A 115343-nucleotide genomic window follows, 5' to 3' on the forward strand; every position below is an offset into this window, starting at 1 on the left:
GTCTGGTCAAGATACATGGTTAACAGGTGTTAACAGACATGGTTAACACTTCTGTATGCCGTGGATGGAGACCGATAAGATAACCCAAAGAAGAGATTTCGTCTTCCTGGCATCGAAGCCTGGAGCGAACAAACGCGAGCTGATCCGCCGTTTCGGCATAAGCCCGCCGACTGCCTACAAGTGGCTGGAGCGCTACCGCAAGGAAGGCTTGCCTGGTCTGGAGGACCGCTCGCGTCGGCCGGCGGGGCAGCCCAACAAGAGCTGCCCCGAGGTGGAGAGGAAGGTCTTGGAGCTTCGCCGCAAGCACGACTGCTGGGGAGCGCGCAAGCTGCGCCGCCTGCTGCAAAACGCCGGGGAAAAGGAGCTTCCCTCGGCGACCACCGTGCACAACATCATCCGCCGCGCCGGCTTGCTCGGCCAAGGCTCTCGCCCGTGCGTGGCGCCCAGGAGCTTCGAGCGTTCGCAGCCCAACGAGCTTTGGCAGATGGACTTCAAGGGGCACTTCGAGATGGCCGGGTCGAAGCGCTGCCACCCGCTCACCGCCTGCGACGACCACTCCCGCTTCAACCTCATCCTCAAGGCCTGCGAGGACGAGAGGACCTCCACGGTGCAGGAATGCCTGCTGTCATGCTTCGGCAAGTACGGGCTGCCTTGGGCCATCCTCTGCGACAACGGTTCGCCCTGGGGGCGGGGGTTCGGGGCGGCCAGCGAGCTGGAGGCCTGGCTGCTGCGCCTGGGGGTGGAGACGATCCACGGCCGCCCCCTGCACCCCCAGACGCAAGGCAAGGAGGAACGCTTCCACCAGACCCTCAAGCACGAGCTGCTGGGCAGGACCACGCTGTGGCGCGACCTCGAGCATTGCGACCGGGAGTTCGCCCGGTTTCGCGAGACCTACAACCACGTCCGCCCGCACCGCTCGCTCGATCTCGACTGCCCCGCCGACCGCTACCGCGCCTCGGAGCGAGCCTTGCCCGCGACCATACCCCACTGCCTGAGCTTCTACGGCGAGGCCGAGCAGGTGCGCAAGGTGAAGAGCAAAGGCGACCTGATGTTCAAGGGACGCAGCTTCTTCATCGGAAGGGCCTTCATCGGGGAAAGCGTGGCGATAAACCAGTTCGACGATCTTCGCTGGGAAGTTTTCTACTGCTGGAAAAGCTTGGGGATGATCGACCTGAGCCGCGCGACCAAGCCTAGAAACAACTACAACGCGCTTCTTGCTCCCCCTGGACGCCTAGGCGTCCAGGGGGAGCAAGAAGCCCACCTGAAAAGCGTTAACCATGTACCTTAACATGTGTTAACTATGTCCTTGCGCTAAACACTCGCGCCACGATGCAGGATACGCGATTGGGGGTCTGCGGCACGTCGCCTTTTGGCTTCGCTCAAGATCTATGACAAGCAACGGCCCCGCAGGTAGACAGCAATTCCGCTGCTTTTGGTGATTAACCTTTTTTTTGGGGGGAGGTTTTTCTTCGCCTTAAGCGTTTCGCATCAGCAGCGAGCTCGTATCCGTTTAGCGGAACATGAGGATCGGCACGTGGCAGTCGCGAGCGAGAGTCGCGGTGGTGCTGCCGATGAGCATGCGTTTGGCGCGGGAGTGGCCATAGGCTCCCATCGCGAGAAGGTCGAAGCCGACATTCTCGACTTCATCCGTGATGACCTTGGCGGGCTCGCCTTCTCGAATACGGGCTTTGGCGGTGAAGCCAGCTTTATTGAGCGCTTCAGCGGCGTCTTGAACCTCGTTGCGGTTTCGATCGTCATCGCGGCCTACCCGTAGGACGTCGATTTCTACGTTGGCGCAAAGCGGATGTTCCTTCAGGAAGGCGAGAGCCTTTTGCGAACTGGGGCCTCCGTCATAGGCGAGGAGGCAACGTTTGATCGGCTTGAAGGCGCGGGAGGAAACGAGCACGGGGCACTTGGCGACGCGGAGGGTACGCTCGATGTTGGTGCCGAGGTGTTTCATGGCGATGGCGTGGTTCACGCCGCGCTTCCCGATGATGATGAGGTCGACGTTGTTTTGAATGTCCTCCAAGACGTCAACGAAGAGACCGTGTCGCAATTCGGTATCCACGTTTTGGATTCCTGCTGCTTGGATGTGACGCAGGGCCTCGGAGAGGATTGCCTCGCCCTTCACCTGCGCCAAACGGGCTCGTTCGCGGTCAAAGTTGACCAAGTCGTTCATCAGGCTGTCGTAAGCTTCCGGGCCGATGTTGCCGGAGAAATCCGCGAGGGCTGCCTTTTCTCGGTGAGGGTTCAGAGTGTGGACGACGCGTAGCGAGGTGTTGAGTTGCTTGCTTGCCCAGACGGCATGGTCGTAGACGCTCGCCGCGTAGGAGGATCCGTCAGTGAAGCTGAGAACTGTGTTCATGATGGGGAAATTGGCTGTGGGTTGGCTTAGTGTCCGCCGAGGTCTTGAGAGGCGCCGGGCTTGTCGTGTACGGCGAGCTTGCCTACGATAGTAGCGCTCGCTTCGTTGAGGCCAAGGATTTCTACCTCAGTTCCTTCGCGGCGGAACTTGAGGACCACCTTGTCGAGGGCTGTGACGGCGGAAAGGTCCCAGAAGTGAGCTTTCGAGACGTCGATGGTGACCTTTCTCAGTACTTCGGAAAAGTCGAAGGAGCGGGAAAAGTCAGAGGCGGAGACGAAGAAGAGCTGGCCGCTGATGCGGTAGACGCGTTCCTGGGTATTCGGCTCGCGGGTACTTGATACATCTAGGAGTTGAGCGACCTTGTGGGCAAAGGAGAGGGCGCTCAGCAACACTCCCACCATAACGCCGTAGGCCAGGTTATGGGTATAGACGACGACGCCCACAGTCGAAAGCATTACGAAGGAGGTGAACTTCGGATGGGTTTTCAGGTTTTTTATCGAGCTCCAGCTGAAGGTTCCGATCGATACCATGATCATGACTGCTACGAGGGCGGCCATCGGAATGCGGCTGACCCAGTCGTCCAGCAACAGGATGAGGATGAGCAGAAAGATGCCTGCCCAGAGAGTGGAAAGACGACCGCGGCCGCCGGACTTTACGTTGATCACGGATTGGCCGATCATGGCGCAGCCGGCCATGCCACCGAAGAATCCGGTGATAAAGTTGGCGATTCCCTGGCCGCGACACTCGCGGTTCTTGTCGCTTTCGGAGTCCGTAAGTTCGTCGACAATGGTCGAGGTCATAAGGGATTCCAACAGGCCTACGATCGCGAGCGGGAAGGAGTAGGGCAGGATGATCCACAGGGTGTCTAGGTTGAGAGGGACTTGTGGAATGAAGAAGGGAGGGAATTCGGAAGGAAGTTGTCCCTTGTCGCCCACTGTTGGAAGAAAATCCATGCCGAATCCCAGCGAGATTCCCGTGATGACGATGATGCAAACCAAGGGAGAGGGGACGCTCTTGGTCAGCAGCGGGAGCAGGTAGATGATAGCCAAGCCGCCAGCGACCATAGCGTACATGCGCCAGTCTTGACCGACGAATTCGGGAAGCTGGGCCATGAAGATCAGGATCGCCAAGGCATTTACGAAGCCGGTGGTGACCGACTTGGAGACGAATTTTAGGGAGTCACCCAGCTTCAATGCGCCCGCGAGGAACTGCAGGACGCCTGTCAGAATAGTGGCCGCGAACAGGTACTGCAGGCCGTGGTCTTTCACTAGATCGACCATGAGCAGCGCCATCGCTCCAGTAGCCGCCGAGATCATGCCGGGCCGTCCCCCAGCGAAAGCGGTGATGAGGGCGATGCTGAAAGAGGCGTAGAGGCCGACCTTTGGGTCCACCCCTGCGATGATCGAGAAGGCGATGGCTTCGGGGATGAGCGCCAAGGCCACGACCGTGCCGGCGAGGAAGTCTCGCGGCGCGTTTGATATCCAGTTCTCTCTAAAGGTGTTTTTCATGGTGTGAGCGTCTAAAAGGGAACGAGGTCTCGCGTTTTCGAGAAAGCGGCGTTTCGCCCCGGCAAGCGGAAAAGCTGGGAAGGGAACCCCATACCTAGCTCGGGTCAATCGATAATGCGGGCCTTATACTGATTCCCTATTGTTTGCGTTTCCGCCTGCTTGGTGTTGCTTGCTTGCCTTGTGTTTGGGAATCTGAGCGGGCAAGGAGTTTATTTTACAAATAACAACTAATTAACAAACATGTTTTAAAATTCCGTTGTCTTGAACTAGGGCAGGCTTCACAAAGCTCATAATTGCCACAGAACTAAAGAGGTAAGCGTAAGGTATTACCTCTAACAGCGCCCGTAACTCCCCCATGAACAAATTGTATATCGTCGATGGTCAGAAGACCGTCTGCCAGATGCTCGCCGAAAGCTTAACGTCCCGTAACTACGAAGTCGTAGGAACGTCCGACAAGATCTCGGGAGTTGTCGACGATGCGGTGGAGCTGGGGCCTGAAATGATCATCCTGGAGATGAACTTGCCGGATGGTCGCGGAGCGGACCTGATTTCCAAGGTTCGCGCTCGTTTGCCGGACGCTCGCTTTCTTGTCTTTTCGGATGTCAAGTTGAGCGAGAGCATCAAGGCTTGCTTGCAGGCTGGCGCTCATGGCTTCGTCGAAAAGTCGGTGGACTTCGACATGTTTTTAAACGCCGTCAAGATCGTGAGCGAAGGGGGCTGCTTCTTTGGGTTCAACATTACGGAGGTGTTGCGCACGGTTGTGAGCGACAACAAGAAGAAGAGCCAGTACAACGATAACCTGACCCAACGCGAACGCGAAGTCTTGCAGCTGATCGCCCAGGGGAACAGCAACAAGGATATTGCGGCAAAGCTCGAGCTCAGCGTCAAGACGGTCGACAACCATCGCTGCAGCATGATGCGCAAGCTCGACGTGCACAACGTGGCAGCCATTACTCGTTACGCGATCGAGCACCGCCTCATCTCCGTCAATTTCGTCGATTAGCGGCCTCGACCGTGTTGAGCGGGAGCCTAGTCGTTCTGCTGGGCTTGAACTGCTGTCAGGGCGATGGTGTAGATGATGTCGTCCACCAGGGCGCCGCGCGACAAGTCGTTCACCGGCTTCTTGAGGCCCTGCAGCATGGGACCGATTGATATCACGTTCGCTGAACGCTGTACTGCCTTATAGGTGGTGTTACCGGTATTGAGGTCAGGGAAAATGAATACGTTGGCCTTGCCGGCGACCGGGCTGTCGGGAGCTTTGGTGCGCGCGACATCGGCGATTGCGGCAGCGTCGTACTGAAGCGGACCATCGATGATAATGTCGGGACGGGCTTCTTTTACCAGGCGAGTCGCTTCAACCACCTTGTCGACGTCGGCGCCCGAGCCGGAGCCGAGGGTGCTGTAGCTGATCATCGCCACGAGTGGATCGATGCCGAAGGCCTTGGCCGAGTCGGCGCTCTGGATGGCGATGTCTGCGAGTTCCTCTGCGTTGGGATCTGGGTTGATGGCGCAGTCGCCATAGACCAGCACTTGGTCGGGCAAGCACATGAAGAATACGGAGGAAGCGATCTTTGCTCCCGGCCGGGTCTTGATTAGCTGCATGGCAGGGCGAACGGTGTTGGCCGAAGAGTGTACGGCTCCCGAAACCAGTCCGTCCACTTCGTCGTGCTTGAGCATCATGGTGCCGAGCACCACGTTGTCGCTCAAGTGGTCGCGAGCGATTTTCTCGGTCATGTTTTTGTGTCGCCTCATTTCGACCAATGAGGGCACGTAGCGTTCTCTAATCACGTCCGGATTTACGATCTCCAGTCCGGTGGGCAAGCTGAGCCCCATAGCGTCCGCCTTGAGTTGGATGGAGTAGGGGTTGCCGAGCAATACGCACTTGGCGATGCCGCGTTCCGTGCAGGCCACAGCGGCTTGCATCGTGCGGGGTTCGTCGCCTTCCGGCAGGATGATGCGCTTGGGCTTTTGGCGAGCGTTGCGGGTAAGCATGTGGCGAAACGCAGGTGGGGAAAGCTGGCGTTTCATCTGGGATGCGAGCGTATTGCGAATCCAACTACTGCTGATGCTGATAGCAACGGTTTCCATTGCTTGGTTGATGCGGTCGTTGTCGTCCGGCGCGATCTCGAGGTTCATGTCGTAGAGCGCCCGTGCCGTTTCGAAGGAAGTCTTGCTCACTCGCATGACCGGCAAGCCGCTTTTCCATGCGATTTGGCAGAGTTTGACGATACGTTCGTCTGGCCGCTGGTCGCTTGTCAGGACGAGGCCGGCAAGGCGAGTGCCGTTGAGGGACGCCATGCTGGCGGCGAGGATGATGTCGCTGCGGTCGGAAGGCGTCACCAGAAGGGTTCCGGTCTTGAGCGTGTGCAGCAAGTTCGTGACGTTGCGAGCAAGCAGCTCGATCTTGAAGACGCGACGGCTAGTCATGTCGCCTTCGTTGAGGACCTCGGCATTGACGAGTTTCGCGACGTCTGAAACGCGTGGGGCAAGCAATTTTTCGTCGCGCGGTATCATGCCGATCATCTCCAAGTCGTCGTTCCTGAAGACGGGGCAGTTGTTTTTGATGAACTGCTTGAGCGGTTCTACCCCGATGCCGTCAAAGTCGATGTTGTCACGGGCCGCGTCGATGTCTGCCTTGTTGATGACGACGCCGGCCACGCGTCCCTTGAAGTCGTGAACGGCCAGCTCCAGTTCTTTGTTCAGGTGGTCTAGGCTGCGGTTGCCGAGGCTGGTGACGAGGATTTGCTTAGAGGAGAGGGTTTGGGCGAGTTTGGAGTTGAGGCGGGCTCCCATGGGGAAGCGTTCGGTTTGGATCAGGCCTTCAACGATGAGCACGTCAGCGTTTTTGGACGCTTCCTCGAAACGCTGGATGATGTTTTCTAGGAGGAGCTCGAGATGCTCTTCGCTCACTAGCTTCTTGGCTTCCTCCATGGAAATGGGTTCCGGAGGTGTGAGGGTGGTAACGGCCCTGATGAAGCTGGTGGAGCGGTCGCCGGGTTCGTCTGGAGTTACCGGTTGGGCGATGGGCTTGAAGAAGCCGACCCTTACCCCTTGTCGTTCGAGGGCCCGTACAAGCCCTATGGATACGGTCGAGAGGCCGACTTTGGCTCCCGTGGGTACTGTTAGGAATACATGCTTCATCTTATTTGCTTCCGACGAGTTGTTCGGTTTCGCGGGCGATCATGAGTTCTTCGTTGGTGGGGATCACGATTACCTTAACCGGTGAGTTCGCTTGTGAAATGATTCCATCCTGGTCGACCCCAGCGGTGGCGTTCGCCTGCTCGTCTACCAGCATCCCGAGGTGCTGGAGCCTAACGAGCGTTTCGGTACGGGTCTGGACGTCGTTTTCTCCGATGCCTCCGGTGAAGACGAGGGCGTCGCACTTGTCCAATGCAGCTCTCAGGGAGGCGATGCTTTTGGCGAGGCGGCGGGTGAAGATTGAGACGGCTCGCTTCGCGGCTTCGTTTCCGTTGGCGGATGCCTGCCGCAGCGAGCGCATGTCGTTGGAAAATTCAGAGAGTCCGAGCAGACCGCTTTTTTTGTTTAGAATCGTATCGATTTCTTCGATACTAAGCCCGAGGGCTCGGTGCAGGTGGAAAACGATTCCGGGGTCAAGGTCTCCGCTTCGCGTGCCCATGACCAGACCTTCGAGTGGGGTCAGTCCCATGGTAGTATCCACGCAAGCGCCGTTTTCGATGGCGGCGGCGCTGCAGCCGTTGCCGAGGTGGGCGGTGATGATGCTCGTTTGGTCTAAGGGCTTGCCGAGGATGCGGGCTGCCTCCGAGGTGACGTACTTGTGGCTGGAGCCATGAAACCCGTAGCGCCTGATGCCGTGCTCGCGGTAAAGTTCGTAGGGAATGGCGTAGAGGTAAGCCTCGGGTTCTATGGTTTGGTGGAACGCGGTGTCGAAAACGCCGACTTGCGGGAGTTCTGGAAAGTGCTGTCTCGAAGACTCGATGCCCAAAAGGTTTGCTGGATTGTGCAAGGGAGCGAGCGAGGAGCAGGATTTAACTGCGTCCAGAGCCTCCTGGTCCATAAGGCAAGCCGAGGTGAACCGCTCTCCGCCATGCACCACGCGATGTCCGACTGCCTCGATTTCGAGGTGCATCTCGTCGGAGGCCAAAAAGTTGGCGAGCGTATCCAAGGATGCTTCGTGTTCGGAACCGCCCGGCAGGTTTCCCTTCTTGGGAGCGGAGAGAAGAGGGCTCTCAAGCTTGAAGCTAGGGGCTTGGGAACCGAGTTTGTCGAACAGGCCACGGGCGAGGTCTTTGCCCGTTTGGGTGTCGATGACAGAAAATTTCAGGGAGGAGCTCCCGCAGTTTATGACCAGTATGTTCATTAGCTGACTGCATTTTGCGAATCAGGCTGATGATATCAACTAATCACGACGGCCTTACAAACCCAAATTAAAGAAAGTTTAGTAATTAATTATGAAATACGGGCCAGGAAGGGGGCAGATTGTTGGGCTTACTTACGTAACTTGATTATTCCGACAGAGTTCAGCATGCGAATGATCGGGTAGGTCAGGTCCAGCTCGAACCAGCGCTGAGCGAAGTTTGCCCTTCTCGGATAGCGATGGTGGTTGTTTTGGAAGCACTCGCCCACGAAGAAGAGGTCCCAAACGAAGGTGTTGCGTGAGTGGTCGCCGTTATCGTAGTTCGCGTAGCCGTATTTGTGTCCGCACCAGTTCACGAAGGCGCCGTGAACGGGCCCCATCAAGTAATGCACGGGGAGCAAGGCATACCAGAGTGGGTGAGGAGCGAAGGTGACATAGAAAGCGGTGTAGGCGACGCAGAAGGCGATACGGGTGATCCAGCTGTCGCCGATGCGGTCGACAATGGGCCAGGAGGGGTAGTCCTTCAAGGCAACGTCCGGGCGGTCGTCGTAGTTGCCCGCCAGGATGCCTTGGTAGACATTCTTGGTGTTGACCATCATGGAGATGACGTCCTCGAAAAAATGCGGCGAGTGGGGGTCCTCCTCGGTATCGCTGTGCTTATGGTGCTCCATGTGCAGGATGGCGTAGGCCCGCGGGTTCAAGTAGCTCGCGCCCTGGGTGATCCAGGTGAACAGGTAGAAGAAGCGGTACCAGAAGGGACGCAGGTGGAACATGCCATGCGCGGCGTAGCGATGGAGGAAGAAGCTCTGCGCGAAGACCGAGAGGTACCAGTGGAGCAGAAAAAACGCGATTATGGGCCACATGTTTTGAAAGACGATTGGGATTCCTTGCGGATTGGGCTAATCCGCAGAGAAAAGGTAATGGGAAACACCCCATTCATTCCCGTTTTTGTAGCCGAACAGTTCGGCGCAGGACAACATGAATATTCGCCAGCGGTTCTCCCAGACGACTGCGCTTTCCTGGCCATAGATCTTCTCCATCGCGGCGCGGGTGCGGGGCTTGTTTCTCTCAAGGTTTTGGAACCACGCTTCGGCTGTCTTTTGGTAGTGGACGCCGTTCAGTTGCCATTGCTCCTCTAGCTTGAAAGGAGAGCAGACGCGCGGAAGCAAGTCGTGGGATGGCATGATGCCGCCGGTGAAAAAGTGGCGCGCCATCCAGTCGTCGGCCTCCTTGTCCTCGAAGAGGTAGGCGATCTCCTTGTGGGAGAAAACGTGGATGAACATCTTGGCCCCGGGGTTGAGCCAGGAGTGAATGCGGGCGAAGAGCTGCTGGTAGTTTCTCATGTGCTCGAACATCTCGACGGAAACGACGCGGTCGAAGCTCTCTTCCGTCTCGAAGGTGTTCATGTCGGCTGTGATCACTTTTAGGTTGCTCAGTCCAAGCCTTTGGGCTTCCCCTGTGATGTAGGTCCGCTGTCCCGATGAATTGGATACGGAAACGATTTGTGAGTTGGGGAAATTCTCGGCAGCCCAGAGAGAGAAGGATCCCCAACCGCAGCCGAGTTCCAGAATGCGATGCCCGTCCTCGATCTTGGCGCGCTCGGCTACTTGCTTCAAGGAGGCGATCTCCGCTTCGTCGAGTGTGTCGACGCCATCGGGCCAGTAGCAGCAGCTGTATTTCAAGCGGGCGCCCAGGGCGATCTTGTAAAAGTCGGATGGGACTTCGTAGTGCTGTTCGTTCGCCGCGTCCGTGTCGACCGCTAGGGGGCTGGACTGAAGTTGAGAGATGAGCTGCTCCTTCTTGACGCGAGCGTTTACTTTTTCGCTCTTCAAGCGCTTCTTTACTAGGGTGCGGATCCCGAAGCGAACGAGCCAGGTTGGCAGGTAGCCGTTTTCGGCGAGGGAAATTGTATTCATCGATTGGATAATGTTGAAGTTAGTTTGCTACGCTTTCGAGAAATTGCACGGGGCGGAGGGTGTTGTTCGCTGAATCCCTGTCGAACGCAGCCTCCTCGAAGCGGTAGGACTCGCAGTTCATGCGTCCGAAGACGACCTGAGCGAGGTTGATGTGCCGCTCCTTGAATCCCGCGATGCAGTAATCGAAGTACAGCCTCCATTTCCTGTGGAACGTTTCGGGGAACCCTAGCTCCTTGATCCGCCCCCAATTCGCCTCGAAGCGATCTCTCCAAAGCTCGAGGGTCCGGGCGTAGTGAAGTCCGAAGGTTTCGAGGTGGTAGGTATTGAGGTTAGCCTTGTCCTTGGCTTGGAAAAGGGAGGAAATGGAGGGGAGGTGCGATCCGGGGAAAATGTGCTTGCGGATGTAGTCCGAGGTTTTGCAGTAGGTCTCGTATCGATGGTCGGATGACATGATAATCTGGATACAGGAGAGCCCGTCTGGCTTCAGGAGGCGATCGATCGCAGAAAAGTAGCTCGGCAAATGTTCATGCCCGACGGCTTCGATCATTTCTATGGAGACGATCTTGTCGAACTGTCCTATCATGTCGCGGTAGTCGATTTGCACGATTTCCACTTTGCCGGATAGTCCAGCGCGCTTGACTCGCTCCACAGCGTAGTCGTACTGGCTTGGCGAGAGGGTGATGCCAGTGACGGAACAGCCATAGTTCTCGGCCGCGTAGACGGCAAAGCCTCCCCATCCGCAGCCTATTTCCAAAACGTTGTCGCTTGGCCCGAGGTCGAGCTTGCGGCAGATGCGGTCGTACTTTTCATGCTGCGCTTCCAGGAGGGTGTCGTCGGGTTTCCGGAAGTAGGCGGAAGAGTAGGTCATGGAGGAGTCGAGAAACTGCTCATAGAAGTCGTTGCCCAAGTCGTAGTGGGCTTCGATGTTTCTCTTGCTTCCCGATTTCGTATTGGAGTTCCTGCGGTGGAGAATCCGTTCCTGCAAGGAAGCGAGTCGCGATATGAGCGGCATCGCCCACTCGAAACGATCGCTCATCAGCACGTCCTTGTTCTTGATGAACCAAGCGAGCAGGGCGGCAGGATCGGGCGAATCCCATTCGCCGTCGATGTAGCTCTCTCCGAGCCCGATGTCTCCCTTCAGCGCGACGCGCTTGAAAAAGTTGCTGTCGTTCACGACGAGTTCGACGGGTTCTTGGTCCTCCGCGCAGCCGTACACGTGGGTGTGTCCGTCAGGGAGTCGCAGCCGCAGGCAGCCACGATTGGCTTTCTCGAAGAAGCTTAGTATTAGGTCTTGGATTTTCATATGCGGTGGCGGTTAGGCGGAGTTCTTGGATTTCGGTTTTATGTAAGTTCGTGTTTCTGTCTGTCGCTCGGGGTGCTGGGCTTTCTTGAAGTGCGGGACCTTTTTGAGAGCGAGCCGAAGGGCTTGCCAGTGGATCGCTGCGATCACCTGTAGGGTGATGAAGGGAAACCTCAGCGTGTAGCGAAGCAGGTTTGTATTTGTGAGAGGAATACGTTTTCCGGATAGGGAACTGTAGAAATAGGTTCCTTCTGCGTCACTTTCGGTGATGGCGAGGCGGAGGTGCTCGTCGGGGCGATGTAAGTCGAAATGCAGCTGTGTATCGAGGTCTGAAAAGGGAGAAATGTAGAAAAGCTTTCTGTGGGACTGTCTGAGTCGGTTCCCCGAAGGCTCGAACCGGTCGACGAGGTAGAGCTTTTGCTCGTTGAATGTATTGGCGACCTCAGCGAGGCAGCAGAGCAAGGAGCCGTCGTCTGCGTAGACGTAATAGAATGAAACTGGGTTAAAGACGTAGCCCCAGGTTCTTAGGTTGGTTACCAGTTCGATGCGCCCCACTTTCTGTTGCATGCCCTTGTTGCGCAGGAAAGACAACACGTTGGCCTTTATGCCTTTTTCGCCTTGGTCGAGATGGTCCCGATCGTTCAGGGCGTACAGGTTTCTGGAATTGAGGCTGAAGAGCGTGAGGCGTTTTCGAAGGGTGTCTAGCTCGTCAAGGTCGAGGCAAAACATAAAGGTCGCGTACGCGAAGCGGTGACGCTTCGGACGCTTGCGTTTATGGGCCACGCGACATCTGTAGAGGCAGGATTTCATGAGAGCGGGTCGCGGCCGTCGTTGAGTTGCTTGCAGAGGTTAAGGGCGGAGGTGAAGGCGTCTTCGTGAAAGCCGTAGCGAAAGTAGCTGCCACAGTAATAGATCGGACCGTTTTCGTTGAGTTGGGGTAGCGAGGGCTGAGCCTTGATCGCCGCCGCATCGAAGCGTGGATGTTCGTAGGTGAAGCTCCAATGGGTCTGTTGCGGGTCGATTTCGCCGGGGTAGTCGACGCTGACGAAGTAGTTTTTTCGGTCAGAGACGTTTTGAAGCTTGTTCATCCAGTAGTGGGTGGAGCCCACTTGCTTGGAGTCGATGGATTCGTATCGATAATTCCATGACGCCCATGCTCTTTTGCGTCGCGGCATGACCTTGGGGTCGGAATGCAACACGACTGGATTTACGTTGTACTGGAAACGCGACAAGAGATTCTGCTCGGGTTCGTTCGGCTGTTCTAGCAGGGCGAGGGCTTGGTCTGCATGGGTGGCAATAATCACGTCGTCGAAATCGTTATACTCGCCCAGCTTGTTAATGACCCGTACCTTGCCCGCTTGGCGGCGAAGCTGTGTTACGCCAGCGTTGGTTCTGGTCTTTGAGGATATCTCTTTCAGAATCTTTTCCTTATACTGTTGGCTGCCGCCTTGCAGCGTTTTCCACTGGAACTGGTCGCCGAAGCCGAGCATGCCGTGGTTTACGAGGAAACGCAGCAAGGTGATTGCGGGGTAGTCCTTCATTTTGTCGGTAGGCGTAGACCAGATCGCTGCGGTCATGGGGAGCAGGAACTTCTCGGTGGCGAGGGGATCGATGTGGTTTCGCGCGATGAATTCCGTCAGCGGGAGTTCTGTGTCCTTTTCGTTGGCCAAGAACTCGCGACCCGCCTCGAAGAGTCGTTTCATCGCCAGGAGGAGCCGATAGCGCTGAGGGCTGAAGGCGCTGGCCAGGTCGGGGAAAAAGCTTGAAAGGCTCGTGTAGCTCGTCTCGAAGCCGGACGCGGCGTCGTTCACGCTGAACGACATGGATGTATTGACAGATTTGATACCGAGGTGATCGAAGAAGCGGATGAGGTTGGGATAGGTGTGGTCGTTGTAGACCATGAATCCAGTGTCCACCGGGACCTTGCGACTTCCCTCGTCGAGGTAAACCGTGTTGGTATGTCCACCCACGTAGCCGTTTTTCTCGAAGACGGTGATGTCGTAGCGGTTTCGCAGAAAGTAGGCACAGGCCATGCCTGCGATACCTGTACCTATGATGGCCAAGGATCTCATTTGAGTGGTTTGACTTTGATTTTTGGCAGCCCGGAGTGAGGGTTGCGGGTCAGGGCGCTAAGGTTGCGGTATCTCGATGCCGTCTTCCTTGCAGAGCCTGATGAGAGCGAGCTCCATAATGCGACGCGCCTTCGCCGTTTCGTTGTACAGGTACTCGTGGATCTCCTTGTCCTTTTCGGACGCGTTCAGGCACTGCTCGCTGTAGTCCTCGAAGGCTCCGAGGCTGGTGATGATAGAACTAACGTGGCGAGGGCATTCGCATTCTAGTTCTGGCAAGGAGTTGGCGATCTCGGAGAGTTGTCGCTCGTTGAAGAGACGCGGGGGCGGTTCGTTGATGACGGAGGAGCGGGATCGCGGATGTGAGATGCTCGGCATGAGGCTATAGAGATAGCGTTCGAGCATGATGCTGTTGATGGGCCACCGCAGAAGGTGCACTTGCGCCTTGGCAAGGTCCTTGAGCAGGCCGCGCGGCATAAAGTCGAAAATAAGGACGACTGTAATTTCTGGGAAGCGTTTCGCGAACTCGATGATGGCAGCTTTTTCCGCTGGGTTTGGACCTTGGCTGTCGATGAGGGCGATGCTGAGATTGTGCTCGTTCTCCACGTAGGACGTTAGGGTCTCGACGGAGTCGAAGCTCTTGGAGTTCCAGAAGAGCGGAGTAGCGGCTGACAGGCGAACGCTGTTGGCGGGAGTGACGAAGCCAGCTTCCAAGTCGGTAAGCGACGGGATCTCGTTGGCGTACGAGCTCTCGCTGGTTGACTTCAGTTCGGCGAGCCGCTTCTGCAAGGTTTCGTTGTCCAAACGGGCGATCTGGCCGATAGAGTCGCCCAAGTCGATCAGCGATTTCAAGTTGATGAGCCGCTTCAAGTCGTCGCTGCTCAAGATTCGTTCGCCCGAGTCGGTTTCGATCGATGTGGTGAAGTAGTCCCTCCGCATCCAGGTGCGGATGGTGTTGGGTGAGATTCCTGCCATTTTAGCGGCAGTTCCTATTTTGTAGCCTGAGCTCGCGTCACTTTCTTGGATCATGAATGAGTGTTTTAGGATGGTTCATAAATGTTTCAATCATAAAATGAATCGAGTTTGAACAATCTTTGGGCGATTCAAGCGATCTAAGGTTCGTTTGCTGTGGTCCTAGGGTTACGCGCGAGCGCTCCCAGCGGATCCTTTCAAACGTCTCGAGGGAGCGGCAAAGGCAAAGCCGGCTCCCGAGGGATGGCCGGCTTTGCGGAGAAATTTGCTGCGTTCCTACCCTGGTCAGGAGGCCATGACGGTGCGGGAAGCGGTTTCCGCTTTCAGCGGACATTCCGCGGGAATCGGTATCATCTTCGCGGCTACGAGGGTGGTGCAGGGGTTGTTCTCGCGACCGCGTCGGAAGGTCTTGATCTGCCCGACGGCCATGTCCACGGCGCGTCGGCCGTTTTCGTGATGGTCCTGGTTTATGCCTCCGTGGCGGGCGGTATGCTCGTCGGCGTCCAAGGAGACGAAGCGGCACTCTTGGCCTTCCTGATGAAGCCTGCGTGCTACCTCCTCCAGGTTGTTCCAGTTGCTGATGATGGCCTCCAGCTTGTTTTCGCGGGCCCACTCCAAGGTGGAAGGGATGACGTCCTCTTTGTAGTCGGCCCCATGCTGGAAGTAGAAGGGAGGCACCCAATTTTCCGGGGCAACCTCCCGTCGGTGTGTGTGGAAGCCGGCGGCGAAAGTGAATCGCTTATGGATTTCTTCAAACTCCGAGACCGCGAGTCCGAATCGCTTGATGCCGACGCGGTGCAAGTCGGCGATGACTTGTCCCACGGCGTCGATTTGGTCGCAGAGCACGGTGTCGAACGAGAGGTCTTCCGGCAGGGGGTTGACCTTGATGCAGGAGAAGAGGTCCCAGTCTAGCTCGAAAGGTTCCTCGTGATAGTCGAAGGCTCCGAAGATCACGCCTTGGATGCCTCGAGCTTTGAGGACTCGATTGAGGGACTTGCTGTCTTTGTATTCCTTGCCGAGCCAAAAGATGTCCAGCTTGTAGCCGAGCTCCTGGGCCCGCTCTTTGGCCCCTGCCAGCAGCAAGCGGTGAACATGGTGTTGGTTGATGCGGTCGTCCTTAACGTTGATGATCCATGCGATAACCTGCTCGCTGGGCTGATTTTTGGTGGCTTGCCGGTAGGCTACGAGAGCCGAGAGGGCGGGGTCGGGGCGATAGCCCATTTCGTTGGCGAGCTTCTGGATGCGATCGCGGGTGGCTTGAGGCAGGCTGGGGTGGTTCCTCAAGGCGAGGGAAACGGTGGTCTGGTGGACGCCGGCGACTTTCGCGACGTCTTTCATCAATACACGTGGCTTGTCCATGGTAGTGAGTTTTGGGGGTAGGGGGTTGTCTTTTGTTCAGCTCGACCTCTCTCCGAGCAGTTACGCTTTAGAGAGAGTAACAGGTCGACGTTGCGAGCAAGCTCAAGCATGCATTGAACGCAGCTCTTGCTATAGCGCAAGCTGTTGAAGCGATTTAGCTCATTTCAGCTGCGGAAACAACTTGCGCGCAAGTGCGCTTTAATGGCAAGTGGCAAAGAGCTAGCTGCGGTGGCCTCCGAACAAACCTTTCCACCAGGTAACGATACCCCACTTGATGTCCTCCAACATGAGGTAGACGCAGGGTACGAGAAAGAGGGTGATGAAGGTTGCGAAGGCCACCCCGAAAGCGAGCGAGGTTGCCATGGGAATGAGGAACTGCGCCTGCAGGCTGGTTTCGTGGAGTATGGGTACCAAGCCGACGAAGGTGGTGACGGAGGTCAGGAGGATGGCCCGGAAGCGCTGCATACCCCCGTGCCGCACTGCTTCGAACAGGTTCAGGCCGCTGGTTCGAAGGCTGTTCACGCGTTCCACCAGGACAAGGGAGTCGTTCACGACCACGCCTGCCATGGCGATCATGCCGATGAAGGAGAGGATGCTTAGGTCTTGAAAGCCGTAGAGGTGTCCCACGATCGCTCCTCCTACGCCAAAGGGGATGACTGCGATCACGATGACGGGCTGGATGTAGCTCTTGAAGGGGATTGCCAGCAACATGTAGATCAGGACGAGCACGATGAGGGAACCTCCGATCAGGGCGGGGCCGGATTCAGCGAAATCCTTGGCTTCGCCTCCCATAGCTGGAGTCACGGTTGGGTACTTGCGCAGCACTTCCGGGAGTATTTCGTCATAAACGGCGGTCTTGATTTCGTTGGTGGAGATGCTGGCTTTGTCGGCTTCCGCCTGCACGCTGACGATTCGCTTGCGGTCGAGTCGGGAGATGGACGGGTAGCCCGTACCCATTTGGATGTCCGCCACTTCTTGGATGGGAATGCGGGCTCCGCTGGGCGTGACGATGCGCATGTTTTCGAGATCTCCGAGCGACTCTCGCTCGGAACGAGGGTAGCGGACCATGATCTTCACGTCCTCCTTGTCGCGCTGAACGCGCTGGACCTCGGCGCCGTAGAAGGCGTTGCGAACTTGTCGGCCAAGGTCGGCTGCGTTGAGTCCGAGGGATCGGGCATTGTCCTTGAGGCTGATCTTGAGCTCCCGCTTTCCCTCGGAGTAGGTGTCGCGGATGTCGTAGAGCCCCTCGATTTCCTTGAGGCGATCTTGTATTTCCAGGGATGCCGCTTTGAGCTTGTCGAAGTCGCGGCCCGTCAATTGTACGTCGACCGGAAGCCCGACTGGTCCGCTGGCGTTGGCTTGGAAGTTCAGGCGTTTCGCTCCAGGGATTTGCCCCACTTTCTGTCTCCAGCGTTCAACTACATCGTTCGCGTTGGAATCGCGCAGTTCGCTCTTGGCGAGCTCCAGCACGATTTGCCCGACGTTGCTGCCGGAGGTTCCTCCTCCGCCACCGCCCGGCCCGCCAGGGCTGCTGGAGGATCCGAGGCTGACGAGCTTGTTCTTAACGGGGTCAATCAAGCCAGCTTCAAGGTCCTCCTGTCGAATCTCCTCGAGCGCTTTCTCGATTCGATCCATGGCCTTTTCGGTTTCGCTGACAGGGGTGCCTTCCACCATAGTCAAACTAGTGAAGATGTAGTCCGAGGGAACGCTTGGGAAGAGCACGAAGCGAATGGCCCCAGAAAGGGGCAAGGCGACAGCGGCGATAAAAAAGAGGCTGAAAAAGGCGAAAGTGTACCAGCGCCATTTGATGGCCCGCTTCAGCCAAGGCTGATAGACGTTCTCGATGAAGCGCTCGAGCCCGTCTGAGAACCGCCGCTGCAATTTGGAGAGCGGGTTCAGCTTTTCTCGGTCGTGCTTGTCGCCGACTGTGCAGAGGGAAAGGTGGTAGGGAAGCACCAGCTTGCTTTGCACCAGAGAGAAGCCGAGGGTGGGAATCACCACGAAAGGGATCACCCCCATGAACTTGCCAATGGTTCCAGGTAGCAAGAAAATGGGTACAAAAGCAACCATGGTCGTCAGGACCGCGAAGGTTACGGGAGTGGAAACTCTATGCGTGCCAGAGATGGCGCTTTGCACGCCCGGGCCGTTCTTTTGGAATTCCGTAAATACGCTTTCGCCTACCACGATGGCGTCGTCGACCACGATTCCCAACACCAGGATGAAGGCGAACAGGGAGAGCAGGTTGACAGTGATGCCTACGAAGGGGCCGATGGCCAAGGTCGCGAGGAAGCTAACCGGGATGCCGATGGCGACGAAGAACGCCAAGGTTGGACGGAGGAAAATGGTGAGCGAGATGAGCACCAAGATGAAGCCGATGAGGCCGTTCTCCAGCAGCATGTCAATACGGCCACGCAGGTAGAAAGAAGAGTCGCTCCATGCTTCTAGAGTAACGCCTTCGGGGATCCAGGTAGCTGCCGCTTTTTCGACGTACTCGTAGACGGATTCAGAGATTTCCAGCGGATTTTCGTATCCGACCTCTCTGATGAGGATGGTGGCGGCTGGTTTGCCGTTGAAGAAGCTCGAGGTGTCGTTGTCGACCAGTCCGTCGCGAACGGTTGCAACGTCTTTGACGTAAACTCGCGATCCGTCGGGCTTGGTGAGCAGCACGATGTTTTCGAAGTCGAAGGCGTCGTAGGCTTGCTCTTTGGTGCGTAGTTGGATTTCGCCTCCGTCCGCTTTGATCATGCCGCCCGGGAGGTCTAGGGAATTCGCTCGTACCGCTCCTACAACTTGGTCGAAACTGAGATTGTAGTTCCTGAGCTCGTTTTCCGTAACTTCGATGGAAAGCTCGTAGGCGCGTACCCCTTCCATGGATACTTGGCTAATTCCGGAAATCTCGGTTAGTTCGTCTCGGACGCGCTGGGCGATTTTTTTGATTTCGATTTCGCTCGTATCGCCGTAGACGGATACGCGAATGACGTCCTTCGGTATCAAGATTTCCTCTACGATGGGCCGTTCGGTATTCGCCGGAAAACTGGGGATCGCGTCGACGCGTGTCTTGATGTCGTCTTTGAGTTTGGAAACGGAGTAACCTTTGTTGACGGTGACGGTTACGGAACCGTAGCCTTCGGAGGCGGTGGAGTTGATTTCCTTGATGCCGTTAACGCCTTGCAAGGCCTCTTCGATGCGGATGATGACGAGTTCCTCAACTTCCTCTGGCGATGCTCCGAGGAAGGGGACCCGAACCGCGACCATATCGAGAGAGAATTCGGGAAAGAGCTCGGTTTTGGCGGTGAACGAGGACGCAAGCCCGCCAATCGCGAGGATTAGCATCATCAGGTTGGCTGCGACTCCGTTTTTAGTGAACCATGCGATCATCTTGAGTAGTGGTTGCGTGGTTACAGGGACGCAGTGGCCTCTGGTTCGCTGTCCCTCTGTTCCTCGTCTTCGGCTGACTTGTTCTTGTCTGGATCGGTGGTGAGGCGGACTTCCATGCCGTTAACCACGTATTGCAGGGGCGTTAGGCAGACGCGTTCGCCCGCCTTCAGCCCCTCTCGCACGATTACGTTTTCTCGGGTTTTCTGGAAAGGAGTAATTTTTCTGATCTCCAAGGTCCGGTCGTCTGTGACGATGTAGAGCGAGTCATCCTCTCGCAAGGCGCGTCGCGGCAGCTTGAAGGAGTCGACCGCCGTTTCGCCCAGTATTTCGGCTCGAACGAACGAACCGACTTTCAGCGGCGGACGGTTCTCGCCTTCTCGATTCGCGTAGGGATTCTTCACTTGAGCGACCAGGTAGAGCAGACGGGTCTTGGGGTCGACTGCTCCCTCGGAACGATCGATAATGCCTTGCCATTGGTAGTCCTTGCCGCCGTAGGTGGCGGTAAGGGTGACCTTGGGCTTGCTTCCGCTGGTGGTACCGTCGACGTAGGTTTCGGGCAAAGGAACAAGTCGCGTATCGTCCAGGCTGATACCCAATCTAACTTCAGCGGTATCCACTGAATAAATACTGGCGATCTGGCTGGTGCGGGCATTCAGGAATTGTCCAATGTCGATGAACTTGGCTTGTACTCGTCCGTCGTAGGGAGCCTTGACGGCGGTGCGGGCTAAGTCTCGCTCTGCTGCCACCACGCTTGCGGTAGCGGCTTCGAGGGTGGCGAGGGCTCTGGCCAGCTGTGGCTTGCGCAGGACGAGGTCGCTAGGGGCTTGCGCGTTGCCGATCTTTTTCCAGTCTTCCATTGCCTGCTCGCTGGCGGCTAGCTCCTGCTCGTAGGCGAGGTGGGCTTCTGCTTGGCGGCTGCGGGCCGCTGCGAGGTTGGCGACGTAGTCGGTGTCGTCGATTCTGGCAAGGATGTCGTCCTTTGCGAAATAGCCACCTGCATAAAGGGCGGGCGAGATGCTTTCGATCCGTCCGGAGACTTCGGCGAGAAGCGTCGTTTGGGTGCGAGCTTCCACGATTCCTTGGCTTCTAACGATGGCTTGGGTGATCTCAGGCTGGACTTCGATCACCTCCACTGTGGGGACGACCTTGATGGACGGTTTCGACTCGGGCGTTTGCTTTAGAAAAAGCGCCAAGCCGATGATGGCTGCGCCGCCAAAGAGGATGATGAGTCCGGCGGGCAGCACGTGGAAGAGTAGCCATTGCGGGAAGTTGGGTCGGTATTCTTTTTCTTCCATGATTGTATTGGGAAAGAGATTACAAGTCGCCTCCGAGGGCGATGTGCAGGTTGATGCGATTTTGCAGGCGTTGGTTTTGGATGGAGATGAGTAGGGAACGTGCGTTGAAGGAACGGCGTTCCGCGTCGAGCACGGCAGTGATGTCAACGAGGCCGCGCTCGTAGAGCTGCCAGGCTTGCTGTTCTGCTAGTTGGTTCTCCTCGGCGCTGAGGCGGGTTGCGTCCTCCAACTCGCGGAGGTCGCCTTCTGCCCTGAGCGCTGTCTCCACTTCGCGGAAAGCGTTGAGAATCGTTTCTTGGTAGGCGGCAAGCTGCGCGAGCTGATTTGCGTCGAGCTGCTCGCGTTGAGCCTCGAGTCGCCCCCCTTGGAATAGGCTGGCCCCGAGCTCCCCCGCTATGGACCAAACGTTGAAGTCGCTGTCGAGGAGATCGGAAAAGCGATTGCTCAGCGTTCCGTCGGAGGCGGTAAGGGAAAGGCTGGGAAGCCAGTTGCGGCGAGCGGCGGTAGCGAGTGAAAGGGCGGAGGCGAGGCGGTTTTGCTGGGCTAGGATGTCGGGCCGGCGGGAGAGGAGAGTGGCGGGGATGCCGCTGGAGGGGGGAGGTGGGAGCGCGGGAAGGTCTGCGGCGAGCTCCAATTCCGCAGCGGGGTAGCGGCCTAAGAGGGCTTCCAGGTTACGCACGCTGGCGTCCTTTTGGCTGCGGCGGCTGAGGGCGGTTGCGTTGCTGCTGGCAGCTTGAGCTCGAGTCAAGCGCAGGTCGAAGGCGTCGACCAATCCGCGGGAATAGCGACGCTCCAAACTCTCCAGGTTGGTTGCGAAGTTCTTAGCGCTGGCCAATGCGAGTTCGTGCTGCAGCTTCGCTTCAATTGCGGAGAACCAGCTGCGAGCTACTTGTCCGGAGAGCGATAGCTTGAACGCTTCGAAGTCGTATTGGCTGGCTTGATACTCGGCAATTGCCGATCGCGCTTCCAAGCCGAGTCGATTCCAAAGGTCGATTTCCCAGCGAGCGGACAGGCCGAGCGAGTGGTTTTCGCTTTGCGCCGAGCTGGGAGGGGAAAAGCTCAGCATGGATTGCGATTCGCTGGATCGGAGGCTGGCGTTTAGGCTGGGAAGTCTCAGCGATTTAGAAATGCGGGCGGCCGCCGCTACGGCTTGGGTTCGTTGGTAGGCGCGTTCGGCTCCTAGATTGTTCTCTTCCGCCTCTTGGGCGAGTGACTTCAGCTGGTGGGACCCGAAGGAGGCCAGCCAATCGCTGACGCTCGAGTTTGGGCTATCGGGAGTCGACCAGGCCGGCGGCAGGTTCATCTCAGCCTGTGGCGCAGCATTGGAAGGCGCGGTGTTCTGGCAGGAGGCGAGCAGCAAGCCAGCAAGAGAGACGCAGGCAAAGTGGGCGAGTTGGAATTTCATCTCTAAACGGGTCGGGCGCTACTTGTTTTTGGTTCGATACTCTTTGCTGATCGCTTCGATGCCCCCGCTGATGTAGGCGACCATGGTGTCCGCATCGGGAAATTGGATACCGTCTTCGAGGGCGATGTTGCTCTTGCGGGTTTGCAAGGTGCCGCTAAGGGTGCTGCGAAGGTAGGCGAAGCAGAGGTTTACTAGGCTTTCAGGAAGGTCGGACAAGGTGCGTGACATTTCCTTGCGGAATCGGAGCACCACTTTGGCGAGAACGTCCTTATATATTTGCTGCATGAACTGGGACTCTTCGGACATGCCGCGTCCCACGGCGCGCATGAAGTGCTGGCCGTGGCTGCCATTGACGATGTTCTCGACCATAGGGCGCACCAGGATGTCGATGATGCGCTTGAGCTTGAGCGGGCGCTTTCCCGCCTTGGCCACCGCTTCGTCGAGCATCTGGATTCTCAGGGTGTTCAACGGCTCGAGACGGTAGCGTATCATTTCGATGAATAGGGTCTCCTTGGAGCCGAAGTGGTAGTTCACCGAGGCCACGTTTGCCCCAGCTCGCCTAGTGATATTCCGGATAGAAGCTCCATGGAACCCATGCTCGGCAAATTCCTTTTCGGCTGCCTCGATCAGTTTTACTTGGGTTTTGTTCATTCTGAGATTGCCAAGCGAAATCAAACGTTTGTTTTAATTGAGGCAAGGCGAAAGCGGGGCGGATCGTTTGCTATCTGTTAGCGGGAGGGCTGATTTCGATTTGTTTTCCGATTTCTTCGCAATTTTAGAATTCGACACGTGAATTGATCCGTTTCCGCGATCGAGGACCGTCGAGGGACTTGGCGCAGCAGTTGCATGGGCCGGGGCCTTTTTCAGACAACTCTCAACACTCTTCTGTTTTTCTCTCAGCCAGACTATGCCAACTAGGCCTGTTTTCACACGCCGCATCATTTCGATGCGATTTTTAGCTAAAACGGTTTCGCTCGCCGTTGCCGGTTACGGCTTGTCGGGCTGTTACACCAGCCCGGCCTCCAAGATGGACGCCTTGGAGGCGGAGGTGCCCACCGCTTGGGCTGCCGCGGTCGACTCTGACGCCGCATTCGCCCCAGAGTCGTGGGTGAACGACTTCAACGACCCTCGTTTGCAGGCGATTTTGGAGGAGGCTCTCGAGTACAACTTCGACCTTCGAATCGCGGCGGCTCGCTTGGAGGCTTCCTTGTCGAACACGCGAGCTGGGCGCAGCGAGGTTTGGCCCACCTTGAATCTGTCGGGGAGCGGTAGCGAATCGCGCCGCAATCCGAGCGCTTCCGGAACCTCCCAGACAGCGACCAACGAGTCTTATGGGCTCAGCGCCCGCCTGAATTGGGAGATCGATATTTGGGGCAAGCTTCGCAATGGGTACCGTGGTGATTTGGCAGACGCGGAAGCTGCGGTGGCGGACTACCAAGCGGCTCGTCTCTCGCTCATGGGCAGAGTGGCCCAGGCTTGGTACACGGCCGTGGAAGCTCACCAGCAGTACGAGTTGGAAAAGCGGATTTTGGACGCATTGACTCAGAGTAGCCGCATCGTGGAGGAGAATTTTTCCAGCGGTATTGCCAGGGCCCTCGACGTGCGTCTCATTCGAGCAAATTTGGCTTCCAGCCAAAGCTCGCTGGAGGGGAGGCGTCGCAGCAGGGACGCCGCGGTCACGGCTTTGGAGACGTTGCTCGGGCGCTATCCGAAGAATGAGTTGGACGTCGTATCCAAATTCCCTGACTTGAGCGAAAGCATTCCGGTAGGATTGCCCTCCGAATTGCTTTTGCGTCGTCCGGACGTTGTTTCCGCGGAGCGCAGCCTCGCGGCGGCGGAGCAACGGAAGTTCGAGACCAGCAAGGCCCGCTTGCCTAGCTTGGACCTGAGCTTGAGCCGCGGGACCAGCGTGAGCGATGTCGGAGACATTTTGGAGTTGGTGGAACAGCGGGTTTGGAACCAGTCCTTGAGCGTTGGGCAAACCTTGTTTCAAGGGGGACGGCTCAAGGCCAACTACCGCCGGGCCAAGGCCCAGCACGAGCAAGCGGTAGCGAGTTATGCGGACACTGTGCTGACCGCATTTCGGGAAGTCGAAAACGCTTTGTCTTTCGAGGAGTCTTTCACGCGGGACTATGAGGCGCTGAAGATCGCCGCCTCGGAATCCGTGGAAGCGGAAAAACTCGCCTGGGAAGAGTACTCCAGCGGATTGACCACGATCACTACCGTGCTCGATTCTATCCGGCGTTCTATCACCGCCCAGCGCTCCTTCATTCAAGTCGCCAATCGGCGGATACAAAGTCGAATCGACCTCTACCTAGCCTTAGGCGGAGGTTTTGAGGCCTAGTTGGCGCACTAGTCGCTATGCCCTCCGGTCCTAAAATTTTACGCACACACCACCTATGAGACGCATTCTTCAAGTTCTTTTGCCGGTCGGCATCTTCCTGGTTTTTGGGGTTCTTATTGCCCTGATCCTCGCAAGCAAGGAGGAGCCGCAGCAGCGTCGTTTTGCTCCTCCGAGCCCTGAAGTCGTAGTACGTACGCTCGAACGGGAAGACTTCCAAATCACGCTCCATTCGCAAGGCGCGGTTCGGGCGCGGACCCGCAGCTCCTTGATACCCGAGGTTCGCGGTCGCATCGTAAAGGTGTCGCCTAATTTCCAGGAGGGAGCGTTTTTCGAACAAGGTGAGGTTTTGCTGGAAATCGATGACCGAGATTATCTGGCGGAGCTCGCGGTTTCCAAGTCGGCCCTCGCCCAGGCCGAGCTCGAGCTGCAGCAGGAAACGGCTCGCTACGAGCAGGCTCGCCGCGATTGGGAGCGCCTGAATCCCGGGGTGAATGCTACGGAGCTTACCTTGCGCGAGCCGCAGTTGCGTCAAACGCGAGCAGCCGTGGCCTCCGCCGAGGCTCGCGTTGCGACTGCCGAGCTCAATCTTAAGCGCTCGAAAGTGACGGCTCCTTATGCCGGTCGCATTTTGACCAAGAACGTGGACGTAGGGCAGTACGTGACGACGGGCAGCCAGCTGGCGGAAATCTACGCGGTCGACTTTGCCGAGGTGCGCCTGCCGCTGACGGCTTCTCAAATCGGATTCTTGGACCTGCCAGCGATTTATCGCGGATCGAACCCTTCGATCGACAACGGTCCCAAGGTGGTGCTCAGCACGACGGTAGGAGGAGAACGTTACAGCTGGGAAGGGCGTGTGGTTCGCTCCGAAGGGGCGGTGGACGAGCGTACTCGCCAGATATTCGTGGTCGCTCAAGTCGAGAATCCGTATGGGGCCTCGGTTCCCGGTCGTCCGCCGTTAAAGGTCGGGACTTTCGTGCAAGCGGAAATTGAGGGCTCCACCTTGCGCGACGTCTTTGTGATTCCGCGCGAAGTGTATCGAGAAAACAGTTACGTGCTAGTGGTGGATGGTCAAAATAACTTGGAGCGTCGCAAAGTCACTACGGTTTGGGAGAACGATAGGAATATCGTCGTCAGAAACGGATTGAGCGATGGAGATCTGCTCTGCTTGACTGACGTTCCCTACGCATTGGAAGGGTGGGAAGTGGTCGCCAAGAACGAGGACGCCAGCAAAAACGCTCCAATGGTCGCCGGCGGGCCTGCATCTGGTAGGCAGGGAGGCGCCTCCTATCCGGATCAGGTTTTGGCAAAGCTGGGCGATAAGTTGCCAGCTGCTCTAAAGGACGAGCTCGTGGCGGTGGCCGCATCCAAGGACTTCAGCAAACTGCGTCCCTTGATGGGGAAGATTGCCTCATGGGCGGAAGCGAACGGGGAGGAGATGCCTCCTAGGCCTATGGGCGGTCAGCCACGTAGCTAGTTCGAACGAAACGAAGGGGATTGGTATGCATAAGTTAATTGAGTGGTTTACGAAAAACAGCGTCGCGGCGAATTTGCTGATGGTCGCGATTGTAGCGGTCGGCATAAATTCACTGTTGAACAAGGTGATCCTTCAGGAGTTTCCTGATTTTCCCTCTCGCAACATAACGGTGACGGTTCCTTATCCAGGATCCACGCCCCGCGAGGTGGAGCAGGCAATCATCACGCGTCTCGAAGAAGAGCTCTATGACATCGAAGGCATCAAGGAGATGACGAGCCGCGCCTCCTCCAGTTCCGGTACGGTGACCCTGGAAATCGAAGAAGGTTACAGCCTTGCCGAGGCTCAGGACCGGATCAAGAACCGGGTCGACTCCATTCGTACCTTCCCTGTCGAGGCCGAGCGTCCGCAAGTGAGCATGCCCGAGCGCCGCGAGCGGGTAATCACCATTGTGGTGTCGGGCGATCTGAGTGAAATGGAGCTAAAGCGCCTCGGCGAGCAGATTCGAGACGAGGTAACGGGGATAGAGGGGATAACCATCGCTTCTCTCAAGGCCACGCGCCCTTACGAAATATCTGTCGAAGTATCCGAAGCGACACTACGCGAGTATGGTTTGACTTTGGATAGTTTGACCTCGGCGATTCGCGCTCATTCTCTCGATTTGTCGGCAGGGCGCATCAAGTCTACCAGCGGCGACATTATGCTGCGCACTTCCCAGCAGGCCTACACTCAAGAGGAGTTCGAAGAGATTGTTGTATTCACGCGGCCTGACGGCACGCGTATCACGGTTGGCGAGCTCGCGAAGGTGAGCGACGGCTTTGACGAGACCCCTATCAATCCTCGCTTCAACGGAAAGAGGTCGGTCGCCATCGACGTTTATCGCGTCGGGCAACAAAACATCATCGAGCTTGGAGAGAAGGTTAAGAACTATCTCGAAATCAAGAACGAGCAACTGCCAGCGGGAATCACTTTAGACTACTGGCAGGACGATTCGGAGCGCATTTCCGAACGCTTGAGCATGCTGAAAGGCAGCGCTATTTTCGGCTACGTTCTGGTTGTTTTGGTACTTTCGCTTTTTCTGCGACCGTCCTTGGCGTTTTGGGTGGCCTTGGGGATTCCGATCGCGTTCTCGGGAGCCTTCTTCCTGTTGCCGTTCATGGGCATCAGCTTGAACCTGATCACGCTTTTCGCTTTCATCTTGGTCCTCGGCATCGTGGTGGACGACGCGATCGTGACGGGAGAGAACGTTTATCAGCGCATGCAAAGCGGCGAGGATTCGCTGACTGCGACCATCAAGGGAACGCAGGAGGTGGCGATCCCCGTTATCTTTGGTGTGCTGACCACGATCGCCGCTTTTTACCCGCTTGTGAACATGACCGGTTTTCGAGGGAATATCTTCAAGCAGATTCCCTTCGTGGTCATTCCAGTTCTGCTTTTCTCGCTCATAGAGTCGAAGCTGATATTACCGGCTCACTTGAAGCATTGCCGGCCCATCAACAATGCCAACACTGCCAAAAAGTCGTTCATCACGCGAATGCAACGGGGCGTAGCCAATGGCTTGGAGCGCTTTGTAGACAAGGTTTATCGTCCCTCTCTGGAGCTGTGTTTAAAATATCGATACGCGGTGTTGATGGTATTTCTCGGCGTGCTTGGTTTGTTCGTGGCTCGCTTCATGGCGGGGCATCTTTCCTACACCACTTTCCCGAGAATTCCGCGTACTATCGTAACTACTACGGTGGTCATGCCAGTCGGGACCGCTTTCGAGTCCACCCAGCAAGTCGTCGACAAGGTTGAGGCGGCGGCCATGACCTTGCAGGCGAACCTGCGCGAGGAACACGGCACGGAGATCATTAAGAATATTTTTGCCACCGCGGGTGGACGGCCTTTTAGCAGTTGGCGATCTTCCGCGGGAGTTGCGGAAGAAGGTGAAATTGTGCTGGAGTTGGCGTCCGTGCAGGAATCCGGAGTCGAGATTGGAAGCCGGGAGATTTCCATGGGATTGCGACGCTTGGTCGGGCCCGTTCCGGAAGCGGAGTCCTTGGACATTGCCTTTGCCCGTGGCGGCGGAGACGCTGTCAACGTGCAGCTCGAAGGTCCTCGAATCGAGGATTTGGTCGAGGCTTCGAAGGAGCTGCAGCGCAAGCTAGCTACTTACGAGGGCCTCTACGATATCGAGGATTCGTTCCAGCAAGCGACAGAGGAGCTAGAGTTGGAGTTGAAGCCTCAGGCGGTGCATCTGGGGGTCACCTCCCGCCAATTGGCTTCGCAAGTGCGACAAGCCTTCTATGGAGCCGAGGCGCAACGAATCCAGCGTGGTCGAGACGACATCCGGGTTATGGTTCGCTATCCGGAGGCCCAGCGCAAGAGCATCGCCTCCTTGCACAACATGAAGATCCGCACGCAGGATGGATCGGAAGTTCCGTTCGAAGAAGTGGCGCGAGTAGTACCGGGCAAGAGCTTGCCTTCGATCCAGCGCTTTGATCGCAACCGCATCATTCGAGTGACGGCAGCGGGCGACGAGAACCAAACGGATGAAGAGGGCATCCAGACTGACCTTGAAACCAATTACCTGCCTGAGCTTGTGAGCAAGTACTCTGGGATGTCCTTCACCCTGCAAGGTAACGCGGCGGAGTCTCGCGACAACAATCGCGAGTTTATGAACGGCGTGTATTTGGTGCTAGTGGTTATCTACGTGCTGTTGGCAATTCCATTCAAGAGCTACATCCAGCCGTTCATCGTGATGACTGCGATTCCCTTCGGAGTGGTCGGCGCGGTTATGGGGCACGACCTGATGGGATTCGTTTACGAGACCGTGCTGCAGCGTAGCACGAATCCGGTGATAAATGTAACCATGATGTCGATACTCGGTATGTTGGCATTGTCCGGCGTCGTGGTGAACGATAGTCTTGTGATGATGGACTATATCAATCAGCGGCGCAAGGAAGGGTATAGCCTTCCGGAAGCGGTTCGCATGGCGGGCCCGAAACGTTTTCGACCGATCTTGCTAACGTCGCTCACTACCTTCGTAGGGCTTTTGCCACTCATGTTCGAAAGCGCCCTGAGCGCCCAGTTCCTGATACCGATGGCAGTTTCGCTCGGGTGGGGTATCCTTTTCGCCACCTTGATCACCCTTTACTTCGTGCCGATCACCAATCTAGTCGTGCATGATATCGGAAACTTCCTCAAGTGGGTTTACGGCAAGGAACGGGAGGCGGAGTCCACTCCAGACGCTACGGTTGCCGCTCGGGCTGCGGAGTAGTTATTGCAGCTTAGCCAGTCTTTTAACGCAACAGAATGGGCCGCATCGATTGGGGCCCATTTTATTTCCTTTGGGTTTAATACCTCGAAGCTTGCTTCGACTTTTGAGGTGGATCGGCTTTGGGCCCTTCGCTTTGTCGGCAAGCCTCGGTACCGAAGAGAATTTCGCGATGGCGTCTTCGGAGAAGTCGCACCACCTGTTTTTTGAATACCTCGCTACCGCTCCGGCAGTCGACGAAGTCGAGAGCTTGCTCCGAGGATATTTATTTTAGCGTTTGATGTTTGGGGTCGGCTTTGCATTACCGGCTCCAAGGTCTCGCGTTATTGGGCGTCGAGGCTTTTCATCCAAGCCACGCAACGTGCTGGCCAATCGGAAAGCCTGTCGCGGCCGATCGCTAGGGAATAGCCGTGTCCGCCGTATGGATACAGGTGCATTTCCGCATCTACTTTGTTTTTGAGCAAGGCCTCGTAGAATTGCAGGCTGTTTTGCACGGGTACCGACTTGTCGTCGGAGGAATGCACCAGAAAGGTGGGGGGCGTTTGCGGAGTGACCTGAAGTTCGTTGGAGTAAAGCTCCACCAGCTCTTGGTTGGGGTCTTCCCCAATCAAGTTTGTTCGCGAGCCATTGTGGGTGTAGTCCTGCTTCATGGTGACGACTGGGTAGATCAAGGCCATGAAGTCGGGACGCGAGCTAAGGCGATCGATGGGATCGGAGGCAGTGGGGTCGCCTTCGTCGAAGTGGGTGCCCAGCGTGGAGGCGGCGTGGCCGCCGGCAGAAAAGCCCATGATGCCGACGCGGTTGGGGTCTATGTTCCACTTCTGCGCGTGAAAGCGAGTGAGGCGCATGGCCCGTTTGGTATCGAGAAGGGGACTGAGGTGGGGAACGACGTTGCTGTCGTCTTCCGGCAGTCGATACTTGAGGACGATGGCGGCGATACCGTGGGCGTTAAGGTAGTTAGCGGTGTCGATGCCCTCCCAATCGTACGCGAGCACGGCGTATCCTCCACCGGGGCAGATGACTACGGCTTGGCCCGTGGCGCTTTGCGGTGAAGGCAAACGAACTTCGATGGTTGGATCCTGCACGTAGGCAATGCGGTCGAGGTCCTCGTTCTGGCCGCGTTTGTATATCGTCTCCTTTAAGTGGGACTCTTTATGGTTGGGGGCCGGGCCGTCCCATAATGGAAGTTTGTAGTTCGTTTCTGCGTCAGCGCTGGCGAGAGTCATTGTTATCAGGATACAGAGGAGTTTTAGGGGTTGCATGAAAGCTGGCTTAGCCCGCGGAGTGGAAAAGGCAACCTTTGTTGACTGTTGGATGAAATTGTCCGGAGCATCCGCTTTTTTGAATCCTGATCCTTGTTCGGATTCGTACCGGTAAACATGCGTTTCGTGTGTGGAAGCGCATTCCTTCTCAACCCTCAGCCCTGTTTCTCCATGTGTGTTAGAATTCTACCCAAAGCGGTTTTGTGCGCGCTCATCCTTCTTTCCAACAGTGTTTCCGCTCAAGAATCCGAAGACGACGAGGTCTTCGAGCTGAGTCCCTTCCAGGTTTCGAGCGACCACGGCTACCGGGCGCGGCGAACGACCAAGACCGTACCTGAAGTCACGGTCAATGACATAGGAGCGACTATCGATGGCGTTAACGGACCGTTTGACCCCAGCCTGAAGCGAGCGCATGGCGTTACCGTAGCTTTCGCCTACGGATTCTACGACGACCAGGAGTTGGTTAGGCGAGAAACCTTGAATCGGTACATCGACGAGGTGCGGAAGGTGCTGGCGACCCACGAAAGCTTATACTTCGAACCGAAGGAGTTACTGGTGCCCGAGGGAGATCGCAAGAGAGGGCGCAACAGTCGTCGATCGGCCTATACCTCCTATGCGCATTTCGACGTGTCCTTTGAATTTGGAGACGGGGCGTCGCCGTTCGAAAAAGTGTTGGAGATTCGAAAGATCGTCAGCGCGATCGGTATCCAAAATGATGTGACGAAGCTGTTCTATGGAGGAGCTAGCCTCGTTGCCCAGAAGTATCGAGATACATTGCTTTTCGGCGTTGGAGAGCGGTACGAGGGGATTTCTCGCGTAGACGAGCTGGGCAGCTCGGTTCCTTACGTCACGGACGCCATAGGCCGCCAATTGAGAATGGCTGACCCATCGGTGGCGGTCACCTTGGTAAAGCCAGCTGATGCTGTCCGTATCGAATTTTCCTTGGAAGTAGAGAATCTAAGCGAGGTGGAACGGGCTCGCTCCATCGAGGAGGCTCTCAAGACGGCTCAAGGAGCGGTCGAGTCCGTTCAAGGTCTTGAATTCGAATCCGGAACTGTGCGGCTCTCTAAGGGGGAGGGCGTTCAAGGGCCGTCGACGCGTTTGAGTTCCTACTACGCTCAAGCCCTTTTCAGCGTGCGTATTCCCATAGGGGAAGGCTCTTTTGACCTGGAGCGTGTGCGTGAGGTTCGTCAGCTATTGTTCGAGCAAGATTGGGCGGATGCGGAATTGCGATTTGGAGCGGCGGCTTTAGTGGTGAACAACGTGGATCGGTATCGCAGCGAATTGCTGGCTGCGGTGTTCGCGGACCTCAAGGCCATGGACGCAGGCTTGGGAGACTTGTTCGAGGTCGTGCCAAGCATCGAAAACGTCCGCATTCAATTGCGGCAAGCGTCGCCAACCGAGGTGGAGCTCTGGATTCCCTACAGCTATAAGGTCGTTTCCGTGCGGGAGCGGGAGCATCAGAAGGACCTGTTCGAGCTGGAGCTGGAAAAGGCCCGAGCGGCGACGGCCGCCGCCCTGCGGGAAACCTCCAAGGGGTAACGCTAGGAATGATCTGCTTCGGTTCCCTTTTCCGAACCGTTGGCTAAAGCGGAGGCGGGAGAGGTGAGCATGTGGGTCGAGAGGAGGCAGATGTCGTCTTCTTCGGCGGTCTTTCGTGTGAATGCTTGCAGCTGCGCTATGATTGTATCCAAAATCTCATTATCGTTTGCGGAGACGAGTTGTTGGAAGGTGTCTTTCAAGCGATCGATGCCGAAGATTTCGCCCGTTTCGTTTTGGGCTTCCAGTATTCCATCGGTGAAGAAGAGGAAGCGATCGTTGCTGCGGTATTCGAGCTCTTTGCAGGTGAAAGTTCCCTGAGGAATAAGGCCTAGGGCTGGATTGACCGGTATGTCGGGCGAGGCTTGGCTGGAGAGCAGCAAGTGGGAGCCGCCGTTTTGGCAGATGCGACAGGTTTGCTTGTCGAAGTCGAAGTAGCAGAGAATTCCGGTAGCGAAAAAGACATGGCCTTTTTCGCTTAGCCAAGAGTAGAGCTTCATGTTGATCTCCTGCATGAAGCGAGCTGGCTCATGGGCGTGGTGGGCAATCTCGTTGACGGCTGCGTACAGCATGGCCGTTACCATCGCTGCTTGGGCACCGTGGCCCATGACGTCGGCGAGGAAAATCGCGGCGTTACCCTTGGAGGTTCGCAGTACGGAGTAGAAATCGCCGCTAAGTTGGGAGGAGGCAATATGCCTCGCGTCGAAGTTAAGCTGGTCTATCCCGTCTGGGGTCTTGAACTGGGAAGTTCCTTTGGTGAGCAAGCTTTCTTGCAAGGTTCGAGCGAGCTTCAACTCATCCTCGAACTGTTTGTGTTGTCGTTCGATTTGCTCGGCCATCAGCTTCTTGGCGGTAATGTCGCGGGAAATGCCGAAACTGCCCATAGTGTATCCAGATCGCGATTTCATGGGAAGTTTCAAGGACTGCACCCAAATCTTATTCCCCTCCCAAGTCACGTACTCCTCTTTTTCGACACGATCGATCTTGCCCGCTACCAGATCGGCTTCGTCTGCGGCTGCTTCGTCTGCGTGCTCGTTGTCGAACAAGTCAAAATCTGTCAGGCCGATGGCTTGGTTCGGATTATCCAGCCCACAGCGGATGGCTAGGTAATCGCTGATGGCAAGGAAGCGGCCCTCCCTATCCTTGAAGTAGATGTATTCCGGAAGGTACTTGAGCAGGAGTTGTAGGAGCCAGCTGGGAGAGACGTTGGAGTTGATGGCTGCATGCTTGTCGTGCGAAGCGATCCCAAGTTTTTGGCGCATGCGGCCGGTTTCGATGGCATGGTCTAACTGAATGAGGAAAGCCGACTCCTCGAATTCGCAGACCGCGATATTCTTCCCGACGCCGGGCGAATATTGCATTCGCTCCTCCAGCGAGTCCAGAGCCTCGCGGGTCGACAAGAATACGGTGGGCGGGGCGCTCGGCCAATTGGATATGGCTTTTGCTAGGGATACGGGATTGGGGCAGCTGTGGCCGACGATGATGATATCCACGTCGCCAGAGTAGCCGCTGATGGGTAGGTCGCTTTCAGCGGAACCTTGTTGCAGGTTGGGGTAACGCTGCGAGAGCCAGTCTGCGACCTGCGGGTCGCAATCGACTTTCAGTACATTCATTTTACTTCGAGTTAAAATTTAGAGGGGAGGATCGCGAGACTACTCAATTGTATCGAATAATCAAAGAGGGGAATCGTCTGGTGTTGAGGACAACGGCAGATTGGGGTAGCTTGTAAAGCTCCTGGAGTGGCAGCGTGAGGATTTACTGCCGTTGCGTGTCGTTTCTGCCGACTTCCAAGCAAGCGGGAGATTTGTGTTTTGAGGGACGAATCCATGGTTTGGTGACATGCTTGGCAAACGCGCGTATCCGCGTGGTTGATGCAACACATTCCAGAACGCGCCGCTCGGCTTACTCCCACGATGCTTTGTATTTCATACAGTTGGATTCCCTTGCGGGGGGCGGGATTCTTGGTTCCCTGAATCAACCCCAACCGCCAAAAAGCTATCTCAAATTTACCCAAATCCTTAGTGGTCATGGACGCAGTTCGCCTTTCGAGCGTCTATGGGCCAGAACAACTATCCCAAATTTCCGAAATCAGTGAAATGGTTTGCCCGCCGACAACCAAGGAAGCGTTGACCGAAAACCTAGAACTGATGAAAGAGGTTGAGTACCTCTTTGGGGGATGGGCAATGCCGGAGCTTTCCCAGGAGTTTTTGGATAGCGCCCCCAACTTGAAAGGCGTCTTCTTCAGTGCAGGTACGGTAAAGCCATATGTTTCCGATGCATTTTGGGCTCGCAACATCGTGCTCACGAATGCCCACAAGGCGAATGCCGTACCGGTGGCAGAGTATTGTGTCGCTTCAATCATCCTCTCGCTCAAGTTGGGCTGGAAGTACTTGCGCGAGCTGCGCGAGAACAAGCGCTGGGCGCGTGAAACGGCTGAGGTCCCCGGTTGCTACGATGCGACCGTGGGCCTAATTTCTCTGGGCGCGATCGGTTTCAAAACCTTGGAATTGCTAAAGCCCTTCAAGGTGAAGGTGCTCGTCTATAGCACGAGCATGTCTCAGGATGAGGCCAACGAATGGGGTGCGGAGATCGTTGGCTTGGACGAAATTTTCGAACGTAGCGACGTGGTTTCTCTGCACACTCCGTTGCTACCGTCGACCACTGGCATGATCCGCGGTGACCACTTCCGTACCATGAAACCGCGAGCCACTTTCATCAATACCGCTCGTGGAGCGGTCGTGAATCAAGCTGAGATGATCGAGGCCATGCGGGAAAGGCCTGACCTTACAGCTCTGTTGGACGTCGTCTCGCCTGAGCCGCCCGAGGAAGGGGACGAGATTTTTAGCGTGGACAATATCCATATCACTCCCCACATCGCCGGATCCCTTGGACGGGAAGGACTCCGTCTTGGGCAGACCGCGATTGACGAGTGCAAACGCTTCATCGCAGGTGAGGACTTGCTTTATCAGGTTGTTGAGGGTGACCTCGCTCGCATGGCCTAACTGTCGGAAACGATGAAAATTGCAATCAATACGGTAACGCTCCGCGAGCACTCGCTGGAGAAAGTTGTATCCATCCTGTCTGACAACAAGGTGAAGGCAGTGGAGTGGGCGGGAGATGCGCATGTGCCGCCAGGAAATCTTGAAACTGCGGAACGGGCCAAAAGCTTATGCGAGCAGGCAGGTATCGAATGCACGAGCTACGGTTCCTACTACCAGTGTGACGAACAAGGGCAAGGAGACGGGCCGTTTCGTTTTAATTTGGGGGCGACCGTCGCCCTCGACACTGCGGTGGCCTTGGGGGTCGATGCGATTAGGGTTTGGGCAGGGCGAAAAGCTAGCGCTGATGCCGACGAAGCGTATCGAGAGGAAGTTGCTCGCTGCCTAGCTGCCTTTTGCGACCAGGCGGATTCTTTGGGGATGACAGTTCACTTGGAATTTCACCGTAATACCTTAACGGATACGGTCGAGAGCGCATTAGCATTGATGGACACGGTCGCAAAGGGAAACCTCTACTCGTACTGGCAACCCCGTCATGGCATCGGGATTGAGGAGAATGTTGCCGATATCGAGGCGCTGGGTGACCGATTATCGCACGTGCATGTCTTTCACTGGCTGCTAAAGGAGGATGGTAAAACCGTTGAACGGCGGCCGCTGAAGGAAGGGCGCGAGCGTTGGGAGCGTTATTTCGCTGCGCTTCGAAAACGACCGCAAAGCCGGTACGCCATGATGGAGTTTGTTATGGGGGATGCTTTGGATCAATTGCAGGAAGATCTCAGTGTCCTGCGATTGATCAACGGAGCCGTCGATCCGTATTGCACAGCTTAACGATATGATACGCAGCGCCTACACGATGCGCCTGAAACCAGGGGCCGGGAGCGAGTACAAGCGACGCCACGACGAAATATGGCCTGAATTGTTGGAGGCGCTTCGGTCAGCTGGCGTATTGGAATTTTCAATATTCTTGGACGAGGGGTCTAGCACGCTTTTCGCTTTCAGGAAGTTATCCGAATCGAATTCGGTGGCTTCTCTCGCCCATTGTGCAGTGGTTCAGAAATGGTGGGCCTACATGGCTGACCTTATGGAGGTCAATCCGAACAATTCGCCAGTGAGCCATGCTTTGGAGGAAGTTTTCCACCTCGGGTAGCGTCGCGAAACTGACTGCATGCATTATGTGAGCTGCAGAGGATATGTTTACTGCCACAAGGCGAAACGGTCTCGCAGAAGCAAAGCCTAGCCCTTTTGGGGGCTAGGCTGGTTGCTTTTTAGAATAGCGAAGAACGCTACCGGCCCTACCAGCTAAAGGTGCTTGTCAAGCGCCAGGTGGTTGGCACGGAGAGGCGATAGCGGTTGCTGTCGAGGGCGTTGCCGTTTGAGTCTACCGCATCCGGATTCAGCCCGGTGACTCGGAATCCGCCCTCATTGGAAGTGTCGACCAAGCGCGAGGCGTTGAGCTGGATTCTCCAATCGACGCTATCGTTCATGATTTTGGTCCTGTATCCAAATTTCACTCCAGCGGTGAGGACGGAGTCGCCGAATAGCGGATTGTCCGGATCACCTATGCTTGCGTTTACGACGTTGTTGGGATCGTTGAAGCCGGGCACGTCGCTGAATTCTGGCACCAAATCGGTGACGGGAATTTCCTTTCGGTTCGACCCGATGACTTTTCCATCCTCGAAGATGACGTTCGCTCCCACGGAGAAGCCTTTCAAGCGTCCTTCGCGAAAAGAGTAGTCTGCGACGAATTTTCCGGTGTACTCGGATACTCCCAAATTGGGACGACCTTCTCTCGCGAGGTCTGACGCGTAGCGACCGACCACGCTATCAACGAACCAGCGAGCGATGGTTTCATCAGCGAGTTCGTTTGTTAAGTTCCCGTTGCCGTCGCGCTCGAAGATGTCCGGATTGTTGGTTCCATCGTTGTTAAGCCCTTCCGCGAAGAATGGACCGTAGAAGGCCATGCGGTCGGACAACCAGTCTTCGACGCGAGGTGACACGTTAGTGACTTGGTTTTCGAGACGACTGACGGAAAAAAGCAAGCGCAGGTTCTTGGTCGGATTGTAGGTGCCGGTAAACTCGAAGCCTTCGGAAGTTGAGTCCTGTGTGTCGTTTACGTTGTCGGGACGAACGTATTGGTTTGTGGTGACCTGGCCGTTGACGTCGTAGGTCCACCACTCGGAGAGGCGGCCAGCATCTTCAAGTGCGTTGTAGATGCGGTTTTCGATACCGGGTATCGCCTGGGAAGGAAGCCAATTGGGCCCGTTCGCGTTGACCTGCGAAGTCTCGTAGAAGGAGAGACGGAGATCCATCTTGCCTTCCAGCAGGTTCGCTCCGATTCCGAACTCCTCGGTTTCGCCGCCCTGCGGAGGGATGACGCGACCGAAGTTGTCGGAACGCGGGTTGGAAACTTCGAAGTTTTCGGACTGGTTGGCGAAGATGCGGAGCTTGTCCGGTATGACGTGCACGATTACGCTTTTGGAAACTGAAGCGACGTCGATGAGCGGGTTATTGGCGTCGGGGCGCGCATTGTAGTAGGAACGTTCGATATCGTTAGCGAAGAGTTCGCGCTCGCCCGTAGATTCGTCCGGGTCTATCCGACCGACAGATTGGTTGAAGGCGTCGCCTGACTGACGGGTGCGCAGGTACGGGTAAACCGAATCCTCTCTCGCTCCTAAGAGCGTGACGACGCGACCGTTTAGGAAAAAGCTCTGAATGGAGCCGCTCAGGCCCTTGTTTATTTGCTCTCTCCAGTTTCCGCGGCCAATAGAGTTGCGGCGAAGTTCGACCGGAACGGGGGAGGTCGCTATTACATTTGGCGTCGATGTCATATAGTTGTAGTAGAGGTCTTCCTCCTCGGTCAGGATATTGGAAGGTACTGCATTTATATTGAGCGAAGTGTCGCCCGGCTGAACGGCATCGCCGACGTACCAAATATTATAGATGCGGCGCCCTCCATCGTTGAAGGCATCTTCCTGGTCTGCCCGAACACCCGAAGCCATCACATCTGGAATATAGTTATGGGCGCGCGTTTCCCAGCGGTATTCGAAATTTTCGGACCAGCGGTAGTTGGCTACTCCTGTGATACGGTGTTTACCAAGCCAAGACAGACGGTCGAACTTCTCTGCGAAATCGAAGTCGTAGTTCGCCTGAAGTTGGTAGGATTCGCTCGCTTGTTCGCGGTAGAGACCAAGTGGGCGACCGTAGATGAAGGGACGCATGAAATTTGGATTGGGAACGCGGTCACCGTTTTCATCAAGGTAGAGCATATAGCGGTTGTTATCCAACTGAATTGCTCGGGTTTGAGATATGATGGGAAAGTTGTTTTCGATCCTGTAGTCTTCTTTCAGACCGGAGAACGAAACGTAGAAGTTGTCGTTTATCTTTTGGTCGATATTGAATGACAGCTTGCTGTTCTCTTCGTCTCGGTAGTTGCCTGGCAGGCTTCCGAGGTCGAATTCATGATAGGGAAAGATGCCGGGATCGGTAACCTGCGGATCTAGGAAGCCGTTGGTTCGGTTCTCCAGTGGATGTGAAGTGCGGATGAGTGTCCGGCGATCAGATGCGGGGCCGCGGCTGCCAGTGGGAGTGCGCGTGCCCGAGAGGTTGATGCCGCCGTGCAGCTCCTGGTCTGGAAAGGCTCCGTCATGGTATATGATGAGAGCATTGTCTTTGCCGTCCAAGTCGTCGCCCAGACGGACTTGTCCGGCTGGCCTGCCGTGGCCTACGCCATCGATGTCGTAGGTTGGATCTATAATGCCCGAGACTGCTCTTACGGAGGCTGCGTTCGTGTTAGCGGGATCGGTAGGGTCCCACCAAAAACCGGCATCGAGTAGGGCCTCTTCCAAGGCATCTCCGCTCAGCCCGTTAGCGACCTGATCGGAGTAAAAGTCGTTATACAGAGGAAGCCAGCCGCTAACGTTGTCGTGCACTAGGCGGTAGGTTGGCTTGCGGCTGAAACGATCAATCTCTTCGTATGCCACGTTGATTGTCGTATTCTTGCTCGGTTTGTATTGAAATGTCGAGTACACGCGATTGTCACGTTCCCGTGCGTGCTGTACGTCGTATTTCTGGTCGCCGAATTTGGCGGCGATTCTGAATCCCAGTTTGTCTTCGATCAAGGAACGGTTGAAATCGAAGCCGGTGCGCCAGGTACCAAAGTTGTCTAGGACGATGTCGAGCTTGTTGATCTCTTTATTGGTGTGGGCTTTCTTGGCAGTGTAGTTGATTAAGCCTGCAGGGGTGCCGAGGCCAAAGAGAATAGAATTGGGGCCTCTAAGAAACTCGGCTCGCTCGACGTTGTAGCGATCACCGCCGATGAATACTTCGTGGAAGCCTTGAGTTTTTGCCGCCCGCCCGAGTCCGCGCACGCGTACGGAGGCTTCGGAAGCAGTGGGGTCGCCAAAGTCACCACCCGTGTATTGACCGAAAGCAGCCACAGTTTCAGAGGTCTGTTCCGAAAGTTCATTTGTCTCGGCGCCTGCTACCAGCTCGAGGGCCGATGTTAGGTCAGTTGCTCCGAGGTCGTCCATAAACGCATCGGTCAAAACCGTGACAGAGGCTGATACGTTTTTAAGCTCAGTATTCAACCGGCTTCCGGCTGTAGTCGATGCGCCGCGGTATCCTTCGTCTGCGGATCCGTCCACCTGGAAGGGCGAGAGAGTGAAGACATTTTCATCCTCTTCGCCGTCTTCTTGAGCGAAGAGGAATGCGGCGGGTGTGGCCGTTGCTAGCGACAGGGCTAGGAATGTATTTTTGTAGGTAGGTTTCATAGTGTTTCTAGTTCGCTTGTTGAGCAGGTGTAAGCTGCTGAATATTGTGATTGGAAAACGGGGTTGTTTTCTCGCTTATATTGTTACGAGTTCGATCTAGGGATCGTAGGTATTACAGCCGTACGGTATGCCTCGTTTCGATCGAACGTTTCCATTGAAGGATTTTTGAGGCTATTTGATTACGGTATATGTATATAGGATACAGGTTGGCTTAGGGCAGCGTGACGCATTCACCGAATGGGATTGCTGCTCTATAAAAAGGCTTTGGAAAACTCACAAAGCCCTGTGGGTAAGTCCGAATGAGCCGAACGATGGAAAAACTAAAGGGGGGGCTTTAGCTGCTAGTTTGAGAAATCGCTATCTGCGGTATCATTTTTGAATTGGGGTAGTCTAATAACAAAGGTGCCGTGGACGGTAGTTAGCCGAGGCCTGTCAATCGGCCGACACGTGACGCATTTTCGAAGGGGAAGCGGGGGTGCTCGAAACGGTCTATTAGGGCTGGTAAAAGATCCCATTATCCACCCTGGAGTTCCAGCTGAATAATGCGTATTAGGATGTAGGAATGAGTTTCAGCAGCGCATAATACTTGGTTGTAGGTCTTTACTACAGAGAAACTTGTAACTTTGCGTTTGCCGCTTGAGAAAAGACGGCAATGGACTGCAACTACATAAATGGCAGCTACCATTCCGGTAGCTGCCAAGGGTAACAAAGCCCCGCACTTTCGGTGGAAAGCGCTAAGGGTGACAAGATATTATTGCAGTGGTTTGTTTGTGAATTGGAGCCACTCTTTCAATGGTTCGTCCAGCTGTTTGACTTTGGATGGGTACTTATCGGCTAGATTCACTCGGTCACTTTTGTCCTGCTTCAGATTGTAAAGCTCCTCTCTCGCTCCACTCGACTTCCATGAGATGAGCTTGTCCCACCGGAGCAGAGACGTATCCACGCTCGTACAACAAGGACTCGCTGAACAATTTGTCCAAGTTGGGCGTCTCCAGATGGGGATGCCCCATGAATCCGTAGTCGCTCCAGGTTTGGTCGTCGCTGATAATGAGGACAACGTTTGGCTGTTTCGCAGCGATAATGGAGCTCAAGCAAGAAATCACTGCAAGCAGAGGTATCACGAACTTGGTCTTTTTCATTGTATTGGAAAGAGCGCGGGGTGGACTAGCGCTGGGACCTGAATCGAAACACGCCAGCTGGAAGGGTGTAAATTCCAGCCTGTTGGCCGTATGTATAAGGTTTTGTGTGAATGCGTTCCCAAGTGGGCTCGCTTAGGAATTCAATTGAGTCGCTATTGCGGGCGGGAACGTGCACCTCCGCGATAGCGTTTGGAGGAATTTCCACTAGGAGCTCGAATGTCGTTCCCTCGATCGACCATTCGCAGCGGGCGAGGCCCTGTGGAGTTTGCAGAGAAGTCTTGGCCCACTGCAAACCGCCCCCTGCTTGGGGGCGTATAAGGAGTTTCTTGTATCCAATACTTTTTGACGTCTGGTCTATTCCGCCGACAGCGCGATAGAGCCACTCGCCGATAGCTCCGTATGCGTAATGGTTAAACGAATTCATGCCGTCGTCGCCGAAGCCGGAGTCTTTTGTCCAGCTGTTCCAGCGTTCCCACATAGTGGTGGCTCCGTTTTCGATAGGGTAGAGCCAGCCCGGATAACTCGTTTGCAGAAGAATTCGATAGGCGAGGTCGTGCAGTCCATAGCGGGAAAGGACAGGGCAGAGAAGGGGGGGTCCCAAAAAGCCGGTGGACAAATGGTTTTCGCGACGCTCGATTAGCTGAACGAGGCGCTTGAGGGACCTTTCGCGCTGCGGAGATTCGAGGAGGTCGAATGCGAGTGCGAGCAGGTATGCCGTTTGGGAATCCCCTACGAGTAGTCCGTTGGGAGAAACAAACTCTTTCCGAAAGGCGATTCTGATATCATTGCGTAGCTTTGTGAATCGTTCGATATCCTCTTCGTAGCCGAACAGGTTCGCGATTCTTATCATGATGTCCGTGGTCCTGGCGAAGTAGGCGGTCCCGACCAGCTCGCATGGGGTGGAAGACCAATCCGGACGGATCGCGTCCACCGCGAGCCAGTCTCCGTAGGCAGTCGCAGGGCGGATAAGTCCATTGCTTGTACCTTCTTGGTAGTCGATCCAACTTACCATGTGGGAGTAATAGCCTTCCAGCAGTGTAGCGTCGCCGTAGGCCCGATAAATTTCCCATGGACAGATGATGCCTGCGTCCGCCCAGCCAGCGTTTCCGTGTCGATGAGAATTCGTGTCGATTGCAAACTTCAGATCGCGACGCAGGGAGAATACGTCAGGTGCGATGTCGGGATAGGCTCCGTCGCCTGTTTGCCCGTCGTTTAGCGTTTGTATCCACTGTACGAAAAAAGAGGATACATCATAGTTGAAAGTTGCCGTTGGGATAAAAACCTGTGCATCGCCTGTCCAGCCAAGCCGCTCGTCGCGCTGCGGGCAGTCGGTAGGCAGTTCAAGGAAGTTCCCTTTTTGTCCCCATTGGATATTACTCTGAAGTTGATTGAGTTGCGGGTTCGAGCACTCGAAGTTGCCAGTTCGCTCCATATCGCAATGGAGGACGTGGGCGGTAAGCGTATTTTTGGTTGGCTTGGTCTTTAATCCAGAGATTTGAACGTATCTGAATCCATGATACGTAAAGGTGGGGAAGTACGTCTCGTCCGCCTCTCCGCTGCAGATGTACTGATCGGTCGCTTTGGCGCTTCTTAAGTTGTCCAGGTAGAGAGTGCCATCGCTTTTGAGCATCTCTGCGAAACGCAGGATGATCTTTTGTCCGGCTTCGCCATTGATTTTGAGTTCGACTGCACCGGTCATGTTTTGACCGAAGTCGAAAATGTAGCGATCGCGGGAATGGGCGGTGATAGAGATTGCCTTCAGGTTTTCCTGGGAGCGAGTGAGGGGGCCGTTGCGGGGGAGTATATCGGCGTTTGGTGGCGGAAAGGTATGGGCTGCTTTCCATGACGACGAAGAGCGGAAGTCGGGCTTGTTCCACCCGGGCATCTCTTTTCGAGCGTCGTAGCTTTCACCGTCATAGATATCGGAGGCCCGTATAGGGCCGGTGGAGCTCGCCCATTCTTCGTCGCTTTTGACGACTTGCCGTTTACCGTCGGCGTAGTCTATTTCCAATTGGCAAAGCAGGCTGAGCTGGTCTCCGTAGTTAGCACGGGTCGGCGGAAAAAATAAATTGCCGCGGTACCAGCCGTCGCCGAGTACAACGCCGATCGCATTAACATTTTTGTTGAGGAGCTTGCTGACGTCGTAAGTAAGATACGGAATCGTCTTGCGGTATTCGGTCCAGCCGGGAGCGAATCGGTCCTCGGAAACCTTCGCTCCGTTGATGCTTGCCTCGAACAGTCCACGGGCAGTCACGTAAAGACGTGCAGAGCGAACAGGCTCGTCGCGTAGACTGAACTCTTTGCGTAGGTACGGACTGGGTACAGAGCCTTTATCGCCCTTGTCGAGTCGACCGATCCACTTCGCTTGCCAGTCGCTCGGCTCAAGCAGCCCCGCCTCAAAGAAAGCAGTTTTGCTCCACTTGCTCAATTTTCCCCACGCGTCCCAGATCGCCACGCGCCAATAGACTCTCTCCCTCGATGAAAGAAGAGGGCCGTCGTAGGCGATATCCAAACTGACGTCGGTATCGATGCGACCCGTATCCCAAAGCAGGTCTTGCTGGGCGAAGTTGTGTGGGCTGGTTGCGGCCTGGATTCGGTAGGCCATCTGAGCAGCCCCGTAGCGCTTGTCGACCTGTCGCCAGGAAAGTCGAGGTTTGCGGGCGCAGATGCCGATTGGATTCTCGCGAAGGTTTACTCTAAGGTTCGTAACGGATGGCGCTGAGTTGCGGCTGGCTTCAGGGGTGTTTTTGAATTTTGGTGACATCAGCAGTACCGGGGCGTGAGGCATGTCATGGAAGAGGCGCGACGATTGGTCTAGGCCTTGCCGGGGAATGTGCTTGCCTATTGGGGAAGGAGGGCGGAGGAGCCGGCATGCTCCTTGGAGTATAGGCTACGAAGAATGATGAAGCTTCGTTCGGCTGTCTATTGGATCAAATCCATACATATTGAATCACGGCGGGTGTATTGCCCGCCGCTTGCGGGGAACAATGCTAGACAGGGCGAGCTTAGGCTCCGGCGGCGGCCTTCTGGCGCTTGTAGGTGCGACGTAAGAGAACACCGATTGTGAAGACGAGTCCGCCGCAGAATAGGAAGGCGAATCGTCCCTCGATCGGGTTGGGGATTGCGGTAAGCAGAAGGATGAACGCTCCGAAGCTCATGGCGACGCCGCCCATCATGCCAGCTTGCTTGTAGTCTGTCTTGGCTCCTTCGCACTCTTCTTCGGAGATGGGGGTGCGCATGCGAACGTTGAAGGATTCGATCTCTTTGCGTCGCTTCTCCGACATGCGCTTGTAGAACAGCATCGTGAAGAAAAACCAGGAGCTGCAAGTTGCTAGGTTGGCGAAGAGGCCAATGCTCGGTATCCAGGTTTCAACTTCGGCTCGAGTCAGTTCTCTACCCAGTTGTCCCGCAAGCCAGTCGGTGTTGAAAAAGTAGAAAACAGTCAACGAGGTCATGAAGCCTACCATGGTGGTAGACCACGCAGCCCATGAAGGGGCTTTTTTGGTGAAGATCACCAGGGCGAGCGGGATCGTCATGGGCACCGCGAGCATGGAACCTGTCCATTGTACGAGTTTGAAAAGTCCGAATTGCTTCAGCTCGGTGAAGAACAGGGCCAAGCTGATGATCAAGCCGCCAAGGAATACCGTGGTGATGCGGCTGGTGAGCATGAGTTCCTTTTCGCTGGCGTTGGGGCGAAGCACTGGAAGGTAGAAGTTTCTGACGAAGATGCCGGCGTTCCGGTTTAAGCCGGTGTCCATGCAAGAGACAGTGGCTCCGAGCATAGCGCAGATCATCAGCCCCATCATGCCCATAGGCAGGTACTCCAGTGCAACGACGATGTAGGCGGCCTCCGCAGGGTTGTTCAATTCCGGAATGATCGCTCCAATATCTGGATACAGGATAGCTGCTGCCAAAGGCGGTATAAACCAGATGACCGGACCGATGTATGAAAGGATAGCTGCCAGGCCGGCTGCCTTGCGAGCATGGTCCGAGTTCTTGACCGCGAGGTAGCGTCCGGATTCGATGAGGTTGTTGCAGTTGACGAGCTGTCGGGCGATGTTCGAAAGCATCCAAAAGGCTAGCAATCCATAGGTGAAGGGAGCGGAAAGGTCGAGATGGCCCTCCGGCATTTTAGCTACGAACTCGCTGGGACCGCCGACGGCGCTCATGGCGAAGATAGCGGCTACGATGGTTACGGGCACCATCACCAGCAGTTGAACGAAGTCGTTTGAAGACGAGGCCCAAGAGCCTCCCAAAAGGGTGGAAGTGATTACGACGACGCCAGTGATAACGATCGCAGTTTCGAGAGGAAGTTCGAAGGAAACGGAAATGAAGAGGCAGAGCCCGAACAGCCAACCAGCTCCTCCGAGAATCCCGAGAGGAATGCTGAACCAAGTATAGAATTGCTGGCTGAACTTGTCGAAACGCTCCCGCACGGCTTCGACGGTAGTGATGGCTCGCATCTGGCGGGAGCGGGCGGCGAAATAGAAGTAGTTGACGGTGAAGCCGAGGGCGTTGCCGAGGTAGATGGTGAGCACTCCCCAGCCGTCGTTATAGGCCTTGGAGGCGGCCCCGGTGAAGGTCCAGGCGCTGAACTGGACCATGAAGGCCGAGGCTCCGACGAGCCACCACATCATGTTGCCGCCGCCGCGGAAGTAGTCGCTCGTGTTGGACACGAATTTCGAGGTGAGGTAACCTACTGATAGGAGCAGGCCGAAGTAGGCTGCGATGACGATGTAGTCGTAGATAGTCATTTGACGGGGCTGGGAGAGAGGACTGCAGTCCTTAAACCGCCATATTCGCAGGATACTTGGCCCAGTATCAATTGGCCTCGAATCAATACAGATAGAGTCTTCGATTCCGATTCGCCCGTGAGGCGAGATCCGGGAGCTCGCTACCTTTGGGTGCGAGAGATGCCTTGGAAAAAGGAAAGCAGGGAAGGGTCGCTTCCGTTTTCCAGCAGTCGGTTGTTGCGGTAGGCATCTACAAGTCTCTCCAAGTCAGCGATCCGATAGCGAATGCGCTGACCTCGTTCATTGTCAGCGGTGCGTCTAATTTGTTTGAATACACGGATATCCTGGGTCTTGGGGACGATATCGACGCCATCCTTAATCGCCGATTCGACCGAATCGAAGTGGTGGTGTTCAGCCAACACGATGCGACTCGGCTCCAAAACCAAGGTGTATCCATAATCCCCGTAAGCTTCGGAGAAGGCTCCGTCGATGGTGATGGCTTTGCCGCTGCGCTTCATGGGAGACTCGCCTTGTTCCAGTTTAACCGGGACGTGTCCGTTTACGATGAGGCCCTCCTCGGTATCTGCCTCGAACTCCTGCAAGACTTTGTCGCAGAACGCGGCCTCGTGAATGAGGTCGAAGTAGGGATCCTTCTTTTCGGCATGAGGTTTCTTGTCGGCGATGAAGTCGCGTTCGAAGGTAGCGATTCGCTCCTTGCCGAAGAGGGGCGAGAGAGGGCCACACCAGAGATACCAGAGAAAGTCGACGTCGTTAGGTTCCGCTCGTTCGATGCTGCGTCGCACGACCATTTCGATTCCTTCGAAAAGTTCCTTGCCCGAAAGCGGCTCTCCGTCGACTTCGAAAGAAAGGAATTCGCCGCTGGGGCTAGTGGGCACGCAGCCGTGAAAGATCAGGCAACATCCACGTTTCAAGTACATCGACCCGTGGTTGACCATGAATTCCATTTGTTCCCTGAGCTTCTGGCTGCGCAGGAACGACTGCTTCAGCCTGTCCAGGCAAGCCTGCTCCTCGACGCTCAGTTCGTAGGGACGCTCCGGATTGACCGTCGGCAAGTTCTTGTCGCGCAGCTCGTAGGTTTCACCGTCGATTTCGACGGTTCCCTTTTCGTAGTCGATGCGGTGCATGAGTCGGCGGTGCTCGAGGTCCCAGTGGGGATTGCGTTCGATCATCTGTCCCTCGAGCTTGAACTGCATCACGGCGATCGCCTTCTGCATGCGGGCGACCAGTTCGATAGGTCTCATGCCGGAACCCTTGGGCATGAAGTGCTTGGCAGGATCGTTTCCGTACACGGTGTGAGCTAGGTGCTCCAGAGGAGTCAGTGGAACGCTGTAGCCTTCGTCGAGCTGACTGAGCCGGCGATAACGGAGTGAGATGCGTAGGGCGGTGCAGATCAGGGCTTCGTTGCCCAAGGCTGCTCCCAGCCAAACGGCGTCATGGTTTCCCCAGATAAAGGATACGTTCGGCTGCAAGCGGAGGTAGTCGACGACGCGATCGCCGCGAGGGCCGCGATCCCAGCAATCGCCGCCAATGATGAGCTCGTCGACCGCTAGGTTGCGAATCAGACGGCCGATGATGTGGATGAGGTGGAGTAGGCGCCCTTGTCGCAGCAACTCTACGATGATGGCCTCGATAAATTCGTTCCCGGCCTGGTTGGAAGGAGCGTGCAGGATTTCGAGGAGGAGGTCCTTGTAGTCGTCAGGCAGCAGCTCGGTGGCCAGGCGTAGACTGTAGTTTGACATCAGGTGCCGCAACAGGGCGAACTGAGGGCCGAGCACGCGGCGGGCGAAATCGGCGATTTCGGTTTGATCGTTGAGCTCCCTCTCCAGCTTGGCGGTGACTTCCGCCGGATAGAAGGTTAGCTTGAGAAACTCGCTCAGGTTCTCCGATGTCATCGTGTTGCCGAACAACTGCTCGACCAGAGGGCGCAAGGTTCCGGAGGCGTTATTGATGATGTGCTGCAGCTTCTTGTCCTCGCCATGGATGTCGCTGATGATGTGGATGGCCCCTTGCGGCAGCGTTTGCACGGCGGATAGGCGAGCTATTTCTGCGATGGCCGCGTCCACATTGGGAAATTTCGAGGCGAGCAGCTCGAGGGAAGAAAGGTCCGCTCCGGGACGTTTGAAGGAAAGGGTATTGGTTTTCATGAGGAGGCTACGAGCGAGGGGCGAAGGATGAGGTGTTAGGAATTTGCTTTCAGCGAAAATGCAAGCTGAGCGTCAGATGGTAGCTCGCTCTTCGATCTGCAACGAGACTAGGTTCGATACAGATGGAGCACAAGTGATAGTTATCCAATCCATTCGTTAACCTAGAGTACTATGTAGTGGAGAGACCGATACGCAACTCGGGAGAGGGTTTAGCGCGATCGCTTCCGCTGGAGGGCTATCGTTCGCGGTAAGCTCGTGGAGAGAGGCCGACGCATTTCCGAAAGCAGCGGGAGAAGTAGAGCGGGTCCTCGAACCCGAGTTCGTGGGCGATGTCTTTTATGGCGCGATCACTGGATTTCAATAGCTCTCCGGCTCTCTGGATGCGCAGCTCGTTCAGGTAGTTCATGGGACTGGTTCCGGTGTGCTGACGAAATCGCTGGCTGAATTGGGTGACGGAGTAGCCGGCAAGCTTGGCGTAGGTTTCGAGCGATCTCGGATTCGAAAGGTCGTCCCGCATGCTGTTCATCGCAGTTTCTATCCTGTGAGTGGACCTAGAATTGTCCATGTCGAGAGGGTTCTCATGGAGGCTGATCAGGATTTTGATCAGAGACAAGGAGAGCTGCAAGGTGGTGTGCTCGGTGTATCCACGTTCGACGGCTCCGAGTATTGCACGGAAATGACGTTTGAGATTTTCGCTCGCCGCGCAGTGGAGGATGGGACTATTAGGGTGGAAGGCGGTCCAGGAAAGCAGGGCATCGGCTCCGCGACTCTCGAAGTCGATCCAGTAAAGGTTCCAGAAGGACTTGGGACTTGGCCAGTAAACGCAGTTGGTTCTCTTAGGGATTAGGGCGGCTTGTTTCGCCTTCAGTTCGCGTTTGAGTCCTCGGCTTTCCATCCAACCGCTACCCTCGGCCACGAAAAGGATTCTATTGCGGCCGGCAGCGGGGGTGCCTTTACGTTCATGCGGTTCTGAGCTGTTTTGATTGCCGACCTCCGTCACCAGAAAATCAGCGGTAAAAGGTCGGGAGCGGGCCAAGGACAGTACTCGCTGGGGAGTGCGGAAAAGGCGGACCTCTTTTTTGAAGGCTTCAGTGATTTCCGAAATATTGTCCATGTTATGCGTAAGCCTGTGTATTCACTCGCCTGATGCAAGATGATAAAATCGCACTTTTAATTCTATTACGCTATGAAGTTTGGTGTTCAGTATTATCCTAGCCATTGGCCGGAGAGCCAGTGGGCCGCAGATATTGCAAAGATGAAAGAAGTGGGCGTAAAGTTCGTCCGCATGGGTGACCTGAGCTGGAGCGCTTTCGAGCCTGCGCCCGGGGAATTCGACTTTTCCTGGATGGAAAGGGCGATCGCTATGATGGGAGATGCAGGGATCAAGACGATCCTCTGCACTTGCTCGCGTACGCCGCCGCCATGGCTGTACCGAAAGCATCCGGAGATCTTACCGAAGGATCAGAATGGTGTGACACGGTATCAAGATGGGCGATACGCGGTCGCGATGTCGCATCCTGTTTTTCAGCGTGAAGCGCTGCGAATCGATCAGGCGATGGTCGACTATTTCGCGGGCAACGAAAACATCATATCTTGGCAGATAGACAACGAAATTGGGTGTCACAACGACTGCTATGGTGATCACAGCATGTCCCAATTTCATGCGTATCTGAAAGAAAAATACAAATCCCCCAATGCTCTAAACGAAGCATGGGGCGAGCATTTCTGGGCGTTTCAGATTCAGGAGTTCGAGGACGTGCCACGACCCTTTGAGAATCCTCATATCCAGCTGGAATATCGTCGCTTTTTGTCTTCGCTGAATGTGGATTTCGGCCGGTCGCGTTACCGGATGATGAAGGCGGCGGATCCGGACAAGCCGGTAACGACCAATTTTCAGAATCTGTATTGGGATCACACTGATTACCATGCGCTGTCGAACGAGATCGATGTGAATGGGATGAATCACTATCCGGCTCGCACTCCGGAGCTGGCGCTAGATTGCCTGCGCGGAGACAAGGGAGAGGTTTGGGTGCTGGAGCAGCAATCGCACCTGGCAGCCATCGATTCGCCAACGGGCTGGACAAGGCTTTGGGCCTGGATGGCTATTGCCCACGGAGCGAGCGCCTTGATCTTTTTCCGGTGGCGTCAGTGCCGTTACGGGTGTGAGCAGTTCGGTGACGGCTTGTTGCCGCACAGTAACCGCGAGGGCCGTCTCTTCAAGGAATTCGCTAAGATGGGCGCTGAATTGGAAGTATTGGCGGATGTTATCGAGCCGACGAAACCTGATTCCAAGGTTGCTTTGACCTATAGCTACGAGTCGCGCTGGGCGGTCAAGGCGAGTGTGTACGGAGAGGAAATCGACCCTGTTTACGAAGCGGTAGATTTACATAAGTCACTGGCCAAGGTCGTGACTTCGGTGGATTGCTTGGACCCTCGCGCTGACCTTTCGAAGTATCGCTTGGTGATCGCTCCTCGCTTGTGGTTGATCGACGATGCGGTGGCGAATAACCTACGTTCCTTCGTGGAGGCGGGGGGTACGCTTTGCCTGACGGCTGGTTCTGGTATTGTGGACGAAGTGGGAAAATGCTTCGCGGAACCGCGCCCCGGGAAGCTGTGCGATCTTGCCGGTATATGGTGTAGCGACTTCGTGGGTACAAAAGGACTCGAACTTGTGTTGGAGAGTGAAGTAGATACTCGTTTAAGTGGCCTGAGGGCCAGCGTGGCCGCCGATGAAATCAATATCGATGGCGCCGAAGTCGTCGCCAAGCACGGAAACGGTTGGCGTAAAGGTCTCCCTGCGATCACTCGGAATCGGGTGGGTAAGGGGCAAGTGATTTATGTGGGGGTTCGCCTCGATACTTCGGAAATGTTGCCGCTTATCAGTTGGCTCACTGAGGAAGCAGGAATCGAGCAGGAATTCGATCGCGTAGAAGGTGTGACTGTTTACGAGCGAGTTTGTGACGACTATCGACTACTCTTTCTACTGAACTGGACTGACGAGGCGAAGGCTATGTCAATCGGCAGTGGCTGGGCGGATGCGGCGAGCGGGGAAGCGGTTGGCGAAGAGGTCGAGATTGGGGCTACTGATATGCGGGTGCTGAAGCGTTAGTATTTTTGCCACAAAAAGGCGCGAAGAATATTGCATCCTGTACCGGCCGTATAAGGCCGGCTTTTCGTGGCTAAACAGAGTTCTCCTACTGATAGATTTCGATGTAATCGATCTCTACTGTGCCTTCAATTCTGTTGCTGAAGTCGATGCGGATCGTGTTTATCTGTCCTTGCCAGTCGGGATCGGAGCGCATGTCGATTTCGAAGATTTGCCAGTCGCCGTTGGCAGTGGGGTTCATTTGAACTCCGTTGCCAGCTTCTCCGCCGCCTTCGGGTGAAAAATATAGAAGCCAATTTGTGCTTGAAGTTTGGTTACGCGCTCGGACTCGGATGTGAAAGTAGTTGTCCGCGTTAACGGAGCCGTCGTTCATGCGAATGTAGGGATCCTGACGGTCGGAGTTCATGGTTAGAGTTAAGATTCCTCCCGTGATACTTGCGTCGAGGTCTTTGGTGAACATGTTCTCTTCTCCGTCGTACCAGTCGAATCGCTTGAACACGGTTGGCTGTGGAGGGCTGAATAGCCGATAAAAGGCGGGGACATTGGCATCTTCTAGCGAGAGATAGAGAGTATTTGGCGTTCCGTCTGGTATCGTTTCCCAGCCATCTGGCGCGAGGGACCCGCTTTGTCTTTGCAGTATCTGGTCGTTGGCCAACCAGGAGATTTCGAATTGCTTTGTGGCAGGGTTGAGAGAACCTTCGATAAACGGTCCATCGGCAAATTTGTAGTCGATGACGCGCAATGGTGTGGGCGTTTCCTCAGCCGTGGGTTTCAGCTCCTGCGCATAGGTGGAGAGGATTCCTTGGGAATGCCAACGGCTGAGGTCGATGACGCCGTCGCCACCATCGGTGAATTCGTTTTGGGTGAAGATGCTGTTCCATTCCCAAGCGGTTTTCTCTGCATTTGGTTTGCCATGAGCGATACGGGTGCGTCCTCCCGCCGTGTAGACTAGGTAGAGGTTTTTCTGTGAATCTCCGATTAGCGAAGGACGGCTACCGGAGAAGTCGAGCACCTGGGTTTGCCAGTCTCCTGCATTGTCTCTCCAGTAGTGATGGTAGCGCGTGGTGGTCGTCCCTTCTGTGTAGTGCCGGAGCATTACGTGGATTGTGCCGTCGGGAAAAGCGTAGTGGGTGCATTGATTGATCGCGTTGCGTAGTGGAAGTATGGGGATGACGGTGATGTCGGGAGTATCGATGGTGATGAGCGTTTCCTTGGCGTCTGTTCCCGTGATGGAGACGAGCTGCCCCTCGTTGTTGTACCACGTTTTTCCATCGTCGTCGCTGTAGGCGTAGCATAGGTCGTGGTTGCCGTCTAGCGAGGTGCCGGTAAACACGTCTCGCCAGAGCCAGGTGACATGCAAGCGATTGCCCGCGTAGCTGATGGCATTTATATAGGCGTAGCGGTAGGGGCTGGTCTCGCTGCGGTCAGAAGCGATTTGACCGTCGCCGTTTCGGTCGAAGGTATAGGTGCCTTTGTCGCGGGCGATAAACTTGCCCAGAGCTTCCCGCCAGTCGTGAGTGCTTGCGTCGTATTCGAAGAGGTAGCTGTCGCCGTTACCTGAGGTGACGTAGCGGAAATAGAGAAGGAGGTTGCCGCTGGGGGTCGGAAGGAAGCGCGGATAGGTGAAATCGATGATGGTGTCGTCTTTGGCCTCGATGCTGGTGATAGGCCCGAGTCGGCTAAGGTTTTTGCTGAAGAGGCTCGCGTCCCACGTCACGGATTCCGGGTTGGTGGCGACGCCGGGAGCGGTGAAGCGATAGTTGAGCTCGGACTTGTGGTGATCGTAGGCCAAGTGGATGGAACCGTCGCCTTCTGCTATGCCGATTACAGTGACGTTGTGGCTGTCATTGTTCTCGATCTTGTAGTCGGTGAATCGGATGACATCCCATTTGCTGTTGGGCAGCTTACGGCGAGCGACGCAAAGGTTGCGGTTGTGATCGTAGTAGGTCGCGTACTGGTAGCCTTTGAAGGTTTGGATGGGCCACTGTTGGTGCGTCTTGCCGTTGATGTGGGTTCCGAATTTGGTTGGCCCGTAAGGCGACGGAGTTGCGTCAGCTGGAAAGGTCAGAGCCTTATCGTCGACAAGGCTATTCGACAGCTCGAAGACCTCGATTCCGTTTGTATTGGTAATGTGGGTACTGGCAAGGGCTACGATAGCGAGGGCAGTTTGTTGGGCGCGCTTCATGAGAATCCAAAGGTTCGTAAATAAGAATTGCCGTTTTGCTCGAGCTCCGAGGGAACGATGGTGGTTCTTTTGGGCAGGTTAGGATTCCTGCCTCGGTCCGTGAAAAAGCTTTCCTGCTCCGTAGGTTTGGTAGCCCTGGTAGGCAAGGTATTCGGGCTGGGCCTGCACTCTCGGAGATATGTCGAAAATGAGTTCCCATTTGTAAAGACACCGGTCTTTTCCGGTTTGAGTCCGCTCATGAAGGAACTTCGCGAAGCCGAGCAGATAGGAATGCTGCAGTGGGCGTTGGTAATGGTGGCCCCGCGTGATGCGAGCCGGTCGAAATTTGGGGGCAAGGTTTGAGGATGACCTCCGAGCGGACCGATCCAGTCATTCAAGTAGTTAACGGTGGTGATGAGAAAATTTGGTTTTTTCTCGGCTTGGAGCGGGAAACTTACAACCGCCATGAAGACGATTTTGGCGATGATTTTCAGGTAATCTCGATTCAATGCAGCTTCGGGGTTGGGGGCTGGTAGAGGGGGTCGGTACAATCCAACGAGATGGTGTGTTGGGCTTCCATGAATTCCATCAGTATCGAAATCTTTCGCTAGGCAGAGGGATCTCTTGGCGCGAAAGCTTGACGCAGGAAGCTTCCGATCAAAGCTACCGATGTGGAACCCGCTAATTCACGCGTCAATCAAGCTGAAATCGCCCGTGCTTTGGGCTTGAGCCAATCAACTGTGTCTATCGCCCTCAAGGGAGATACGCGGGTTGCGAAAAAGACGAGGGAAGCGATCAAGAAGAAGGCAGAGGAACTGGGCTACGTACCTGATCCCAACCTGTTTGCCTTGTCGCTTTATCGCACGCAATCCAAGGCGGACAAGATTGTGGCCGGCATGGCTTGGGTGACCAATTTCCCTACGAAGGACGGATGGAAGGACATGCGGATGATTCGCGACTATCGCAAAGGGGCCGAGGAACAAGCCAGGAAAATGGGGTATCAGCTCTACGACTTTTGGCTCGGAGATCCGGAAGTCTCATCGCAGCGTTTTCGTCAAATCCTACTTGCCCGGGGCATACGTGGTCTCATTTTCGCGCCACAGGCGGAATTCCACACGACGATCGACTTGGACTTTTCCGATTTTGCAGCGGTCACGCTTGGCTACACCCTCTGGAAACCGGAGTTGCACCTCGTGTCGAACCATCAGCACCGCACCATTCGCTTGGCGTATCGAAGCTTGCAGAACTTGGGCTACCAGAAGATTGGCATGGTGATGAACAGCTGGGTCGACAGACGAGTTGCTGGCTCCTTCACCGGAGGCTTTTTGAGCCTCAATCCGACGCTCAAAGGCAAAGGTTTCGTAGCTCCGCACTTGTATGAGGATTTCGACAGCACCGCATTTGAAAAGTGGTTCAACAAGTGGAAGCCCGACGCTCTGATATCAAGCGGGGATTGCAGCAAGAACGTTAAGGAATGGGCGAAAAACAAAGGGTTGGTTTTGGGGAAAGACTTTGCGTTCGCGGAATTGAACTTGATGGATTTGGACGGATCGATCGCAGGTGTTTCGCAACGGGGAGAACTTATTGGTAAGTCCGCAGCCAGTGTCGTCGATTCCTTGCTCAACCATTTTGAGTACGGCATCCCTGCTGCGCCTTTGCGTACCCTAGTAGAAGGTGTCTGGGTCGATGGCGCGACCGCTCCTCGAAAAGGGTAAAATCGCCGTAGTTGTAAGCCGGCTACGAGAACGGTCGCAAGTTAGGTCGGGTGTTACGTGAAAAAAGTTCCCCTAATGGGCGGTAAATCTCTCGCGAAAAGAGTCTCTTAGTCGTGAGAAATTGTAGTGAAATTTGGATACGACGCTCGGCAGTCTGCTTGGTTGTTTGCTTGGTATGATCAACAAAAAGCCCCCGACTCCTGAGAGACGGGGGCCAAGCTTATGGGGTGGTAGCTAAGATTCTTGACTAGAAGCTGAAGGAATTGGTCAAGCGGAAGGTCGTTGGTTGATTTAGACCGAAGACCGGGCTGCCATCCGCGTTGACGCGGATGATGCGCAGGTCGTCGCCCTGCTTGAACACGTTATCCACATTCAACTGGACGCGCCAGTCGATCTTGTCGCCGTGCAACTTACCCTTGTAGTTGACCATGAGACCGCCCGTTACGTGAGAATCGCCCTCATAAGGATTGTTCACGTCGCGGCGGACTGGTTGGAATTCTTCTCCATCGATCTGGCCGTTCCCATTGGTGTCTGGGTTCGGGAAGTTGAATGGCAGTTCGTCCAGTTCGACGGGAATCGAGACGTAGCCCAAGGCCTTTCCGCTTTCCCAACGGAGGTTGGTGCCAAAGGAGAAGCCCTTCATGAATCCGTCGCGGAAGCTGTAGTTCGCTGTGATACGAGCGTTGTACTCGGAGATACCGTGGCTAGCTACACCTTGCACGGCGAGCGCCTCGAGAATATCGTCACCAACGGTTTGGTAGAAGCGAGCGGTCAAGAGGTTCGAGTCCGGAGCGCGGCCACCAAGGGTGTCGACGAGGAAGGCGTTGTCTGGAAGAGGGCCATCGGCGTCATCGGCTGTGTCCCAAACTGGGAGATCTCCGTTGTCAGCAGCGATTGATCCTGGTCGCGCGAAGTACTGAGTCGCGTCATTGTGGCCATTAGAGTGGTACCCTTGGCTGATGAATTGATTCCAGTATTCGCCACGCAGAGCTACGTATTCGAGCGTTTGAGAGTGAACGTTCGAGATCGCATTTTCGAGACGGGAAACGCTGCCGCGCAGACGCAGGTTTTTGGTCGGGTTCCAAGTACCGCTCAACTCCCAGCCTTTGGATACCGAGTCGAAGGTGGTGTTGGAATCCTCGGGACGGTCCCATCTCTGAGCGTCGTCGTCGTAGGTCCACTGAGGCACTCCGTTGTCGTTAATGATCTGCTCTCCGGTCTCTTCATCAATATCTGGAATGCGGGAGAAACCGCTCTCAACAATGAGATTGCCGTTTGCGTCGATGCCGGCCACACGCTCCCAGTCTTCGATCGTGTACGGAGTATTTTCACCGTTCTCGATGAAACGTTGGTCAAGAGCTTTGAGGGTGTCGTGTACGAAGCGTTCGAAGCTGACCATGCGGGACCAGACAAGACCGTTGCCTTGACGGGCGTTGACCTGTGCCGACTCGAAGACGTTGAACTTCAGGTCGAGCTTGTTCTCGAAGAGCGTCATACCGAAGCCGTACTCGGTCGTTTCACCGCCTTGGGAAGGAATGCGTCGACCGAAGCCGTCAAAGTTAACGGTGGACAGGTCGAAGTTCTCCGAATCGTTGTAGAAGAAGCGCAACCAGGGCGTGGCGTGGAAAACGACACTGCCGGTCATAAGTTCCTCCTTTTGCACGAGGTCCGAGGTGTTTACGGAAGTATCCCAGTCGGATCGCTCATCACCGTCGCTAATGCGGTCCCATGCAGGAGTTGGGTCTGGGAAGCGATCGTAAATCACGGTCTCAACTTCGTCGGAGCGCCAGCCCACAGTGGTTACGAGCCTAGTATCAAACGGCAGGTCGAGGTAACTTTGCAGGGACGTACCGTAGCCAGTCTGGTCCAGGCCGTTGAAAGCGAGCGTGCCACCGATGATGCCCGGAGCGATCTCGAGACCCTCTTCATTCACCGTCCAGCGACCGCGGTCGTCGTTGCCGGTCGTGTCGTAGTAGTAGTGACCAATACGGTTGTTGAGGTGAGGACGGGTGCTGTCTGGAGCTCCAGTGAAGTTCAAAGTAGTATCTCCGACCTGCACGGGATCGCCCACGTAGAAGATTGGCCAGAACCAACGGTTAGAGGAGTGCTGGTCATTTGGACCGGTTCTCAAAATATCTTCGTTGTAGGTGGCAACATCGCTCGCACGGTAAGTGAGCGCGTCGTCTCTAGAAGCGGATCCGAAAAGAGTGATACGATGCAAGCCGAGGAAACCGAGTCGATCCGAGCGGTCTCTGAAGTCGAGATCGTAGTTCGCTTGGAACAGTGCCGCCTCGGACTGGAAGTCCTCGTAGCCGCTGATGTGGCGACCATGGAAGAAGGGGCGAAGGAAGTTCGGGTTCTGTTCACGATTGGCAACCTGCTCAAGGAAGAGCGCGTTGTTGGCAGCGATCTCTTCAAGCTCACCCTCGGCTGGGAGACGGGTCTTGTTGCCTGCTCTCCGAATAGTAAGCGAACCACCGTTGTTGATGTGATCGATGATCGTCTGAGCCTGGAAAACGGCTTCATCGATAGTCGGGTCGACACTCGAACCGCCAGGGAATGCAATCACATCGCCTTCGGGACTAAGAAGGTTTTTAACCTGCGGGGCTCCGAAGAAGAGACCAGGGTCCTGAATCGCGCCTGGGAGGTAGCGGTTTACGTCGATGGAGATCGCTTGAGACTGAGCTAGTGGACCGAAGTTTTGGTTACGCTCGTAGTCTTCTTTCAGATACGAAAGAGAAAGGTACAGATCCTCGTTTACCTTTTGCTCCCAGTTGAAGCCAAACTTCTGGCTTTTTACCTCTTGGAAGTTTCCGGGCAGGGTGCTGAGCTCTTGATCGTAGATCGGGAAGATGCTCTCGTCGAGTACCTGAGGGTCGGCGTAGGCGTTACCGTCACGGTTGTCGAACGCATGCGAACTGCGAGCAAAACGTACGCGAGAGCGCGGGTACGCGTTACGTCCGTTTCCGTTTTGCGGCTGACCGCCGTTGACGCGAATGTTACCGTAAAGGGTTGTCAGGCCATCTCCAGCAGGGCTGTAAGGGATGGACCAGTCACCACCGGAGTAAGTTGCATCACCGGAGTAGTAACCGGTGACTGCTCGCTCACGACCGTCCATGTGCCGAATCCATTGAGCTTCGAACTCTAGTGGATTACCGTCCGCGTCCACCCTGACTCTCTCGTCGAAGACGTAGTCGCCTGTAGGGACAGGGCGTCCGTTGGAAGTACCTGGCCAGGAAGCGTCCCAGATGAAGTTGCGCTCGCGGAACTCGTCAAGGCTCATGTCACCATAACGATCCGGGTCTTCCGCCTGTAGCTCGGCCAGGCGAGTGCCTGCGTTGTTCCAAGCTTGTAGCCAATCGCTGACATTGTCCTGCGGCAGGCGGTAGTTCGGACGGCGGCCAATCGCAGAAGTGCGTTCGATGTAGGCGTCGATCGTGGTCTTCTCGAACGGCTTGTATCGGAATGTCAAAAACGCTTTGCGATCGAGATTCTCAGCGGTCTTTGCCATGTACTTCGTGTCTGAAACGACACCCGCGAAACGGGCCGCTAGCTTGTCCTCGATCAGAACGCGGCTGAAGTCGACCTGCACGCGGCGAGAACCGAAATTGTCGAGACGGAAGTTGATATTATTGATATCACGGCTCAGGTGAGCCTTCTTGGTCGTATAGTTCACGACGCCAGCGGGGCGTCCGAGACCGAAGAGAAGTGAGTTCGGACCTCTCAGAAACTCCGTACGCTGCATATTGTAGCGGTCCATTGGCCCTCTCACCTTCAGGTAATTGGCCGAATTCGTCGCACGGCCAAGACCGCGAATACGCACGGAGCTTTCACGGGAATTCGGGTCGGAGAAGTCGCCGCCGATGTAACCACCTCCTCCAGGATTGGAGATGCTTTGCGTATCGTTTGTAAGGTCGGTTTCGACACCAGCGAGCATCGACAAGGCACCGTCGAGATCGGTAGCTCCTAGGTCGTCGAGAAAGGCGTCTGTCAGAACCTCGACCGAAGCAGCGACGTCCTTGAGTTGCGTGTTCAGTCGACTTCCTGCGGTGGTCGACTGGGCGCGGTAACCGTCGTCGCCGTCGGAGGAGACGGTGAAAGGCGAGAGTTCGAAGATTTCTTCATCGTCTGTCTCTCCTGAGTTCTGGGCCTGAAGGGAGGCCCAGGGGGTCGTTGCTGCCAGCGTTATCGCCAACCAGCCACTTTTCGGGATCTTATTCATGTTATTCTGCAGTTTGCTATGGGTTGCGCCACCCGCAGGTTAACCGAAGACCCTGGAATCGCGAAGCGAGGTGCAATGTTGCTTCGCGCTTCTGGTTTGGGGTACTTGCAGATTAACGGGGTAACGTAGTAGTTGCCGAAAAGCACTCGTTTGAGCGATGCCCTCCGGACAAATCCATAACGCAACGATCGACTCGCGCAGACAACGGCTACCCAATCGATTCATATGAAGAATCGACGAACTTGGAATGAAATGAGCCTAAGAAGTCGGAAAATTGACAGAAATCGCCTAGAAAATACTACAAATGTACGATACTTGATTTGAGCAAATTTGTTGTGAGCAGGCGGACTGATTTGTATAAATGCGTATCGAGTAGCGAATTTTTCGCTAAATGTTCCATGCTCGAGGCGACAGCGAAACCTGCGCCTCGTGTGCGGATTGTCTGCAGCAACTTTTTTGGGAGGAAGTCAGTTGTGGTCGGGGCCGATTTGGCCGATTTCGCTGGCGAGCGGCTGGTTTTGAGCGATCTGGCGATTTACAGAAAAGGCTAGCTGCGACTGGCGCGCTAGGATTTTGAATACGTTTTTGGAGTAGCTGCTTCGAGTTTTGGGCAGTCCGATAAAAGCCTCCGCCTCTTGGTAGGCGGAGGCTCGTTACCCATAGCTAGCGCAGAACTAGAAGCGGAAAGAGTTGGTGAGCTTGAAGGTGGTCGGACGATTGAGGGCGAACACGGGGCTTCCATCCGAGTTGAAGCGGATGATGCGCAGGTCGTCGCCTTGCTTGAAGACGTTGTCCACGTTGAGCTGGATGCGCCAATCGATCTTGTCGCCGTGCAGCTTGCCCTTGTAGTTGACCATCAAGCCGCCGGTGACGTGCGAGTCTCCTTCGATGGGGTTCTCCACGTCGCGTCGTACGGCGAGGAACTCGGTCTCGTCGATCAGGCCGTCTCCGTTAACGTCGGTATTGGGGAAGTTGAAAGGGAGTTCTTCGTCCGCAACTTCCACGACGTCGTATCCAAGGCCTTTACCGCTCTCCCAGCGGAGGTTGGTGCCAAAGGAGAAGCCCTTCATGAAACCGTCGCGGAAGCTGTAGTTGGCCACCACGCGGGCATTGTATTCGGAGATGCCGTGGCTGGAGATACCTTGGATGGCGAGGGCGTTCAGGATGTCGTCGCCAACGGTGTTCCAGAAGCGAGCGGTCAGTAGGCGATCCGGCTGAGGTATCGCTCCCATCGTCTCGACTCGGTAGTTGTTGTAGGGCAGCTCGCCGTCGACCTCGGTATCCCATACGGGTAGTTCGTCGGCTGCTGGCGAATCCGGTTCGGCCCAATATACGGTGGCGTCGTTGTGGCCGTTGGTGTGGTAGCCAGCGTCAAAGAACTGGTTCCAGTACTCGCCGCGTTTCGCCACGTATTCCAAGGTTTCCTCGTGCACGTTGGAAATGGCGTTTTCCAAGCGGGAGACGCTACCGCGGATACGCAGGTTGCGAGTGGGGTTCCAAGTGCCGCTGAGTTCCCATCCTTTGGATACGGAGTCTTGGGTGGTGTTTACGTTGGTCTCTGGTCTCCAGCTTATTTCCTCGTCTTCGAAGGTCCACTGAGGGTTGCCGTTGAAGTCGATGATTTGGTTGCCGTCGTCGTCGAGCTCAGGAACGCGATAGCCGGGGCTGTCGGTCAGCAGGTTGCCTTCTGCATCGATCCCCGTGACCCGGGTCCAGTCCTCGATGTTATAGGGAGTGGGGTCGCCGTTGGTGAACCGTCCATCGAGAGTTTGCAGCATGCGCCGCACCGTGTCCTCGAAGTTCTTCATGCGAGCCCACACGAGGGAACCGGCACGCTGGTTGACCTGGGCGGTTTCGTAGATGTTGAACTTGAGGTCGAGCTTGTTCTCGAAGAGGGTCAGTCCGACGCCGTATTCGGTGGTCTCACCGCCTTGGGAGTCGATGTTGCGACCGAAGCCATCGGTAGCGGGCGAGGTGAGGTCGAAGTTTTCCGACTCGTTGTAGAAGAAGCGGAGCCATGGCGTGGCGTGGAAAACGACGCTACCGGTGGTGAGGGCCTTGGTCTGTTCGAGCGTGGTAATAGGATTTGCAGTATCCCAGTCCGAGCGTTCGTCGCCATCGCTGATCTTATCCCAAGCGGGCGTCTCGTCGGGCAACCGTTCGTACATAATGCTGGCGACAGTGTCCTCGCGCCAGCCGATGGTGGATACGATGCGGTTGTTCCAGAAGAAACTCTGCAGGGACGCCCCGTACCCCTCTTGTTCCAATCCGTCGAAGGAGAGGGTGCGGCCGATGATGCCTTCCTCGATTTCGAGGCCTTCCTCGTTGATGAGCCACTCGCCGCGGTCGGAGTTTTCGTTAGTGTAGTAGTAGTGCCCGATGCGGTTGTCGAGGTGTGGGCGAGTGTTTTCCGGCAGTCCGGTGATGTTCAGGCTGGTATCGCCGAGCGCGACGGGGTCGCCAATGTAGAAGATCGGCCAGAACCAACGATTAGCCGAGTGCTGGTCGTTCTCGCCTGTCCTAGCGAGGTCCTCGTTGTAGGTGGCCACGTCGCTGGCTCTCCATCCAAGAGTCGAGTCTTTGGAAACCGAACCGAAGCCAGTGAGGCGGTGCAAGCCGAGGAAGCCCAAGCGGTCGGAGCGGTCGCGGAAGTCGAAGTCGTAGTTGGCTTGGATGAGGGCCGATTCCGATTCGTACTGCTCGTGTCCGCTGATGTGGCGTCCGTGGAAGAAGGGACGGAGGAAGTTCGGGTTCGGTTCCCGGTTGGCCACTTGCTCGAGGAAGAGCGTGTTGTTGGCCGCGATTTCCTGCAGCTCGGCTTGCGGGATGATTGCTGTGTTTCCTCCCTGTTTGCGTCGCTCGAGCGAGCCGCCGGCGTTAATATGGTCGACGATCATTTGAGCCTGCGTGACAGCTTGATCGAGCGTGGGGCGGATGGTGCCGCCTCCTGGAAGGTCCGTCCGCGTGGCAATCTCGCCGTTGCTGTCTAAGGTTACCAGATCCTTCACGTAGGGCGCTCCGAAGAACAGTCCAGGGTTTTGGATCGCGCCTGGGAGGTAGCGGTTGACGTCGATGGAAATCGCTTGGGTTTGTGCGAGAGGTCCAAAGTTTTGGTGACGCTCGTAGTCTTCTTTCAAATACGAAGCGGAGAGGTAGAAGTCGTCGTTTACCTTTTGCTCGAAGTTGAAGCCAAGCTTCTTGCTCTTGATGTCGCGGTAGTTTCCGGGAAGTGTGCCGAGCTCTTGGTCCATGAAGGGAAAGATTCCTTCGTCCAGAACCTGTGGGTCCGCGAACGCTTGACCGTCGCGATTGTCGAACGGGTGTGAACTGCGAGCAAAGCGAAGTCGTGTGCGTGGTTGCACAGCGCCGCCACGTCCGTTGGTCGGCTGTCGACCGGTAGTGGTGATGTTGCCGTAGAGGGTGGTGTACCCTTCGCCCCCTGGGCTGTAAGGGATGGACCAGTCACCGCCGGAGTAGGTGGCGTCACCGGAGTAGTAGCCGGTGAGGGCGCGTTCTCTGCCGTCCATGTGACGGATCCATTGGCCCTCGAATTCGAGGGGATTGCCGTCGGCGTCCGTTTTTAGGCGCTCGTCGAAGACGTAATCTCCGGTGGGGCGCGGACGTCCTTGGCTCTCATATGGCCAGGAAGCGTCGTGCAGGAAGTTGCGTTCGCGGAACTCCTCGAGACTCATGTCGCCGTAGGTGTCGGGATCAGAACTCTTGAGAGCAGCGAGTTGCTCGCCTGCGTTGTTCCAGCCTTCTAGCCAATCGCTTACGTTGTCCTGAGGCACGCGGTAGTTCGGTTTGCGAGCGTCGAGCGTGGTGTTTTCGATATAGGCATCGAGAACGGTGTTCTTGAAAGGTTTGTATTTGAATGTTAAATACGCCTTGCGGTCTAGATTTCTGGCGGTCTCCGCCATGAACCGCTGATCGTTGATTACGCCGGCGAAACGAGCGGCAAGCTTGTCTTCGATGAGGGTGCGGCTGAAGTCGACTTGCAGACGGCGCGTGCCGAAGTTGTCTAGCACGAAGTCGATCTTGTTGATGTCGCGCCGAAGATGAGCTTTCTTGGTGGTGTAGTTCACTACGCCAGCAGGCCGACCGAGCCCGAAGAGCAAGGAGTTAGGACCACGCAGGAACTCGGTACGCTCCATGTTGTAGCGGTCCACGGGGCCACGTACCTTGAGGTAGTTAGCGGACTTGGTCGCTCGGCCGAGGCCGCGAACGCGAACGGAGTTTTCCCTCGCATTAGGATCGTTGAAATCGCCGCCGATGTATCCACCGCCGCCGGGCGATGAGATGTTCTGAGTGTCGTTGGTGAGGTCGGTATCGACGCCGGCGACCATCGAGAGTGCCCCATCGAGATCGGTGGCGCCGAGATCGTCCATGAAGGCGTCGGTAAGAACGGTGACGGACGCCGCGACGTCCTTCAGCTGAGTGTTCAGTCGACTGCCAGCGGTGGTCGAGTTTGCGCGGTAGCCATCGTCGCCCTCTGAGGATACGGTAAAAGGCGACAGTTCGAAGATTTCCTCTTCGTCCGCTGCCTCCGAATTTTGGGCAGTGAGGTGTGCCCAGGGGGTAGTTGCTGCGAGCGTGACTGCTAACCAGCTGCTTTTCGGGATCTTTTTCATTTCGTTTTTTTGCAGTTTGTTCTGGGTTGCGTTACCCCCGCCTGCGGAACCGACTCTGCAGCTGTTTGTCGCAGGCTATGCGGTAGCCTTGTGGCCTACGGCGTGAGAAATTTCTCTGGGGGTAACGGTTTGTAAGCCAGCGTGCGACGCCGGGTAGTCTGTGCGGCTGCTGGCTGCAACTAGCCCACGACACATCTGCGGTTCGGGACAATGGAAGTCGGATCAATACTTATGAAGGGTATATGAAAGAAATTTGTTCCGCGTCGTCTTAATCGCCTAGAAATTTGGATACACGTCTAAGAGGCATGCATATAGCAAGGTCGATCTTGTCATATGCATGGAGATGATTTTACGAATCCGTTACGGTTTGTAGGAATCCGGATTCATGCAAAAACGGTATGAATCAAATCTATCGAAATTTGAGAGGCAGTTTTATGTGAAGAATTCTTAAAGGCGTTGAATCGCAGCGGGTACATTACCCGCCGCTCGCGGCGTCGCTAGTCTCTGCGATTCATCGAGCTCCGGAGCCCGAAGGGTCAAATCGTCGTGATGCCCCGTCGCGGTCTTCCGCGATCGACGAAGTCGACCCCTTGGGGCGGGGTGGCGATTTGAGGGCGAAGATATTCACTTCATCCGCTACCTTACTTTGGTAGCCGCCGTTTTCGTCTTATATGGGAACTCTCTTGTGCGGTACATGGATGCAAAAAGCCTCCGCTCCCAGATGGGAAGCGGAGGCTCGTGATTAGAGTTTTGATTTAGCCTAGAAATCGAATGAGTTCGTCAGCTTGAATGTAGTTGGCACGTTGATACCGTAGACAATCGTTTCGTCGGGGCGGAGGCGGATAGGACGGAGGTCGTCGCCTTGCTTGAAGAGGTTGTCTATATTGAGCTGGATACGCCAGTTGACCTTGTCGCCGTGGAGCTTGCCGCGGTAGGCGAAGCTCATGCCGCCCGTAACGATCGCATCGCTCTCGAGTGGATTGTTGAAGTCATCCTGGACGATGATGATTTCCCCTTCGTCAAGCACGCCGTTGCGGTTGATGTCAGTGGTGGGGAATCCCTCTGGCAATGAGTCTGCATCACGCACGATCAGGTTGTAGCCGAATACCTTGCCGCTTTCCCAGCGGAGGTTAGTGCCGACCGAGAAGCCCTTAAGCATGCCTTCGCGGAAGCTGTAGTTCGCGGTTAGGCGGGCATTGTACTCGGAGATGCCAGGGCCTGATGTTCCCTCGCTGCGAATCGCGTCCAAGAGTTCTGTGCCAAAGCGATTGTACAGGTTGGTCACGAGCAGGTTCGAGTCTGGCGCTGGCGTTTCATCGGGTCCGTACACGGTCGAGTCGCTGTCGCCGTTGGTGTGGAAGCCACGGTCAAAGAACTGTTGCCAGTACTCGGAGCGCAGTCTGACGTACTCGATGGACTGGCGCTCGATGTTGGTGAGCTCGTTCTCAAGTCTCGAGACGTTGGCGGAGATGCGTAGGTTCTTGTTTGGATTGTAGGTCGCGCTCAGTTCCCAGCCCTCGGATACGGAGTCACGAGTCACGCCCAAGTTGTTCAGGCGTTCGTACTCGTAGGTGTATTCAATAGTTGGGGATCCATCGGGGTTGGTCTGCGGCACCCCGTCCACGACGAGTTGCTGGCCGGTTCCCAAGGCTGGGTTGACGGTGGTCAAGACGCCATCGATCAGACGGATTTCCTGCCAGTCCGCGATGGTGAAGGCAGTTGCTTCTCCCCGCTGTCTCGCTAGGTCTTGTTCTTTGATGACATCGAGGACGTCGTTCTCGAAGTTCGGGATACGTTGCTCAAGACGGATAGCGGCGCCAGTGCCGAGTTGGTCTTTTTGGCGTGTGTCGTAGAAGTTGAACTTTAGGTCCAGCTTGTCCTCAAACAAACTCATGCCGAAACCGTATTCTTCGGTAAGGCCAGATGCGGGAGGATTGGGTCGTCCAAAGGAATCTGTGGTAGGACGGGTGAGGGCGAAGTTCTCCGATTCGTTGTAGAAGAAGCGCAGCCATGGTGTGGCGTGGAAGACGAGACTGTTGGTGCGGAGGGCCACCGTGGTGCGGTTTAGGACCGATGGGGCTGAGAGATCGAACTCGTCGATTCTCGAGCCTGATCCGCCTATTCCGCTGTCGAAGTCAATTTGGGTGGCGTCTACTGGATTGGTGAGGAAGAACGAATCGTTTTGAACGGTGTCCTTGCGGTAGCCGAGGGTAGCCACGATGCGATTGTTCCAGAAGAAGCTCTGCAGCGAGGCACCCCATGCGCCTGCATCGATCGAGGTGAGTTCGGCGCTGTTGCCGATGACGTATTGTCTCCATGTGACCGGGTTGGGCGCTACTTGCCAACTGCCTCGTGGCGAGGCGCCGGTAGCGTTGGTTGCGGTGAAGCCGTAATAGGGCAGCGAATCGCCTAGGTTGGGAACCGTGGTATCGGGAAGATCCGTTATGCGCAAGGCGGTGTCGCCGGGCTGTACTGCGTCCCCGATATACCATATCGGCACGAACCAGCGGCCGCTAGGTAGGTTTTCGGTACTGCCTTCGAAGGCTCCCGGGGTGTAGTCGGCATATCCCGAGGCGCGGTATGTGTGGGTTTGGTTCGAGTTGCCGGACATGAAGCCGGTGAGGCGATGATTTCCGAGGAAGCCGAGTTTATCCGACTTTTCCGAGAAGTCGAAGTCGTAGTTGAGTTGCGCGAGGAAGCCTTCGCTTTCGACGTTTCGGTAGCTCCCGATTGTGCGTCCGTGGAAGAATGGGCGCAAGTAGTTCGGGTTGGGCGTGCGCGCGTCGTTCTCTGGTGTGAATGGAAGGCTAGGATCGAGCAGGATTTGTTCGAGGAATGCTTGGTTGTTGGCAACCTGGATCCCGTTGCTCACGTTGGTTTGGGCGAGTGCCACTGCTGCTTCAAGCGTCAGGTTGGTCCTTACCGGCAAACCGTTTGCTCCGGTGAGTAGGCTTGGATTCGGGATCGAGCCTGGGAGGTACTTGTTGATGTCGATCGACACCGCTTGGGCTTGGGCGAGCGGCGCGAAGGTCTGCTCGGCGGTGTAGCTTTCCTTCAAGTACGAGAGGTTGAAGAAGAGGTCCTCGACGATCTTCTGCTCGAGGTTGAAGCCGAACTTCTGGTTCTTGACCTCGCGTTCGTTGCCCGGGAGGGCGCCGATCTCGTAGTCGAGGAAGGGGAATATTCCTTCGTCCGTGACCTGTGGGTCGACGAAGGCGCCTTCTCCGGGCGCAGCGTCGTTTCCGAATGAGCTGCGGTGAAAACGGAGCTGGGCGCGAGGGTTGTTGTTGTTGCCGGCGCTGAGGTTGGGAAGGAGTGTTCCGTAGCTGGTAAATTGTCCGCCAAGGGGAGAATCCCAACCATTTTCGGGAGTGTAGTAGCCGGTGAATCCGTTATTACGCGTATCCATGAAACGACGGTAGTTGCCTTCGTTTACCAAGAAATTGCCGTTTTCGTCGGTAGCCACTCTCGAAGCGATTGGGATGTCGGGAGAAGGCCCTGAATTACCATTGCTCGTGGCGCTCCACGAGGAGTCATAGACGAGATTGTCGTCGAGGTACTGCTGGAGCGGCTTGGTGGCTCCGGTGGGGTTACCATCTATATCCAGGATGTTTACCAAACCGCCGTTGGCAGCGGCATCAGCGTGGGCGCGATTGTATTCCCTCAACCAAGCGGAAGTGTTGTCTTGCGGGAGGCGGTAGTTCGGGCGACGTCCTTGGAGATGCACGTCCTCTACGTAGGCATCGAGCCGAGTGCTTTCGAAGGGTTTGTATCCGATTGTGAAGTACGCTCTGTTGTCGGTCTCGCCTGCGGTCTTCACTCGGTAGCGACGATCGTTGGCGACCCCGGCAAAGCGCACTGCCAACTTGTCCTCGATCAAAGCGCGGCTGAAATCGACCTTTAGGCGTCTGGTTCCGAAATTGTCGAGCTGGAATTCGACTTCGTTTTTGTCCTTAGCCATGAAGGCCTTCTTCGTCGTGTAGTTCACGACGCCGCCGGGTTCGCCCAAACCGAAGAGTAAAGCATTGGCTCCGCGAAGGAACTCGACGCGTTCCATGTTGTAACGGTCGAGCGGTCCGAAGGCCTCGAGATAGTTCGCCGCGTTTGTGGCGCTGCCGAGCCCGCGAACGCGAATCGTTCCCTCAGAAGCGTTCACGTTGTTGAAGTCTCCTCCGAGGTAGCCCGATCCTAGGTTGATGGCAGTGACGTCGGAGGTCACGTCAGTTTCGACGCCCGCCACCATGGAAAGGGCGGTAGCGACGTCGATGGCTCCGAGGTCATCCATGAAAGCGTCCGTCAATACGGAAACGGATGCAGCCACGTCTTTCAGTTGCGTGTTGAGGCGGCTGCCTGCGGTTGTTGACGTGGCGCGGTAGCCGTCGTCGCCATCGCTGGTAACGGTGAAAGGTGAGAGCTCGAAAATTTCTTCGTCTTCAGAGCTGTTGGTGGTCTGGGCGGAGACGTTTGCCCAGGTAACGCTGGCAGCTAGCGGGATTGCGACCCAGCTGCGTACAGGGTGTTTTTTCATGTTTTGCAGTTTTTGTTATGGGGGGTATTGCTACCTGCAAAGCCATGGATCCCGAGTTCTAGGATTCATTTCACACGATGAGCGCTCATTTTATCTGGGAGCGCGAGAGCCAAAGCTTGAGGTAACAAACAATTAAATGGCCGCGTGTATGAAGTGATCTCGAACGTCGGTTGAGAGGGATATCCCGCAAGTGAATCGATCCCGCAATAAACCTGAGTTTAATACATATGAAGTTTTGACCCGGTTTGGAGCAGCTCCTGCTCGGAGCTGAATCGAGTGGAGCCTGGTTTCCTGTCCCGTCACGCGTCGGATGTCGTTAGCGACGTGGCGCGTGGCGCAGGCTAAAGCGCGGCGCTACGATTGACGGGCTGGAGGAAAACCGTTGGATTGCGGCGGGTTCATCAAATAAAAAAGGAAGGCTCGGAGAGCCTTCCCATTGCGAATTCGTTTTTTGTGCTAGGACTTAACGGAGGCGCCTCCTTGCCGTGGCAATTGCCAGTACGCCGAGACCGAGCAGGGCAACGGTAGGACCGGAATCAGGTACATCGGCAGCTCCGGAATTGGTCGCTGCTGTGACGATCACCAATTCGCTGGATACGCTTGCTCCGGGTGTGAAAAAATCCCCTATGCCTCCAATAAGTGGATACGGCGGTGCGAAGGGACTGGCGCCTACGTCGAAGGAGAAGAAGAAGTTTGTGGCAGCCATGCCTTCTGTCGCTCCGTCGCCGATGGTTCCGTCCATGTCGTAGACGAGACTGAAGAGGTCGACGAAAAGGAGGTCGAAAGCTGCTACAAGGGAATTGCCGCTAAAAGACATGGAGAAATCGCTGACCTCGCCAGAGAAGCCGTCGATCTGTCCGTCCGTATTGATATCCTCTGCGGTGAAGGATCCCGTTACTACGGCTCCTTCTTCGTAGCCACCTTGGGTGAAATCGTAGCTGATGCTAACTGCTTGGGAAGAAGTGGCCGCGAGGGTTAGAATCGCGACGAAGTAGAGTTTTTTTATCATGATCGTGAACTGTGTGTTTGTTGTTTAGGAAACGCGGGGACTTCTGGTCTGAAGGATACCTGCGGCTTGTAGTGGTCTTAGCGGGTTGGTAAGGGAAAAGCCCCGAACAGGATTGCCCTGTTCGGGGCCGGAAGGTTTTTGTTTGGATCGCTTACTCGAACTTGAAGCTTTCGATGCTGTATTGGCTTTGGCTGCTTCCTACGAATACGAGATAGAGATCCGGTGTGCCTGAGGGCGTGGATACAAGATTCGCCGAGAAGGACTGGTACGCTTCGGGTGCTCCTTGTGTTTGATCTATGGATACGCTGGCAATGAGTTCCCCCGAGGGGCTGCCGAGGCGGAACTCTACTTGCCCCGCAACTCCCGTACCCGCCTTGGCGGAGAGGGTGACCGAGTTAGCTGGCGAGCCGAACTTGAATCTGCCGAACTTCACCCAAGTGCCGTCTTGGACATTGACCAATTTGTCATCGATCGGAGCAATGCGGCTGTTGTCCTCTGGGTGGGATTCGTCGTCGTACGCGGCCGCGTTGATGAGCGTGCCAACCTCTGAAGGGACGTAGTCGTAGATGACGTGAAGCGTCGGAGGCGTGCCCGTCGACTCGCGGCTGTCGATGAAGGTTTGCTGGTTGCCGTCGTTCTCGTCGACGACGATGAGGCTGAGTTTGCCGTCGAGCAGGTTCTCGATGACCGCATCCGTCACTTCAATCGTGTGGATAGAGTTGTCGTCTGAACGCAGAAAGGTGATAGTGCCTTCGAGCACGGCATCGGGAGCGATGACGGTCGTGTCGTCCATGGCGTGGCTGGTCTCGGAGTTCCAGCTGAGGTCCTCTTCGGTCCAAGCGTCGTTGGTGATGGAGTAGACGTTGACGCTGCGGTCGCCGGTGCCTTCCGCGACTCTGCCGCGGAGGTAGAGGTCGGAAGTGTGGATGCTCGTCGACGGGATCTGATCGAGGTCGAACTTGAGGTAGGACATCCGGTCGAAGGAGGCGTTTCCGGCATCCTTTACGGCCAAGCGTTCACTGGTTGCGTTGACCTGGTTGGCGCTGTTCCCCCCGCGGATGAAGCCGTCGGCGATGGTGACGAGATCGAGTTCTTCGATGCCGCCAGGCGCTTCCGTGAAGTGGAAACTCTCGATTTCGAATCCACCTTGAGGGAAGACGAGGTAGAGGTCCTGGATACCGCTGGCACGATCAAGATCATCGGTTGAGAACATCTCGAAAACGCCGGGCTCCAGCATCGCTGGGCGGCGCACCAGCATGACTGTACGGTAGTCGCTCCAGCTCAAGCCGCCGGCTCTGAGCATATCGCTGCCGGGACCGGTTGGGAGGATCTCGACGCTTCCGATGAGCGGGCCGTCAGGGGCTAGCTTGCGCAGCTCGATAGAGCTTGCTTGGAAGCCTTTGTTCGCGGCCGAGATCGTGAAGGAAGAGACACCGCTGCCGAAGTCGAAGTTAGGGAAGCAGATCCAAGTACTGGCTCCTTGAATCGAGAGCTTGTCGTCAGCGATCTTGATGCGTTGGGCGGACTTGCCTTCCGAATCGGTGGCGTAGTTGATGGCGTAGATCGTCTCGCCCACGCTACCAGACGAGGATTCGCTGCCGCTGATGCCGACGTTGTCGAATTCGATCCATTTATTGTTGGAGGACTCGAAGGTGAGGCGGAAGCTAACGGTGCTGGATGCCTCGAGAGTACGGTCGTCGAGGGAGCTCAGGTCGATATCGACGTCGCCCTTCCAGCCGCCGCCGAAGCCGTTGGCTACGGAGCCAGTGGCGACGACACCTGGAGAAAGCGCTCCACCGTCGACGATTTCCAAAGTCCAGCTGGCGGTTGGGCTGCCGTTTCTTTGGATGGCGTCGAAGTGGAAGGCTTCGAGCTCGTAGCCGGTGCCGTTTGTTTCCGTCACGATCAAGTCGATGGACTTGGCTGTGTCGGTTTGCACGCGGTAGCCCGTGTCATTGTAGCTGGCGTCGGTTCCAAAGGTAGGATCGGCGGCGGCGATTTCGGCAGGGAGGCTGCCGAAGGTGCCGTCTTCGCTGGCTCCACGGAAGTTGTGGGTCCAACCGGAGGCGATGTTTGCAGTAGTGCCGGTGGCGCCGTTTTCAGTCGTCGCTGGAGAAGGGGCGCCGCTGCCAGCCCATTTCTCCCAGCCGATGAGCAGGGTAGTCGGGGCAGTGTCTGGTTCGGGTTCTGGGTCCGGATCGACGGCTCCTGCTTCGACGGTGATGACAACAGTGTCCTCGAAGGTGTCGTCGGCAGTGGTGAGGGTGAGTTTCACTTCGTGGACGCCGACACCGAGGTCGATGAATGCGGTGAGCCCTTGTGCGACTTCCACACCGTCGATGGACCAGCTGACTGCTGTCGGTACTATGTCCTCACGGACAAGGGCCTCGAGGGTTACGGTTTCGACTCCGTCTCCGTCGTCATCGGTAGCGGTCTGGGCGGCGCCCGCGTAGATGGGGCGGCCATCGATGTCGAGGTCGATGATCTGGAGGTAGGTGGTGCGTTCGTCGCCGCTGCCAGGTTCCTTGAGGTAGTAGTAGAGGATACCGTCAGAGATGTAGGGAACGCCCTTGTCGAAAGTCCGTCCTTCTGTAGGTGCGTAGACGGTCTGCCAGTTGTTGGTGCCGCCGACGGTCATTTGGATGAAGGGGCGGTTGTTCTTGATGGTGATCATGTAGACGTTGTTACCCGCTACGTAGAGTTGCTCGCCGCCAGCGAAGTCGGTGGTGACTACGAAATCTCCTAGGCCGCGGGCTCGGTAGGCGTGGAGGTACTTGGTGACGTTGTTCTCAAGATCCCTAACGCGAGCGATGATGTGTTCGTCTCCTCGATCAGTGACGTTTACGTCGAAGCTGCCTACCATGTGGACTTTGTCTTTTTGGGTGGTTTCAACGTAGTCGCCTGGCTCGAAGACCTTGATCTTGTCGGACTGGACCAAGGGGAGGGTGAAGGGTTCGCCCTTGTGGTTTTTCCAACCAGTCTTGCCGCTTTGATCGTCGGAATAGGCGTAGTAGACGCCGTTCTGGTAGATGTACTTGTCGTCGTTGATCGCGGCGCGCTGCTGGAAGGCCATGCGGATCTTCCCGTCAGCGTATTTCATTTCTCCATACACTCCGAAGTTGTAAGGGCTGCCTTGATTTTTGGCGTTCATGACACCGAAGCCGGTGAGCTCTTCCCACTTGGAGACGCCATCGTACTTCGAGAAGAAGTGGGCACCATTGTTGTTGCCTCCCTTTCTCATGTACATGAAGAGCTCTCCTCCGTCGTTGAGGAAGAAGGTCGGGTAGGTGAGACCTGACCACATATCATGGTCCTCGACGCCAGTCATGGTCTTGTGCTTGTAGTCGCCATCTGGAGACTTGACGAAGAGACTCAAATTGAAGTCGGCGTCAGGCACTTCGGCAGCGTCGGCCACTGAGTAGGAGTACCTGAAGTAGTCTTCCGCAAGGCTGCCGTTGGACGGCTTGGTGGCACTGTAGGCGTGCATGTCATACAGCAGGTGGATGGTACCATTGAGCGGGCTGATCGCGACCGCGATGGTGTTGTGGCTCTCGCCGATGTTTGGATTATTCTGGTATCCATTATGTCGATGCGGGAATTCGATGGTGGCCATAGACCCGGTCTGCGTGTTGAGGCGGGTGAGCATGACGTGGCGGTCCTCCTTGCCTCCGCGGTACCATGTCATGAAGACGTAGTGCTTGTAGGTCTTGATACAGTCGCCGTGTGGAGTGATGGTGTTGCCGAACTTGTAGTCGTAGTCGTCGGCGCTGTTGGATGCCGAGCTAGAACCGACTTGTCCACCATCGAAGAAGAGGGCCTTGTCGGTGATGTGCGTCTCAGACTGGAGCGTGACCAGCGGGAGGGTTGTCGGTCCGTCGTCGTCAGGGTTGCCGTCGTCGGGATTTCCATCGTCCGGGTTGGAGACTGCCTCTGTGGCCGAGAAGGTGAATACGGAGATTGAGGACGAGCTGCCGCCCTTCAGGCTGACTGCGGTGAAGCGGATCTTGCTGGTGAGGATGTTGGCGAGCGGTATGATTTCGTCGTCGCTTGGGTCGTTGCCAGAAGCTGCTGTCTGCCACGCGGTACCGTCCCAGTATTCGATGAGGTACGCGTCGATGCGGTCGAATGCCTCCTTGATGCGAACGGAAGTGATCGTTTTCTCTGTGCCGAAATCAAGTTGCAGCCACTGGCCGGTTCCGTTGCCGACGGAGTTCCAACGGGTTAGGTCGTCGCCGTCATTGGCGAGTTCGACAGGGCCATCGCCATCTGCGTTTGGCGTTTTCGCAGAGGAGGCGGTTATGGTCGCGTCTGTAATGGTTTGGCCACTACCGCCGTCTCCACCGTTGTCCTCGGGTGTCTCGATGATTTGGATTTCATTGATGCTGACCCAGTCGTTGGAGTAGCCGGTAGCTCCGGTAACTGTTAAGCGCAGGTATTGAGCTTCGGTTGGGGCAAAGCTGTGCTCGAAGGGGGCGGTTCCGGCGCCGGTGCGGCTGGCGACTTCCACGAAGCCATCGGTAGGGGAGTTGGAGAGTTCCACAGTGTAGTGGTAGGCTCGGCCTTGGTAGGTGAAGACCTTTACCCCTTCGATGCTGCGTGGTTCGCTGTAGTCGAGTACCACGGATTTTGGATACACTTGAGCGCTCCAACGGTAGTCGTCGCCAGTGTTTCCGTCGAAGAGATTCGCGGCGACGTTTGGCGATTGTTCGGCATCGACGGAGACGACGGAAACGCCTTCCTGCGGGTCGCCTTCTGATGGAGTGTCGTCACCCGGAGGCGTGCCGGTTCCGGAGATCTTGAGGGAATCGAAGTTGTAGCTTCCGGCGGTGGAGGCGACCTTGATGGTTTGCACTCCCTTGCTGAGTGTGATCTCGGCGGTGCTTGTCCGGAAAACGGTCAAGCTTGGGCTCTTGGTGAGGTTGATATCTGCCAAGGTGGTTGAACCTTGGGAAATCTTCAGCTTGGAACCTGTTGTCGGTGCCGCGGTACGGACTTCGACAGTGTACGTGCCGGCGTTCGGAGCGTCTACGGTGTACTCTGCGTATTTGCCAGGAGAGAAGGCATTCAGGTAGAAGATGGAGTTACTCCAGCGGGTTACCTTCGTGGCGGAGCTCTTGGAAGTGAAGTGCTCGGCTTCGATTGTCTTTGGTAGTACGTGCGTCTTTGGATTGACCGTGAGCGTCTGACTCGCTTGGGCAGGGAGGAAGTAGTCATCGCCTTCGTCCGAGACGGTGATGGTCGCGGTGCCTGGGCCGAGGAGATGGCGTACGATGTTGCTCCAGACAACGGCTACCTGATTGTTCGGAGCGACGTAGCGAAGCTTTGCGTTCGGATTGTTGCTGCTGACTTGCAGCGTGAATTCCGCATCGCCGGATTCTTTTGTCGGAATCGGATCGAAGGTGATCACTTGAACGCGCTTTGGCACGGTGAGTTCGTGGCCGACGATAGGAGCGGCGTTGTAGGTTCCGTTGCCGAGCTGCAAGGCGTTAATGGTGGTTTTTCCAGCACGCTTGACGACTACTGAGTTTCCGACGACTTCGGCGACTTCGGTGTCGGTGCTCTCGAAGACCACCGGTAGGCCGGAGCTTGCATTGGCGCTTAGGCCGATGTTGCCGCTATCCCAAACGTATTCAGAAACTGGAAGCGTGAAGCTGATGCTCTGATTCGATTTGGAGGCGTCTGGTGTGATAGTGAGCGAGCGAACCACGTTTGCGGCTGCGTCGAATTCGCCATCGCCAGCTTGGCTGGCGATGATGCTGCAGGTGCCGACGCCCATGATCTGGACCTTGTTGCCGTCCACGATGCGAGCGATGTTCGGATCGGAGGATTCGAAGCTGACAGGTAGCCCGGAGGTGGAGCTTGCGGTTAGCTCGAAGTCATCCGCACTTTCGATCTTGTTGGGTAGAGGATCGAAAGCGATGCTCTGGTCCGCATAGTCGGTCTTGTTGATGTCGAAGACGTAGCAGTGGATGGTGACTTCGTCGCTTGCTTCCTTCTCGGCGAAGACGGCGACGATCTTGCCATCTTCCATCTGAACTTGGCTCTTCTGAACGTTGATGCCGGTGTCGATGGCGAAGTCGGTGCGCCAGTCGAGCTCGCCCGCCAAGGTACTTTGCACGGAGAGCTTTCCGCCATTAGTATTCACCTTGTACATACGGTTGCCATAGAACTCTCCAATGGCGCCCTTGGCTCTAAAGACACTGAACTCGGATTCGCCCGCTGTTCTCAGGTAGGTGAAGTCGTCTGTGCCTTTAGGATTCACGCGAAGGTAGAGATCATTTTTGGGAGATACCGCTGCTTGAGGACCTCCCGACCAACCCTCGGTTGTTGGAACACTGCGGGGATCAGCGATTAGGAAAGGAGCGTGGTCGATAATAGGCAGATCGTAAGACTTTCCATCGATGGTGGTGGCAGCCCCGTCCATACGAGGACCGAGATTTACGATATAGACGCCTTCATTGATTCGGGTAGGCGACTCGGCCCACCTTACGGAGTAGACATAGTGGAAATCTCCGTTGAGGAGGTAGGGAGCTCCATAGGCGTAGTTGCGCTCGCCTTGAGTCACGTCAGCTCCGGTGCCTTGAATGATCATCTTCTCGTCCGACCAAGCGTTTCCATCGTAGTAGCTGATCATCATGTTGCCGCCTACGGCGGAGCCCAGGCGACGTTCGAAGAAGAGTTCGCCTTGGTCGTTGTTGATCAGTTTGGGATACGTGACGCCGGTGACTTTCTTGCCCGGGACGAGGTAGTCGCGCTGCGGCAGGAAGTTTGCTGCGGTGAATTCAGCGTCTGGAGCGAAGGCCACGTTTTTCGCGGACACGATGTAGTTGAGGTCCTCGTTGTGATGGTCATACATGATGTGTATGGTGCCATCGATCGGGCAGACGCCGATGTTGGTGGTGAGGTGGGTGTCGCCCTTGCCGCCGACTAGGCTGAGTTGACCAGGCAGTTCGACGTGCACCCAATCGCCTTCACCGATCTTCTTGCGAGAGACCATCAGGGCACGGTCGGAGAATCCGCCTCGGTACCAAGTGTAGAAGACGTATCCATTTACTACCTTCACGCAGTTGCCGTGCGGGTTGATGGCGGCTCCGTAGTGATAGGGCTTGGGATCGTCTGCCTTCCAGAAGAAGAGGGCGTCGTCGGTGACGGTGGTGCTCTCGTTTAGGGCAACGAGTCCAGTTGGTTCTACTTCATCCGGATCCGGTACATCGTCGCCAGAACCGCTTCCGCTACCTGTTATGCCCAAATCGAAAACCTGTAGGTAGGTGGTACACTTGTCGCCGTTGTTGCCGGTTTCCTTTAGGTAGTAGTAGGCTTTCCCGTCTTCGACGTGGACGATGCCCTTGTCGAAGGTGGGGCCGGTGGTACCTTGGTAGACTTCCTGGAAGTCGCTAGTGCCGCCGGCCGTCTTGACGATGTTTACGCGGCCATCCTTCAGGCCGATGACGAACACGTCGTTGCCCGCGGCGTAGAGTTCGCTGCCGGCATTGTACTCGACGGTGGTGAACTCGGTGTCGCCCGCTGCGCGGTAGGTGTGCAGCTTTTTGGTGAATCCGAATTCATCGTCTCGAATCTGGCTGACGAAGTGCTCGTCGCCCGCGTCGGTAACGGTGAAGTCGAAGCCTCCCACCATGTAGGCCTTGTCCGTCTGGGTCGTTTGCACCCAATCGCCCGGCTCGGCGATCAAGACGAGGTCGGCATCGTAGATGGGAGTCTGGAGCGGGTTGCCGTTGGCGTCCTTCCATTGGTTCACTCCGGCGGGATCGTCGGAATAGGCGTAGTAGATGCCGTTCTGGTACTTGTACTTGTCGGTCCTGTTGTTCTCGCGTCTTTGGAAGGCGACGCGAATCTTGCCGTTCAAGAATTTGTAGTCGCCATAAGGGTTCCAGTTGTAGGCGACTGTATCCTTGCCCTCGATCGGGCTAGGTTTGCCGGCTTGTTGGCTATTGTTGAAGGAGTAGTAGCCGTGCCATTGTCCCTCTCCGTCGTAGCGGGCGAGGAGTTGCTTGCCATTTTCGGAGAAACCATGGCGATTCTTCATGAGCAGTTCGCCTTGGTCGTTGGTGAAGAAGCCTGGGTAAGTCAGCAACTTGGTCGAAGCGTCATCGGTAATGCCGGGAAAGCGCAGGTGCTTGTAGTGGCCAGCCTCGGAATTGACGAACTGATCAATGGTGAAATCGTCGTCGGAAACGGTCGCTGCCCCGGCTACGGTGTAGGAGTAGCGGAGGTAGTCGTCAGGGTTCGCTCCACCGTGGCCGTTGCGGTGCATGTCGTACACGAGATGCACGGTCTCGTCCTTAGGGCAGATGCCGACGGCAATGGTGTTGTGCGTTTCGCCGATCCACCACTTTCCTTTGTATCCAGTGTGTTGATGCGGAAACTCGATGGTCTTCATTACTCCCGTCTCGGTGTTCAAGCGAGTGAGCATGACGTGGCGGTCGTTTTCTCCGCCGCGGTACCAGCTCATGAAGACAAACTGTTTGTAAGTCTGGATACAATCACCGTGGGGGGTGAGAGTGCGTCCGTAAACGTAGTCGTAGCCGTCCGGATTGTTGGCTGAGTGGCTGAGCGCGACCTTGTTCCCGTTGAAGAACATGACTTCGTCGGAAATCTTGGTTTCGGAGACAAGGGTGACTTCTCCTGAACCGCCGCCGTCAGGTGGAGTGGAACCGTCGTTGCCCGAGCCTCCGGATCCGGAATCGCCATTACCTGAATCGCCGTTGCCTGAATCTCCGCTGTCGGCGGTCTCTGGGACGGAGCTGATGGCGACGTTATCCAGCTCGAAGTGGCGGGAGTCGGACGATTCGAAGGTGAGACGGAAGGTTGCGGAGCTCGAGGCTTCGAGGGTCGCGTCGGCGAGGGAAGATAGGTCTACATCGACGTCGGCAAGAGTGTTGGCGTCTCTACCGTTTGCGAGGATACCGCTGGCGACTTGTCCTGCTGTCAGAGCTCCGCCTTCGAGGATTTCCAAGGTCCAAGGGTAAGGGCCGTTGGCGCTTTCGGCACGAGCGATAGCGTCAAAATGGAAACCTGTGAGGTCGATATCGACGCCGTTGGCTTCGGTGACCATGAAGTCGATGGAGCGGGCTCCGGTGCCGGAGCTGCGGTAGCCGGTGTAGTGCAGACTTGGGTCTTGGCCGTGGGTCAAGTCGGCGGCTGCGAGTTCGGTTGGCAAACTACCGAAGGTGCCGTCCTTGCTGCCAGCTCGGAACTCTTGTTTCCAGCTGGCGTGGAGGTTTGGAACTGTGCCGGTGAGGCCGACCTCGAGATCGGCGTCTGTATCCGTCCAGTCATCCCAACCGACGAAGGCGGGCTCTGGGGCGGGTCCTGCGTTCACCGCAGTCGCCGAGAAGGTGAAGAGGGAGATCGAGGAAGTGCTGCCTCCTTTCAGGTTGACGGCAGTGAAGCGGATCTTGCTGGTAGCGATACTGGGTAGCGGTACGGTTTCGTCGTCGCTAGGGTCGAAGCCGGTCGCGGCTGTTTGCCAAGAGCCGCCGTCCCAGTACTCGATGAGGTAGTCGCCAATGCGGTCAAAGGCTTCCACGATGCGAACGGAGGAGATTGTTTTTTCCTCAGCGAAATCGAGCTGGATCCATTGCCCTGGTCCGGGAGTATTGGAATTCCATCGGGTGGTGTCGTCGCCGTCGTTAGCGAACGCGGCCTCTACACCCGGCTTTTGGCTGGATGCGCTGATGGTGGCGTCTGTGACGAGGTATTCTTCAGAACCTGCGGGGAGAGGGACCTTCACCAAGAGGTCAAATGAAAGTTCGCTGGTCAGCCCGCGGTTGTCTGTCGCAACGATCTTGATCACGTAGGTTCCTGCTGCGAGGCCGCCGAGCTCGTCTTCGTTGACGGTTCCGGCTTGCCCCCAAAGGAAGGGGTCGATGGCGATTTCGCGGACCAGGACATCGTCGACAAATAGGCTGACGCCGGTGAGGTCGCCGTCGAGGTCGCCTACGTTCGCTTCAACGCTGAAGGGTTCGCCTTCTTCGATTTCCGTGTTTCCTGTTGGGTCTACCAGTTCGATGTCTGGAGCGTAGGCGAGAGCGTTGACCGAAAAGTCCCAAAGGGAAATCGATGATGTAATGCCAGCTTTAAGGCTGACAGCGGTGAAGCGGAGCTTGTTGGTTTGAAGATTCGGTAGTGGGATAATCTGCGGGTCGCTGGGATCCCTGCCAGCTGCAGCTTGCTGCCATGCGCTGCCGTCCCAGTAATCGAGGAGGTATTCGTCGATGCGGTCGAAGGCTTCTTTGATTCGAACCGAGCGGAGGGTGCGTACGGCGCCGAAGTCCAGTTCGAGCCACTGGCCGGTGCCGTTGCCGACGGAGTTCCAGCGGGTGGAGTCGTCGTTGTCGTTGGCGTCTTGGGCGAGGCGGGTGGGGTCGGTCGTCTTTTCGGAGGAGGCGGTGATCGAAGCGTCCAAGATGGTGTACTCAACGGCGCCGAATGGGAGCGGGCTGCCTTGTACGGTCAAGCTGAAGGCTGTGGCTGCGGTCAGGCCATCGTTGTCGGTGGCGATGACTTCGACGTCGTAGGTGCCATCGTCGAGGCCAGTGAGTTCGTATTCGTGGGCGGTTCCTGCTTGCCCCCAGATATAGGGCGCGGAGGCGAGTTCGCGCACGAGAACGCCGTCGATGTAGAGAGCGACGCTGGTTATGGTGCCGTCTGCATCGCTGGCGTTTGCTTCGACGCTGAGGCTGTATCCAGTCGTCACGTCAAGGTCGTCTGTCGGAGAAACGAAAGCGACCTCTGGCCTGATTTCTGGAGATTCGATTGTGGTGGGGGAGATAGGGAGCGTGATAAGTTCGAGGGCGCTGCTGGTCGCTGTATCCAGATCACTAGGACGGCGTTGGGCGAGGATGAAGAGCTGGTCGCCGCTGTCGGAAATTTGGGCAGTGGCGTTGAGGTAGGGCGCGCTCCCGCTATCGTAAATGGTTTCCCAAGTGCCCCAGTTGTCGGCGCCTTTGTTGGCGCCGTATACACGGAGTTGGTTGGCAGCGATGGTTACGATGTAGAGGGTGTTGTTGGCGTCGTTGGTCGGGTCCGCGTAGATCTTGGGGCGGATGCTGGAGCTGGCGCTGAGCTCGTTTTCGATTATAGCTGTACTGCCTTCCGCCTTGTAGTAATGGAACATCCGCGTTTGGTCCGCGTCGTTCAAATGGCGGAAGAGCATGTGGACGCCGCCGTCGCTATCGATCGCTTGACCCGACTGGTTGTTTACCTTCTTAGCGTAGGGGACGTCCTTGAACTTGAGGTCAGGGGAATCGAGGCTCATGGCTCCGGCGACTTGTGAATCGAGGCGGTTGAACCAAGTGTTTCCCCCGTCAGCGCTGTAGGCGTAGTGGAGGTCGTGGTTGGTGACGAAGCCGTTTTCGGTGCCCGCGTTTTCACGCCAAGTCCAGCTGACGTGGGTCTTGCCGTTGCGGTGCCCAATGTCGTTAAAGTAGGCGTTGCGGTTGCTGTTGCCGGGCTGGCCGTTGTTGGTGCTGTCGGGGTCGGTGTAGTCGCCGATCTTGCCGTTTACGATGCGCGTGCGAGGGGTCCAGGTCTTGTCGCCGTTGTAGGTGGCGATGAAGCTGTCCGCGTTGCCGGAGCCGCCGTCGTCTCGCCAGACGACCTGCAGTTTGCCGTCCTTGCCCATGAACATGCGGGGGTAGCAGACGCGGGTCAGCTCTTCGCCGGGAGCGAGAAACGCTTGCTCGGGCTCGAAGAGATTGGCCCCAAAATTCGCGTCGATGGCGTCGACGGCGTTGGGATCTTTCGTTACGACGTAGCGCAGCCTGTCCGCGTGGAGTCCCCAGATGATATGCAGGCGACCGTCGCTGGGAGAGGCGGCGATATTGGCGGTGCGGTGAGAGTCGGGGTCGGTGGAATCGTGCGACGGAGAAAATTCGCTTTTAAGCCAAGTGTCCGTAGTGTCGGAGGCCGAGCGGCGGGCTACGACGAGCGAGCCGTCTTCATCGTAGTATACGATATATACATACGGGCCAGCGAGCAGGACCGCGTTTTGCTGGTGGGCGGCGGAGATGGAACTGTAGGAAAACTCCCGAACGCCATTCGGGAATAGTTGTGCGCTTGCATCGATGGGATCGACGTGAGCCGAACCGGCGTCTACAGCAAGGGATGTGGTCGCAGACAGTGTTGCCATAGCGACAACGGACAGTGCTTTTTTTATCATAGGTTTTTTGGGGGGAGAGCTTTTCTCAAGGAGAAAAGAGACGGGTCAGACTGGGTTTGGAAAAACGAAACCTACACTCTATACGAGATTACGCTGACGCTCTGCTGCGGTCGTAAGACGTAAGCAACGTCTGCCAATTCTCAGAGTGGATTCTTTTGTGAGGTGGATTGTAGGGGATAATTTACTACAAGCGAATGAAGGAAAACTTGAATTCGGATGTCTATCCAACGACAATAAATACATATGAAATTTTTGTAAATGAACTGCCTTTCTTGGACGATTTTCTCCAGTAAAGGCGTCCGCTTACGGATGTCGGTGATTCGGGAATCCAAGCATGCAATTAAGTCTCGACCACGACAGATTGCAGGTCGGGATTCCGAAAGGGAGGGCCAGTGCTACAGGAGTCTGTCAGCGAAATAGAACTGCCCACTAATTGTATTCATAAAACGTACACAGCATTTCTTTCTGACACGAAAAGCGCGGAAAACATGTTTTCCGCGCTCTCTTTTGAGTCTTTTGAAGGACGGCGTTTGAAAGGCCGCCGTGATTTCTGATTCAGCTATGCCGAGTGGCGGCTTCCGCTTCTCGTATTTCCTCAAGGGTAAGCATGGAGCGCTGCCCGAGTCGACGTAGGATGTTGAATTCGTCACGGCTCTTGTCGATTTCGTTGCGGGCGTAGTCTGGCCCTAATGCGCCGATTGAGGGCTGGAGCGTTGGAGGGTCTTGGAAGAGCAAACCATCGTTCGGATCACTTGGGAACTCAGCCTTGGGGAAGCGAGCCCAGTCGTCGCCTTCGATTGCTTGATCGTAGCCGTCTTTCTTGAAACGGTCGATGGCAAGCTGTCTTACGCTGGCCAATACGTCTGCGTAGTCGGAGTCGTTGGCAAGATTGACGCTTTCGCAGCCATCCTTGTAGAGCCATTCCTTGTCGTCAGGAGCGCTGTATATGTACTTCCAGTCCTTGTTGGCGACCATGTACAGTCCGAGTTGGTTCTGGGAAAACTGGCTGTGCACGAAACGTTCGCTGGGATCTCTGTCCTGCAGGCGTTGGAGGCTGATTCCCTCGATGGTTTCATTGACCGAACCACCGGCGATCTCTAGGAAGGTCGGGAACAGGTCGAGCAGGGACGCGGCTTGGCTGGTTTTTGCTCCGGCTTCGAAGGTGCCGGGGAGTCGCGCAAGCATCGGAACCTTAACTGAAGCGTCGAGCATGGAGCGCTTGCCGTAGCAGCCGAAGTCGCCGAGCATCTCTCCGTGGTCCGAAGAAAAGACGATCAGTGTATTGTCGATTTCAGGACCGAGGGCGTCGAGAACGCGTCCGATGTGGAAGTCTAGGTGCGAGACGACACTGTAGTAGGCCGCTCGGATCATTCTGGTCAGATGTTTGGACTCTCCGGAGTCCATGTACTTGTAGCGACACTGGACTTTGCTCCAGAAGTTCCGTTGGTCTTCGTAGTCTTCTGGCAAATACGGACTATCCATCTCGTGCATACGGTAGAGGCGAGACCAAGGCACGGGTGCTTCGAAAGGGGGGTGGGGCTTGATCCAGCTGCTCCAGAGGAAAAAGGGCTTTTCTTTGTCCCTGTTTTTGAGGAACTCGATCGAGCGATCTGCCACCCAGGCGTTGTTGTGGAGCCTATCGGGCAGTTGCGAGGGCTGGGGTAGGTAATAATATTCACTGCGGAATCCATACGGATCCTGGACGTGCTCGTATCCATTTTCCGAGAGATAGTCGCGGTAGTCGTCTCTGGCTGATTCGCCCATGATCTCCTCGGCGTGCTCGCGGGTTTGGAAGCCCCAATCCCCTTTCGCCTTAACGAAATGCATCTTGCCGATGCCATGGGTTTGATACCCGAGCTCGTTGAGGCCGTCCATGAAGCTGCCTCGGTCGCAGCTGATTGGGAGGTTGTCAACGCAACCGGTTTGGTGAGGCGGCGCTCCGCAGGTCAGGGCATGGCGGGCCGGCATGCAGACAGGGCTCGGCGTGTAGCAGTGGGTGAAGGCCGTTCCCTCGCGAACCAGGCGATCGATGTTTGGGGTCTTGATTTGGCTGTTGCCAAGGGCAGCGATGCAGTCGGCACGCAGTTGGTCGGTGAAGATGAAAAGGATGTTCGGTCGGGATTTTACCATCGTTACGGGATGTCTCCTTCCGCTATCTCATTGGCAGCGAAAAGGTTTATTTTTGCAAGGGAAGTGCGTGATAAGAACGAAGAAGTCGCTACGACTCGAACATAGCTTTGTCGCATCTTTTGTCGTTTTACGGACAGGACGATTTGCGGGTTACGACCTCTCTTTCCGCAAATGCACAAAAGAAGCGATGAGTGTCTATTGTCTGCAGGGCTCGTCTTAGGTTAAAATTCTTGCCGCACGCTCGCGGTCATCGCGGGCGTGCGGCTTTTTTTGATACCCTTCCCATGGCTACACTGAACAAAGTTCCAGAGAGCGCAGATACTGTTTCGAGCCTTCGTTGCGAAGGGCTGGAGTCGCCGCGCTTGATTGACTCCGAGAGGCCTCGATTTTCTTGGAAGATTGTGAGCGTCCGTCGCGGTGCCTCCCAAGGCGCTTATCAGCTGAGGGTCTTCTCCAGTGGGGCTGGCGGCGAGATCTTGCACGACTCTGGGAAGGTTGAATCTGACAAGTCGCAATGGGTTCAGGTGGATGGTTTTTGCGCGAAGCCGAGGCGAGCCTACCAATGGCAGCTTAGGATTTGGAACGAGCGTGGCGAAGTCTCTGAGTGGAGCGAGCTGGCTTCATTCGAGACCAGCTTGATGGGGGAGCCTTGGCCCGCCCAATGGATAAGTGACGGGAGAAAGGTCGAGCTCGGTGAGGCGCCTCCAGCTCGGTATTTCAAGAAGTCGTTCCAGCTTCCGCAAAAAGCCATGCGAGCGACGCTCTACGTATCCGCTTTGGGAGTCGTTCAGCCTTGGCTCAACGGTGACCGCGTCAGCGACGACTGTTTCTCTCCGGGGTGGCCCGACTATCGCAAACGCGTTTTTTATACGAGTTACGATATTTCGGATACCTTGAAAGCCGGTGAAAACGTGATCGGTCTTGTGTTGGGGGACGGCTGGTACAGCGGGACTCTGTTTTTGGATCACCAATACGATCCGACCCCCAAGGTTTCGGCGTGGGTCGAGATTCTAGCGGAAGATGGAAGTATTGTAAATTTGGTGACGGACGAAAGCTGGGAGGGGTGTCAGGGGCCCATCCGAGCGAATGGGATCTATTTTGGAGAGACCTTCGACGCCCGCTTGCATGATCCTGCTTGGTGCGAACCCGGGCGGCGGTGCAGAGAAGGCTTCCCCGCTGTGGTAGAAAGTTCGCCCGGCATACCGATGGTTCCGAGGCATTCGCCCCCGGTAAGGCCGATCGAAACCTTGCAGCCCATGGAGGTTCGGAAGACGAAAGCGGGTGCTTACCTGTATGACTTTGGACAAAACATGGTCGGTTGGGTGCGCTTGATTGTGAAGGCGAAGGCCGGCCAGGAAATCTCGCTTCGCTTCGGCGAGATGCTGGAGTCGGACGGGGAGCTGCACACGGCGAACTTACGCACGGCGAAGGCGAGCGCTTCTTATATTGCCAAGGGAGCTCCTGAGGCGGAGGCATGGGAGCCGAGCTTCACCTTTTTCGGATTTCGGTACGTGGAACTGAGTGGAGTGGAAGATACGCAAGAGCATTCTGTACTGGGGATCGTGGTACACACCGACTTGAAGCGTACTGGGACGTTTGAGTGTTCAAACCGGCTTCTGAACAAGCTTTATTCCAACACCCTGTGGGGGCAAAAGGGGAATTTTTTGGAATTGCCTACGGATTGCCCGCAACGCGATGAGCGACTGGGTTGGACTGGCGATGCCCAAGTCTTCTGCCATACCGCGCTGTATAACATGGATGCCGGAGCGTTTTACCGGCAGTGGTTAGCTGCGGTGCGAGACAGCTTCGAGGACGGACCGGACGGCGGTTTTGCAAGTGTTGCTCCTTTCACCGGATTTTCCCATGGAGCTGCCGGCTGGGCGGATGCAGGAGCTATCGTACCTTGGACCGTTTGGCTTCATACGGGAGACCGAGCGTTGTTGGAGGAGAATTTCGAATCGGTATGCGATTGGGTTGACCTCATGCGCGAATCCGCTCCCGACGGTATCCGCGTCAGCAAGGAGGGCTGGGGGGATTGGTTGGCTCCTTGGCACCCTCAAGGGGAGGCTCCCACGCCTTACCGATTGATCGCAACAGCTTACTACGCATACTCCACTCAGATCGCGATTTGGATGGCTAAGGAACTTGGGCGCGCGGACAAGGTTCGCGAGTACGAAGAGCTGTTACCCGAAATCAAAGCTGCGTTCCAGCGCGAGTACATTGCGGAAGATGGAAAAGTCGTGAGCGATGAACAGACCGCTTACCTATTAGCCTTAGGCTTTGATCTGGTGCAGGACGAAAAGCGTGAAGCGATGATCGAGCATCTTGTGTCGGCGCTGAGGGCCAAGGAAGACCATCTGTCTACAGGATTCATTGGCACGCCCTTAATAGCTCCGGTACTCAGCAAGTGCGGTCGGTCGGACCTCGCCTACAGGGTGGTCTTGCAAGAAACGTATCCAGGTTGGCTATACAGCGTTAAGAATGGAGCGACGACAATTTGGGAGCGCTGGGATAGCTGGACTCCAGAGAAGGGCTTCCATCCAATGGGGATGAATTCCTTCAATCACTATGCCTACGGATCTGTGGTGGGTTGGTTTTACGATACGATTGCGGGTATCAAGCCAAACCCGGAGTTCCCCGGATGGAAACGCTTCCGCATCGAACCAGAAATGGGGGGTGGGCTCAAGTATGCCGCAGCGACCTTGCAAACTCCCTACGGAGAAATTGTTTCGGCGTGGAGCAGGGAGGTCGACCGAGTCGATGTCGAAATCAGTATCCCAGCCAACACTTCTGCGAGTGTTTCGTTGCCCGCTGAGTCGGTCGCAGCCATCAGCTCCGGGGGGGCGAAGATTACGGATTCGCAATGTATCGAAAATGTAAGGCTGGAATCGGGACGCGTCCACTTTAGCTTATTGTCGGGTCAGATCCGTTTTAGGATAGAAGCGGACGGCACTTTGGCAGAATCAAGAATTTGAATACAGACATTTCAGTTAATGAATAATCAATTACCATTGTACCGCGATGCGAGCGCTTCGGTCGAAGCTCGAGTAGAGGACTTAATGTCACGCATGACGCTGGAAGAAAAGGTTGCCCAGGTTCAGGCGGTAAGCTTGCGAGACTCGACCGCAGCTGAAGAGGGACTCGCGGGCATCGTGAAAGCGGTACGTGACGGAATTTCGCAAGGGATTGGCCAAATCGAGAATACCTTCGATCCCAGATCCCCCCAGGAGAGCGTGCGAGAGGTCAACGACTTGCAGCGCCAGCTACTCGAAGAAACGCGACTTGGCATTCCCGCTCTGGTTGGAAGCGAGTGCGCTCACGGACACGCGGGCAGGGAATCGACTATCCTACCCGTTCCGCTTGCCATGGCGTCCAGCTGGAATCCTGAGCTGGTGCAGGAGGCGTTTGATGTCGCAGGCCGGGAGGCCCGGGCCCGAGGCGCCCATGAAGCGCATACGCCTGTACTCGATCTCGGTCGCGATCCGCGTTGGGGCCGTATTGAAGAGACCTTTGGTGAAGACACCCATCTTGTTTCGCAAATGGGGTTGGCAGCGGTCGCAGGATTGCAAGGTGGGCGTAGTGGCAATGTGGATGCGGATCATATCATCTCGGCTCCTAAGCATTTTGCCGGCTATGGACAGGTGGTAGGAGGGCGAAATTTCGCAGCGACTCCTATCGATAGCCGGACATTGCGCGATGAAGTGTTGCCCCCGTTCAAAGCCGTTGTGCAAGAAGCCAATGCTCTGGGCATGATGGCCTCGCACTGCGAGGTCGATGGGGTGCCTGCCCATGGAAACCGGGCCTTGCTGACGGACTTGTTGCGTGAGGAATGGGGATTTCAAGGGTATGTGGTTTCTGACTACAATGACGTGCCGCGATTGGAGTTTTTTCAGCGGGTGGCCGAGACGGTGGAGGACGCCTGTGAAATGGCTCTCAGCGCTGGGATGGATGTAGACCTTCCGGTGGCGCAAGGGTACCAGCATTTGCTGAAAGTGATTCAGGAGCGTCCGCATTTGGAGGAACACCTTGACGTGAGCGTCAGGCGAGTGCTGCGACTGAAATTCAAGCTTGGCTTGTTTGAAAACCCTTTTGTTGATGAAACGAGAGCTCTCGAGGTGGTAGACTGCAAAGCGAACCAAGAGGTTGCGGAGCGAATCGCAACGGAGTCGATCGTAATGCTGAAAAACGATGGAGGCATTTTGCCCTTGCAGCGTGAGGAGCTGAAGTCGATTGCGGTCTTGGGGCCGAATGCGGACTCGAAGCAAGTCGGCAACTACACTGTGGGCCGGACTGGGATATCCAGCTTCTTGGACGGAGTCCGCGCGGTGGCGGGCGATCGGCTGGAGGTTCGCCACTGCAAAGGTTGTTCCATAGCCGAGGTCGGCTGGGATGGCGCGCAGTCGACCCTGCATCAAGCGAGCATGGAAGCGGAAGAGGATAGCATAAGCGAGGCGGTGAATATTGCCGCAAGTTCCGATGTCGCCGTGGTTTGCGTGGGGGGGACCACCGAAACCAGTCGGGAGGCCTTTTACGTGGATGGCATCAAGGGGGACCGGGCGACGCTCGGTTTGCTGGGGAATCAGCTGGAGCTCGTGCGGCGGGTGGTAGCGACCGGAACCCCTACGGTCGTTGTCCTGCAAGGGGGGCGCCCCTATTCGATCCCTGAAATCGAGCGCTTGCCGGTTGCGATCCTGAACACTTTTTACCTAGGTCAGGCGAATGGAGCGGCTTTGGCAAAAGTGGTATTTGGCGAGGAAAGTCCCAGTGGTCGTTTGCCGCTGACGATACCGCGTTCGGTGGGGCAGCTGCCAGTCTACTATTCGCAGAAGCGCATTTCCTTCTACAAGGATTATTTGGACGAGGAGCCGGGACCGCTTTATCCCTTTGGCTTCGGCCTAAGCTACGCTCGTTTCGAATATGCCGACCTTCGTTTGCAGGCGGCTGAAATTTCTCGCGAGGAATCGCTCTGTTTCTCTCTCAAGGTTAAGAACGTGAGCGCCTTTGACGGTGCGGAGGTTGTGCAAGTGTATTTGCGCGACAAATACGCCTCGGTGGTACGACCGGACAAGCTTTTGGTGGCATTCCAGAAAGTGAAGCTAAAGGCGGGCGAGGAACGTCAGTTGAACTTTGCCCTGAGTCCGGAAAAAGACATGTCCTTCACTGGGCGAGGTGGCGTTTCCGGCGTCGAAGCGGGTGCGTTCGAGCTCGAAGTAGGAGGTTCGAGTCGCGACGTGCGGCTGGAGGGGCGCTTCGAAGTAGTGTGAACGGAGATTAGATAAGATGCAAAAGGACAAAGAATTCCTTACCTCTTCATTGGTGTTTCTAATTCTTCACCCATAGCTTTGATGATTTGCGGCTCTGTCGTTCACCTTGCGGATCCGCTGTCATCCCCAATTGCCCCATTTGGTCCCATACGCGGATCAGTTGCCCGGCATCTCCTTATTAACTAATGCAAGCGACAAAAGATACGGAAGCGAAAGCCGCGGAAACGCCGAGCAATGAATCGAGAATGAAGAAGTTCTACGGGCCGGGCGGCTTTGCGGAGAACATCTCGGTGAACGCGGTTGCCCAGTTGGTGAACCCCGTTTTTGCGATCGCTCTCGGCGTCGATCCGGTACTCGTCGGCTGGGCGATGGCGATCCCGCGCCTGTTGGATGCCTTCACCGATCCGCTTATGGGCTCGATTTCCGACAACTGGAAGGGGCGCTTTGGACGTCGTCGGCCGTTTATCGCCTTTGGAGCCCTCTTCAGTGGCCTTTGCGTGGCTGGGATCTGGTGGACGCCAGAGGCTGCTTCGACTGACTTCCAGTTTTATTGGCTTCTCTCGGCCCTCTTGGTTTCAACGGTGGGGACTACCAGTTTCGCGGTGCCGTACGTGGCGCTGGGTATGGAGACCGCGTCGTCGAAGCATGAGCGAACCGCTTGGATGGCATGGCGCTCGTTTTTCCACAAGCTCTCGGGGGTAGGGGTGCAGTGGATGTACTATCTCGTGACGCTCTCCATTTTCACCGGAACCCTGATGGGGGCCAAGGTTGTGGGAGCCATGGTGGGCTTGATCATTGTGGTGACGGGATTGCTGCCGGCCCTGTTTATCAAGGAAAAGGATCATCCGGCACAGACGGTCGAGCGGGTTCCGCTTATGAAGAGTTGGAGCTTGACGTTGAGGGACAGGAATTTCCTCGTGCTCGCCATCGCCACGGTACTGATCTTCTCGAGTATCCTCTTAGTCGATACGCTCGGTTTCTTTTTGATGGTCTATAACGTCTTTGGCGGGGATGAGGCCAAAATGGGATTTTTCAAGGGCATCGGAGGGACCACGTTTCACGTCGTGGGGATCCTGTGCATACCGTTGATGGCTGCTTTCGCGAAGAGGATCGGCAAGCGGCGGGCCTTCGAATTTTGTACGGCTTCCATCGTGGTGGGCGGTATAGTCAAGCTTTTCGTGTACGTGCCCAACGCGGACTGGTGGGTGATCGTGCCAAACTTTTTCCTGGCTCCCGGTCTGGTAGCGGTGATCGTGCTCGCGCCCTCCCTGATGGCCGATGTTGCTGCATACGACGAGGAGAAGAACGGTACCTCTCGCCAGGGCATGTACGCTGCCAGTCTAGCCTGGGTGACGAAACTGGCCCTTTCGCTTACGTCAGTGGGGTCCGGGTACGTTTTGAAGTTCTCTGGTTGGGTGCACGAGTCAGGGATTGACCAGGCTCCGGGGACGTTCGACAAGATGCGTTGGGTCTTCAGCATGGGCACCATCGCGCTTGCGATCGCAGCTTCTCTCGTCCTGAGGCTCTACAATTTGGAAGAGAAGGAAGAAAACTTGTAGGAGAATCGATCTCTTGCCTTACGGAACATGACGTTGCGACAGGGTTGCGAATGGATCCTTAAGTTGCCAAGGCCAAGTAGAGGTGCGACGAGGCGATCACATTAGAGTCATATTACACGTTTTAGGATGCGGGCGTTTTCGCAGGCGCCCGTTTTTTTTTGCTTTGTCCAACGTTGCGCGTGGGGCTAGCGTCTGCTGTTAGCAGCTGGGTTTTCGGTTGAATGGAGGGCCTACCATTCCTGGCTCAGCCTAGCTTCCGTAACGGGATCGAAGGTCCGCGAATTGTCGATCGCCTGTGTCAAGTCTTGTCGAGCCTCCGAAGGGAGTGAGTTTGTTCTGAAAATGCATTTGTATAATGCAAAAATGCATCGATTTATGCCCTTGAACAAGGCTCGAGACAGCGGGAGCTCAAGATGAGCGGCGACAGAATAGGGGGAATGCGAAAATGTGCGGAGAGGAATAGCATGTATGTTTGGGGGCGATTTTGTGTTATATGGATTCAAAAGAACAAATAAAAAGGATACCGTACATTGTTAGATACGTATGAATTAAGGTAAACTCTCTCCCGTTATTTACCCAACGCATCTTACCGATGCATACCCCACAGACTACCTGTTTAGTGCGTTGCTGCAGGCGTACGTATACGGGTCGCTGTAGGCTCACTTTGGAGATGCGGTGGGGGAGGGCGCCAGTTTGTTTCCCCACAGAGACGGCTGTTAGGACACAATCCCGCTGTCGTTGGTACAAACGAGCGACAGTTGATTCTATCAAACAAACCACACATCTATGATTATACCTAAAACAATTGAGCGAGGATCTTCGCTCGTACTGGTCGCTGTCTTGGCAGGCGGGTACGCTTACGCCCAAGACTCTGACTCCGAAGAAGAAGTCTTCGAACTGTCACCTTTCGAGGTGTCGAGCAGCGATGACGTTGGATACCGTGCCAACTCGACTCTAGCAGGTTCCCGTCTCAACACCGAACTGAAGGACGTAGCCGCCTCCGTTTCCGTTCTCACGTCCGAATTCTTGGATGACGTAGGCGCTTCGGACATCGAAACAGCGTTCGCTTATGTTGCGGGTGTCGAGACAGCACTAGTAACCGATACCTCGGAAAGAGGAAGCTCCGGCGAGCTGCAGGATAGCAGCGTCAATACCCAACCGGGCAACAACCGCGTGCGTGGACTTGCGAGGGCGAGCTTGACGCGTGACTTCTTCGAGTCAGGGAATGGCAACCTTGATCGCTACAACGTTGATCGAATTGCTCTCGTACGCGGTCCGAATTCGATTCTCTTCGGTCTCGGCAGTCCAGCAGGTATCATTAATTACACTACAAAGAAGGCAACGACCGGTAAGGATATCAACGAGATATCGCTCAAGGTTGACAGCTTCGGAACCCGCCGGGCGGCATTCGATTTTAATAGAGCGATTGGTGAAACGTTCGCCATCCGCTTGATGAAGTTGGATGAAAACACCAAGAGCCAATACGATACTTCCTTCGATAAGGATGATCGCTTGACCGTCTCACTGTTGGCGAAGCCGTTCAATGGTACCAGCCTGCGCTACAACTTCGAGATGACGGACAACGATGCTCGTCGTCCGAACTATTCGTTGCCGATCGACAATATCTCGCACTGGGTGGCTCAAGGACGTCCTATTTGGGACATACGCGATCCTGCGAACCAAGGCGTTTTCCCGGCGACGAATTTCCCAGGCGGTCCTTCGGGCAGCGCCAATCCTGCGTCTCCGGAAACGTTGAACGGAGGGGTTGAGGAAATAAACAGCCCGTTCCCGTTCACCAACATCCAGTTCTTCCTGCCAGGTAGCGAAGACCCTACGGTTCCCTTCATCACTACCAAGGGCGCGGTAGGGTTCCGTGATCTCGATGAGAACGGGAACTATAGGAATATCAACCTGGTGGAAGATGATACGCGGCTCGTTTTGGCGCGAAGCCGCAGTGCTTTCGACCAAGTCGATAACTTCATCAACACCAGCGTAACCGATCCACGCATCTTCCCGATCTACGATATCAACCTTGCGGCCCTTCCGGGCAACAGCCAGAACCGGGAGAGCGAGACGCATCATGTGAGTTGGACTCAGAAAGTGACGGAGGACTTCCACTTCGAGGTTTCAGGATTCAAGGACAACACGACGAACGTAAATGTTTCTCGTTTCAACGGTGCGGATCGTGCCGTATCGATCGATCTTAATCCCGTCTTGCTTGATGGTGTCACGGCAAACCCTGGTTACCTCCGACCCTACATTTCGGGTCGCGGCGGTAAGAGCGAGAGGGAAGACGATCGTGAAGCGTATCGTTTTTCGGCTGCCTATGATCTCGATTTCAGAGACGTTAGCGATAAGCTAGGATTCTTGGGAAGGCACGTTTTCTCCGGTTCGCTCTTTGATAGCTCTGCAACGGACACCAATTTTGGCGCTAGCCCTAGCTCGTTCAATTCGGATGACGCATTGACCTTCGGCCTAAACCGCTCGATTTACGGGAGCTGGGTTTTTCAGAACTGGTATTTAGGCGACCCCTTTACGGCCGACCAGGAATTTCCCAACTACACTACCTACACGACACAAGACATCGATCCGAGCACTCCAATCTCTGTCTACCGACCTGAAAATGGGGCCACTATAAACGATCCACTGGTTTGGGGATACTCGAGCCCAACGCCTACAGAGACGACCTACAGTCGCGCCTCTTGGAATTCGCTCGACGTCGAAGGTGAAGGCATTACCTGGCAAGGGTATCTGTGGAACAACAAGATCGTAACGACTCTCGGCTTCCGTGAGGACACCGTGACCTCGAAGTCAGCGAACCAAGACCGTGACGAACTTACCGACTTGGTCGACCCCAGCAATCCTGATGTCTGGGGACCTGCCATTCACGAACGCGAAGCGCTTGCACGTGACATGGACCCAGATGCATCGCAAACCGGTTCAACCAGCACCAAAGGTATCGTATTCCATGCCTTCGACTGGCTATCCCTGCATTACAATGAGTCGGACAACTTCGAGGTAGGAGCCCTTCGTGTCTATCCAACGCTTGACCCAATCCCAAATCCCTCCGGCGTAGGCGAGGACATTGGTATTGTGATGCGCCTCTTCGAGAACAAACTGGAGGTCAAGCTGAACCGTTTCGAATCGTCGCAGAAAAACGTTTCCGGTCGCGGTACGCTCGCCAATACGGCTCGTTTCGGAGTCAACACCTACGAGCGCTTCGCTTGGGCGACCATTCGTAACTTTCGTAACAACCGTATCCGCGATTACGACAACGGTAGATACATGGAGCTTGAAGGCGTGCGACTCAGCCAGCAGGAAATGGAAGACTACTTCCGTTATGCCTGGTACGATCCTGATGCTCCGAACAAGCTTAGCGAGCCGACGGAAGCCCGCTACTTCGCCCCCGCGAACTCGGACGATACGGTCGACGTCGACGCCACTGGCTATGAACTAGAGCTTACCTATAATCCGACCAAGAATTGGAGAATCGCATTCAACGCGACTAAGGTGCAGACCATCCAGGACAACATTGGTCCTGGCTTCAATGAATACGTCGATGCTCGTATCCAGATTTGGGATAAGACTTGGAAGCCTTGGTCCTTGTATGAAGCGGATGGTACTCTCGTTCGCTCAGAGCCAGGTATTCGTTTCCAAGATCGTTCCGTGCAAAAGTACATGATCGACGAGTATACGAATCGTATCGTGGCGGCGCAAAATACTGCTGCAGCGGGTGAAGGCCGTATCAATGTAGGGCAATCCGAATACGCAGCAAACCTGGTGACGAACTATAGCTTCAAAGACGGACGGTTCAAGGGGATGTCGATTGGCGCCAACGCCCGTTGGCGTGAAGGTAACGCTGTGGGTTACCCAATCATCCAGACGGAAAATGGGCCAGCTTCCGATTTGGAGAATCCATTCTATACGGATGCTACGCTAAACGTAGGGCTCAACGCTAGCTATCGTAAGAAGATCTTGGATGACAGCGTGACCTGGATTACTCGCCTACAGATCAACAATCTCGTGGGTGACGACGACATCGTGCTCAGCGCCGTCAATCCTGACGGGATGCCGGCTGCTTATCGGGCAGGTCGTGAAAGCTTCCTCCAGTGGACGAACACCTTTAGGTTCTAGTCTCCAGAACCTGAATTGTTACCTCAAAGGGTTCCAGGTCATATCTGGAACAAACATCTGGTCCTGCTGCTTTTTAGTGGCAGGACCTTTTTTTATTGTTCGACAAACAGGAGATACGAGCTTTTTCGAAAAGCCTTAAAGAGCCTGGACCGTGAGTGATGAGCGTAATCCCTTCGGATCTTATTTCTACTTTGTCAGATCAGAGCAGTGGGGTGCGGTGCTTGTGTCTTCCTGCAGAGAATTATCATCCTTGCGCTATAACAAGCGCGGCGCCCTGCGTGTTTTAAGATTTACCTAACAAGTTTCAAAGCCAAGAGGCGATCCACGTCGCCAACCAATGGGCAATCGCTCGTAGGGTGGGGCACTCCTCCGGGCGATCGATGTGCGCGCGGAACTTCTGATTCAACCCTCCGCTTGTGGCGGAACCCCTCTGGCTACGTGTCTCGGCACTGAACTCACTTGCCTTTTCCGAGGCGAGTCTGAAGCCATGTTTTGGGGCTTGCCGCCGACGCATTGGGTGGCATCTGGATTTTGGAACCGCGGGCGAAGAGGGTGAACAGCGCCCTCACTTGCTTATCTGTTGCCTCGGTTTTAAGCAGGTCCCAAGGGACTTTGATCTCGAAGGTATTGCCGGTCAGATTGTCGACGGAAGCGATTTTACCGCTTGCTAGGATATAGCTGAATTGCAGCCGAGTCGCATCGGTGAGGTCTTTGGATTCGGCTGTGGAGGTGGCCAGCAGGTCCAGCGATAAAGGCTTTCCGTTGACGCTAGCGGTCGTTCGATCGTGCTCGACGGACAGCTTTATGATGTCGTTTCCGTAGCGGATTTCCTGCTCGAAGGTCTTGGGGCGTCCGTACTCGATGCCCGTTTCAAAGGTGCGTTCTTCTCCAAATACGACGCCGGCGATGTGGAGAGCCTCTTCGTTCCAAAGCAGATAATTGATGGCGGAAAGGTTGAGGTCGAACTCGGGCGGTCCTTCTACGATGCTTTCGGAAGTGAGGTAAATCGGGTGGGCGTGCAGGTAGGGCGTGACGAAGCGATCCTCCATGTCTTCCAGCCATTCGTTGAGCACGCCGTCTACTGTGATGGGAACCGTCTTCTTTATGACAACGTGGTCGAGCCCGCTCTTTGCGTTCTCGATCGGTGTGCCGTAGTGGGTAAGAACCAGCGAAAGCATTTCGCGTTCGGACGCCTTCAGTTGCGGGCCAAATTGCAGGCTGGAGGCGAGGATTTCACCTTTTCCGTGGGGAAAGCTGAACAAGATGGGGCCGGCGTCTTCGAATCTCCAAAAGGCCTTTCCTGTAAACCCTTGCAGGAGGACGCGGGCTTTGTCGGGCAGACGCGTAAAATGGCCCGAAACGCCCACCCGAGAATCGCTGAGAAAAAGGGCAGAAGAAACCCCGCCCAGCAGCGGGTGCGCTCCCACCTTGGTAGCAAGGTAGGGCTCGGCCTGCGCGCTATCGAACTCCACTCCGGAAAGCTGGGAGGCAAGCGGGCCTGAGGCTATGAAAACGGTCCCGCCGGCAGCAGCCCATTGCTTTGCTTCTTCCAGGTCGCTTCCGTTTAAGGCGATCATTAGGTCTTGATGCGATGCGAACGCGCCCTGTAGTGTGTCTATGGGTACGTTAAGTTGCTGCGATAGTTCGGTAGGCGATAGCGCGCCCCGAAGGGCGACCTTTCGAATCCGTTTTTGGGGTGTCTTAGCGGAAAGGTAGCGAAGCATGTTGCCGAGAAGCCGATTGGCCTGCGGGTTATCGAGGTTCTCAGTGAGGTTGAGCTGGCTGGAAAGTAGCGTGCCTTTGCCGTAGGAGAGTTCCGCAATGCTCACGTGTTCGCGTCGGGTGCCGCTAGCCAAGGGTATCCAGTTTCCTGATTCGTATTTGTTTACGCTTGAGGGGCGGGCGAAAACGTCGTCGCTGACGCGTCCGTCGACTGGGTCCCAAAGGTGCAGGTTGTCGTTTTCGATTCCCGTAAAGATAGGATGTTCCTGCATGAGGATGGGAGCGTTCTTGGAGTAGAACAGGTCCTTGTGCAGCCCCTCCCAGCCCATGGCAGCGTAGGTATGCGGGGAGGTCTGGATAGCGGACCAGAATTGGAATTTGATGGGGAACCAAAGCGGTGCTTGGTTCTGCTTAAGGCAAAGAAGGGTACCCCCTGCGTTTAGGAAATCGAGAATCTTGTCTCTATGCGTGTTGAGCTCTCGATTGTTGGCTCCGTCTGGTATGATCCAGATCAGGTCTGGAGCTTGATCCGGAGAGGGGATCGCCTCGGTGGAACGAGTTTCGAGACCGACGGCTTCCAAGGTATGGGAGAGATCCGTATCTCGGTAGATTTGAATGACTGTATCGATAGAGAAGCCGGAGTGCTCGATGGGGACGATGGAGAGCCGGTCATTGGCAATGGATTCGTGCTCGCTGTTCAAGTGCGCAATGAGCGTTTGCTCGCCTGAGGGGGCAGGCAGCTTCACTGGGATACGCCCTTGCTCGGCAGGTTGTAGTCGCAGGTGGACTTCTTTGAGGGGGGCATCCTCCCAACCGTAGCGCAGGGTGTAGCGTTTCGCAATTTCTCCATCGTTGCAGACTACGATTTCCCTCTGTAGCGGGGCATTCGCTGATGTGTATTTTTGTCTTGGCCAGACGAATACAGTCTCCGCTTGCAGAGCTTGCTTGATGGGTGCGTAGGTTGCCGCAGGTCGCAGGGGCGTTTTGCCATTGCGGTCTGTGGCTGCGCGGTCGAAAGCGAGCAGGGAGAGCCGGAAGGGCATCACTCCCGATACGCCGATCTCCCGCATTTCCAGGATGCGCTCGCGGTAGATTTCTCCCTCTGCGAGATATCGCTCGCGTGTGGAGGCGAACTCGGGAGAGGTCGGAATGCGTTGCTCCATTCGCCCGCCCACCCAGAATTCTCCCATGAGGAGGGGTTGGTCGCCTTTGGCTTTCCAATCGCGCATGATGCGGGTGTAGTGTTCCTGCATGTGCAGGGACACCATGTCCTGATCGGGGTCGAACCAGCCCCCTCCGGAGAAGTTGATCGGACGCGTGTCGTCGAAGGGCTTTATAAAATCGGGGAGTTGGCTGACCCAAGGAAGGTGCAGCTCGTGGTTGTAGCGGAGCATCTCGTTCTCCACGTCCCAAATGACCACAGAGGGGCTGTTGCGGTCGCGCCGCGCCCATTCCTCGAATTCTTTTTTCGTATTGTTGAGAAAGCGCTGTCCGCCACGCTTGTAGAACATGACGTTGACGGACCAGATGGCCGATTGGTTGATGAGTAGCACGCCAGCTTCGTCGGCAGCTCGAATGATGTCTCCGTGAGGCATGTAGGCGTGGATTCGGCAAGCGTTGGACCCGAACATTTCCTTGTAGCGCTTGAAAATTTCGGTGTGGCTTTCGTCGGCCAGGTGAAAGTCGCGGTAGATCGATTCGCCCCGTAGGCGCGTGGGAATGCCATTGAGCAAGAAGGACGTTCCCTCTATCCAAAATTCTCGAAAGCCGAAGCGGGTATCCAGGATATCCTTACCTTGATCTGTTTCGAGGACGGCGCGCAGAACGTAGAGGTGTGGATTGTTTGGGCTCCAGAGTTTTGGATCCTGCCAAGGGACACGGATCTTGTGGTGGGTCGTCTCTGCGTTGTCGATCCTATGGCTTGGAATCTCCAAGTCGACTCTTCGTCCACTGCTCCAGTCGAGAACCTCGAAGGAAAGGGTTGCCGCCGGCGAGCGAGAGGGAGCGGGAGCGGGGGTGAACTCGACCTCTATCTCCATCTCTTGTTGGCGAGTCGACGTCTTGACAAAGATATCCCGAAAATAGCGTTCAGAACGGAGCTCCAAGACCGGAACGTCATCGAATCCACCCGGCAGAACCTTGTCGGCACGTCCCTGGCTGTATTCGGAATCCAACCACGCTGGACCTAGCTGATGATAGGCCTTGTCGCCATCGACCGCCGCGCTGCGGTCTTGCACGAAGATCGCCAAGGTGTTGCTGCCACGAACAACGGCATCGGTGATTTCGAATTCGAAGGGCGTGTAAGAACCAGCATGCTGGCCAATCCTCTGTCCGTTGAGAAATACGACACCGAGCAGATCGATGCGGTTGAGCAGAATGAACAAGCGATCCTGAGGCAGCGCTTCTAGTTCAAATCGGGTGGCGTACCAAGCGCACTGGTAGTCCCTCTTCGAGGGAAACTCATGCGGAAGGTCCACTCGCATACCGGCGGCGTTTGCAGTCAGCGGCAGGAATTGCCATTCTCCGGAAAGCGGGGCCTGTTTTCGGAGATCCGGAGCTCTGTCCAGAAATCCAGGTGCCTGCCTATGGATCCAGTTGAGCGACTGTGTAGGGCTTTCATGGTTGGCTTTTGGAAGCCAGGCGAGATCGATGGGGTCGGGCACGGGGGAGGTGGGGGCGATGTTTGTTTGGGCAAGGGCGATTTTACAGAATATGAGAATAGCCAGGAGTGTGAAGCAGCGTTTTGGGGGCATGTGATAGGGGTTCAGTTTCGTAGGAAGCGTTTGAGTTCGGAGCGTTGCGCCTTGATGGCGGCGGGAATGTATTTATCTGCGGAGACGCCTGAGGCATCTTCGATCGCATCTCTCACGAGCTGCTTTCCGCTCGTTCGCCCTTCGATCGCGTGGAAGCGTGACACAAGCGCGTCGAGAAACGTGTCTCCATAGCGTCGATACGCATCAAGCAAAACGTAACGGGCTCGATGTGGATTGTCGAAGCTGATGTGGGGAACCGTTTGTGGTTCCTCTGGATCGAAATCGATTTCGCGCTTGTCGGCTTTGTTCCAGTTTAGAAGGTCTAGTCCAGTTCCGAGCTGGTGTTTGTTCGTTTTGTCTTCGGAAAGAATCTGCAGGTCGTAGATTTCGTCTACGCCCCAGAAACGAATGGTTGCGAGGTCGTGAAGAAAGTGAGCGAGGACTCGATCAAACCAGTCGCGATCCTTGATGGGTAAGGATTGGGTTTTGATGTGGCTATGCAGCTGCCTGTGAAAGCCTCTGCGGAATCGTACGTTGCCGCGAAGGACCCAACTGTAGGGATCGTAGATGTAGATCAGGTTGAGCAGAAAGTTTTCTTTAAGCTTTCGAATCTGCGCGTCGACCGGTTCGCCCGTGTTGTAGAAAATTGGATACTGCAGTTTTACCTCTTGAAAAGCGGTGGAAGGAACGTCGGCGCGCAGTCCCGCGCTGAAGTGGAACCCTCTTTGGGTTTCCAGGTTCAGGCCTTGTTCCTTAAACTTGTAGATTTGACGCCGATGTCGGTCTGGACTGACCCACGAGACCTCCCATTTCGTGATGACGCGGCGTTCCCATTCTCCGGTTTCTTGGTTGAAGCGGATGTTCTTGGCGTACTTGTTGGCCGGAATATTCGTAGGATTGTTTTGGAGGGAATGAAGGTCCCAGACGACCAGCTCTTCTATATTGAAAAACGGGTCCTGGGCCATGCGTTTGAAGATCGATAGTTCTCGTGTCAGGTGTGGGCCCGTTATCTTAAAATCCTCGATTCCAAAGTAGCTAGAAAGGGCGGCTAGTTCTTCGGAGAAAGGCTTTATCACCTCGGCTCTCTCTTTCAGCCGTTTCGCTTCGTCCACCAGCAGCTTATTGTGGTATTTGGTGAGAATTGTATCGAACTCCCGGCGAAACCCGAGGATTACGGGATGATCGCCAGTGTACTCCTTTCCGCTCAATCCATCGATGATCCTCATGTTATTGGAGAAAACCTCGAAGCCTTCTATTTCAATCAGGAGCATGTCGTCGTCATCTGCTTGAGCGGCTGCATAGCTGGTAGAAAGAGCGAGAATTGAGAAGAGTAGAACGATTCGGGGGAGGATGCTCATTGGAGAGTAGGTTTGGTGTCTCGTTCAGGCGTAGTCACTCACCTGAAGTAAGTTTGCTTTCTGTGCGGTGTAGCGTCGGGGGCGACGCTTGCGGAAATCGTGCGTGCTTATTCGCCGTCGTATCTGAGTCCCCATTCCTCTCGAAACGCATCCATCGTGCGGGCGAGCTCTAGGGTCTCGTCCAGAGGAATCGTATCGCACTCTGTAAGGCCTTTTAGGATACATTCGGACGCTGCTTCGATCTCGTAGCGAAACCCGTGAAGGAACTCGCAGGGGAACTCTTTGGTGATGGTTTCGTTGCCCGTTTGCAGGGTGACGGATTGGGCTCCGATGAAAAGGGGCGGTAGCGTGATGCTTCCGGTTTCGCCGCAAAGGGTGGCGCTGTTCGTGTACTTGCTTTTGATGCCGCAGCAGAGATGGGCAACGAGCCCGCAAGGGTAGGAAAGCAATAGCGAGTCTTCGACGTCGACGCCAGTTTCGCCGATTTCGCAGATGCTATGCTGAAGGGTCGGAGGTTTTCCTCCGGCCACCATGCTCGCGAGGGCGAGCGGGTAGATTCCCAAATCAAGCAAGGCTCCTCCGGCCAATTTTGGGTTGAGCATCCGGTGGTCAGGGGCAAACGGCACGTTTGTTCCGAAGCTGGCAAAGAGCTGACGCGGCTTGCCGATAAGGCCTCCCGCGATCCATCTCCGCATCTGCGCGACCGCCGGCAGGAAGCGGGTCCACATCCCCTCCATGAGGAAAACGCCTTTTGCGCGGGCTGCGTCGATCATCTCTGCGGCCTGCTTGGCATTGATGGCAAGCGGCTTTTCGCAGAGCACAGCCTTGCTCGAGTTTAGAGCGAGCAGGACAGTCTGGTGGTGGAAGTTATGGGTGTTGGCAACGTATACGGCGTCGATTGTAGAATCGTCGAGCAGCGCTTCGTAGCTGTCGTAGCTCTTGCCCACTCCGTTCTCGAGAGCGAAGGTCTTCGCCTTTCCCGGCGTACGTGAGGCGACCGCGACGAGTTCTGCGTTTTGTGTCGTCTTGGCGCTGGCGGCGAATTTGCGGGCAATGCCGCCGCTTGCGAGGACGCCCCAGTTTACTTTTCGATTGTCTGGCATAGCATTGAAGAGGGGTAGACTCCAAAGCCTATCGGGCAGGCTGCAGCTCGATCTTTTGGAAGGCGAAGGAAGGGAGCTGAGTTTGAATGCGGATGAGCGAAGTCTCTCCCGTGTCGCTGGCTTCCTGGCTTGCCGTTTTCCACTCGGACCATTGCAGGTCGTTCAAGTGGGTATAGCGGTGGGCGTTGGCCACGAAGGTGTCGACGCCTTCCTTTACGAGCATGATATAGGGAGTGCCGTTTTTATCATAAGTGTCTTTGATCCAGCCGCCGTCAGATTCGTATCGGGTGGCCCGAGGAAAATCGACCGCGAATTGCTGGAAGGCGCATTCGTCTTTGCCGTAGGTCGCGACGCGGTAGCGGTATTCAGCGTTTGGTGACGATTCCACTTCGAACACGGTCTCGACCGCCTCGTCCTCTTGGTACTCGTTGGAGATCGTGTTGTAGTTGAAAATCAAAGCGTCGTAGCTGTCGGAAGCCAGATCAGCGGCGAAAATTCCGTCGATCCTATTGCCTTCGACGGCGGGTGGGCCCTTGCTCTCATTGGCGTAGCGATGTTTGCCGAGCATGGAGGCGAGCGCTTTTTGGGTGAGCACGTTGGGCTCAACAAGGCCGTCTCGAATGTTGCCCCAGAGATGGACTTGCTTGATGTCATTTTCCAGTACCATCTTGGCGATGCTGGCGAAGAGCGAGGAGTTGTAGGAATTGCTGAGCCAGACGAATTCGCCGTCGCGGTACTGGGAGAGTCCCCAGAATTCGTGGATCTCGAAGAGGGCGTCGGGATTCCAGTCGGGGTGCCGCTGGATCGGTTCGATCTGCTCGCGGTACACGATGTCCATATCGACGCTGTCCTCCTTGTCGTAGAAGGGGTAGTAGGAGGTGCCAATGAAGTCGTAACGGATGCCGTGAGTTTTGGCCCACTCGATGAAGGCCCCTGCGTAGGAGCCCTCGACGTTGCCGGTGTAATCGGTATATTTCTTGCCGGTAAAGCTGGCCTCGCGAAATTGGGCTCCGACTTTGGCCTCTGGAAGCACCGAGTGCACGGCGTCGATGGTGTTCTTGTAGTGATCGAAAAACTGTTGGCGGGTTCCGATCCAATGTCCGGGACGGGTGTCGATTTCGGAGCCGACCCGAAATCGCCAGGAGGCGACTCGTTCCTCGCCGTAGGTTTCGACGAGCTTGGCGATGGCTGCCTTGATGAAGGCGTGCCATGCCTGCGGGTCGTTGGGCGGGACCGCGTTGCCGTAGGTCGAGTTCTTGTCTTCAGCCAGGTAGTGCACCCCGTCAGGCTCTTCGACGAAGGTGATGTCTCGCTGGAAGGCCCATGGCGGGTTGTCGAGGACGATCTGCTTGAGTTGTATCCCAGAGTTCAATACGACGTCGATGCGACGAATGAGCGGTTCCCAGTCGTAGACATACTTTTCGCCGTCCCACTTGTAGCAATCGTATTCGAGCATGCGCTCGCCTTTTTTCGACCAGCCGCCGAGCATGCGTACGCAATTGACGTATGACCCTTCCATTCCAAAGGCCGGAACGTTGATGCTTTCGTAGGGAGGCAGGCGGTTGTGCGTGTTCCAGAAGTTGTAGATCTCTCCCTTTCGGTTTGCAGGATCGGTGAAGTCACTAGTAAGGGTGATCCCTCCGAAAGCTAAGGGGGAGGCGAGGAAGCAAAGTTTCAGGAGCAGGGCGGCTCGGATGGAAGGCATGGCAATATTCCAGCGTTTCGGGGTTGCGGTTCAAGGAGAGACGAGGCTTCGAAGCCATTCTGACATGGGATAACCCATTTCTACTGTTTAGGGTATTAGGTCGTCTCTCGCCCTACATTGGGGGCAGTTAGTTCGGTGACGGCGATGAAAGAAACAAAGGGACGACTGCGAGAGTCGTCCCTTGGAAGTGAGTGCTGGAGTTCTAGCGTTCCTTGGCGAGCACCACGTACATGCGGGCTTCGTCCGAGATGTCGCTGTCGGAGTTGCCCGCCATGATAATGCTTTCGCCGGCTTTCACTTCTCGCTTGAAGAGCGAGAGAGTGCTTCCGCCGAGGTCGATGTCATCGCCGGTGTCTTGGTAGTCGGAGAGGAATTCTGGGCGCTCGACGAGGTCGTCGTGTCCCACCCAGATGATCATGTCTTTGCCAGCAATGAATTGCAGGAGGTCTCGGGCCCAATAACCCCTGTCGGCATTTGGGGTGCGAATGTATTCGGCTCCGTGCAAGTAAAATGGAATGCGGGTGTAGTTGTATTCTAAATCCGTCCAGGCCTTCTTTCCCCAGTAGGCGTTGGTGCGGAGGATGGCCTCGTGGTCGCCAGTGTAGCTGAATTGGGCGAAGAGTTCGCTTGTCATCTCTGTGTTTGGCGCCAGGTCAGGCATGGGTGGCGTATAGGCCGGAAGCGGCTCGGGGTCGCCGAGGTTTTGCGGGTAGACCTGCGGCATCTCCGTAGTGAGGCCATCCACGATTTCCACAGGGTGCGAGGTAATCTCGATGGTTGCGTCTGGTAGGCCTTCGCGTGAAGCGGTTACGGTGACGGTTCCTGGCTTAAGTAGGGAACGGATGGATACGCGGTTGATGCCAGCCTCGGTTTCTAGGAATAGATTGTTGGTGCTGTTGACCTTGCCGCTGTTGTAGCCGCCACGCCAGATCCCGGGACCCTTCACGGCGAAGTCTACCTTGCTTTGGTCGAGGGGACAGCGGCGACCTTCCGAGTCTATCACTTCGAAGTCGATCAAGGCCACGTCCGAACCGTCGGCTCGCCAACCGTTTGGTCCTGTGATGGAAGTAAGGCGAAGAGCGGCGGGGGCGCCAGCGGTTTCCTTGGATTGGGAGGCTCTCAGGTTTCCGTCTATGAATGCTTCCGCCTTGAGGGTGCCTGGCTTCCATGCGATGTCGGTAAACTGGAACACATACGCATTTTCGGGCGTGTCGTTGGAACCGATCACTTCGCCATTGAGGTAGAGTTTTACGGAAGGGCAATTGGAGATGACGTAGATATCTTTGACGGTGTCTTGGTCGTAGTTCCAATGACCTACGATGTGAACCTGTGGCTCGGGGCGCCACATGGATTTCAGGGCGTAGAAGGCTTCCTTGGGGAGGCGCACGGCGTCGACTTCCCCGCTCGCTCGGGTGTTTTCGGTCGGGTTGCGTCCGCCGTGCGGCCCGTCGGAGAAGATCCAGTTAGCCCCCCCGGAGTGAAAGGTCTTCTTGCCCATCTTGTTCCACCAATGGTCGGCTTGGCGGACCGCGAATTGTTCGGAGGCGAACTTGTAGACGTTGCGCTTGAGGTTCGGGTTGTTGAAAAAGTCATTGTCTGGCGAATACGGATCCCAGACGCGGCGCGGCGCTTCGTCGCGGCAGTATTCGCTCTCGATGAGGGGGAGGTGCGGGTATTCGCGTTCCCAGCCTTCGGTGCCGATTTCGATGGTGACGTAATCCTCGGATTCGAGTTTCACGTCGGCACGACGATTGCCCATAAGGCGTTTTCCGTTCGGGTCGTACTTCGCGATGACGTCGAGGATGTCTTGGTAGTTGCTGGCGCTTTCGGCCCAGTTGCCGCCTTCCCAAATGAAGATGCTCGGATGGTTGCGGTAGTAGATGACAGTGTCGCGGAAACCGGCGATTCTGATGTCCCAGGTTTCGCCGTCGTCCTGGGATTCGCCGGAGATTCCGGGCATGAGGGTAACGAATCCGTACTTGTCCGCCATATGCGCTTCGGCTGGCGATCCGGCGCAATGTCCCCAGCGGATGAAGTTGCCGCCGGCTTCGTCCATCAGGCGGAAGGTGAAGTCGCGCAGCCAGTCGGGAAGGGCTGCGCCGAGACCGGCCCAGGAGTTGGTTGGCTTCTGTCCCCAGCCGGTGAGCTTGTCGCTTTCGCCGTTGATCCAGAAGCCGGTTTCGTTGTTGAACTCGAAGCTGCGGATACCGAGAGGGGTTTCGTATCCGTCCACGATTTGGTTGTCCACTTTCAGCTGGGTGACGACTTTGTAGAGGTAGGGGTGGCGTGGATACCAGCGCTTGGGATTGGCGACCGAACCGGAAACGGAGAAAGTATGCTTCGCTTTGGCCGCGAGCTTCTTCTGGTCGGTGACCGTCTCGACGACATTGCCGTCCGCGTCGATGATCTCGGCGATAAATGTGACGGACTGCTTTTTGCCGTGATTGTTCATCACCTCTGCTTCGACGGTGACGTCGGCGCTGGTCTCGCTGACGTTCTCGGTGAAGACGTAAGTCCCGACCGTCTCTAGATTGTCGTAGAGGGGCAGAGTGATGTGCAGCGGATCCATGACATGGAGGAAGACGTTGCGGTAGATTCCGCCATGGTTCGGGTGCCAGTGCTCATGGTGCCAGACAAGAGGATCGTTCTTGCGGAAATGGTCGCCGCGGTCGTTGTTGGCTTTGACGGCGATGACGTTGCTTTCGTCTCCATAGTTCAGATACTCGGTTAGCTCGTAGCCGAAAGGCAGGAAGCCCGTACGGTTTTGGCCGAGGTGGACTCCATTGATATAGACGTCAGCGACCTGGCGGACGGACTCGAACTCGATGAAGACGGCCTTCCCCTCGTCAGACTTGGGCAGCCTGAAGTGCTTGCGATACCAGACTGTGCCGCGCCACTGGTTGCTCTCTCCATTGTGTCGGCCCTCGCTCATATCGTCGAAGGTATCGATGTCGTTGAAGGTGTGAGGGACGCTCACGGTACTCCATCGGCTATCGTCGAAGTTGACTTGTTGGGCTTCGCCAGCATCCGCCTTGATGAACTTCCATTCTGGATTGAAGTTGTATTTTACGCGCTCGCCTAGGTCTTGGCCGGACGCAGACAAGGAGAATGCGATCGAGGCCATCGCTACAGCTAACAAGGCCTTGTTGGGTACAGGGAGTAAAGAACTCATGGACCCAAGGTAGGGACTGCGTTACAGCTTGTAATCTGGATTTTTGGATAAAATGCAGTAGCAAATGCATCGCCCTGCCTAATGGGGGCGTATCCCGTCGCTAGAGCATTTTTCGTTTATCCTGTCGCACAAACCACCACACAAGTCTCAGTGTAAGCGTGCCTGTAACGCGATTGCTCGTGTCAATCCAAACGAAAAAAGCGCTAGCTATGCGTTTCGGAGGGTTGGCTAATCGGGCCGTGGTTGGTGCGAAAGGAGCTGGGCGAGACCTTGAGGTGCCTGCGAAACAGTTTTGAAAAGTGGTAGGGGTCGGAGATGCCCACGGCTTGGCCGACTTCCGCGATAGAGCGGGTGGTGCTCAGGAGCAGTTCACAGGCCTGCTTCAGTTGGCGGTTGATAATGTAATGCTTTGCGGAGATGCCCATGTGGTGGCGGAAGAGCTTAAGGACGTGCGAGCGGCTGCGGCCGATCATGTCCGCTAATTCGGATACAGTTATGGAGCGCATGTAGCGAGCCTCCACGTGGGCCACCATGCGTAGCAGTTCTTCAGGGTAGCGCTGAGCGGCCGTGTGGTCGGTGTTTTTGAGTCGCAACAGTTCCCCGACGAGCAGACTGCCGAGGTGGCGCGCCTCAGATTCGTTCGAGCCTTTGCTGCGAAGAAAGCTGCGTATCGTATAGTCGAGGAGCAATGCGATGTTGTCGCCTGCGTTGATTTTGAAGTGAACGACTCCTTCAAGTTCAGGCCAGTCGACGTCGGAGCGGTCGGGCGAGTTGTAGCCTTCGTCGCTGGGTTGGTGAGGAACGTTAGGGACCCACCGACTGCCCGGGCGGTAGTCCGGGACCAAATGCACGTGGCCGGTAAACATAGGATCGTCCCTGTCGGGTTGGTACTGTATGCTTCTATTCCATGGCAACAGGTAGAGGTCTTGTGCTTCGAGCGTGTATTCGTGTCCGTTGACTAGGAATGAGCCTTTTCCGCTTTTGCACCAAAAGAAGGCGCGGCTTTGCACACAAGGGTTGGTGAAGTTTCGATTTCCAGAAAACTGGAGGTAGCCTGCTCTGCAGACCGCAGGGGTGAACTCGGTAGAGGCTTCGACGTCATCGCTGGTAATTGGGGGCATAACGTCATTTGTACAAATTTACTTCCAGCTGTCTATTCAAAACTGATGGGCTTTTCTGTCTGCCGAGAAGCCGTTCAGGGAATCGGATCAAGCTCTGGCTATTCGACAGAAGGGCTTCATAGAGACAACAGATTACGGAATTGTCAGTTGGAGGTATAAGATGGCCGCTGTTCAATTGGACCCATGCGAACCCCTGTCAGCTACCTCGCTTCTCTGCTCGTTTTCTTGACTCATGCTTTGTGTTGTTTGGCGGAGGGGAATCCTCTGCAGGTTGGCAAGCTGAAGAGCGAGCACCTCGTGAATCCGATCCAATTGGATGCGCGCGAACCTCGCTTGAGCTGGATGCTTACCACGACGGACCCTGCCGACAGGGACCGCTCGCAAAGCGCCTATCGGATCTTGGTCTCTGGCAGTATCCAGGAATTGGATAAAGGGAATGGTGACCTTTGGGATAGCGGAAAGGTCGAGAGCGGCCGTTCCCATCTGGTGCCGTATGCGGGCGTGGAGCTCGTGAGTCGGCAGAAGTGTTATTGGAAGGTCAAGGTATGGGACGAGTCCGAGAGGGAGAGCGGTTGGTCGCCGGTCGCCGAGTGGACTATGGCTTTGTTAGATGTTAACGACTGGAATGGTTCGGAGTGGATTGGTTTAGAGGAAGACAATCGCGAATCGGCTTTGGCGGAGCGTGAATACGCTTTCCAGAAGGAACCGGAAATGAAACGCTCCTACCCGTCGCCTCTGCTTCGCCGCCAAATTTCCATCGAAAAGCCGGTGAGACGAGCTCTCGCCTACGTGGCTGGAGTTGGATACAGTGAGTTCTACCTGAATGGAGAGAAAGTCGGAGATGCCGTTTTGGATCCTGGGCAAACGAATTACGAGACACATACTTTGTACGTAACGCATGATGTGAGCTATCTCTTGAAGCAGGGCGATAACGCCCTGGGGATTTGGCTGGGAAGTGGCTTCTTTGGACAAAATGTCGCTTGGAAGCAGGACTTCGACTATGGGCAGCCTCGCGCGAGGGCGATCCTATACGTCGAGTATGAAGACGGTAGCGTAGAGAGCTTTGGCACTGACGGTAATTGGAAAGCGACTACGAGCCCGATCGTTTTCGATAACGTCTATTGGGGCGAGACTTACGATGCTCGTTTAGAGATACCGGATTGGGCGAGTGCTGGCTATGATGATTCGTCTTGGCAGGACGCGGTTTTGCTGTCGGCGCCTTGTCCGACGGATCGCCTGCGTTCACAGCTTATCGAGCCGATTCGCGTGCAACGTCGGATCAAGCCGGTTGGGGTAAAGGATATAGGCGGTGGAAAGTACGTCGTCGACTTCGGTGAGAATCTGGCGGGCTGGGTCGAGATCGTGGTAGACCAAGATCCAGGCGACGTGATCACCATGGTAGCGGGCGAAGTGATGGAGCCGGATGGGATAACGGTGAATACGGGCACTTCCGGCGGGGCTCCCGGGCGTATCCAAGAAATGATTTATGTGGCGAAGGGAGGCGGAGAGGAGCGATGGAAAGCTCGCTTTTCCTACCACGGGTTCCAGTTCGTGGAAGTTAGCGGGCTAAGCGCTCCTCCTCATCCTGATACGATCACAGCCGAGCTTGTGTTCAGCGATCTGAAGAAAGCCGGAAGCTTCGAGTGTTCAGAAGATCTGATGAATCAGCAGTGGGAAATAACGCGTCGCACCCTGGAAGCGAATTGGCACTCGATCCCTGAGGATTGCCCGGCCCGCGAAAAGTGCGGTTGGTTAGGCGACGCCCATGCGACCTCGGACGTAAGCTTTTATGGATACGACATGACTGTCTTCTTGGCGAAGTTCCTTCGTGACATCGAAGACAGTTTGAAAAAGGACAAGCGTTACGAGGAGGTTGTGGGCAAGGGAAGGGGGGTGCCAACCTTCGTCGCTCCGGGAAAGCGGGTGACGGATCATCCTGCAGAGATTGACTGGGCGGTCGCTTATTTGTTGGTTGCGTGGGATGTGTATTTGCACTCTGGTGACACCGTCGTCTTTGATCGTCACTTTGGCCACTTCAAGAATTTCGTATCGTATTTCGAATCGATGCGCGGGCCGGGCAATATTTTGCCCAGTGGACTGGGAGACTGGTGTCCACCGCTTTGGGACCGCAAGGGCGCTCCCGAGTACATGCTCTGTCACCCGCACGTTTCGGGAACCGCCTTCTACTATGAGGCGCTGCGTATCGTGAGCGAGATTGCGTTCCTGAAAGGGGAAGACCGCTATGCGGATTACTGTAGAGCGCTTGCCGCAGACGTGAAGGACGCGTTCAATGCGAACTATTTGGAGGTGATCGAGGGTACGGATGCTCGCTTTTACGGGAGTCAAACGGCGACGGTGATGGCTTTGAAGTTCGGGATGGTTCCGGATGGCATGGTTCCGTCCGTGGTCGATGGCTTGGTCTTTGATATCGAGAAGGTGCACGAGGGGCATCACGCCGTTGGCATCCATGGCTTACGACATCTTTACACGGTGCTTTCCGATTTCGGGCAGGACGAATTGGTTGCCAGGATGCTGTTGGATCGTGGTTTCCCAGGTCCGGGATACCTTGCGGATCATGGTTTCTCTACCTGGCCTGAGCGCCAGTTCAACTGGGGCGAGGAACCTCGATACCGTAATTCGATGAATCATCCCATGCAGGGAGGATTTGCCGCCTTCTTCTTCGAGGGTATCGGCGGAATTCGACCTCTGTCATCGGCAGGCGGATACAAGGGGTTTGAACTGCGCCCTCGCCTGATGGGTGAGATTGATTGGGCTACGACCACTAAAGAATCGCCCTATGGGGTGATCGAGAGCGATTGGAAACGAGAGGGCGACAGAATCTTTTGGCAGGTCTCGATTCCTGTGAACACGCAGGCAGAGGTATATTTGCCGACGCCAGACGTTGGCTCGGTCCTAGAGTCGGGAGCCCAGTTGGAAGGCGTTCCCGGCGTCAAAGATTTGGCGGTCGTTTCTGATGGCTTGAAGGAAAGCGTAAAGCTGACGCTTGGATCTGGGCGCTACTTCTTTGAAATGATCGACTCAGATTGGCAGTGAGGTGCTAGCAGCCGCTAGCTAGGTGCGCTTCCTGCCAAAATGCATCAGAGTTCTATCTTTCCCCCTCTCTCCCGGGAGCAAGCGGGGGAGAGGTGCTTAAAGCGCTTCGCTCTCGGAGTACCAGTTTAAGGTATTCCGAAAACAAGGTTGACGCGCAAGCTCGAATAAATAGACCAAGGAGTCTAGTAAATAAATGGGGGACGAGGAGCAAAAGCTAACTGAACGGGGACGTGGTAGGCCAAAGACCGATCCTCGAGATGCGGAGACGAGGCTGCGATTGATTCGAGCGGGCTTGGAGATCGCAACGGAGCGAGGATATGTGGCCACCGGCGTGGGGGAGGTGCTCAGGCGAGCTGCAGCGCCGAAGGGGTGCTTCTACCACTACTTCAAGGACAAGGAAGATTTCGGGCTGCAACTGATTGATGCTTACGAGGAGTTTTTCGCGAAAATGTTGGATCGCTGTTTCGAGAACAGGGCGCTCAGCCCGATGAATCGTTTGAAGGCCTTTGTTGACGCTGCGAAGGCTGGGATGGAAAAGCATCAGTTTAGGCGCGGTTGCCTGGTGGGGAATTTAGGTCAGGAGATTGCTTCGCTTTCGGATGCAATGCGGGAAAAACTGATTGGCGTGATGGAGGATTGGCAAGGGCGCACCGCCGGATGTCTAGCCCTTGCCCAGGACATGGGTGAACTCTCGGTGTCTCGCAATGTCGACGAGCTCGCAGCATTCTTTTGGATTGGCTGGGAAGGGGCAGTGCTTAGAGCGAAGCTGGAATTGCGAGCTGATCCCTTGGATTCCTTCGCCAAAGTCTATTTCCATCTACTGAAAAAATAGAGAAAATAGTTATGTTTAAAGGTATATGTATCGAAAAAACAGATACGGGGCAGGCCGTGTCTCGCAAGACTCTGAGCGTTTCCGACTTGCCGGAAGGGGACGTTTTGGTCGATGTCTCTTGGACAACATTGAACTATAAGGACGCATTGGCGGTTTCCGGGAAGTCTCCGATCGTGAAGCGTTATCCGATGGTTCCCGGAATCGATTTTGCAGGGGTGGTCGCTGAGAGCGAAAACCCTTCCTACCACAAAGGAGATGCGGTCGTTCTGACGGGGTGGGGCGTAGGAGAAAAGCACTGGGGAGGTTGGGCCGAGAAGGCTCGTGTCGATGGCTCCTGGCTCGTTCCTTTGCCCGATGGGCTCAGCTCGCGACAAGCGATGGCGATTGGGACGGCGGGGTTCACTGCCATGCTTTGCGTGATGACTTTAGAGGCCCAAGGGGTGACCCCCGACAAGGGCGAAATTTTGGTGACGGGAGCCGCTGGAGGCGTCGGGAGCGTGGCAACTGCCCTCTTGGCGCGGAACGGTTATCGCGTCGCTGCCCTGACAGGGCGTCCAGAGGAGGAGGACTACATCAAGCGCTTGGGAGCTCGTCGGATCGTTGATCGTGAGCGATATGCCGAAGCGGGGCGCCCGCTCGAGAAGGGACTTTGGGCGGGAGCTGTTGACGTGGTAGGCGGTAAAGTACTCGCTAATGTGTTGGCTTCCATGGACTACGGCGGAGTGGTTGCCTCGTGCGGGTTGGCGGGAGGAATGGACCTTCATACTACGGTTGCCCCCTTTATTCTGCGTGGCGTGACTTTGGCGGGCGTGGACAGCGTGATGTGCGAACGGGTTCGTCGCATGGTGGCCTGGCAACGCCTTGCCCAAGAACTGGACCTTCGACTTTTGGACGAAATGGTCGAGGAAGTACCCTTTGGCAGAATCTTGGAAGTGGCTCCAAAAATGCTGGAAGGGCGAATCCGGGGCCGCGTCGTTGTTTCCATGTCCTCATAATTTGGATATGTGCTCCCGGAAGCAGGGGGGGGGCTTCGATAAGTATCGAAATATAGTTGGGCGATTCGCTTTGAGGGAAGGGGGCTGATGGCTACTCTTCAGATTCAACAGTCTCATACCTCATGTTTCGAATTAACCCCGCGCTATCCCTTCCCAGTATCGTCTGCGTTTTTGTCACCGCGAGCAGTGCTTGCGGCTTCACCGTAATCGCATTCGCGCAAGCTCTTGATTCCGGAGCTTTGTGTCGGTGGTCGAAAGGCGAAGCCGTCGAACGGTTTCGCTTTTTCGCATCGGAAGGCCAACGACGACGCTTACAAGCTCTGCATTGCGTTTCCGGGTGGCTGCTCCGCTCTTTTTTTCGTAATTTCGTAATGCTACGAGCTCCACTCGCTTCCCCGCAATCGACCGACTCCCCAAGCTTGAAGATTTTCCCAAAACCGTAGGCGCGCGTTTCGCCCCACCAAACCTACCTTTCAACCTATGATTACAGAGTACATTACTCTCGCTGCCTATTTAGTGCTGTTACCCCTGCTGGGGGTGCTCTTTTCCAAGTTCAATAACAACTTGAGCGATTTTGTTCGTGGAGGCGGGCAGGTGGCTTGGTGGCTCTCCGGTTCCAGTATCATGATGGCTGGCATCAGCGCCTTCACATTTACAGGAAATGCCTCGGCTGCCTTTGAAGCGGGTCCCACGGTATTGGTCATCTATGCAGCCAATGTTGCGGCCATGTTGATATGTGGCTTCGCCTTGGCAGCTTGGTATAGGCAGACCCGCGCCTACACGCCCGCTGACGTCGTGAAGTCTCGCTTCAGTGTCGCGGTAGAGCAATTTTCGGCCTATACGGGGGTGTTGATTCAACCCTTTGCAGCAGGGATCCAGCTTTGGGCTCTCTCCGTATTTGCCAGCACCACCTTCGATCTTCCCTTGGTGTTGTGTATTTTCGTGATTGGCGCGGTGGTCGTTTTTTATTCGACCACAGGCGGCAAGTGGGCGGTGATGGCAACGGACTTCGTACAGAGTTTGATCCTGCTCGCGATCACTATTCTCGTCGCTTTCTTCTGTTATCAGAAGGTGGGCGGGTTCGAAGGGTTCTTCGGTTATTTCTCCCAGCCTGAGTTCGTCGACGATTTCAAATTTGTGAAAGAGCCGGACCAATGGCCGGACGGAAAATTCTCCATGCAGTGGATCATCGTCATTTTCATCATGACGATTTACCATCAGATCACTCTGAACTCCGCGGGGCGCTTCCTTGTGGTGAAGGATGGCAAGGCCGCTTCCAAATCGGCCTTTCTCGGCGCTTTCCTCATGGCAGCCGGCGCCTTGATCTGGTTTTTCCCGCCGATGGTGGCCCGCTTCCTTTATGGTACGGAAATCATGGCTCAGGACATTGCGAATCCTGAAAATTCCAGCTATTCCTTCATCGCCCAAAAGGTGCTCCCGAGCGGATTGATGGGGGTGATGATCGCGGCTATGTTTGCGGCAACCATGAGCTCTATGGACTCTGGTCTTAATTCGCAGGTGGGCGTCATTGCCCGTAACATCGTACCTAAAGTGCGCGAGATGTTTGGCGTGACCAAGCCCATGACACCCAAAGGCGAAGTCATGCTCTGCAAGGTGGCGACCTTAGGAATTGGGGCCCTGATCATAACCTATAGTTACCTCTTTTCTCAGAATCGGGAGCTGGCGCTCTTCGATGCGTACTTGATGATAAACTCTATCATCACCATACCGTTGGTGTTCCCGATGTTAGTCGGTTTCTATATAAAGAAACTCCCGAGCTGGTCGTACTTTGTTATCTTCGGATTCTGTCTATTGCCGTCATTCTACTCGTACTATTTGAGCGAAACCACGGGTGAAGGCTTCACCATTCAGCAAAGAGCGATGTGGATCTTTATTTTCGGAGCAATTGGCACCGTCGTATGCCGCCCCTTCTATAAGGGAACATCGGCTGCCTACAAAAAGAAGGTAGAAGACTTCTACCAGCTCATCAAAACACCGATTCGCGATGACGAGCAGGAAGGGGAGTCCAAGGCCTATGCTCAATTGATGTTGCTAGGACGGGCTTCGGTGGGAATCGGAATCGCATTGCTCCTGCTCTTGTTCGTTCCCTCCGATTCGACAGGCGTTTGGAGCGTGCTCTTCATCAGCAGCTTCTGTGGCGGAATCGGACTTTTGCTGCTGTGGGGAGCGCGAGTCGAAAAGCGCAAGGAAGCCCAGCTCCAGGCGGAGAAACGTTAGAGTCGGTTAACATGTCCGAAAAAGTAAGCAGAAGAACTTTTGTTAAAGGAGCTGTCGGCGCCGCTGCGGTCGCGTCATTAAGCCCCAGCGGCCTTATAAAGGCCGCAGCTCGCGGCAAGTCCAAGGCTCCCAATTTGGTATTCGTTTTCCCTGACCAATGGCGGGGACAGGCTTTGGGCTTTCGGGCTGAAGATCCTGTCCATACGCCCCACCTAGATCGCTTCGCAAAGGAGAGCCTTTCCTTGCCGCAGACTGTCGCTAACTACCCGTTATGCAGTCCGTATCGGGGAATGTTGATGAGCGGAAAGTATTCGCATGCCAATAAGGTGACCGGCAACTGCCGGGCGGATCGGGCCCAGTATGGCGTCGAGTTGCAGCAGGACGAGGACTGCTGGTCGGACGTCTTGCAGGCTCAAGGCTACAGCTTGGGCTATATCGGCAAGTGGCACCTCGACGCTCCGCGAGAGCCATTTATCGAGGCCAACCCGAAGTGGAACACCTGGTGTCCGCCAGAGCGTCGGCACGGATTTGACTACTGGTATTCGTACGGGACCTACAACGATCACAACCGCCCGATGTATTGGGAAACGAAGGCGGACCGCGAGGAATACCATTTCGTCGACCAATGGAGCCCTGAGCACGAAGCGGACAAGGCCATTGATTATATCCAGAACGAGGACGGGACGATGCGGGACCCTGACCAGCCTTTCGCCTTGGTGGTTTCGATGAACCCTCCTCATCCGCCGTATCATTTGTATCCAGATAAGTATCGTGAGCCTTATGCAGACAAGTCCCTAGACTCCCTGTTGGTCCGCCCGAACGTCGACCCAGAGCACCCTAAGGCCAAGGCCAACACGCGGGACTACTACGCTAGCATCACGGGAGTCGACGAGCAGTTTGCACGCATCCTCAAAGCGATTGATGATGTCGGATTGAAGGAGGATACGATCGTGGTTTTTACCTCGGACCACGGCGATTGCCTAGGTACTCACGGTGAGGTTTCGAAGAATAATCCCTTCGAAGAATCCATGCGGGTTCCGTTCTTGATCCGTTGGCCCGGCAAGATA

At 55.8% G+C, this 115343-nt stretch carries 55 protein-coding genes and 1 pseudogene (1 of these 56 running past the window's edge); 20 read left to right on the top strand and 36 right to left on the bottom strand.

The window, feature by feature from the left end; translation table 11 throughout:
• Nucleotides 1-55: 55 nt before the first annotated feature.
• Nucleotides 56-1288 carry an IS481 family transposase gene (locus tag IEN85_RS10885; protein ID WP_191617113.1) on the top strand — a complete coding sequence of 411 codons (1233 nt, stop codon included), beginning with the start codon at nt 56-58 and terminating at the stop codon, nt 1286-1288.
• 222 nt (nt 1289-1510) lie between these two features.
• Here IEN85_RS10885 and IEN85_RS10890 read toward each other — a convergent pair whose 3' ends face one another.
• Both IEN85_RS10890 and IEN85_RS10895 read right to left on the bottom strand, forming a co-directional pair.
• Complete coding sequence (locus IEN85_RS10890) at nt 1511-2365, bottom strand: universal stress protein (RefSeq protein ID WP_191617114.1); 855 nt, start codon at nt 2363-2365, stop codon at nt 1511-1513.
• 26 nt (nt 2366-2391) lie between these two features.
• Nucleotides 2392-3873, bottom strand: a complete 1482-nt coding sequence (locus IEN85_RS10895; RefSeq protein WP_191617115.1) for a SulP family inorganic anion transporter — start codon at nt 3871-3873, stop codon at nt 2392-2394.
• A gap of 355 nt (nt 3874-4228) precedes the next feature.
• On the opposite strand from IEN85_RS10895, the gene IEN85_RS10900 reads away from it, so the two are divergent.
• Nucleotides 4229-4876, top strand: a complete 648-nt coding sequence (locus IEN85_RS10900) for a LuxR C-terminal-related transcriptional regulator (RefSeq protein ID WP_191617116.1) — start codon at nt 4229-4231, stop codon at nt 4874-4876.
• A 26-nt stretch (nt 4877-4902) separates the two neighbouring features.
• On the opposite strand, the gene pta is transcribed toward IEN85_RS10900, so the two are convergent.
• The 13 genes from pta to IEN85_RS10965 all read right to left on the bottom strand — a co-directional run bounded on the left by pta (nt 4903) and on the right by IEN85_RS10965 (nt 22554).
• Nucleotides 4903-7014, bottom strand: coding sequence for a phosphate acetyltransferase (gene pta, locus IEN85_RS10905; protein ID WP_191617117.1), 2112 nt, complete (start codon nt 7012-7014; stop codon nt 4903-4905).
• Nucleotide 7015: 1 nt separating this feature from the next.
• A complete protein-coding gene (locus IEN85_RS10910) occupies nt 7016-8212 on the bottom strand; it encodes an acetate kinase (protein WP_191617118.1) in 1197 nt (398 codons plus the stop codon).
• 128 nt (nt 8213-8340) lie between these two features.
• Nucleotides 8341-9072 (bottom strand): acyl-CoA desaturase, encoded by a 732-nt coding sequence (locus tag IEN85_RS10915; RefSeq protein WP_191617119.1) that lies wholly within the window; start codon nt 9070-9072, stop codon nt 8341-8343.
• 36 nt (nt 9073-9108) lie between these two features.
• Entirely contained in the window at nt 9109-10125 is a 1017-nt protein-coding gene (locus IEN85_RS10920) for an SAM-dependent methyltransferase (RefSeq protein WP_191617120.1), read from the bottom strand.
• Nucleotides 10126-10144: 19 nt separating this feature from the next.
• Nucleotides 10145-11428, bottom strand: coding sequence for an SAM-dependent methyltransferase (locus IEN85_RS10925; RefSeq protein ID WP_191617121.1), 1284 nt, complete (start codon nt 11426-11428; stop codon nt 10145-10147).
• Nucleotides 11429-11440: 12 nt separating this feature from the next.
• Nucleotides 11441-12235, bottom strand: a complete 795-nt coding sequence (locus tag IEN85_RS10930) for a DUF1365 domain-containing protein (protein WP_191617122.1) — start codon at nt 12233-12235, stop codon at nt 11441-11443.
• Nucleotides 12232-13497 carry an NAD(P)/FAD-dependent oxidoreductase gene (locus tag IEN85_RS10935; RefSeq protein ID WP_191617123.1) on the bottom strand — a complete coding sequence of 422 codons (1266 nt, stop codon included), beginning with the start codon at nt 13495-13497 and terminating at the stop codon, nt 12232-12234. Before IEN85_RS10935 ends, IEN85_RS10930 begins: the two co-directional genes overlap by 4 nt.
• A gap of 57 nt (nt 13498-13554) precedes the next feature.
• Complete coding sequence (locus tag IEN85_RS10940; RefSeq protein ID WP_191617124.1) at nt 13555-14523, bottom strand: MerR family transcriptional regulator; 969 nt, start codon at nt 14521-14523, stop codon at nt 13555-13557.
• Between the two features lie 228 nt (nt 14524-14751).
• Nucleotides 14752-15825 (bottom strand): LacI family DNA-binding transcriptional regulator, encoded by a 1074-nt coding sequence (locus IEN85_RS10945; protein WP_191617125.1) that lies wholly within the window; start codon nt 15823-15825, stop codon nt 14752-14754.
• Nucleotides 15826-16044: 219 nt separating this feature from the next.
• The gene (locus IEN85_RS10950; RefSeq protein ID WP_191617126.1) at nt 16045-19203 is read right to left on the bottom strand and encodes an efflux RND transporter permease subunit; all 3159 of its coding nucleotides are present in this window, start codon (nt 19201-19203) and stop codon (nt 16045-16047) included.
• A 20-nt stretch (nt 19204-19223) separates the two neighbouring features.
• Nucleotides 19224-20498, bottom strand: coding sequence for an efflux RND transporter periplasmic adaptor subunit (locus IEN85_RS10955; RefSeq protein WP_191617127.1), 1275 nt, complete (start codon nt 20496-20498; stop codon nt 19224-19226).
• Nucleotides 20499-20517: 19 nt separating this feature from the next.
• Nucleotides 20518-21903: an efflux transporter outer membrane subunit gene (locus IEN85_RS10960; RefSeq protein ID WP_191617128.1), complete on the bottom strand. Its 1386-nt coding sequence runs from the start codon at nt 21901-21903 to the stop codon at nt 20518-20520.
• Nucleotides 21904-21921: 18 nt separating this feature from the next.
• Complete coding sequence (locus tag IEN85_RS10965; RefSeq protein WP_191617129.1) at nt 21922-22554, bottom strand: TetR/AcrR family transcriptional regulator; 633 nt, start codon at nt 22552-22554, stop codon at nt 21922-21924.
• Nucleotides 22555-22849: 295 nt separating this feature from the next.
• On the opposite strand from IEN85_RS10965, the gene IEN85_RS10970 reads away from it, so the two are divergent.
• From IEN85_RS10970 to IEN85_RS10980, 3 genes are read left to right on the top strand one after another with little or no spacing between them, the layout of a single operon-like run.
• Complete coding sequence (locus IEN85_RS10970) at nt 22850-24247, top strand: efflux transporter outer membrane subunit (protein ID WP_191617130.1); 1398 nt, start codon at nt 22850-22852, stop codon at nt 24245-24247.
• 55 nt (nt 24248-24302) lie between these two features.
• Nucleotides 24303-25721, top strand: a complete 1419-nt coding sequence (locus IEN85_RS10975) for an efflux RND transporter periplasmic adaptor subunit (protein ID WP_191617131.1) — start codon at nt 24303-24305, stop codon at nt 25719-25721.
• 25 nt (nt 25722-25746) lie between these two features.
• Nucleotides 25747-28977: an efflux RND transporter permease subunit gene (locus IEN85_RS10980; protein WP_191617132.1), complete on the top strand. Its 3231-nt coding sequence runs from the start codon at nt 25747-25749 to the stop codon at nt 28975-28977.
• Nucleotides 28978-29297: 320 nt separating this feature from the next.
• On the opposite strand, the gene IEN85_RS10985 is transcribed toward IEN85_RS10980, so the two are convergent.
• Entirely contained in the window at nt 29298-30200 is a 903-nt protein-coding gene (locus tag IEN85_RS10985; protein WP_224772572.1) for an alpha/beta hydrolase, read from the bottom strand.
• A gap of 207 nt (nt 30201-30407) precedes the next feature.
• Here IEN85_RS10985 and IEN85_RS10990 point away from each other — a divergent pair, with 207 nt between their 5' ends.
• Nucleotides 30408-31778, top strand: a complete 1371-nt coding sequence (locus IEN85_RS10990; RefSeq protein ID WP_191617134.1) for a hypothetical protein — start codon at nt 30408-30410, stop codon at nt 31776-31778.
• Nucleotides 31779-31780: 2 nt separating this feature from the next.
• On the opposite strand, the gene IEN85_RS10995 is transcribed toward IEN85_RS10990, so the two are convergent.
• Nucleotides 31781-33388: a SpoIIE family protein phosphatase gene (locus IEN85_RS10995; RefSeq protein ID WP_191617135.1), complete on the bottom strand. Its 1608-nt coding sequence runs from the start codon at nt 33386-33388 to the stop codon at nt 31781-31783.
• A 414-nt stretch (nt 33389-33802) separates the two neighbouring features.
• Between IEN85_RS10995 and IEN85_RS11000 the strand changes: the two genes are divergently transcribed.
• From IEN85_RS11000 to rhaM, 3 genes are read left to right on the top strand one after another with little or no spacing between them, the layout of a single operon-like run.
• On the top strand, nt 33803-34777 hold the full coding sequence (locus tag IEN85_RS11000; protein ID WP_191617136.1) for a hydroxyacid dehydrogenase: 975 nt from the start codon (nt 33803-33805) through the stop codon (nt 34775-34777).
• A gap of 12 nt (nt 34778-34789) precedes the next feature.
• Nucleotides 34790-35602 (top strand): sugar phosphate isomerase/epimerase family protein, encoded by an 813-nt coding sequence (locus IEN85_RS11005; RefSeq protein ID WP_191617137.1) that lies wholly within the window; start codon nt 34790-34792, stop codon nt 35600-35602.
• A gap of 4 nt (nt 35603-35606) precedes the next feature.
• Nucleotides 35607-35921, top strand: coding sequence for an L-rhamnose mutarotase (gene rhaM, locus IEN85_RS24895; RefSeq protein ID WP_191617138.1), 315 nt, complete (start codon nt 35607-35609; stop codon nt 35919-35921).
• 145 nt (nt 35922-36066) lie between these two features.
• Here the strand turns inward: rhaM and IEN85_RS11015 are convergent, their stop codons facing one another.
• The 6 genes and pseudogenes from IEN85_RS11015 to IEN85_RS11040 form a co-directional block, all read right to left on the bottom strand.
• Nucleotides 36067-39543 (bottom strand): TonB-dependent receptor plug domain-containing protein, encoded by a 3477-nt coding sequence (locus tag IEN85_RS11015; RefSeq protein ID WP_191617139.1) that lies wholly within the window; start codon nt 39541-39543, stop codon nt 36067-36069.
• Nucleotides 39544-40463: 920 nt separating this feature from the next.
• Nucleotides 40464-40682 (bottom strand): annotated as a pseudogene (locus tag IEN85_RS11020) (sulfatase-like hydrolase/transferase); the annotation flags it as partial.
• 25 nt (nt 40683-40707) lie between these two features.
• Nucleotides 40708-43446 (bottom strand): alpha-L-rhamnosidase, encoded by a 2739-nt coding sequence (locus tag IEN85_RS11025; RefSeq protein WP_191617141.1) that lies wholly within the window; start codon nt 43444-43446, stop codon nt 40708-40710.
• A 241-nt stretch (nt 43447-43687) separates the two neighbouring features.
• Nucleotides 43688-45436, bottom strand: a complete 1749-nt coding sequence (locus tag IEN85_RS11030; protein WP_191617142.1) for a sodium:solute symporter family transporter — start codon at nt 45434-45436, stop codon at nt 43688-43690.
• Nucleotides 45437-45576: 140 nt separating this feature from the next.
• Entirely contained in the window at nt 45577-47580 is a 2004-nt protein-coding gene (locus IEN85_RS11035; protein ID WP_191617143.1) for a fructose-bisphosphatase class III, read from the bottom strand.
• Between the two features lie 235 nt (nt 47581-47815).
• Nucleotides 47816-48694, bottom strand: coding sequence for a helix-turn-helix domain-containing protein (locus IEN85_RS11040; RefSeq protein WP_191617144.1), 879 nt, complete (start codon nt 48692-48694; stop codon nt 47816-47818).
• A 72-nt stretch (nt 48695-48766) separates the two neighbouring features.
• On the opposite strand from IEN85_RS11040, the gene IEN85_RS11045 reads away from it, so the two are divergent.
• Nucleotides 48767-50689, top strand: a complete 1923-nt coding sequence (locus tag IEN85_RS11045; protein WP_191617145.1) for a beta-galactosidase — start codon at nt 48767-48769, stop codon at nt 50687-50689.
• An 85-nt stretch (nt 50690-50774) separates the two neighbouring features.
• On the opposite strand, the gene IEN85_RS11050 is transcribed toward IEN85_RS11045, so the two are convergent.
• Nucleotides 50775-52871 carry a BNR repeat-containing protein gene (locus tag IEN85_RS11050; RefSeq protein ID WP_191617146.1) on the bottom strand — a complete coding sequence of 699 codons (2097 nt, stop codon included), beginning with the start codon at nt 52869-52871 and terminating at the stop codon, nt 50775-50777.
• Nucleotides 52872-53521: 650 nt separating this feature from the next.
• On the opposite strand from IEN85_RS11050, the gene IEN85_RS11060 reads away from it, so the two are divergent.
• Nucleotides 53522-54565, top strand: coding sequence for a LacI family DNA-binding transcriptional regulator (locus IEN85_RS11060; RefSeq protein WP_318186609.1), 1044 nt, complete (start codon nt 53522-53524; stop codon nt 54563-54565).
• 247 nt (nt 54566-54812) lie between these two features.
• On the opposite strand, the gene IEN85_RS11065 is transcribed toward IEN85_RS11060, so the two are convergent.
• The 6 genes from IEN85_RS11065 to IEN85_RS11090 all read right to left on the bottom strand — a co-directional run bounded on the left by IEN85_RS11065 (nt 54813) and on the right by IEN85_RS11090 (nt 83266).
• Entirely contained in the window at nt 54813-58787 is a 3975-nt protein-coding gene (locus IEN85_RS11065; protein ID WP_191617149.1) for a TonB-dependent receptor plug domain-containing protein, read from the bottom strand.
• Between the two features lie 674 nt (nt 58788-59461).
• Nucleotides 59462-63418, bottom strand: a complete 3957-nt coding sequence (locus IEN85_RS11070) for a TonB-dependent receptor plug domain-containing protein (RefSeq protein ID WP_191617150.1) — start codon at nt 63416-63418, stop codon at nt 59462-59464.
• Nucleotides 63419-64178: 760 nt separating this feature from the next.
• Nucleotides 64179-67946: a TonB-dependent receptor plug domain-containing protein gene (locus IEN85_RS11075; RefSeq protein WP_191617151.1), complete on the bottom strand. Its 3768-nt coding sequence runs from the start codon at nt 67944-67946 to the stop codon at nt 64179-64181.
• Between the two features lie 463 nt (nt 67947-68409).
• Nucleotides 68410-68955 (bottom strand): VPDSG-CTERM sorting domain-containing protein, encoded by a 546-nt coding sequence (locus tag IEN85_RS11080; protein WP_191617152.1) that lies wholly within the window; start codon nt 68953-68955, stop codon nt 68410-68412.
• 151 nt (nt 68956-69106) lie between these two features.
• Nucleotides 69107-81136 carry a BNR-4 repeat-containing protein gene (locus IEN85_RS11085; RefSeq protein ID WP_191617153.1) on the bottom strand — a complete coding sequence of 4010 codons (12030 nt, stop codon included), beginning with the start codon at nt 81134-81136 and terminating at the stop codon, nt 69107-69109.
• 555 nt (nt 81137-81691) lie between these two features.
• Nucleotides 81692-83266, bottom strand: a complete 1575-nt coding sequence (locus IEN85_RS11090) for a sulfatase family protein (protein WP_191617154.1) — start codon at nt 83264-83266, stop codon at nt 81692-81694.
• A 284-nt stretch (nt 83267-83550) separates the two neighbouring features.
• Here IEN85_RS11090 and IEN85_RS11095 point away from each other — a divergent pair, with 284 nt between their 5' ends.
• The 4 genes from IEN85_RS11095 to IEN85_RS11110 all read left to right on the top strand — a co-directional run bounded on the left by IEN85_RS11095 (nt 83551) and on the right by IEN85_RS11110 (nt 94223).
• The gene (locus tag IEN85_RS11095) at nt 83551-86241 is read left to right on the top strand and encodes an alpha-L-rhamnosidase (protein WP_191617155.1); all 2691 of its coding nucleotides are present in this window, start codon (nt 83551-83553) and stop codon (nt 86239-86241) included.
• Nucleotides 86242-86259: 18 nt separating this feature from the next.
• Nucleotides 86260-88530 carry a glycoside hydrolase family 3 N-terminal domain-containing protein gene (locus IEN85_RS11100; RefSeq protein ID WP_191617156.1) on the top strand — a complete coding sequence of 757 codons (2271 nt, stop codon included), beginning with the start codon at nt 86260-86262 and terminating at the stop codon, nt 88528-88530.
• 185 nt (nt 88531-88715) lie between these two features.
• Entirely contained in the window at nt 88716-90089 is a 1374-nt protein-coding gene (locus tag IEN85_RS11105; RefSeq protein ID WP_191617157.1) for an MFS transporter, read from the top strand.
• A gap of 786 nt (nt 90090-90875) precedes the next feature.
• Complete coding sequence (locus IEN85_RS11110; RefSeq protein WP_191617158.1) at nt 90876-94223, top strand: TonB-dependent receptor plug domain-containing protein; 3348 nt, start codon at nt 90876-90878, stop codon at nt 94221-94223.
• A 455-nt stretch (nt 94224-94678) separates the two neighbouring features.
• On the opposite strand, the gene IEN85_RS11115 is transcribed toward IEN85_RS11110, so the two are convergent.
• The 6 genes from IEN85_RS11115 to IEN85_RS11140 all read right to left on the bottom strand — a co-directional run bounded on the left by IEN85_RS11115 (nt 94679) and on the right by IEN85_RS11140 (nt 107157).
• Nucleotides 94679-98698, bottom strand: coding sequence for a glycoside hydrolase family 2 protein (locus IEN85_RS11115; protein WP_191617159.1), 4020 nt, complete (start codon nt 98696-98698; stop codon nt 94679-94681).
• An 11-nt stretch (nt 98699-98709) separates the two neighbouring features.
• Nucleotides 98710-100056: a hypothetical protein gene (locus tag IEN85_RS11120; RefSeq protein ID WP_191617160.1), complete on the bottom strand. Its 1347-nt coding sequence runs from the start codon at nt 100054-100056 to the stop codon at nt 98710-98712.
• 107 nt (nt 100057-100163) lie between these two features.
• Nucleotides 100164-101159: a Gfo/Idh/MocA family protein gene (locus tag IEN85_RS11125; RefSeq protein WP_191617161.1), complete on the bottom strand. Its 996-nt coding sequence runs from the start codon at nt 101157-101159 to the stop codon at nt 100164-100166.
• Between the two features lie 28 nt (nt 101160-101187).
• Complete coding sequence (locus tag IEN85_RS11130; RefSeq protein ID WP_191617162.1) at nt 101188-102864, bottom strand: GH39 family glycosyl hydrolase; 1677 nt, start codon at nt 102862-102864, stop codon at nt 101188-101190.
• 202 nt (nt 102865-103066) lie between these two features.
• A complete protein-coding gene (locus IEN85_RS11135; RefSeq protein WP_191617163.1) occupies nt 103067-106036 on the bottom strand; it encodes a glycoside hydrolase family 2 protein in 2970 nt (989 codons plus the stop codon).
• A 203-nt stretch (nt 106037-106239) separates the two neighbouring features.
• Nucleotides 106240-107157, bottom strand: coding sequence for a helix-turn-helix domain-containing protein (locus tag IEN85_RS11140; protein WP_191617164.1), 918 nt, complete (start codon nt 107155-107157; stop codon nt 106240-106242).
• Nucleotides 107158-107340: 183 nt separating this feature from the next.
• Here IEN85_RS11140 and IEN85_RS11145 point away from each other — a divergent pair, with 183 nt between their 5' ends.
• From IEN85_RS11145 to IEN85_RS11165, 5 genes are all read left to right on the top strand, one after another.
• On the top strand, nt 107341-110211 hold the full coding sequence (locus tag IEN85_RS11145) for a family 78 glycoside hydrolase catalytic domain (RefSeq protein WP_191617165.1): 2871 nt from the start codon (nt 107341-107343) through the stop codon (nt 110209-110211).
• Nucleotides 110212-110404: 193 nt separating this feature from the next.
• Nucleotides 110405-111043, top strand: a complete 639-nt coding sequence (acuR, locus tag IEN85_RS11150) for an acrylate utilization transcriptional regulator AcuR (protein WP_191617166.1) — start codon at nt 110405-110407, stop codon at nt 111041-111043.
• 11 nt (nt 111044-111054) lie between these two features.
• Nucleotides 111055-112038 carry an acrylyl-CoA reductase (NADPH) gene (gene acuI, locus IEN85_RS11155; protein WP_191617167.1) on the top strand — a complete coding sequence of 328 codons (984 nt, stop codon included), beginning with the start codon at nt 111055-111057 and terminating at the stop codon, nt 112036-112038.
• Nucleotides 112039-112518: 480 nt separating this feature from the next.
• Nucleotides 112519-114276, top strand: coding sequence for a sodium:solute symporter family transporter (locus IEN85_RS11160; RefSeq protein WP_191617168.1), 1758 nt, complete (start codon nt 112519-112521; stop codon nt 114274-114276).
• 11 nt (nt 114277-114287) lie between these two features.
• Nucleotides 114288-115343: the 5' portion of a sulfatase family protein gene (locus IEN85_RS11165; protein ID WP_191617169.1), read on the top strand. The gene runs 441 nt beyond the window's last position; the window shows 1056 of its 1497 coding nt (coding positions 1-1056); the start codon lies at nt 114288-114290; the stop codon falls past the right edge of the window.

The sequence above is a fragment of the Pelagicoccus enzymogenes genome, from assembly GCF_014803405.1.
Classification (GTDB): Bacteria; Verrucomicrobiota; Verrucomicrobiia; order Opitutales; family Opitutaceae; genus Pelagicoccus; species Pelagicoccus enzymogenes.

What these genes read in the sequence shown, in the direction of transcription:
- IEN85_RS10950 (WP_191617126.1), bottom strand. Translation starts at nt 19,203, where the DNA reads ATGATCGCATGGTTCACTAAAAACGGAGTCGCAGCCAACCTGATGATG.
- IEN85_RS10955 (WP_191617127.1), bottom strand. Translation starts at nt 20,498, where the DNA reads ATGGAAGAAAAAGAATACCGACCCAACTTCCCGCAATGGCTACTCTTC.
- IEN85_RS11000 (WP_191617136.1), top strand. Translation starts at nt 33,803, where the DNA reads ATGGACGCAGTTCGCCTTTCGAGCGTCTATGGGCCAGAACAACTATCC.
- pta (WP_191617117.1), bottom strand. Translation starts at nt 7,014, where the DNA reads ATGAAGCATGTATTCCTAACAGTACCCACGGGAGCCAAAGTCGGCCTC.
- IEN85_RS10910 (WP_191617118.1), bottom strand. Translation starts at nt 8,212, where the DNA reads ATGAACATACTGGTCATAAACTGCGGGAGCTCCTCCCTGAAATTTTCT.
- IEN85_RS11080 (WP_191617152.1), bottom strand. Translation starts at nt 68,955, where the DNA reads ATGATAAAAAAACTCTACTTCGTCGCGATTCTAACCCTCGCGGCCACT.
- IEN85_RS10900 (WP_191617116.1), top strand. Translation starts at nt 4,229, where the DNA reads ATGAACAAATTGTATATCGTCGATGGTCAGAAGACCGTCTGCCAGATG.
- IEN85_RS11130 (WP_191617162.1), bottom strand. Translation starts at nt 102,864, where the DNA reads ATGCCTTCCATCCGAGCCGCCCTGCTCCTGAAACTTTGCTTCCTCGCC.
- IEN85_RS11105 (WP_191617157.1), top strand. Translation starts at nt 88,716, where the DNA reads ATGCAAGCGACAAAAGATACGGAAGCGAAAGCCGCGGAAACGCCGAGC.
- IEN85_RS10975 (WP_191617131.1), top strand. Translation starts at nt 24,303, where the DNA reads ATGAGACGCATTCTTCAAGTTCTTTTGCCGGTCGGCATCTTCCTGGTT.
- IEN85_RS10980 (WP_191617132.1), top strand. Translation starts at nt 25,747, where the DNA reads ATGCATAAGTTAATTGAGTGGTTTACGAAAAACAGCGTCGCGGCGAAT.
- IEN85_RS10915 (WP_191617119.1), bottom strand. Translation starts at nt 9,072, where the DNA reads ATGTGGCCCATAATCGCGTTTTTTCTGCTCCACTGGTACCTCTCGGTC.
- IEN85_RS11095 (WP_191617155.1), top strand. Translation starts at nt 83,551, where the DNA reads ATGGCTACACTGAACAAAGTTCCAGAGAGCGCAGATACTGTTTCGAGC.
- IEN85_RS11065 (WP_191617149.1), bottom strand. Translation starts at nt 58,787, where the DNA reads ATGAATAAGATCCCGAAAAGTGGCTGGTTGGCGATAACGCTGGCAGCA.
- IEN85_RS11030 (WP_191617142.1), bottom strand. Translation starts at nt 45,436, where the DNA reads ATGACTATCTACGACTACATCGTCATCGCAGCCTACTTCGGCCTGCTC.
- IEN85_RS10990 (WP_191617134.1), top strand. Translation starts at nt 30,408, where the DNA reads ATGTGTGTTAGAATTCTACCCAAAGCGGTTTTGTGCGCGCTCATCCTT.
- IEN85_RS11070 (WP_191617150.1), bottom strand. Translation starts at nt 63,418, where the DNA reads ATGAAAAAGATCCCGAAAAGCAGCTGGTTAGCAGTCACGCTCGCAGCA.
- IEN85_RS11135 (WP_191617163.1), bottom strand. Translation starts at nt 106,036, where the DNA reads ATGAGTTCTTTACTCCCTGTACCCAACAAGGCCTTGTTAGCTGTAGCG.
- IEN85_RS10920 (WP_191617120.1), bottom strand. Translation starts at nt 10,125, where the DNA reads ATGAATACAATTTCCCTCGCCGAAAACGGCTACCTGCCAACCTGGCTC.
- IEN85_RS11025 (WP_191617141.1), bottom strand. Translation starts at nt 43,446, where the DNA reads ATGTCACCAAAATTCAAAAACACCCCTGAAGCCAGCCGCAACTCAGCG.
- IEN85_RS11090 (WP_191617154.1), bottom strand. Translation starts at nt 83,266, where the DNA reads ATGGTAAAATCCCGACCGAACATCCTTTTCATCTTCACCGACCAACTG.
- IEN85_RS10930 (WP_191617122.1), bottom strand. Translation starts at nt 12,235, where the DNA reads ATGAAATCCTGCCTCTACAGATGTCGCGTGGCCCATAAACGCAAGCGT.
- IEN85_RS10985 (WP_224772572.1), bottom strand. Translation starts at nt 30,200, where the DNA reads ATGACTCTCGCCAGCGCTGACGCAGAAACGAACTACAAACTTCCATTA.
- IEN85_RS10940 (WP_191617124.1), bottom strand. Translation starts at nt 14,523, where the DNA reads ATGATCCAAGAAAGTGACGCGAGCTCAGGCTACAAAATAGGAACTGCC.
- IEN85_RS11035 (WP_191617143.1), bottom strand. Translation starts at nt 47,580, where the DNA reads ATGAAAACCAATACCCTTTCCTTCAAACGTCCCGGAGCGGACCTTTCT.
- IEN85_RS11005 (WP_191617137.1), top strand. Translation starts at nt 34,790, where the DNA reads ATGAAAATTGCAATCAATACGGTAACGCTCCGCGAGCACTCGCTGGAG.
- IEN85_RS11015 (WP_191617139.1), bottom strand. Translation starts at nt 39,543, where the DNA reads ATGAAACCTACCTACAAAAATACATTCCTAGCCCTGTCGCTAGCAACG.
- IEN85_RS11145 (WP_191617165.1), top strand. Translation starts at nt 107,341, where the DNA reads ATGCGAACCCCTGTCAGCTACCTCGCTTCTCTGCTCGTTTTCTTGACT.
- IEN85_RS10935 (WP_191617123.1), bottom strand. Translation starts at nt 13,497, where the DNA reads ATGAGATCCTTGGCCATCATAGGTACAGGTATCGCAGGCATGGCCTGT.
- IEN85_RS11050 (WP_191617146.1), bottom strand. Translation starts at nt 52,871, where the DNA reads ATGAAGCGCGCCCAACAAACTGCCCTCGCTATCGTAGCCCTTGCCAGT.
- IEN85_RS11115 (WP_191617159.1), bottom strand. Translation starts at nt 98,698, where the DNA reads ATGCCCCCAAAACGCTGCTTCACACTCCTGGCTATTCTCATATTCTGT.
- rhaM (WP_191617138.1), top strand. Translation starts at nt 35,607, where the DNA reads ATGATACGCAGCGCCTACACGATGCGCCTGAAACCAGGGGCCGGGAGC.
- IEN85_RS11100 (WP_191617156.1), top strand. Translation starts at nt 86,260, where the DNA reads ATGAATAATCAATTACCATTGTACCGCGATGCGAGCGCTTCGGTCGAA.
- IEN85_RS10970 (WP_191617130.1), top strand. Translation starts at nt 22,850, where the DNA reads ATGCGATTTTTAGCTAAAACGGTTTCGCTCGCCGTTGCCGGTTACGGC.
- IEN85_RS11160 (WP_191617168.1), top strand. Translation starts at nt 112,519, where the DNA reads ATGATTACAGAGTACATTACTCTCGCTGCCTATTTAGTGCTGTTACCC.
- IEN85_RS10890 (WP_191617114.1), bottom strand. Translation starts at nt 2,365, where the DNA reads ATGAACACAGTTCTCAGCTTCACTGACGGATCCTCCTACGCGGCGAGC.
- IEN85_RS10960 (WP_191617128.1), bottom strand. Translation starts at nt 21,903, where the DNA reads ATGAAATTCCAACTCGCCCACTTTGCCTGCGTCTCTCTTGCTGGCTTG.
- IEN85_RS10925 (WP_191617121.1), bottom strand. Translation starts at nt 11,428, where the DNA reads ATGAAAATCCAAGACCTAATACTAAGCTTCTTCGAGAAAGCCAATCGT.
- IEN85_RS11125 (WP_191617161.1), bottom strand. Translation starts at nt 101,159, where the DNA reads ATGCCAGACAATCGAAAAGTAAACTGGGGCGTCCTCGCAAGCGGCGGC.
- IEN85_RS11110 (WP_191617158.1), top strand. Translation starts at nt 90,876, where the DNA reads ATGATTATACCTAAAACAATTGAGCGAGGATCTTCGCTCGTACTGGTC.
- IEN85_RS11045 (WP_191617145.1), top strand. Translation starts at nt 48,767, where the DNA reads ATGAAGTTTGGTGTTCAGTATTATCCTAGCCATTGGCCGGAGAGCCAG.
- acuI (WP_191617167.1), top strand. Translation starts at nt 111,055, where the DNA reads ATGTTTAAAGGTATATGTATCGAAAAAACAGATACGGGGCAGGCCGTG.
- IEN85_RS10995 (WP_191617135.1), bottom strand. Translation starts at nt 33,388, where the DNA reads ATGAATGTACTGAAAGTCGATTGCGACCCGCAGGTCGCAGACTGGCTC.
- IEN85_RS10885 (WP_191617113.1), top strand. Translation starts at nt 56, where the DNA reads ATGCCGTGGATGGAGACCGATAAGATAACCCAAAGAAGAGATTTCGTC.
- IEN85_RS11120 (WP_191617160.1), bottom strand. Translation starts at nt 100,056, where the DNA reads ATGAGCATCCTCCCCCGAATCGTTCTACTCTTCTCAATTCTCGCTCTT.
- acuR (WP_191617166.1), top strand. Translation starts at nt 110,405, where the DNA reads ATGGGGGACGAGGAGCAAAAGCTAACTGAACGGGGACGTGGTAGGCCA.
- IEN85_RS10895 (WP_191617115.1), bottom strand. Translation starts at nt 3,873, where the DNA reads ATGAAAAACACCTTTAGAGAGAACTGGATATCAAACGCGCCGCGAGAC.
- IEN85_RS10945 (WP_191617125.1), bottom strand. Translation starts at nt 15,825, where the DNA reads ATGGACAAGCCACGTGTATTGATGAAAGACGTCGCGAAAGTCGCCGGC.
- IEN85_RS11075 (WP_191617151.1), bottom strand. Translation starts at nt 67,946, where the DNA reads ATGAAAAAACACCCTGTACGCAGCTGGGTCGCAATCCCGCTAGCTGCC.
- IEN85_RS11085 (WP_191617153.1), bottom strand. Translation starts at nt 81,136, where the DNA reads ATGATAAAAAAAGCACTGTCCGTTGTCGCTATGGCAACACTGTCTGCG.
- IEN85_RS11140 (WP_191617164.1), bottom strand. Translation starts at nt 107,157, where the DNA reads ATGCCCCCAATTACCAGCGATGACGTCGAAGCCTCTACCGAGTTCACC.
- IEN85_RS10965 (WP_191617129.1), bottom strand. Translation starts at nt 22,554, where the DNA reads ATGAACAAAACCCAAGTAAAACTGATCGAGGCAGCCGAAAAGGAATTT.
- IEN85_RS11040 (WP_191617144.1), bottom strand. Translation starts at nt 48,694, where the DNA reads ATGGACAATATTTCGGAAATCACTGAAGCCTTCAAAAAAGAGGTCCGC.